The sequence below is a fragment of the Arthrobacter sp. B6 genome (genome assembly GCF_001663775.1).
GTDB lineage: Bacteria > Actinomycetota > Actinomycetes > Actinomycetales > Micrococcaceae > Arthrobacter.
This window is the reverse complement of record NZ_KV467168.1, coordinates 57,672-139,808: the sequence shown is the minus strand read 5'-3', so window position 1 is coordinate 139,808 and position 82,137 is coordinate 57,672. Positions and strand designations below refer to the sequence as shown.

Below are 82,137 nucleotides of genomic sequence, written 5' to 3'. Positions count from 1 at the left end.
CCTCCTCCAGGTAACCCAGGACCTGTTCCCCGCCCTGCCAGCCACCGGCGAACTGCCCCCGCGCCGAATGCGTGGACAGATCCTCCGGCAACTTCACCGCCGCGAGGACCTTTTCCTTCTCCGCCCGCAAATCATCGGCATTAAACGAAATCGGCTCCTCCATCGCTGTCAACGCCAGCAACTGCAACAAATGGTTCTGGATCACATCCCGCGCCGCACCCACACCGTCGTAATACCCCGCCCGGCCACCGGTCCCAATATCCTCAGCCATCGTGATCTGGACATGATCCACATAATTGGCGTTCCACAACGGCTCGAACAACTGGTTCGCGAAACGCAACGCCAAAATGTTCTGCACCGTCTCCTTCCCCAAATAATGATCAATCCGGAACACCGCGTCCGGCGGGAACACCGACTCCACAATGTCATTCAACGCCCGCGCCGATTCCAGATCATGCCCGAACGGCTTCTCAATCACCACCCGACGCCACTTCTCCCCATCAGCCTGCGCCAACCCATGCTTGGACAACTGCCGGCAAACCTGCTCAAACGCCTTCGGCGGAATCGACAAATAAAACGCGTGATTACCCCGCGTCCCACGAACATCATCAAGTTCCTTGATCGTCTCACCCAGCCGCTCAAACGCCCCGTCATCATCAAACGCGCCCTGAACAAACCGCACACCCTCAGCAAGCTGGTTCCACACCGCCTCATCAAACGGCGTCCGAGCATAAGCCTGCACCGAAGCCTTCACCTCAGCAGCGAAATCCCCATCCGACCACGCCCGCCGCCCAAACCCCACCAACGCAAAACTCGGCGGCAACAACCCACGATTAGCCAAGTCATACACCGCAGGCATCAACTTCTTACGCGCAAGATCCCCCGTCACCCCAAAGAGCACCAACGACGACGGACCCGCAATCCGACTCAAACGACGGTCACGAGGATCCCGCAACGGATTACGCCCAAACCTTCCGGAACGGGACAACGGAGTGCGGGAGAGCAGATTCGTTTCAGACATTGATGCCTTTCTGTTCCTCACATAGAGGCGGCGGCCCGCACCACTGAGGTGCAGGCCGCCGCCGGTCCCAAAGGACGGGCTTGCTAGATGATTGCGGCCTTGAGTTCCTTCGCCGCGACAGCGGGATCTGCGGCGCCGTAGATGGCACCGCCGGCAACGGCCACGTCAGCGCCGGCCCGCTGAACAGCCTCAATGGTGCTGAGCTTCACGCCGCCAGCGACTGAGAACGGAACGCGGGCCTCTTCACCTGCGCTGAGCAGGCCGTTGAGGTCAAAGCCCGGCTGTGCCTGCTCGTCCAGGCCAGCGTGGAACTCGACGAACGTGGCACCGAGGGCACGGGCCTCCTGGGCGCGGGTGACCTTGTTCGGGACGCCGATGAGGTCAACAACGATGCCTTTGTTGTGGGCCTTCGCAGCTTTGACGGCACCTGCGATGGTGGAATCGTCAGCGCTGCCCAGGACGGAAACCAGGTCAGCGCCGGCCTTGAAGGCAATGTCGGCTTCAAGCTCTCCGGCGTCCATCGTCTTCATATCGGCGAAGACGATCTTGTCCGGATGTGCAGCCTTGACTGCCGTGACGGCGGAAAGGCCAGCGGCCTTGATCAGGGGGGTGCCGAGCTCGATGATGTCCACATACTCGGCAACCTTGCCGGCAAGTTCGAGGGCGTCTTCGACGGTGAGAAGGTCCATGGCAACCTGAAGTTTCATGATGTTTGTTTCTTTCTGTTGGGTTTACTTGATTGGTGGAAAGACGGGTGGGTAAAGACCGGGTGCCCGGGCTTACTCGAGGTTGGCGTGCCGGAGCCAGAGTTGCTCCGCCGGCACTTCGGCGTTGCCCCAAAGCGTCTGGAAGACAGCTTCGGTGGCCAGGAAAAGCACCTGCTCGAACAGGCTCCCGGAGTACTGACGGGAGACGCCTGATCCGTGATCGGTCTTCTGCTGAGCCGGAATAATGACCAGTTCGTCGCTGAGCCTGGCCAACGGTGATCCCGGGTTGGTGGTGAAGGCCGCAACGCGCGCCCCGGCAGTGGCCGCTGTTTCTGCTGCCTTCACTACGCCGGAGGTGGTGCCGGACCCGGAAGCGACCAGGAGCAAGTCGCCGGAGCTGATCGCGGGGGTTGTGGTGTCCCCGGCGACATGAACCGTTAGGCCCAGATGCATCAGCCGCATGGCTGCCATGCGCAGGACAAGGCCGCTCCGGCCTGCCCCTGCGACGAACACGCGGTCTGCCCGGGTGATTTGTGCTGCAAGCCCTGCCAGTTGCCGGTCATCTATCTGCGCGGCCGTGTCCGCAATCTCATTCCGGACGAGGGACAAGTTATAGGCGATGGTGCTGACGGTTTCATCCACTGTGGATGCACCAGCTGTTGTTGGATTCACGATATGGTTTCCTGATTCGTCATCCGCGACGCTGCGCTCGTTCAGAGGTTTTTCCTCTGTTGTTTATCCTGTCCAAGATTCGGGGTAGGCAGAACGCTGATTTATGACGGTTCTCGCTACACTTTCGGATAGTTGGCCGGGTTCCCGGTAGTCTGTCCGAATGAGCACACCTGGGCAGTCACTGGGCAGAGCGCCGGCACCTTTCCTCCCCGACGACGCGTGGGCCCTCCTGCACTCGATTTCCGCCGTGGCGCAAGCTCCCCTGACCACCATCGCGGAGCGCTTGCGAGAGGCGGTGCTCCCGTATTCGGCAGGCAGCGCGCTTGTTATTTTCACCGAGGACTGCACGGGGCGTCCGCAGAAGAAGGCAGGCGACGAAGGGATTATTTCCCGGGTGTCGATTGCTGAACTTCAGGGGCTTCGCGCCTCCCTGACCGATGGTCATCCCTGGCTCGGGGAGGCCGAGATCGCGGCAGAGCAGCGCCCGGTGCTCGCGATAAGGCATGTGCACAGCAACGCCCTGCTCGTCGTCACAGACCCGTATCTGTTCAACGGTGGAGCGGCGCCTGATCCCGCACTGGAGTTGGTGCAGTACTTTTGGCACATCGCGGCCCATAGGATCCAGGAGAAGGTCAAGGACGCACCGCCGTCCTACCTGTTGGAGTCACGCGCGGCATCTGCTGAGCGTATCCGGGTAACGGCCGAACTCGTCGATCAGCACTCCACCACGCTGGAAACACAGCTGGCAGCCCTTCGGTCATCTTCAATGGACGATGCCGCAGCGCGTTCAACGGTTACAGCGCTAACAGCCAAGGCGCTGGTTGGACTGCGCACGCTCAGCGACAGGACAGCCGATCTGGTTGAGGAGCCGGTCGCTACAGCCTTCGAACGCCTGAAGGAGGACCTGCGGCCGCTGACCCGGTTCAGCGGGATCAGCGTTCAATTTATTGAACCTCCCCTGAGTGGGAGGGCACTGCCCGGAGAGGTCGCCCACGCGGCCAGGGCAATTGTCAGAGGGCTGCTGCTGGCCATGATGGAACAGCCGGAAGTCCGGCGGGTCCGGGCACAGTGGGACTGCGATGGGGAGAACCTGCTGATTAACGTCCGCGACGACGGTCTCGGCGCCCTCTCAGCCGACGCCGACAGTATTGGCCGGCTCGACCGACGGGTCCAGGCCCTGTCCGGCCGCATGCAGATCGACGTCATGGAAGGCTGGGGCGCCGATGTCAGTGTCACGTTGCCCCTGGATCCACCGGCCATGCCGGTGGGTGATGTCGCGGCATGGAATCTCGCCGCACGGGAACTGGAAGTCCTTCAGCAACTTGCTGCCGGAAAACGTAACCGCACCATCGCTTCGTCGTTGGGAATCAGCGAGAACACGGTGAAGTTTCACGTACGGAACCTCTTCAAAAAGCTCGACGTCGGCTCACGCACGGAGGCAATCGCGCTGGCCCACAGCCACGGCCTGCGCTGATTCCGCTTCCCGCAGGCCCAGGCGCCTCCGGCCTATCCCTTTGGGTAGAGGATACTGACGCGCCTGTATTTTGGTTCCCCCGAGGCCGGTCGGCTGGTCCACACGGCATGATCCTGGAGGGCCGGGAGGACCTGGAGCGCCATCTTTCGGCCGTCTGGCTCCTTGCGGTATCCGCTAGCCGTCGCGCCGGCGTGCCACCTTTCGGCGCAGTATCTCCAGTTCTGAAAAGTTGTCCAGCGGAGGTCGGGTTCCCCTGTGGAACACCATTCCTTCCGGCAAACCCTCAACAACTGTGCGTGTGCCGGAAATATCCACCGTGACCCGCGCGGTACCCACAGGCGCGTTCTCGCCGTGCATGGAGCCCCATGATTCCGGCAACACGGGGTCCATCCACAGCCCGCCCAGGGAAACGTGAGCCTCGTAGCGCAGGAGGCTGCGGAGCAACATCACCGGGGCCGCAGACGCCCATGCCTGCGGAGAACAGGCCGTCGGGTAGGGGAGCGGCTCGGGACACTCGTCGCGGCTGAACCCGCAGAACAGTTCCGGAAGCCTGTTATCCGTATATTCGGCGGCCTCCAGCAGTGCCGAGGAAAGGAGTTGGGCTTCCTTTACGAAGCCATAGCGCATCAGGCCGGCTACTATCAGCGCATTGTCATGTGGCCAGACTGAGCCGTTGTGGTAGCTGACCGGGTTGTACGCACCCATGTCCGTTGCCAGGGTGCGTACGCCCCAGCCGCTGAACATCTCCGGGGACATCAGCCGATCGGCAACTTGCTGGGCCTTGTCGGCATCCACTATGCCGGACCACAAGCAGTGGCCCATGTTGGACGCGCAGGCATCGACCGGCCGCTTGTCCCGGTCAAGCGCAACTGCGTAATATCCGCGTTCAGGCAACCAGAACGCCTCATTGAACCTCTTCTTCAGGCGTGCCGCACGGTCCTGGAGCTCTGCCGCCAAATGCCCATCGCCGGCGTCGTGGGCCATCCAGGCCCGGGCGATGAATGCGCTGTAAACATAACCCTGTACCTCGCACAACGCGATGGGAGCCTCCGCCAGTCGGCCGTCAGCGAAATTGATGCCATCCCACGAGTCCTTCCAGCCCTGGTTGATCAGGCCCTGGTCGTTGAGGCGCTCATACTCGACGAAACCATCGCCGTCCTTGTCTCCGTAATCACGGATCCAATCCAGCGCACGATCCGCGTGGGGAAGCAGGGCCGCGATGTCCTGCGCGGATACTCCCCAGCGGGAAACCTCTCCGAGCAGGGCCACGAACAGGGGCGTGGCGTCAACGCTGCCGTAGTAGGCGGACTTGCCGCCAAGTGCCAGACCCGTGCCGACGCCGAACCGCACCTCGTGCAGGATCCGCCCCGGTTGCTCTTCCGTCAGGACATCCTCCGCCGAGCCTTGCAGGTCAGCAAGAGTCTGCAGCGTACCGAGTGCCAGGGACGCGTCCAACGGCAGAATCATGGAAGAGGACAACAGGGAATCCCGCCCGAACAGCGCCATGAACCATGGCGCCCCCGCAGCGGCGACCATGCGCTCGGGATGGTTCGGATCAACGATACGCAGGGCCCCCAAATCAGCATGGCTGCGAAGCATCGTCCGCTGCACCGACGGATTTCCCATGGTTACCTCTGGAACAGTGGCAAACCACGCCTGCTGCCGAATGTCCTGGGGAGAAGCAGTGTCTGCAGCCGGGTGGTGGAGCAGCCCTTCCGCGCCGTCCCAGTCAGGCATGGCCACAATACGAACAACCCACTGTCCTTGAGCAGGAATGGTCGCGTTGAACGCGAGGCCATCCTCGCTGACAGTGCAACCCTGTGCACGTATGATGACGCCGTTCCTTACGCCCTGCCAGACCGCGCCGATCTTCAGCGACCCGTCCTCGGACCGGCGCGTCTGTTCCCACTGCCGGTGAAAGCGCCCGTCCTTTACTTCAAATAGGTCCGCAAAATCCGCATCCACGGAGAGCGCGACGTCACAGGCTGCCGGCTGTTGGGAGTAATTGCGGATGGTGATGTCCTCCAGCAGGCCGGACCCCAGTTCCCTGCTGCGCACTACCGTCAGCGGGCTGTCGGCCCGGCCGTCCGCACGCACCGCCCTGCCAATGTAGGTCGCCCGGAACGGCGACGGGGTCCATGCACCCAGCGGCTCCAGCTCCTGGCCGTTGACGGTGAGGCACCAGCGGGAGAGGATTCTCGTGTCCCGGTAGAAAACACCGTGAGGGTGGTGGGCGAAGATGTCTCCGTTCTGCAACGAGATGCAGAAGGAGGACCCCTCCACGAGGGTTACAGCACCCAGCCCCGTAGGGCCGGCCGCATTGTCCGCATTCCATCCGGCCATTTTGGCCCCCTTTGAAGAACGCCGCGCCATCACATTGGATTGACTGAATCTACGCCCCACAAGGACGGTGCGCCAGATCGTCGAACCGCTCCTTGGAGAGTGTTCCCGCGCCGCCCGCGTTCCCTGCTGGACTGCGTTTCCCACGGTGCAGACAGCGGAAGACCCCGCACTACGAGTCAGTTTGTGCGGGGTCTTCCTAAGCGCCGGCTCCGCGTGATGGGGGACAGGCGGAGCAGCAGGAACCAATCTAATAGAAAGCATACTTAGTTTTCAAGTCACCCCCGGCCGGAAGGTGACGGAGTAGTGTCAGCCGTCCAACGGAAACGCCACGGCTTCACCCACCACCCGGAGGCACAGTTCCATGCCGGGCCGGGCGATGGAGGCGTTCCAGTGGCGGATGGTGATGACCTCGCCGCCGCCGGGGTAGCGGTGGTCGGCGCCCGACGCCAGCTCTGGAGGTACCGCCAGTTTGAGGCGCACTGTGGTCTCCGGGCCGAAGTAGTCGGTATCCACCACCACGCCGCGGATGGGGCCGTCCTCGGCGATGCGGATCTGTTCGGGCCGCAGCATCAGCTGCACGCGGCCCTGTGCGGGTGGCCTGCGGACGGGGATTCCGCCCAGCGAACAGGTGGCCAGCGAGCCTTCCATCCATGCGTCAAGGATGACTGCGTCTCCCAGGAATTCGGCTGTGGCACGGTCGGCGGGGCGGGTGTAGACCACAAAGGGGTTACCGATCTGGGCCAGCTTGCCGCCGCGCATCACGGCGACCTGGTCTGCGAAGGACAGTGCTTCGGCCTGGTCGTGGGTCACCAGGATGGTAGTGACGCCGGCCTTGTTGAGCACCTTGGCTACCGCCCGCCGCGTGGCCACGCGCAGGCCCGCGTCCAAGGCGGAGAACGGCTCGTCCAGCAGCATCAGTTCCGGCTCGCGCGCCAGTGCGCGGGCCAGGGCAACCCGCTGCTGCTGGCCGCCGGAGAGCTGGTGCGGCCGCCGCTTGGCCATGGCCGGATCCAGGGACACCATGTCGAGCAATTCGCTGATCCGGCCCGCCACCGCGCGGCGGCCCCCTTCCAACTTGCTGGAATCCAGGCCGAAAGCAACGTTCTGGCCCACTGTGAGGTGGGGAAAGAGGGCACCGTCCTGCGCCACGTACCCTACCTGGCGTTTGTGCGCGGGCAGCCACACGCCGTCGCCCGCCACTTTGGAACCGTTCAGCGAGATGCTGCCGGTGGCGGGGTGCTCAAAGCCTGCGATGAGCCGCAGAAGTGTGGTTTTGCCGGACCCGGAGGGACCCACGATGGCGGTGGTTCCGCCCTTGGCAACGGCGAGGTTTACGCCCTTGAGTACCGCCTGGGACGAGAAGTTCTTGGTGACATCCGTGATCTGGAGGTGGCTGTTGGTGGTCTGCTCCACCGAGGCCGCGATCCGCGGTTCCGGGAGTCGGGATGGGGACTGTTCGGTCACTGTCCGGCCACTTTCTTGGACTGCTGGAAGAGGAAGTAGGTCATGGGGGCGGAAAGCAGGATCATCAGCAGGGCGTAGGGTGCCGCTCCCGCGTAGTCGATTTCGCTGCTTTTGCTCCAGAATTCGGTGGCTAGTGTCCGCGTTCCGTTGGGGGAGAGCAGCAGCGTGGCAGTCAGCTCGTTGGCGATGGCCAGGAACACCAGGGCAGCGCCCCCGGCCGCGGCCGGTGCCGTGAGCCGCAGCGTCACCCTGATGAAGGACAGCAGCGGCGGCTTGCCCAGGGCCTGGGCAGCTTCGTCGAGTTCTTTGGGGGCCTGGGCCAGGCCTGAGCGCAGGTTCACCAGTGCCCGTGGCAGGAACAGCAGGACATACGCCGCCACCAGTACTCCGGCAGTCTGGTACACGCCCGGCACCAGGCGGATGCTGACGGTGACAAAGGCCAGGCCCACCACGATGCCCGGCAGGGAGCTGGTGATGTAGTTGGAAAGTTCCAGTGACTTGCTGAACCAGCTGGGGTGCCGGACGGCAAGGTACGCCATGGGGAAGGCCACGGCGGTGGTCACCGCTGCGCCGGCCAGCCCATACCCGAGGGTCGTCAAAAGGGCGGGCGTGAACTCGTCGGCCACCCAAATGCCGGCACCGCCGGAGAAAATCCATCGCAGGACAAGAAAGAGGGGGAGTCCGAAAGCCAGGGCGGTCAGGGCAACCAGCGCCAGCTGGGCCGGGGCCTGGTAGGCGTGCAGGGGAAGGCGGATAGCCTTGGCTTGGGCTCCGGAGCCGATCCGCGCGTACCGGGCAGAACCCCGGCCGCGGGCTTCCAGGAGCAGCAGGATGAGGCAGAAGAACACCAGGACGCTGGCGAGCATGTTGCCCGCCGTGCCGTTGAAGGTGGACTGGAACTGGACCATGATGGCGGTGGTGAACGTATCAAAACGGATCATGGCAAAGGCGCCATACTCGGCCAGCAGGTGCAGGGCAACCAGCAGCGCGCCGCCGGTGATGGCAAGCCGCAGCTGCGGGAGCACAACGCGGAAGAAGACCCGCCAGGCACCCAGCCCCAGTGCGGCCGCGGACTGCTCAATTGCCGGATCAAGCCGGCCGAGCGTGGCTGCCGCCGGGATGTAGACCAACGGGAAATAGGACAGTGTGGCGATCAGGACCCCGGACCCCAGCCCCTCCAGGGACGGCACAGCAGAGACCCAGGCGTAACTGTTAACAAACGCCGGGATGGCCAGGGGTGCTGCCAGCAGGACTGCCCAGATTTTGTGCCCGCGCAGGCTGGTACGCTCCACCAGCCAGGCTCCGCCCACGCCCAGGATAAGGCAGAGCGGAACTGTCACCAGCATCAGCAGCACGGTGTTGAGGAGCAGCTCGCCCACGCGTGGGCGGAAGATCAGTTCGACGGCGGTGTCCCACCCCGTCGCAATGGTCATGTACACCACGTAGCCCAGCGGAACGAGCGAAAAGAGTGCGATCAGCACCGCGAGGAAGGTCACCGCAGAAACGCCGAAAGGCGGGCGGGGGCTGGTGCCCCGGCCCGCCGTCGTCGTGCTCCCTTTTGGTGGGGGAGCCGATAGCTCAGTGGTCACGTAATTACAGGAGTCCGGCCTTGGTCATCAGCTCGGTGACCTTTTCGGAGTTCAGCTTGGCCGGGTCCACGGTAGGGGCCTGGAGTTCAGCCACCGGAACCAGCTTCTCGTTGGCGGGTACGTCAGAAGCGATGGCGTATTCGAAGGACGTGCCCTTCTGCAGGACCTCCTGCCCCTTCTTGCCGGTGATGAACTTCAGGAACGCCTGGGCGGCCTCTGCATTCTTGGACGTCTTCAAAACACCGCCACCGGAGACGGACAAAAACGCGCCCGGATCCTGGTTCTTGAAGTAGTACGGCGTGACCTTGCTGGAGTTCTCGCCGGTCTTCGCCTGGTCGCCGTAGTAGTAGTAGTGGTAGATCAGTGCGGCATCAACTTCGCCGGCGTTGACTGCCTTCATGGCGGTGCCGTTGCCCTTGTAGGCCTTGAAGTTTTCCTTCATGCCCTTGAGCCATTCCTCAGTGGCGGCCTCGCCCTTGAGCTCAAGCAGCGCGGAGACGATGGCCTGGAAATCGGCACCCGACGGTGATGCGGCCCACTTGCCCTTCCACTCGGCGTTGGCCAGGTCCAGCATGGACTTGGGCAGCTGGTCCTCGGTCAGCTTGGCCTTGTCGTAAACCAGGACGGTCGAACGGGCGGCAATGCCAGTCCACTTTCCGGTAGAGGGGCGGAATTCTTCGGGTACCTGCTCGATGGTGGCGCTGTCCACGTCAGCGAACAACCCTGCGTTTTCCACCTGGGCCATGGCAGGGGAGTTCTCGGTGAGGAAAACGTCGGCCGGTGAGGCAGCACCTTCCTGCACGATCTGGTTGGACAGCTCGGTGTCCGACCCCTGGCGCATGGTGACCGTGATGCCGGTCTCCGCCGTGAAGGCCTCGATCCACTCTTTGGTCAGGCTTTCATGCTGCGCGTTGTACACCGTGATGTCGCCCGACTCAGCGGGAGCGGAACCGGAGGCGGCGGGGGCGGTGCTGCCGCCGCAGGCGGTCAGTCCAAGTGCTGCGGTGGCGGCGAACGCGATGCCGGCCAGAGCATTGATGCGGATCTTCATTGAGAGGCTGCTTTCTGGAAAAGTCTGCGGGACTGACGGGTCCTTGTGTGCTGGGGATTGCCCACAGCTGAACTGTAGGTTAGCCAAACCTAAGTCCCTATCGGGAAAGCGCTTTAAGTGACTGAGATCACATCAATTACGCAACTATTGCGTGCCCTAAATGGGGGCGTCATGCCTTAGTCGTCCTTGTTTTTCCCCTTGCCCTCGTTGCCTTTTCCCTGTCCAGGGGGAGGCCCTGGGTCCGGGTCCGCAGGGGCGGGCGCCGGAGGGGCGGGTACCGGCACGACCGGTGCCGCGTCTTCCTGGGCGGCCTGCCTGGCAGCTTCCGCGTCGGCCCTTGCCTGCTCCGCTTCTGCAGCGGCTGCAGCGGCTGCTGCTTCCTGGGCTGCCTTCGCTGCCGCGGCAGCTGCGTCGATTGCGGCGATAAGGTCCGCCCTGACAGCGGTGATGCTGGTCATGATGGCCCGGCGGCGGTCCTCGGAGACCTGGCCGGTGCCGGCCGCTGCCGCAACGTCAGCTTCCAGGGTGTCAAGTGCCGTCAGTGCGGCCGTATGGTCATTTGCGGCCGCAGCCTGGCTCACGCCCAGCACAAGCTCCTGGAGCTGCCGGGCGGTGTCGCGCTGCACGCCGGTGTCAGCCGGACCGCAGCCGGCGAGCGACGCCGCCAGCACAAGGGCGGCGGTAAGGCTGACTCCCCGTGCGCCGGCGCGCCGTCTCTTGGAATGCCCGAGGGTCATGGTTCCACACTCTTCTGGAGTTCCTGAAGGTGGTCACCCAGCGTGCCGGTGACCGCAGGGTAGGGCACGACGCCGGACGCTGGCCCTGGGGCCAGGCCCGCCGTGAGTGCCGCGGTCCCACCCGTCAGCGCCAGAACCGTCAGGATGGCCGCCGCCCAGAGCCTGCCCTTGCGCCCCGCTCGGGATGACCGCGCCGCGCCGCGCGTCCTTGGCGTGCGGCCGGGCAGGCCGCCTCCGGCATTCAACGGTGAATTGCTGGCGGTGGTACTCGAATCCTCGGCGCCAGGACCTTCGTTGGCCGGACCGGACAGGCGCTGGCGGGGGGTGGGCGACTCTGCTGTGACGGCCGGCGCCCTGAAGGGCATGGCGGGCAGCACGCGCGTGGTTTCCGGTGCGAGTCGGCCCGGAGTGGATGTCGGCGAGACAAGGGCGTGTCGCAGCGCCGTCTCGATGTCCGCAGCGGTCGGCCGTTCCAGTGGGTCGATGGCCGTCATCGACCGAATGAGGTCGGCCCACTCGGCCGGGAGATCCTCGGGAATTGTGGGCGGGCGGTGCAGCCTGGCCACGGCAGATTCCACCGCGCTGCCGGGGTACTCCATAGACTGCTTGACGCATTCGAGCAGGACCAGGCCCAGCGAATACACGTCGGTGGCCGGGCTGAGCGGTGAGCCCATGGCTTGTTCAGGGCTGAGGTATGCGGCGGTGCCCACCATCGCTCCGGTAGCTGTCAGGCGTGTTGCATCAGCGATTCTTGCGATCCCGAAGTCTGTGACTTTGGCCCTGAGTGGCTCCCCGGGGCGGGTCTGCACCAGGAGGATGTTGCCCGGCTTGATATCACGGTGGATGATGCCCAGGCTGTGGACATAAGCCAGCGCGTCAGCGATCCCTGCTCCTATGACGGCAAGCTCGTCCAGGGGGACTGCACTATGCCTGATCCGGCTGCGCAGATCCTGCCCCTCGACCAGTTCCATCGTGAGAAACGGCCGGGGCTCATCCGGGATGCGGGTATCAATCCCGGCATCGAACAGTGTCACGAGGCTGGGATGGTTAAGAGTCGCCAGCAGCGTGATTTCAGCTTCCTGCCGTTTGAGCTCGTCTGCGTCCGGCGCCTGGGGTGCGAAGAGCTTCAACGCGACATCCCGGCCCAGGTTAACGTCCCGCGCGCAGTAGACGGATGACATTCCGCCGCGACCGATGACTTCGCCCAGCCGGTAACGGCCGCCGACCGCTTCACTCCTGATGGTGCTGGGCGATTCCGCCAACATATCCGTTCCTCCCGGCACGCTTCGGCACTCTTAACTAAATCATAAGGCCACTTACTATAAGCCGGTGCCACGAGGAGGGCGGGGGACGGCCGCGCACGTTGCGGCGCCCCGTAACGGCGCGTTGTTCCCCGTTCCCTGATATGTCCCGCTAATTGCTGGTTCACGACCAATCCGCATGCAACAGTGGCTGCGAATGCAGTGCAGAGGCGATGTCTCCCGTCCGGGAGCGCCGCTGCAATGCATGATTCCGGCAGGCGAAGGGTTTCCGATGACCAGCACGAAGTACACGCGCTTCGTCGCAGACTGCATTACTGTCCAGCGGCCGAATGACTCCGGCCTCACCGAGGACGAAATGTACGGGGTCTATGTGAGTTGGTGCTTCCTGAGCCGGCTCGCTCCCGGTTCGCCTGGTGTCTTCTGGGCGGCGATGGCACAGGAAGGACTTGGTCAGCGCCGGCTCGACGCAGGCCGTTACGTGAGGCCCGGTTTGGGCATGACCGGACCGGCAGCCGTGGATTACATCCTGTCGAGCCAGCCGAGCCTGGTCTGACGCCCGGCTGGCAGTCCGTCCAGGCTGGGTTGCTGTTCGCGGTTTACTTTTTGGGGTCTGGACTCTTGGGGCTGTGAGGCGTCCGTTCATGATTCCGTTTTTCGGCACGGCTGCCGCGTGTGGGGCAGTCGCGGTAGTCACGGCCACCGGTTCCCAGGCTCAATCCCCGATCAGAGCCGTCGGAGCCGCAGCTTACCTCGCAGGGTGGGCATCCACCATGCTGGTGAACGGGCCTCTGAACAACCGCCTGTCCGGGAATGGAAGCGGTCAAACGGACCTGCACTGGCATATTTATGAGCGGGCCTGGAGTCGGGCCAACCATGTCCGCGCCGTCCTCTCGTTCGTCGGTGCAGCCGGACTGTTGATCCCTGTTCAGGGACCTGGGCCCTTGAACGTCTGATCGCTGCGGGACTAGCATGGCCGGCACAGGCGTCCATTCCGCTCCTGTAAGGGTGCGGTCATGGACTTCGGGGTGGGCTTGGCAGGCTGGCCAGGAACGGGAATCATGCTGGTTCGGCCAAAGCGCCCCGGCGGACAATGACGTCGATCAGATCGAGGAGACGGCCATGGGCAAAACAACTGCAGAAGCATCCTCAGCACAGCTGATGGTCGACCTGATCATCTCCCTGGACGGGTATGCCTCGGCCGAGGGTTGGCCGGGCTGGTGGGGTCTTGAGGGGCCGGAATACCTGGCGTGGCTTGAGCAGGAGGGGGAGAAGGACTACACCTTCCTTCTCGGGGCGAACACCTACCGGTTGATGTCCAGCATGTCGGGGGAAGCCGCGGCTGCGGACTCGGGATTCTCCGAGAATGAAGGGGCCAGCCTGACCGGACTGGCCGGCGTGCCCAAAGTGGTCTTCTCCTCCACCCTCCAGGCGCCCCTGACGTGGCCGAACTCGAAGCTGGTCACCGGGGACGCGGTGGAGGCCGTGGCAGAGATGAAATGCACCGGGACCGGAACCCTGAGCACCCTCGGCAGCCTCAGCCTCTGCAGGTCGCTGCTGACCGCCGGCCTCGTGGACCGGTTCCGGCTGGTCGTCTTCCCCGTGATCACGGGCCGCACCGGGCAGGAGCGGATCTACGACGGCTACCCCGACGTCGCGCTCGAGATGGTGGACAGCAGGACCTTCGACGGTCGGCTCCAGCTGCTCGAGTACGTCCCCACCGTGCTCAGCGGTCCGCCGGGCAGCAGTCCGCTCAGCTGACTAGCGGCTTCTGATGGTGACGGTCCGGGGTGCCTGGAAAGACAAGAGCCTGATCCAATCGGTCTGGCACTCCTGAAGCTGTACCTCCGGCAGTGCGGTGGCGGCCTCCTGGACAACTATGGTGGCCTCCAGCTCCGCCAGCTTGGCGCCGAGGCAGCGGTGGATGCCGGAGCCAAAAACCAGGCCACGGCTGGTGGATTGACCGCGCAGCACCGCCGTCGAGGAGACGGACTGGCTCATGGGTGTGGCCTCTGACGTGACCGGGTTGCCGCTCAGTTCGAGGAGAATTTCGGTGCCGGCAGGGACTAAACCGCCGCCCAGGCTCGTGTCGTGGGCTGTCACCCGGCGCCAGGTGGGCACGGATGATTCGGTGGCCAGCACGTGCCGGACCATGGACGCGGAGCCGGCTTCAGAGCGGGCGTCCTTCCAGCCCACGGGCGTGGACCCCTGCAGGAGCCGGAACAGGGTAGTGCTGATCAACTGGGTGGTGGTTTCCTGTCCGGCGATCAGCAGGAAGTAGCCCAATGAGCAGATTTCAGGCGTGGACAAGCCGTGCTCGGCCAGGGATTTGAACAGATTGCGTCCGGGAGCCTTCCTGGATTCAGCCACGAGCTGCCGCAGCCAGACGTAGAAGTCGGCGGCGCTGCGGGCCAGTTCGAGTTGGCGGTTCCCGTCAGGCCACCCCCAGAACAGCTCCATGGAGTCAAGGCCCCACCGCTTGAGGGCGGCAAGATCCTGAACGGGCAGCCCGAGGAGTTCCAGCATCACCACGGCCGGGGGAAACGCCGCCACGGCCTGCACCAGGTCTACCTGGCCGGATGAGGCGAGCTGGTCCGCGGCGCTCCGGGCCGCTTCCCGTGCCAGTTCCCGGATCCGCGGCTCCATGGCGGCGACCTTCGCAGGTGTAAAAAATCCGGCGACGACCTTACGGATTCCCGCGTGCGTGTCCGTATCGTTGCTGGCCAGCACGGGAGGCAGCGCAAATCGCACGCGTTGCAGCACGCGAAGGGCTGGCCCCTCCAACGGCGTCACAGCAACGAGGGCATTCGCGGGGCTGAAAGCGGCTGGCCGGTGCAGGACTTCCCGGACGACGTCCGGGTCACGCACCACGAGGTACGGGCAGCGGTTCCGGTCCGGAGTTTCCGACTGTCCCGCCCCCTCCGCAAGAACCGGGTCGGACGCCGCGGCGGTCAACGCCGGGCTCATGCGGGCAGGCCGTTCAGCCATGCAGCTGCGCCGGCACGGAAATTAATCGGGGACAGTTCCGAGGCCCGCTCGGGAAGGGCCCCGAGGAACGGCACCCGCAGTGATCCGAGCACCTGCCGGTTGCTGTGGTGCACGGTGCCCGGGATGACGGGCCAGCTGCCGAGCACAAGGCCAAGGACCCGGAGGCCGCGCACAGCCAGCGCTTCGAGGGTCAGCGCGGTGTGGTTCAGGGTCCCGAGGACTGGCCGGGCAACGAGCACGAACGGCGCCGCCAAGAGCGATCCGAGATCCGCCAGGGTGCCGCCGTCGGAATCCAGCTCCACCAGAAGGCCGCCTGCGCCCTCAACCAGGACATGGTCGTGCGATGCGGCAAGCTCTCGAACCCGGTGGGCGTGCACAGCAAGCGCCGGGAGTGGTGTTCCGTCGGCGGCGGCCGCGGCGACAGGTGCCAGCGGCTGCTGCAGGACTACTCCGGTTTCAGCTGTCACGGCGCCTGCGAGCCGGGCAACTTCGGCGGCGTCGGAATCGCCGTCAATGGCTCCCGACTGGCACGGTTTGTACACCGCGACGCTGCGTCCCGAGTTGTGGAGGACGGCGGCGAGTGCCGCCGTCGTGATGGTTTTGCCGACGCCGGTGTCCGTACCGGTGACCAGGATGATGCCGGGCAGGTTCATGGAAGTTCCTCCAAAATGCCGCGCAGCACTGCGCAGCTGTCTTCGATTTCCGCAGGGCTAAGGGTGGCGCGGGCGGTGAGCCGCAGCCGAGAGATTCCGTCCGGAACGGACGGCGGGCGGAAACATCCGATCCGGACGCCGGCTGTTCGCGCGGTTCCGGCGGCGGCCAGGGCGGATTCAGCGGACGGCATGGCGATGGACCGGACGGCCCCCACTGCCCGGTCGAGGGTGGGCCGGTCGACAGTGGCCCGGTCCACGGCGGCGCCGCGGGCTGCGAGGACCGGTGCGAGCCCGGCTGCCAGCGCCGCAGCGTTGCCTTGGACAGCTTCCGCCCGCCATGGCTCGTCCCTGATGATCTGCACGGCGGCGAGCGCGGCCGCGGCGGAGGCGGGCGCCAGGCCGGTGTCAAAGATGAAGCTCCGTGCCCGGTTGACCAGGTGCTCCCGGAGGAGGGCGGAGCCCAGCACCACTCCGCCCTGGCTGCCGAGGGCCTTGGACAGCGTTGCGGTGGCGATCACGTTCGGATGCCCGGCAAGGGGAGTCCCGGCCACGGAGCCACGGCCCCGGAAGTTGCCGGCGCCGGTGACTCCAAGGCTGTGGGCCTCGTCAATCAGCAGCACGGCGTCGTGTTCCTCCGCCAGGGCAAGCAAGCCGGCGAGCGGGGCTTCGTCGCCCAGGACGCTGAAGACAGACTCGACGGCGATCAGCGCGCGCGGCTCCGGCCGGTCTGCAACCTGCCGGCCGGCGTCCTCCACGCTGTTGTGCGTGAAAGGTTGGATGCGCGAGCGGCTCAGCCGGAATCCGTCGAGCATCGAGGCATGGCAGTGTTCATCCGCCACGATCAGTGTCCCCGGGCCGCCGAGCGCCGTGATCACACCGATGTTTGCCAGATAGCCGGAGGAAAAGACCAGCGCTGACTCCATGCCCGACAGCCCGGCCAGTTCCTCTTCCAAATCCAGATGCAGGCGCGTGGTGCCGGCCACGAGGCGCGAGGATGTGGCGCCCGTACCCCACAGCGAGGAGGCTGCCGCGGCAGCCTCGGCAAGCCGCGGGTCCGTCGCGAGTCCCAGATAGTCGTTGCTGGCCAGGTCGATGAACTGTTCGTCCGCCTCGCGGGGGAGCGGGCGGCGGACCAGGCCCCGGCGGTCCCGGACTGCGGCCTGGTTCTCAAGCCACTGGGCCATCGAACTGCTCATAGAGCACCTCCGGATCGGGCCGGGACGCGCTCATGGACTTCGGCGACGGCCGCCGTCATGCCCGCCGTGATCTGTTCAACCTCCGCCGCAGTGCTGATGTACGGGGGCATGGTGTAGACGAGGTTCCGGAACGGCCGGACCCAGACGCCGTGACGGATGGCGGCGGCTGCCACCGCGGTGACGTCGACGGAGTCGTGCAATTCGATGATCCCGACGGCGCCGATCGTGCGGACATCCCGCACGGCCTCAAGGTCCAGGGCGGGGGCCAGCCCGGATGCGAGGCCCGCACCGATCCGGGCCACATCTGCCCGCCAGCCGCCGTCGCCGATGATACCGAGGCTGGCGTTGGCCACCGCACATGCGAGCGGGTTGCCCATGAACGTGGGGCCGTGCAGCAGTGCCCCGGCCCGGCCGCTTGACACCGTGGCCGCAACATCTGCCGTGCAGAGCATCGCGGCAAGGGTCAGGTACCCGCCGGTCAGGGCCTTGCCCACACACATGATGTCCGGCACGACGCCGGCATGATCGGCCGCGAACAGCTCGCCTGTACGCCCAAAACCGGTGGCGATCTCATCGAAGATGAGCAGCAGACCGTGCCGGTCAGCCACCTGCCGCAGCGCTGTCAGGCACTCCGCCGGGTAGGCGTGCATGCCGCCGGCACCCTGAAGCACCGGTTCGGCAATGATGCCGGCGAGCTCCCCGGACGCCGCGGCCGCGATGTCCGCGAGCTCAGAGGCCCACGCCAGCACGGCTTCCGGGGTTGCTGACGCTGCCGCCGGGGGACGGGGCGCAAAGACGTTGCCGGCCAGCAGGCCCGGGAACGAAGAGTGCATGCCGTCCACGGGGTCGCAGACCCCCATCGCAGCGAAAGTATCGCCATGGTATCCGCCGCGGATGCTCAGGAACCGTTGCCTTTGTGGCTGCCCGGAGGCGGCCTGGAACTGCACCGCCAGCTTCAGCGCAACCTCCACGGCCACCGAACCCGAGTCCGCGAGGAACACCCGTTCCAGGCCCGGCTGCCCGGGTGCGGAAGGGGCCATGCACGCCAGCCCCTCGGCCAGTTCCACCGCCGGGGCATGTGTGAGGCCGCCGAACATCACATGGCTGAAACTCTCCAGCTGCCGCCGCGCGGCGGCGTCCAGCACCGGGTGGCGGTAACCGTGGATCACAGACCACCAGGAGGACATCGCATCCACCACCTCATGGCGTGTGCCTTCTTCGCTCCGAAGCCGCAGCCGCACGCCGTCGGCCGCCTCGACCTCCCACAGCGGAAGGTCCGGGGACGCCGGCGCGTACGGGTGCCACAACCGCGCGCGGTCCCGCTCGATCAGGCCCAGCTGTGCCTCTGCAGTCATGGGGCAAGCACTCCGTGGCGGGAGCATTCCGCCGACCATCCCAGCGGAGTCACCTGGACTTTCATGCGGCGCCGGCAGGCGGCGCAGTAGCGAGGCGGCTCCATCGCGAGACGCTCGCGGCAGCGGAGGTGAATGTCCGACGCCGTGCTGGGGCCGCCGTCGGACGGGTCACCGCAGTGCCCACAAAACTGACCCGTGTTTGGACCTGCTGCGCCGGCGGTGGTTGAGAAATAGGGGGGCGAAACCCGTTTCATAGCGTCTTCTGGAGTTCCTTGATAGGCATGTTGAGTTCCACCAGCAGGTTCAGGTCCGCGGTTGCCGGGCGGCCCAGGGTGGTGAGGTAGTTGCCGACGATGACGGCGTTGATGCCGCCGAGCAGGCCTTCGCGGGTGCCGAGATCCCCGAGGGTCAGTTCGCGGCCGCCGGCGTAGCGGAGCACGGTGCGGGGCATGGCGAGGCGGAACGCGGCGATGGCGCGGAGGGCGTCCCTGCCGTCCATGATGCCCTGGTTTTCCAGCGGCGTTCCGGGGCGGGGGTTGAGGAAGTTCAGCGGGACTTCGTGCGGTTCCAGGGCTGCGAGCTGGGCTGCGAGTTCGGCCCGTTGTTCCAGGGATTCGCCCATCCCGATCAGGGCGCCGCAGCACAGTTCCATGCCGGCGGCCTTGACCATGTTGCAGGTGTCCAGGCGTTCCTCGTAGCTATGGGTGGTGACGACCTCGGGGAAGTAGCTGCGTGCGGTTTCGAGGTTGTGGTTGTAGCGGTGGACGCCCCATTCGGCGAGCTGGTCCACCTGGCGCTGGGTGAGCATCCCGAGGGAGCAGGCGATGTTGATGTCCACTTCTTCATTGATGCGGTCAATGGCGAACTTGATCTGGTTCATCAGTTTGATGTCGGGTCCCCGGACGGCGGCAACAATGCAGAACTCGGTTGCTCCGGTCGCGGCGGTTTCCTTGGCGGACTTGACCAGTTCCGGGATGTCCAGCCAGACGCCACGGACGGGGGAGTCGAACAGGCCGGACTGGCTGCAGAAGTGGCAGTCCTCGGGGCAGCCGCCGGTCTTGATGGAAATGATGCCTTCGACTTCCACGTCCTCGCCGCAATGCCGCAGCCGGACTTCGTGGGCGAGCTGGAGGGCGGCGGGCAATTCTGTGTCCGGCAGCCTGAGGATTTCCAGGAGCTGGCTTTCGGAGAGGCCGATGCCCTGCTCCAGTACCTGCGTCCGGGCGGTTTGGAGGATGGTGCCGGGTTTGGCCTGGAGGTCTGGCTGCATCGTCATTGATCGTCCTAGGGGTTCTAGCTGCGGTTATGTCTTCCGAACCGACGGTAGTTCCCACGTGGAGGCGAGGTTTTGTTGGGTTTCGACAAGCTGGTCAAGCTGATATTGGACGGACCAGACGCTGCCCTTCTCCGACCGGTGAATGCCCTGGACCGCGTTGATGTGAGGTCAGGAGGGGTCGATTGCGTGGCTGAACCACTCGTCGTCGATCCCCAAACGGCGCCGCTCTTCCGGCGTGTCCTCGTAGACCCGCCATTCCGTGAGCCCTTCGTTGGCGGCTATTGCCGTCCACAGCGCAGGTCCCTCAAGTGCGGAAAAGCCTGGACACGGTAGTAGCACAGAACCTGCAGTCAAACGCGGACCTGGGTGCCCGAAGGGACGGTGGGCATTGCTACTCGGCGGACGGACGCTTCCTTTGCTGTTTTGTCGCCGCCCGCTGTACCTTTGCGGCGAGGCGCCGGCGGTTCGAGCCGCGTGTGGGTTTTGTAGCCCGGCGGCGGGCACCTTCCGGAGCAATCCCCTCAGCCACCAGACCGGCGAGCTTGGCCAGAGCGATTTCGCGATTGCGCAGCTGCGAGCGCTGCTCGGAGGCGGTCACGGTGATGACCCCGGCGATGAGGCGTCGTTCGAGTCGCGTAAGCAGCATGAGTCGTTGGCCGTCTGAAACGGCCGTTGAGTCGCCGACGTTCCAGAAGAGCTCCACGCGGCTGTCCGAAGTATTGACGTGCTGCCCCCCTGGTCCGGACGAGCGCGAGAACCGCCAGCCCAGTTCCGAGGCCGGAATTGTGAGCGCGGGCGACACCTCCAGATCCATGCCACCAGCCTTGCACAATATCGGCGCGGCCGAAGCCCCATCTTACTGAGGGCCGTCGTCTGCTCCGAACGCTTCGTGACAGTATGGCTTCACCTGTTCCGGGCCTGGTCTTCACGCAGCGCGCATGCGGTGGGACGATGCCCTTATGAGCGATAAACACCAAGAACACCCCCATGATCATGGCCCGCACCAGCACGCGCACGTAGCGCCGACCACGCAGCAGATGCGGACCGTCGGACAGCGCCGGCGGGACGCGGAGGAGAAGCTGGAGCATCACCTCGAGGAAGCGCGCCACAAGACCGAACACCATGAGACGACCGAGCCGGACACGGAAACGGGGACGGCCAGTGCTTCGGGAGTGGACGGCGAAGACGTTGCCGCCATCCAGAACGATGACGGGCTGACCGCGGCAGACCGCGTCGACCTGATCGCCAACCAGGTGGTTCCCGAGCCGGACGATAACAGGGCATCCCAGGGCGAGGACCTGGATCAGAGTCCATAGCAGAGAGTGGGAAATATGACTTCCGGAACGGGCAAAATCCAGGACGCAGCTGCTCAGGGACGGGCCGTGGGCGGTGATCTTGCCGGCCGGCTTAGCGATCTTGCCCGGGAGCTTCAGCAGGAGGAGGACACTGATGCCCTGCTGATCGATATCGTTCATGCTGCCTTGGACCTGATTCCGCACGTTGCCGAGGCCTCCGTGAGCCTTGTGATGGGGAGGAGGACCGTCCAGTCACGGGCGGCTTCAGGCGAGCTCCCCCGGAAGGTGGACGCATTGCAGAGTGCAACGGGTCAGGGACCATGCATTGACGCCGCCTACGAGGAACGGATTGTCCGGGTCCCGGATATGGGCCGTGAGGACCGCTGGCCTGACTTCGCGCAGGCAGCCTACGACGCAGGGGCCCGGAGCATGCTGGCCTTCCAGCTCTTCGTCAAAGGGGACAGTCTCGGTGCCCTTAACCTGTACGGCGACGACGTAAACGTTTTCGACCAGGAATCAGAACAAGTCGGTCTCCTGGTCGGCGCCCACGCTGCGGTCGCATTCTCCGACGCACAGGAAATAAGCCAGCTCAACAGGGCAATGGACACGCGTGACCTCATCGGCCAGGCCAAGGGAATCCTGATGGAAAGGTTCAAAGTCAGCTCCCAGCAGGCGTTCCAAATCCTGACAAGGGCCAGTTCCGAAACCAACGTCAAGCTCAGGGACGTCGCAGACCACCTCACCCGCAGCGGAGAAATCCTCACTCGCCACCGCGACTAGAAACCCCCGTCCGTCGGTTCTTTGGCGTTTAGGCAATATTGCCGGGATCTTGAGCTGATGCGGCGGGTACGCCAGTATTCCTGCAGCTAGGGTTTGCGTAGTGGTTCAGGCAGATGGACCCCCACTCTGAGTGGTTGGAGCACCAAAATGGCTGACAGCAAACGCAGTGATCGTGGCCGTCGGGGCGCCGATGAACAGGAAGACGGCGACCTGCCGGAATCAGCAGCCAGCGATGACACCGATCAGGAGGGGCCCTCTGACAAGGTGCAGGAGCCGCGCCGGGTGCCAGGCCTGCACGGCTACGACCCGAAACAATGGCCGGACGCAATAGGTTAGCTTTTATCCTCCCGCCGATGTCGCGGGCCGGTGGGCGGCAACCCTTGGTGCAAACTTGGTTTTATGGCTGATTCTGAAGCGATTACAACACAGGGCTCGACTGTTGAGGACTGGACGCAGGCTCTGGCGGAATCCAGCGGTTCACCAGGCGGTGGTGCGGGCACGGGTGTGATGCTCGCCATCGCCGCGTCATTGGCATCAATGGTTGCGGGCTACACCGAACCCGGGGAGCACCAGCGCTCGGAGCTCAACGATCTTCACGGGCGGGCGCGGTCACTCCGGGAAGCAGCTCTCCGGCTGGCGGATGACGACGCGGCGGCGTCTGCTGCTTTCGGGGCTGCTTTCCGGCTGGAACCGGGGCCGGAGCGCGAAGATGCGATACACCGTGCATCCGTAGAAGCTGCCAAGTCATCAGCCGTGCTCGGCGACCGTGCAATCGAGGCCGTCGGGGATCTGGGCTGGCTTGCTTCCCACGGTAACCCTGCGCTTATTGCCGATGTCATCGTCGCGTTCGGTGCCCTCAGGGCAGCGGTGACAGGGGCACGCACCAACGTAAGTTTCGATCTGGCAGCACTTACCTCTGCTGGCACCTCGCTCGAACAGGTCCGGGAACAGCATCCGGCATTGTGGGCAACCGTCGAGCGCCTGAACGCCGCGCTCGATCGTATTGACGCGCTCACTGCGGGGATAGATCACCGGGCCGCCCCCACCGACGCCGACTCGTTGGAATGACCCGGGGAGCTTCACCAATGATCTTTGCAGGCCAGGTCTTCCGCGTCCCACTCCCCGCCTGACCCCGGGACGCACACGCCCTGCCGGAGCCGACGCCGGCGGCCGTCCCGCCGTCGCCTGCTCTTCCTCTCCTGCCGTTATGCGTATTGGGTGATATCCAGGCTATTGATGGTGGCTGTTCCGCCGATGGCGTAGACGGCGACGTCGGTGCTGGTGGGTGTCGGGAAGATCAGTTCCGTGATGGTGACCTGGCCGTTCTGGGCGAAGATTTCCACAGAGCAGTGGTCCACATAGATGGTGAGCTGGTAGGAACCGTTGACCGGTCGGATGGGGGCTGTGTCGATGGAGGGGAAGGCCTCGTGGAAGTTTGTGTTTCCTGATGTCCGGCGGTCGACATGGATTGTGTTTTGTGACGGCCGAAGGCCCACACGGGTTCCATGGGCGCCGTTTCCACGGAGTATTAGTCCGAACTCCTCGGCGTTTTCCGGGGTGACGGTGATGTCGATGCGCTGGACGGTGCCGGCAGCGCCGTCGAGGACGCGCGTGCAGTCGGAGAGTTCCAACTCTTGGAGGGTGAATGACGGTCCTGCGCTGGAAAGTGCGGTGAAATCTCCGGTGGCCGTCTGGATCAGTCGGGGTTGTCCGTCGATGGTGTGGAGGGATATTTCGCGGGCAAGGGTCATGGGGCTGCGCCACGGTGCGGTGGGGATGTGGTTGGCGTATTCCCAGTTGTTCATCCAGGCGATCATGAGGCGGCGGTTGTTGGGAGCGTCGGTGAAGGAGACGGCGGCGTAGTAGTCCCGGCCCCAGTCCAGCCACTGGTACTCGCCGAGCCGGGCAGGGTCCTGGAGTCCTTCGGTGACGGTGGTGGCCGACGTGAACGTGGTGCCGTCGAAGTCCCCAATGAAGTACTGTCCGGCGGAGCCGTTGTTGGGGCCGCCCGGGTTGAGGTTGACGGTGAGGACCCACCGAAGGTTCTCCGGGTCGCCGTCGAGGGGGAGGGGGAAAAGGTCGGGGCATTCCCACACGCCCCCGGTGGCGTTGGCCGGGCCGAAGGTGCTCAGCGGCTCCCAGCTCTTGAGGTCATGGGACTTGTAGAGAACGACCTGGAAGTCTGTGGCTTCCACGGCGACCATGACCCAGTAACTGCCGGCGCCGCCGTCGTACCTGATGATTTTGGGGTCGCGGAACTCTGCTGACCCGCGGTTCAGTACGGGGTTGGCGGTGTGTTTGGTCCACGTGTAGCCGCCGTCGCGGCTGTAGGCGAGCGACTGTGCCTGGAGCCCGTCGTGCGCGGAGCCGGTCTTGAAGGCGCTGGTGTAGACGGCGACCAGGGGCGGGGCCGAGGCGGTACCGAACCCGCTGGTGTTGCTCCGGTCGAAGACGATGCTTCCGGAGAAAATGTCTTCTTCCTCGTCGCAGACAATGGCGACGGGGTGTTCGGTCCAGGTGACGAGGTCCGGGGAGGTGGCGTGTCCCCAGGACATGTTTCCCCAGACGTTGTCCAGCGGGTTGTTCTGGTAGTAGAGGTGGTAGACGCCGTCGTGGAAGATCAGGCCATTGGGATCATTGAGCCAGGTGTTCCGGGCTGCGTAATGCAGGGCCGGGCGGTAGGTGTCGGCTGTCGTGGCGGTCGCGGCAGTCATGAAGCTGTGGTCTCGTTTCTGTGCAGGTCCAGGAGGGAGCCCTCGTAAAGGGCTCCCTGGTGCGGGGTGGGCCGGTTTGCCCCGGCCCACCCCTGTTTGTGCTGCTGGTTTGTGGTGCTAGGAGTTGCTCTTGTAGCGGTCGTAGGCCTGCTGGTAGACCTCGATCATTTTGTCGACGCCGATGTTCTGGAGCTGGGAGACGTAGCCATCCCATTCCTGCTCGATGCCGCCGGAGACGATCCACTTGGCGATGTTCTGCTTCACCAGTGAGGTGCTGTCCGCCTGGATGGTGCTGATCTGCTGGAGTTCCTCGTTGGACAGGGCGACCGGGGGGTAGCCGTCGTTGCCGGCAAAGGGCTTGTAGTGTTCGTTGACGGTCTTCTGGCGTTCAGCGGCGCGTGGTTCGGGGGCGACGACGGTGGTGAAGTTCTCGGCGGTGTTGGCTTTCGGGCCACCCGGGGCGACTTTTTGGCGGCGTTCGCCCTCGCTGGTCCCGGCCGGGGCGGGGATCTGGGTCAGGAGGCCGTTGGCGTCCTTCTGCAGGGTTTCACCGATGGGTCCCCAGTTGGCCTGGGCTGACTGGATGGGGTCATAGAGGTTGTCGGCCCAGCGCATGGTGGCTGCCGGATATTTGTTGGTCCGGGTGATGGCGAAAGCGCCGCGGGCGATTTCCTGGTTATTCGACTGGCTGGCGATCCGTTTGCCGTCGACCCCTTCGAGGACCGGGACGAGGGAGTAGTTGCTGGCGCGGTCCGCGCCGACCATTTCGGGGATTTCCCACCAGACGAAGGAGCCGAGGTTTTCCGTGGCGGCTTTGCCCTTGGCCAGGTAGGCCTTGTCGTCCTGGGAGAAGGATTCCGGATCGATCAGGCCTTCCTTGTACCACTCGTGCAGGGTCTGGATGGCCTTCTTGTAGCCGTCCTGGGTGGGGGTGAAGATGACCTTGTCGTCCTGGACGATGCGGTGGTCCATGTTGTCCGGCACTCCGCCGAGGGCGGCGATCAGGTCAACGATGTCCCCGCACCAGGATCCGGGCATGAAACTCAGCGGTATGGTCTTGCCGGTCCCGGAGGCGTCCTGGGTCTTGAACGCAAGCAGTGCGTCGTGGAACTCATCGATGGTCTTTGGCATCGGGATGTTGAGTTTCTTCAGCCAGGACGTGTTGATGGCCAGCTCGTTGGGGAACTGGACCAGGCCCAGCTCCTCCACCGAAGGCAGGGAGTAGATGTGCCCGTCCGAGGAGGTGATGGCTGCCTTGATGTCGGGCCGTTCGGAGAGCAGTTTGGAGAGGTTGGGCGCGTTCTTCTCGATGAGACCCTCCAGCGGAATGAGGGTGCCGCTGGTGGCGTAGGTCGCGATCTCGGCGTCGGTCAGCCCGGAGTTGAAGAAGGCATCGGGCAGGTCGCCGCTGGCTAGGATTAGGTTCTTCTTTTCCTGGAAGACCGTTTCCGGGAGGTTCTCCCAGTTGATGTGGACGTTGGTGGCCTTCTCCCATTCCTGCACCACGGTCATGGTGTTGTAGTCCGGGGCAAGGGCGGATTTCGTGCCGGAGAATGTCAGGTCAAGTTGCTTGCTGACGATCGGGAATCCTGTTTCCTGGAAGCCGAAGTCAGCGGAGGCGTCTTTGATCTCCGTAGTACTGGAGCCGCCGGAGCACGCGGTGAACATCAATGTTCCGGCCAGGACGGCGCCGAGGGCGGCGAATTTGTGGCTGAATGCCATGGTCATTCCTATTCTGAGGTGGGGATACTGCATCTGGGGGTTACAGAGGTGGGAGGTGCGGTTATTTGACGGCGCCGATCATGGCGCCCTTGGTGAAGTGCTTCTGCATGAATGGCAGGGCAATCATGAGTGGCAGGCTCGAGACGACGATCATGGCGTACTTGGTGAGCTCTGCGATCCGTTGCGCGGCGGCATAGGATGCGATGTCTCCGCCGGTGGTTCCGGTGGATGAGACGTCTGACTGGATAAGGATGTTGCGCAGGACGAGCTGCAGCGGGTACTTGGAGTCGTCGTTGAGGAAGATCAGCGCGTCGAAGAATGAGTTCCAGTGCGCCACGACGTGGACCATGATCATGAGCATGATCAGTGGTTTGGACAGGGGGAGCACCATCTGGAAGAAGAATTTGAAATCGGTTGCCCCATCCATCTGGGCGGCTTCACGCAGCTCGTTGGGGATGGTGTGTTCGAAGAAGGACCTGGCGATGATCAGGTTCCATACGCCCACCGCGCCGGGCAGGACCACCGCCCAGACGGTGTCCAGCATGCCCAGGTCCCGGACCACCAGGTACTTGGTGATGAGGCCGCCGTCGAAGAACATGGTGATGACAAACAGGAGCATCAGGATCTTCCGCCCGGGCATGTCCTTGCGGGACAGCGCGTAGGCGCCACACAGGATGGTGCTGACGCTGATGGCGGTGCCGAGCACGGTGTAGATGACGGTGTTGCCCAGGCCGTTCCAGATCCGGCTGTCGGCGAAGATCCGCTCGTAGCCCTCGGTGGTCACACCGGAGGGAAACAGCCAGACCTTGCCTTCGTAGACGGCGTTTGGATCGCTGACCGAGGCGATAACGATGAAGTACAGCGGGTACACGACGGCCAGGATGGACAGCAGCAGGATGGAGGTGGCGACGATGTTGAAGGCACGGTCGCCGTACCGGTCCCGAAGGGTTTGCCTGGGGCGGCCCTGGCTGAGCGGCCGGTTCGGGGTGTCGATAGTGCGGGGGCTGGTTTTCAGGGACATGTCGTCATCACCACAGGGTCGCTTGGTTGGCCCGGCGCGCGATCGTGTTGAAGACGAGCAGCAGTGCCAGGTTGAGGAGGGAGTTGAACAGGCCGATGGCGGCCGAGTAGCTGAACTGCGCCTGCTGGAGGCCGGCGTGGTAGACGTAGGTCTGGATGATCTCCGAGGTTGAGAGGTTCAGCGGCGTCTGCATCAGCAGGGCCTTCTCGAATCCGACGTTCAGCAGGTTGCCGATGGCCAGGATGAACAGGATCGTCACCACCGGCATGATGCCGGGCAGGTCAATGTGCCGGATGCGCTGGAGTTTGGAGGCGCCGTCGACCTTGGCCGCATCATGCAGCGCCGGGTCGATGGCCGCCAGGGCCGCCAGGTAGACGATCATGGAGAAGCCGGCGTTCTGCCAGACATCGGAGATGACGTAGATGGGGCGGAACCACTCCGCTGAGCCCATAAAGAAGATCGGTTCGCCGCCGCCGAGCTGGATCGCGTTGTTCACCAGTCCTGACCTGGGGGAGAGGACGACGAACATGATGCCCACCACCACGACGGTGGAGATGAATGCGGGGGAGTAGAGCACCGTTTGGGTGAACTTCTTGAACCTCTCGCTCTGGAGCTGGTTGACCAGCAGAGCGAGGATGATCGGGATCGGGAAAGCGACCAGCAGGCCCAGGACGGCGATCCACAGGGTGTTACCCACGACCTGGCCGAACTGGTAGGAGTTCATGAACCTGATGAAGTGCGTCAGGCCCACCCAGGGGCTGTCAGTGAACCCGTCCACCGGGTTGTAGTTCTTGAAGGCGATCTGCACGCCGTACATCGGCCAGTACTTGAAGACCAGGATGTAGATGATCGCCGGGGCAAGTAATACGTATAACTGCCAGGCGCGGAAAATCCTCTTAAGGCGGAGCGAAAGAGAATTTTTGGCTTGCGGCGACGGCGCCGCAACAGGACGCCCGCGTCGGGCCGGGATGGTGCGGCTCATGGCATCTCCTTAGGATGAGTCACGGAATTCCGTTCGATGAGAGGGCAGTCCATCAGCTCGACCCGGCCGTCGGGTTCCGCATCCTGGAGGATCAGTTCAACCGCACGCCGGCCCATGGCGACGAACGGCAATTCAAAGGTGGTCAGTCCCGGGCGAAGAAACGGCGCCAAAGTTGCCTGATTGTCGAACCCCACGATCGAGATGTCCTCGGGGATTGAGAGGCGCAGGTCCGACACCGCCTGATAGGCGCCCCAGGCGCCACGGTCGTTGGCGCAGAAAATAGCAGTCGGCGGGTTGCGGGAGGTCAGCAGCTCCATTGCGTACTTGTAGCCATGCTCTTCACCGCCTTCACCGAAACGGACCAGGTCCGGATCGACGAGCAGCCCCGCTTCCTCAAGTGCCGCGCAGTAGCCCTCGTAGCGTCCGACGGCGGCAGGAAGGCCGCTTTCCAGGCTCTCAATGTTGATCATCCCGACTTTTGTGTGGCCCGCTTTGAGCAGTCGACTGGTGGCCGCGTACCCACCCTTGACCTCGTCCGGGGCGACACTCGGGACCTGTCCGGCGCGGTCTTGGGAATTCAGCACCACGGACCTGACGCCCGCCAAAGCCTCGGGAACATCCAGCCTGCGGTGATACATGGCGGCGTAGACCACGCCGGCAACCTTGTAGGAGAGCATGGTGTCCAACGATGCTGCCTCGAGTTCCCTGTCGCCGCCGGTGTTTACCGAGAGCAGAAGGAGCCCGTCCTCCCAGGCCCGCTGCTGCGCACCTTCGATGATGGCGCCGGCGAAGGGAGTAGTGGCCACGGAATCGCCGATGAACCCGATCATTCCGGCGACGCCTTCGCGGAGGACTTTGGCGTGGGCGTTGGTGCGGTAACCCAGCCGGTTCACGGCGTCCCGAACGCGTTTGCGGGTATCTTCGGAGAAGCGGGAACCGGAAGCCGAATTGAGCACCAAGGACACGGTGGCCTGTGAAACACCGGCGGCAGCCGCGACGTCGTGCATTGTCGGTCCTGACTTTGGCCGTGGTACAGCCATGGGGCACCTCCTTGGGCTTTCGGTAATAGCGGCGGTTATTCGTATAACTTCCCGTAACTGTATCGTGCATCACATCAGCCGTCAACAGGCCGCCAAGGATTTCGTGGTGAGCGCTAGACTCGGCCGAAAGATCGGGTGGTGACTCATGGGAATGTCAGCAGCGGATTCAACAGCGGCGGCCATTTTTGTCCCGCTCCTGGGCCCGTCATGCCTGCCTCCTGCGCCGTGCACCAGCAACTGTAGCCGGTGACCGCGACGTGAAGCCAATCATCCTTCTCGGCATCGACGGCGTGCTTAATCCTGTGATTCGTCGGGGCGGTGGCGGGGACCGACCGGAGTTGCCGGTGTCGGATGCCAGCGTTTCCCTAGTCCGAAGGCTGGCCCGGTGTGGCCGGATCGCTTGGGTGTCGATATGGCCGGCGGACCACGTGGCCGGCCTGGAGTCGCAGCTGCAGTTGGACGAGGAGCCGTTGCATGTGCCGTTGGGCTTTCGTGCAGGCGGAAGCAATGAACCGACGCCGAAGCTCCATTCGGTGCGCCGGTGGCTGGCAAGAATGGAACTCCTGGGCGAAGCGGACTGGGACGCCGTGGTGTGGATCGATGACGTGCTGGGGCCTGATGCCCGGGAGTGGGCCCACCACCACAGGCAGCCGGTTCTGTTGGAAAGGACGCTTCCGACGCAGGGACTGTCGGAAGTGCACGTTATCGCTGTGGAGGTGTTTGTCGACACCGGCTGACGCAGCGCTGTAAATCGACGTAAATTTTGTCCATCGAAACGCCAAACTTTCCTCGCGGGGCCATACGATGGGGTCGTCTCATCACTTAAAACCTCGGGGGAACAACCATGAGCTATCCGCACCCGCAACAACAGACCCAGCCGCAGGCTTTCCAGGGCGGCGAGCCGCCAATCTGGGCACCGTATTACGGCGCGCCCTTCCCGGCAGCGGTACAGCGGTTCTTCAAGAAGTACGCCACCTTCTCCGGGCGGGCCAGCCGGAGCGAATACTGGTGGTGGACCCTCGTTGCCGTTGCCGTAGGTATCGTCCTGAATATCATCACCGGCGCGACGACGACCACCTCCAGCTTGGACAGCACCCCGGCTTTTGGCTTTGGAAGTATCCTGCTGATCGTCTGGGGCCTGGCCACGATTGTTCCGTCCCTGGCGCTCGTTGTGCGTCGTCTGCACGACGGCAATTTCAGCGGCTGGCTGGCTCTCCTTTTGCTGGTGCCCTTCCTGGGCGCCCTGGCTGTGCTGGTGCTGATGATCATGCCTTCCAACCCGGCGGGCCAGCGGTACGACCGGCCGGCGGGCGTCTAGGAGCACAACAACCGGGTAAGTAGATCCGGCTGAAGCACCAGAGCAGAAGGATCCGTTCATTTGAACGGGTCCTTCTGCTTTGCCTCCGGCGTCCTGTCATCACCTGCGGGCTCCAGGGTTCCGATCCGGCAGTCAGGTTTCGTCCAGAAACTTCCGAAAGACTGGAAGCTGCGGGCATGGCGCCCGTGAATTCAGTGGATAGGCGGGGCCTAGTCCTGCCTCGGTTCAGCCGGGGCGCGGCCGGCCAGTCGAAACTCCGGAGGTTATGTGACGTTGCTCATCGGTGGAACCGTGGAGACGGCCGCCCCGAAAACTTCGGGGAGCCAGAGGTTGGGCGGCCTGGATGTTCTTCGTGGTGCGGCCGTCGGCGCCGTCCTGTTGGGGCACTCCTGGCCCGGATTGTTTCAAGGCGCCGGCATCGTCGGCGTGATCGTGTTCTTCGTGCTGAGCGGTTACCTGATCACAGGCGTACTGGTGAGGGACATCGAGCGGCACCGCAGAATCCGTTACGGGCGCTTTTACGCACACCGGGCCTTCCGCCTGCTGCCCGCCCTCATCGCGTTCCTGGGCGTGTACGCCATCGTGGAATTGACGGCCGACGTCCTCGGGGACCGGTCCAAGGGAATCATCGGCTATACCCTCCTCGCCGGTTTTGGCTACCTCAAAGACCTTCCGCTGCCCTTCGATGTGAGCATGGCCATCGGGCCCCTCTGGACGCTGGCGGTGGAAGAACAGTTCTATCTGATCTGGCCGGCACTGTTGGTGCTCGCCCTGCGGAAGAACCGGCAGCGACGGCTGATCGCGTGGTCGGCCGCCGTCGTCGTTTCACTGATGACGGCGAGCGTGCTGGCCATGCTGATCCTGGCCCCGCACCTGCACTCCCTGGTCTACGCACTTCCCACAACGTGGGGCCTCGGGCTGATCATCGGTTCCGCCCTGCGCCTGTTCCGGCTGCGGATGTTCGGCTGGTTCTCCGGACGCGGGACCAGGCGTGCGTCCCTCGTGGGCGCGGTCTCTGTCCTGGCCACGCTGATGTTCTTTCCCAAGGCCAACGAATCGCCGGCTTTCTTCTTCGTTGGGGGGCCGCTGGCCATGGTTGCCGCGGCCGTCCTGGTTGCACTGGCGTCTTCGCGTACGCCCCCAATACCGTCATGGACGAGGCCATTGCAGCTGATGGGAATGGTCTCCTACGCTGCGTACCTCTGGAACTATCCGGTCATTCTCTGGCTCAATGACGGATCGACAGCCGATCTTCCGCCGCTCGTGGCTGTATCAGCCATTCTGCTGACGCTGCTCCTTGCGGTGATCAGCTGGCATACCGTCGAGAGGCTTGGCCGCCTGGGGCGCGAACGTTTCGACCGGTACTGCGGCAGCTAGATGTACTCGGCCGGGACATTCTGTTGCTGTCCGGCCGCCCGCGGGGCACTATCGGGAGATGACCAAATACCTCATCTCCTTCCCGAGCGAAGCCATGGTGCTCACCGACGAGGAGTTTCCGATGGTCTTCGCCGAATCCCACGCTGTGATCGAGGAGGCGAAGGCTGCCGGCGTCTACGTATTCGGCGGCGGGATCGCGGAGGAAGTCGCTCCCCTACTGGTCTCCGCCGACGGGTCCGTGAGCGCCGAGATCTATCCGCGCTCTGAACTCAAGGGCGGGTTCACGGTGCTGGAGCTGCCGACGCGCGAGGACGCTGTCGAATGGGCGAGGAAGATCGCGGTGGCCTGCCGCTGCCCGCAGGAACTCCGCGAGTTCGGGTACGACCCGGCGAGCTAGACCAGACCCCCGTCCTCAGTCGATGGCTTGGCCGGCGCGTTCGCGGCATCGGCTGGAGAGCCCTGCCGCCGGCTGGCAAGGAGGAACGGGACCGCCAGGAGCTGGACGATTCCGCCCATGGCCAGGGAGGCAGGATAGCCGTACACGTCGGCAGCGCGGCCGAGCGCCGGCTGCACCACAACACCGCCGCTGGACCCCATCAGGGAGTCGAAACTGAGCACCGTGGCCCGCTGCTTGGAAGGGATCATGTCGTTCACGTAGGCCTGCCGCACCGGCGTTGCCGCAGACTCGATCACGGCCCACAGAGTCAGCAGGACCAGCGCCACCCAGAACACCCGGGTAAAACCAAGCACCAGGAGAATCAACGCGCTGATACTGCCACTCAGAATCAACACTGACGTGCGTCTGCGGAACAGGCCCCGGATGTGGGGTGCCAGCCAGCCGCCGAGCACATCCGCCCCGGCCACGATTGCCGCCGCCAGCCCCGCCACGGAGTAGGCGCGGGGGTCGCCAAAGAGTTCCAGCAGGTACGGCTGCAGCGCGTAAAAGACGTAAAAGCCGACGCCGGTGGTAAACGGAGCAGCCAGCATCACGTACCGCACCGACGGGACTTTCAAACCGTTCTCAAGTGAGGCGGACAGCACCGCCCGCGTCGCCCGCAGGGGGTGTGCCGAGCGTTCGGGGGTGAACCCGACGTCGCGCATTAAACCAAAAGCGATGCCGAACATAGCCAGCAGCACCCCGACCCGCACCAGGAACGGCACGCCGAGGTCCGTGGCCTGGGCGATCACACCACCGGCCACGGATCCGGCGAACATCGCCACCCCAGACACCATCTGCCCGCGCCCGAAGACAGCCTCCAGCCCGCCCTGGTATCCCGAGTAGTGCAGCGCGTCAACGAGCCACGCCTCAACGGCACCCGAGAAGAAGGTAAAGCCGAGGCCAAGCAGGACCGATACGGCGGCCCACCAGGGGAAGGGCGCGGACAACTGCCAGAGAAGGTAGTAAAGGTAGGTTGAGCCGGCCAGCGTTACGGTGCCGAGCAGGAACGATACCCGGCGGCCCCAGCTGTCCGCCACTACTCCGGTGGGGACCTCGAAAAGCACCATGCCTGCCGTGAAGAAGGCGTTGGCGGCGAAGGCTTCGAAGTTGCTGAGGCCGGCGTCCAGCAGGAAGAGGGTGTTAACGCCCCAAATGAAGGAAGTGGCAAGGGTATTGCCCAGCGTCAGCGTGAGGTAGATGCGCTGGATCTTTCGGGCGGCTGCGTTCATCACCTCGCCGTCCCGGCCACGGCGAGCAAGGAACACGTTGCCATTCTCGCCCCCTTGAGCGCCGTGTGCCAGAGCACTGGCCTAACCGCCGGGGGCAGTGCCGGAGAAGCGGCGGTCCACACTACGGCTCGTGGCTGGTGGGAATGTCCTGGGTTGCCGCCCATTCGCCTACATCGCGGCGTTCAATGGCCGCGGCCATCAACTCCGGGAACAGGTCCGGCGTGCAGGCGAAGGCCGGGACGCCGATTCCGGCCAGGGCAGCAGCGTGGTTCGAATCGAACGACGGATGGCCGCTGTCGCTCAGCGCCAGGAGCGCGATCATTGTTGTCCCCGAGCCCACTATCGTGGACGCCCGCCGCAGCATCTCCTCGGCGATCCCGCCTTCGTAGAGGTCGCTGATCAGCACCAGAATCGTCTCCGTGGGCTGCGTGATCTTGTCCTGGCAGTAGGCAAGGGCGCGGTTGATGTCGGTGCCGCCGCCGAGTTGCACGCCAAACAGGACGTCCACAGGATCGTCCAGTTCGTCCGTCAGGTCCACAACCTCGGTGTCGAAGACCACCAGCCGTGTGCGCACCGACCGCAGCGAACTCAGCACGGCGCCGAACACGCTGGAAAACACCACGGACTCGGCCATGGAACCGGACTGGTCAATGCACAGGATAATTTCCCGCTGGATCTCGGTGCTGCGCCGGGCATGGCCGATCAGGCGCTCGGGCACAACCGTCCGGTATTCGGGCTGGTAGTGCTTGAGGTTGGCGGCGATCGTCCTGTTCCAGTCAATGTCCCGGTGCCGAGGCCGCCGTGTCCTTGCCGCGCGGTTCAACGCGCCGGAGACCGCCTGGACCGTCCGGGCGCGCAGGCGGTCCTCGAGTTCCTTTGTCACCTGGCGGACAACTGCCCTGGCCGTCTCGCGTGAATGCTCAGGGATCACCCGGCCGAGGCCAATAAGCGTACTGACCAGGCCGACGTCGGGCTGCACGGTGCGCAGCATCTCCGGCTCGAGCAGCAGCTGCCGCAGGCCGAGCCGGTCCATGGCGTCGGCCTGCATCACCTGCACGACGCTGGACGGAAAATAGCTGCGGATGTCGCCCAGCCAGCGGGCCACCCTCGGACTCGACGCACCGAGGCCGCCACGGCCGTTCTTTTCGGCCCCGTACAAGTCCTCCAAGGCCTGGTCGCGCCGGGCGTCAGCGGCGGAGAGCACCACACTGTCGCCGTCGGCTGTAGTGATGCCGTCGGCCTTCTGCCCGCCGAGCACAAGGCGCCAGCGGTTCAGCCGGCTGCGGCGGTCAACGCCGGCAACGTCCTTGCCGGTCATGCGGTCGCCTCCCATCCGAGGTACCGGGCCATCGTCCGGATCGCGGGGCCCGCGGCGGCCAGGTCCAGCGTCGTCCCGCTGTCGGTCTGCCAGTCTTCCCCGATGCGGCTGAGCTGCTCACCGATCTCCCGGCGTTCGGGCCGGCTGAAAGCGGAAAAGGTCCTGCGCAGGAGCGGCAGGACATCGTCGAAAATTTCGTCGTCTACCCCGGCGACCCAGTCATCGACGATCTGCAGGAGCCGCCGGTCATATACCAGCAGCGTTGCGTCGCCGGAAAGGAGGCCGTCCAGCCAGGCGGCTGCCTCCCGTGCCGGAGTGGCGATTGAGAGCCGGCGGCTGAGCCGTGCCGCGACGTCGTTCGCGTCAACCAGGCCGGCGTCCAGCAGCAGCCTGGTGGCCCGCCCTGCCACCGAGCCATGAATCCTGTCGGAGCCGGCTACCGCTGCGAGGGCCCGATGCCAGTCCTCCAGCGGCAGGTCGGGCAGCAGGGACAGACCCTGCTGGGCGGAGTCGACGGCGTGCCGCATGGCGTCTGCGGACTCATCGTCCAGCCCGGCAGAGGCTGTGGGCAGTCCCACACAGGCCCGCACCACCGTTGTGTCCAGAATCTTCCGTACACCGGTGACGTCAACGCCGCGCACGTTGCCGTACCGGCAGGTCCGGGCCAGAGGGGCAATGGTTTCCAGCAGCGGTGCGACGTCCTGCTGTAGGGCGGTGCGCTCAGCAAGGACCGTTACTACGCCGCCAATGCCGTCCGGAAGGTCGGCGAGCAGGCAGCTCGCCAGCAGTTCGCTGAGCTCGGTCAGGCTGCCGGCGCCCTGGGCCCGTTCGGATACGCACGTCGCTGCAGCCGACTCAACCGTAGTGCCGTAGCGGCTGGCTTCCACCACAGCGACGGCCAGTTCGGGTTGCCAGTGGAGTGTCCACACCTCCTTGAAAGTGCCCGTCGTCCGGCCGGTTTCGTTCTGCTCGCCCCAGTGCACTCCAAGCAGCGCCAGCCGGTGCAGCAGCACCGAGCGGGCCAGCTGGCCCGGCTTGCGCAGATCCAGGGTCAGGACCTCTTCCATGGCGCCGGGTTTCCACCGGAGCCGGCGCTGAGTGGCAGCAAGATCGGCCGCCAGGGGGACAGTCGGCGCCGTCTCCGGCACGTTCCCGAGCTCGAGCCCTACGGTGAGTTCGCGGTGGACCAGGGCCAGCGGCAGGGGCGAACCGTCGCACAGCACGGCCTGTGCGGCGTCGTCGAGTTCTGTCAGTCCCGGGCTGGGCCGCCCGCGGACGGCGGCAAGCGCGTTCGCCATCCGGCTCGCCTCCACCACGGAGGCGGTTGAGGCGTCCAGGTTTTCGCGGCGCAAGGCGCGGGCCACCCGGACCAGCCAGGTGGTGGACACGTCGGTAGCGGAATCCCGGGCCATCCAGTGTGCAAAGAGATGCTGGTACCAGCCGGGTGCGGTGACGCCGGCTCCGTATCCGCTGCGCAGGCTGAGCCGGTTAGAGGTCCACGGCACCCAGGTGACGGCGACTTTGGTTTTGGGCAGGCCGGCGAGCACCTTGTTGTCGGCAGACACCGGGGGAAAGCCGATGGGGACCAGGGCAGGGGCATGATAGGCGCCGCACACCACGGCTATCCGCGCGTGGCCTTCGCGCATTGCAGCCCGAATCAGGCGGCGCATGGCGGCTTCCCGCCGGTTGTTTTCCACAACATCGGGATGATCGCCGGGCCGGTCGTCGGCCGCCCGGATCTCGGCAATGGCCTCAGTCAGCGCCGCGAACCGATCGACGGGGTCCGTGTTCCGGTGCTCGATGGCGTCCTCCCACCACCGCTCGGCGTCGCTATATCCGGCGGCCCCGGCCAGCATGCCGATCGCATCGGGGCGGTAGGGCTGCTGGGGCGGTGCAGGAGGTTCCCCGTCCTCTGCGGAGGGACCGCCGTCGTCCTCTGAAGACGACGGTGCGGGTGGCTCAGGGGCCATATGCAGCGCGAAGGTGTGCGCCGCAGGCAGGTCGATGGCGCGCACGAGGGTGCCGGTGGACAGCGCCCACCGGATGGCCACCCATTCCGCGGAAAAGGCCGCCATCGGGTAGAACGAAGCGATCCGGGGCTCCTCGGCCGCGTAGATCAGGCCCGCAACGGGCGGCACCATCTCCGGATCGGACAGCAGCGGAATTACCCCGTCAAGCTCCGGGGGACCCTCCACCAGCACCAGATCGGGGCGGAGGCTAGCCAGCGCTTCTGCGACGGAGTGTGCCGAACCGGGACCGTGGTGCCTAATCCCCAGGACGTGGACGTCGGTCATGATTCACACGTCACAGGTCAGTTCGACGACTCGAGGTCGCGGCAGGCCCGATAGAGGTCCTTCCATTCCGGCCGGTTCCGGACGACGGTTTCCAGGTATTCCTGCCAGATCACCCGGTCCTGAACCGGATCCTTGACCACTGCTCCCACCAGGCTGGCCGCCACGTCCTGGGCCCGGACGGTTCCGTCACCGAAGTGGGCGGCCAGGGAGAGCCCGTTCGTCATCACCGAGATGGCCTCCGCAGTCGAAAGGGTGGCCGACGGCGACTTGAGGGTGGTGCGTTGGTCCTGGGTTACGCCGGCGCGGAGCTCCCGCATGACCGTCACCACCCGGCGGACTTCGGAGAGCGCGGCCAGGTCGGCCGGAAGCTCCAGTGCTGTGCCGAGACTGCGAACCCGCGTGGTGACGATCTCGACCTCCTGGTCGATGCTGTCCGGGAGCGGCAGCACCACGGTGTTGAAGCGGCGCCGCAGTGCCGACGACAGGTCGTTGACGCCCTTGTCCCGGTTGTTCGCCGTCGCGATGATGTTGAACCCCTTGCGGGCCTGCACCTCTTCATTGAGCTCGGGGATCGGCAGCGTCTTCTCGCTGAGGATCGTGATGAGGGAATCCTGGACATCGGACGGGATCCTGGTGAGTTCTTCCACGCGTACCAGGCTTCCGGTCTCCATCGCACGCATCACAGGCCCAGGGACCATGGCAGCCCGGGACGGGCCGTCGGCGAGCAGCCGCGCGTAATTCCAGCCATACCGCAGTGCCTCTTCAGGTGTTCCGGCAGTACCCTGCACCACGAGGGTGGAGGATCCTGAAACTGCAGCGGCCAGATGTTCTCCCAGCCAGGTCTTCGCGGTACCCGGCACGCCGAGCAACAGCAGGGCCCGGTCCGTGGCAAGCGACGCCACGGCGATTTCCACAAGCCGTTCCGAACCCAGATATTTCGGCGTGACCTGGATTCCGTTCGGCAGGGTGCCGCCGAGGATATAGGTGGTCACGGCCCAGGGCGACAGCCGCCAGCTGGGCGGCCGGGGCCGGTCGTCAACGGCGGCCAGTGCACTGAGTTCCTCGGCGTAGGCGTTTTCGGCGTGGGCGCGGAGAACGTCCGTTCCGGCCTGGGCATCAGTCATTGAAAAGCCTCCGTCAGGGATTGTCGGAATGATTGGTATTGCACGGCATCACGAAGCACGCGGCGCCGTGCGGCGTCGTCATCTGACTGCTCCAGCAGGCGCCGGGCCTGCCCGGCCGCCTCGGGTGGGAGCGCGGCAGGCAGGATGTCCGCCAGCATGGCTGCCAGCTGGCCGCCGTCTTTGGCAGAGATCTGCTCAAGCACGGCGTCAGCCAGGGCAGGACCCCACGGTCGTGGCATGTCGCGCAGTGGCGGAGCCAGCGCGAATGGGTTTGCGGTGCCTGCCCGGATGTGCCGGGTGAGCGTTTCCTCGCGCTCACCAGGCGGCAGGATCTTCAGCAGCCGCAGGTCCGTCCGGACCTCCAGCAGCGCCCGTACCCACTCAAGGTCGGCCCGATGCTCGGCCGTAGTCAGGATGGTTTCGAGGACACGCTTTTCGCCCTTTAGCAGTGCCACGTTGGCTGCCGGGCTGCGGCCCGCCGTCGTCGTCCAAACATCGAGCGGGGCACCGCGGACGACGGCGTCGAGCCGGCCCAGCCGGTCCGGCTCACCAGTGCGCGGGTCCGGTGGTATCCCGTCCCGGAGGGCTGCCGCGTCAGGTTGAGGCGGAAGATCGATTTCGAATTGTTTGCGCAGCACGCCCTTGACGCGCAGCAATGGACGCAGCCGGTCGGCCATGCGGCCGGCGCGGGCGCTGGCGGGGAGCCGGTCGAGCAGGCCGGCGGCGACGTCGCGCACGCTCTTGGCCTTGTCATCCAGGGCCCGCTCCAGCAGTTCCTCGTCGTCTGCGCCGAGATTCGTCGCGAAGGCGGCCAGGTGGGCGGCCCGCTCCCGGGCTCCGAGCGTGTCCCAATGCGCCGTTAGTTGTTCGCGGGCTGTGGCCGGATCGCTGCGGCGGAGACGTTCCAGTTCCGTGGTGGCGTCGGCGCTTTTCAGCTCTGCCCAATCCGCCGTCGTGGGGGGAGGGTGCTCGGTGCCCCCGGCCTTGAGCGCCTGGAGCCACCGGCCGCGGGTGCCGAGGGCGGGATCCAGTTGCTTCGCCACGCCGGGCTTGGTGTCCGCCAGTGAGAGCAGCGAGGGCAGCAGCCGGTGGGGCACGCGCCGTCCGGAGGCGCCGGCGAGCTGCAGCCAGTCCGCCACCAGCAGACTTCGCAGCTCCAACCCGACGGGAGGCTGGGTGAGCAGCAGGTCCAGCAGCCGGGCGGCCTCACCGGAGGCTTGGGGGACCTCGTCCGGTGGCGCCGGCTCAACGAGGTCAGCTGGGTCCAGCGTGGTGGAAGCCCGGGAGGCGCGGGTAGCGGCATCGGCCAGGGCCGCCTGGTCAAGCAGCGACTCCTCACCGGACAGGCCCTCCGGCGGGCGGACGTGCAGTTCCGCCGGCGGGGGCGGTGCCGGGTGCCGTGCCGTGCCGACAAGGGCCGCCGTCCGGAGCTCGGCCAGCCAGGTCATGGCATCACCACCGCTCCACCGACGACGGCGGACAGGGGCCGCACCCGACCATCCTCCAGCTCGCCGAACAGGTCCACTGGATGGCCGCCGGTGAGTGCCAGCAGGGAGTCCAGCGGGGCGTCGACCAGGGGAAGTGCGTCACCCTTGCTGTCCCGTAGCCAGCCGTGGTCATCCGGACAAACGCGTACGCCGCCCAACAGCACCGGATGGCGGTCACGCCAGGGGGAGACAGCCACAGCCGCTGACTCAGCTTCCAGAGCCTGCAAAATGTTGCCGCCTTCACCGAGGCTGGCGGCCATTCCCAGCGGGTCCACGGGACTGGTGAACATCGCTCTCCGTTGGCCGGAACCGGGATATCTCGCCACGGTGGCGTCCAGCAAGGCGCCGGCGAGCTGTGGTGTCGCCAGCGCCTCACTCTGCGCGGCGAAGTCGAGGACGACGACGACCGTCCCGTCGGGCCCGCGAAGCCAGGTCCGCTGCTGCTGGAGCCGGCCGTCGTCGCTGCGGTGGGCGCCCAGAACGAGCCACGGTCCGTGCAGTGCCTCCGTACCCTGGACGTCCGCCGTCGGGACAGCCCAGCCCACGGCCACCCGGAGATCTGCCAGCTCGTCCGCCGCCAGGGTGCTGCGCCGGCGCCAGGCCTTCGTCACTGCCCACCACCGGCCAACCCGGAGAAGCAGGTGGTCGGCCCAGTCAGTCCGCGCGTGCACGTCTGATCCCATGGCCCGCACCTGTTCTGCCAAACCCGGTAGCTGGGCGTCAACAAGGCGGGCTGCCACTCCGTCCCACCAGGAATACGGTTGCCTGCGGGCGGATGCCAGGCCGGTCCGCACCAGATCCGTCAGCCACCGGGCAAAGTCGTCGATTCCCGCATCCATCAGAGCCATCCGTTCGGCCAGCCGCTTGGCCTGGGCCGCCGGATCCACGGGCTGGTCGTTCTGGCGCCGTTCGCGTACGGTGGCCCGTTCCGCCCGCTGGGCCGCCCATTCCTGGGCGAAGCCGGCGGTCTCCGTGCCGGCGTCGGCAGCTTCGCCCCGGGACCACAGAAGGAGCAGCGCCAGGGCGTGCTTGCAGGGGAACTTCCGACTGGGGCAGGAGCAACGGTAGGCAGGGGCGACGGTGTCCACGCTCACCTGGTAGGGGGTCTTTCCGCTGCCCTGGCATTTACCCCAGACCAGGACGTCATTGCTGCCTGTATCGGACCAGGGCCCGGGGCGTGCCAGCTTGCGGGCGGCGGCAAGAGAAGATGCGTCGGGCGCGGCGTTGATCACCCGCTCCTCGCTCCAACGCCCCATGAAGCACATTGTGCCCGATGTCACAGAAAGCGCAAAGGAAACCGCGGCGTGGCGGCGACGCTACGCACGTCTTGGGGGACGGAAAAAGTCCTGTAGTTGCCTCATCAGGACGTCCGGAGCGCGGTCCAGAGCCGAGTGGTCGGCTCCAGACACCTCTACACACGTGCCGTTGGGCAGGCTGTCAGCAAGTGCTTCCGCAATGGCCCGGTAGAAGGCGTCGCTCCGGGAACCGTAGAGGACTACTACAGGCACGGCGATGCCGGCGTACCGTTCCGCAGAAGGCCGGTTGCCATCCAGCCACGCCAATTCCTTCACAGCGCTGTGCACAGTGCCCGTCCAGGCGCGCCCCTTGCGGGTGGCAACCGTCATCATCCAGACAACGCCCTGGAACACCGGATCCGGCAGGGGGCTTTCACGGAGTCTGACCGAGATGCCCTTGCCCAGGACAGTCACAGCCCGGCGCACCTCCCCGCGCAGCACGGCGCTTTCGAATTCCGGAAGAAAATGGGTGGGCAGCGCTCCGCCGATATTGGGAACTGCGTCGTAGAGGGCAATCCTGGCGACTGGCAGTTGGAGCCCTGCCTCCAGTGCTACCGCGCCTCCATAACTGTGGCCGAAGACTGCACTGCTGCCCGTCGCCTCCAGTACGGAACGAAGGTCGGAGATCTCCGTATCCATCGAATAGTCCTCAGGCTGCAGGCTGGAACCCGGTCTGCCCCTGCGGTCATAAACGTGGACCGGCACGGTACGGCTCAACTTTCTTGCTGCCCTGAAGTAGGCGGACGCGGCAGTGTTACTGCCACAAACCATGACCACGCCCGGTCCGTCCCCGAAGCTGTGGACGCGGAGATGGCCGCCGTCCGGTGTCCCCACAACGTGCCGTCTCACTGACCCGCTCCTCTGTGCCGAGATTGAAGGCCGTCAATAGCCAACTCGCGCGAAGGGCCCTGGTCAGGTCCAAGAGTGGTTAAGTCCAGAGCCCGGGCCGGCGCGGAGGGCGGCCAGAACCGCCGCGGCATCGTGCACGTGGTCACGGGGTCCAAAGTCTCGAACTATTCCTCGTAGTAGATCCCTACTCCGTTGACGCTGAGTTGGGGCATCTCACCAGCCTAGGTCTGCCTGCAACCGCGCGGAAGGCCCCCGTGCAAGGCACCCCGGAACGCCTAAAGATTAATTCGTGGGGCCTTGCGTGCCCACCGGAGCTAAGCGAGACTCTTTAGGAACTTGATGCGCCGATTAATTCGATTGCACCACAAACCAGCGGAGGGACGCAGCGTCGCGTCCCGTCAGCTCGGCTCAGCGGCAGAGGCGCGCCGCAGGCAGGGTCCGCAGACGTTGAGGAGATCCATGGCTGGAATGTTTGAACTTTTCGTGGACGCGGAGTCCTGTTTCAGGTTCCGTCTCACAGCACCGGATGGAACAGTGATGGCCACTTCCAAGGCCTTCGACACCAAGACCGCGGCGGTGGCCGGAATTGCCGATGTGCGTGAATACGCCGGCATGGGACACATAACCGACCTGTGCCCGACGTCCAGGAAGGCGGCGCCGCCCGATATTCATGAGCTCCCGGTAGCCCACACACATGAAGTCCGGCGTATCCCGGCCGCCGACCTTCACACCCGTGCCAGGACAATCCGTCAGCCTGCCAACGGGCCGCGGCGGGCCGGAGGGGTCTAACGCGGCCGGGCGCTTCCGTGTCAGGATCAGGTATGCCACACCGCCTGATGCTGCTCGACACTGCCTCCCTGTATTTTCGCGCCTTTTACGGGCTGCCCGACACGATCCGGCGCCCCGACGGCACGCCGGTGAACGCCGTCCGCGGCCTACTTGACATGATTGCGCGGCTCACCACCGACTACGAAGCGACGCACTTGATCGCGTGCTGGGACGACGACTGGCGTCCGCAGTGGCGGGTAGATCTCATTCCGACCTACAAGGCACACCGGGTCGCGGAGATCGTGACGGCTGCCTCCGACGTCGAGGTCGTCCCGGACGCGCTTGAAGCCCAGATTCCGATGATCCGCCACGTGCTTGACCTGGCGGGCATCGCCGTCGTCGGGGCTCCTGAACACGAGGCCGACGACGTCATCGGCACCTACGCCAGCCACGCGGACCTTCCCGTCGATGTAGTCACAGGAGACCGTGATCTTTTCCAGGTGGTGGACGACGCGCGCCAGGTGCGGGTGATCTACACAGCGCGGGGGATGAAGAACCTCGAAGTCGTGACTGACGTGGTCGTCGTCGGCAAGTACCGCGTGCTGCCGGAACAGTACGCCGACTACGCAACCCTCCGCGGCGACGCTTCGGACGGGCTGCCGGGCGTCGCAGGCATCGGTGAGAAGACCGCCGCGTCGCTCCTGGGCAAGTTTGGCACGCTGGACAGCCTGCTCGCGGCGTCGGCCGCCGACGGCGGAGGCGGGGTTTCCGCGCCCGTACGGGCCAAGCTCGCGGCAGCCGAAGACTACCTCAGTGTCGCGCCCACGGTGGTGAAAATCGTGCGCGACCTCAAGTTGCCCACCCTCGAGGAAGCCGGAGCGCGGCTGCACTCCGTCGAGGGCGAGGCACGCGCCGAACTGGAGCATCTCGCTGTCGAATGGAATTTGGGCAGCTCAGTTAAGAGGCTGCTTGCCGCCTTGGAGCAGCGCTAAGGGTGCTTGTCGGGAACCAGTTCGCTCAGTACTTGAGCTGGCCATTGGGGTGGTTCCCAGTCCTGGTGTTCACTTGGGTAGTGGCGGCCGGTGGGTGAGGTCCAGCCGGGTGGTGTGTTGGTGCCGGCTTTGGTGGGGGTCCAGGCTGTGGTGTGTTTCAGGCGGTGGTGTTTGGGGCATGGTTGGCCCAGGTTGGTGATGCCGGTGGTGCCGCCCTCGGCCCAGGCGAGGAGGTGGTCTGCTTCGTTGTCCAGGGACTGGTTGGTGCAGCCGGGGAAGGGGCATTTGCCGTCGCGGAGCCGGAGCCATTGGCGCATGGCGGGAGGGATACGGTAGCTGGCCCGTCCGATTTCCAGGGGTGCGCCGTCGCGGGGGTCGGTCAGGACCCGGTGGAATGAGGTGGCGCCCTCGGCGACGAGCTTCCGGGCCATGGATGCCGGGATCGGCCCGAACCCGTCCAGGGTGGCTGGTTCGTCGGTGAGGCCCATCAGGGCGAACACCGGCACGGTGACCAGGACCTGCGCCGCGGGCGAGGGGACACGGCCGGGCACCTGGCCGGGTACCTGGCCGGGAACACCACAATCACCCGCTGCACCCACGTCGCCCGCGGGACCCGTAGCAGCGGCCGCCCTGTCGGCGGGGATGCCGCCCGCGCTGGTGACCGGGTTGCCGGTGGTGGTGGATTCCAGGCCTGCGGTGAGGAGCCAGGTGGCGGCGATGTCGGCGCGGAGCTGGGTCAGAGTCCGGGATTCGGCGGGTCCCTGCAAGGCGCGGGCGGCGGTGGTGGTGCGGTTCCAGATCCCGGCTGCCTGGTCCGCGGGCAGGTGGGCCGAGAGCCAGGCCATGCCGTCCCGGTCCGGGGCGTATTCGAGCCTGCGGTCCTGGGCGCTGCGGGTGTGGCGTTTTTCGATGCTGTCCGGGTGGTGGCGTTCGCGCCAGGTGCGGGCTTTGTGCCGGAACCGGGACGGGATGAGTTCCCCGGCCGGGCAGCCCCGGGCGGGGTTCGGCGCCCCGGGGTCCAGGAAGTGGGCTTCCAGTGCCTTGGCGCTGGCGGGGTCAAGGCTTGCGGTTTCATCCACCATGACCTTCGCGTGCTGCCATGAAAGGTCCCCGGCCTCCAACGCTTCGAGTGTAAGGGGCAAGGCGCTGGTGAGTTCGTGGGACTGGGCCAGCAACGCTGAGGCCGAGCGTTCGCTCACCGTCAAAGCACACGCGACGTCAGCGACGACGCCCATGTCTTGGGCCGTGTGTTCACCGGGAGTCGTCGCCGGGGCCGTCAGGGCCAGGGACTTGGTCGAGTACCCGGCGGTAAACTGCACTTTCCAGGCGGCCAGAATCGCCTCCACCCGGGCCGTCTCCTCCAGCCCGTCCAGGCACGCATCTGCCTGCTCCCGAAGAGGATCCGCCCCCTCAGAACCCAAACCCAGCCCGCTGCGCGCACAGTCGGCAAGCGCCGCGACAGAAGCCACCAAGGCCTCCAACCCCGCCACCGCTGCCGTCTTTTCCATACCCACATCATCCCGCGAGGGGCTGACAAAACCGCCGAAGCAGAAAGCCTATGTGGATAACCCTCGACCCCTCTGCGAACAATTTCTGGAGGCTCTTCGGCCAGTGCGACGTAATCCACTGATTCTCCGCAGGCCATGCTGCGGCCACGGAGAACACGGCATGAGTTAGTGTCTCCGACCGGTCTTCTCGGCAGCCGTTGCTGCCCGTATCGTGGTGGGCGTCCCTGCAGAATGTGCAGCAGGGACTTGAGCATCACCACAAGGCTCCCTCCAGAGAACGGATCACCAATGCGTGAACTGAATTTCATCAGCACCGGCAAGCTGGAGTGGATCGAACGGATCGACCCGAAGCTGCTCACGGGTGATGATGCGATCGTGCGTCCAATCGTCGTGGGCCGCTGCGACGCTGACACGCTGCCGATCCACCGCCGTGTCTCCCGGGCGATGCAGGCCGGTTTGAAGACCGGCCTGATCGACCCCGCCGTCGGAAGCATCTGTGGGCCGGTGCCCTTCCAAGGACCCTTCGCGATCGGCCACGAAGCGATCGCGGAGGTCGTCGAGACCGGGCCCTACGTGAAGGGCCTTAGGGCAGGCGACAAAGTGGTGGTGCCCTGGTCCGTCTCCTGCGGACGGTGCGGGATGTGCCGGCGGGGACTAACCTCCAAGTGCAGCATCGCCCGTAACGGACGCACCATCGCCGCGTACGGGTTTGGCCCGGCGTGCGGCCCCTACGGCGGAATGGTCGCTGACCTGATCCGCGTCCCGTTTGCCGAGCACATGCTTGTCCCGCTTCCCGGCGGGCTGGACCCGCTGCGGGTCGCAGCAGCCAGCGACAACCTTTCTGACGGGTGGCGCACGGTGGTGCCGCAGCTCCGCGACCGGCCTGGCGCGTCGGTCCTGGTTCTCGGCGGCGGAGGCAAATCAATCGGCCTGTACGCGGCGGGCCTGGCCGTCGCCCACGGCGCTTCGAAGGTTGATTACGTCGACACCAGCCATCGCCGCCTCGAGGTTGCCGAAGCGCTGGGAGCCGACTCCCACCAGCAATCCAGAAAGTTTGTCAGTCCCGGCTCCGGGTACGACATCGTCGTCGAGGCCTCCAGCACCGGCACCGGGATCCGCAATGCCGTCCGCGCCACCGCCCCGGGCGGGATCTGCACGGCGATCGGCTACTACTTCAGGACGAACACGGGGATTCCGTTGATGCACATGTACGCCAACGACATCACCCTGCACGTGGGCGTCTCCCACCCCCGCGCCGTCCTGCCCGAACTCCTGGACTGGGTCAACAGCAACAACTTCCCTGCGGAGAAAGTCACCAGCCACGTGGCCGACTTCGACGACGCCCCGACAGCGTATGCCGAACACGCCACCAAACTCGTACTGCAACGCCCCGCCCTCATCCAGCACTGAACAGGGGCCGGGCAGTCCGCCGGGCCCCTGGGAGGCAGTACCGGAAGCGCCCCTTAATGCGCTTCCGCTGTGGCGAGCCGGTTCAGTGCCAGCGCGCCGACCAGAAGGCCAAAGTCCCGCAGGGCAATATCAAAGAAACTCCCCAGCAGCAGGAGATTGATGATAATCCCCAGCAGCCACGCGGCCACCAGCAGGGACCCGAACCGCGGGCGGACCGCCACCAGGACGCCGGCGATGATCTCCACGACTCCGACCGCATACATGATGGTCTGCGCCGGCAGGGGCACCACGCTTGTTGCCACCGGCGCCAGGTAGATGGTCCAGTCGGCGAGGATATTGGCGAATTTGTCCAGCCCAAAAACGACGGGGGCAACAGTGAAAACGGTGCGAAGCAGGAGGAAAGCCTGGTGGCGGGGTTCCCCGACCACGGTCCGGCCGTTCGCCCTCTCCGCAGCAGTGGACTTCATGACGAGCTCCTTCTAAAAGTAGGTACTGTAATTTTAGAAGCGAAGCTAAGATTAAGCAATGGTTCTTGTTTTTAGAAGGAGGCTTCATTTGCGCAGACTTCCGTGGGCCGGCCGGCTGGCCGCCGTCGCGTCGTTGGGGGACGAAAAGAGCCGCCAGCTGTTTGAACTGATCACATCGTCTGAGGACGCAGTAGGCCGGGATGAGGCGGCCCTTGCCGTGGGCTTGCCCAGAAGCACGGCATCGTTTCATCTGGACCGGCTCGTGAAGGACGGCCTGCTGGCCGTGGAGTTCCACAAGCCGGCGGGGAAGACCGGTCCTGGGTCGGGCCGCCCGGCCAAAATGTACAGGACAGCCGAGCACGAGATCGGGGTGTTCGTGCCGGACCGGAATTATGACCTCGCAGGGGAGTTGCTGGCAGCAGCAATAGAACATTCCTCTGCCGTCGGCACGCCCGTCCATGAAGCACTGATGGTCACGTCCCATGAAGCCGGCCGCATGGCAGCGGCGGGAAACCGAACCCTGGAGGCCTTTCTTGCCACCGTGGGCTACCAACCGGAACCGGACGGCTCCGGGGGCCTGACGCTCGCGAACTGTCCGTTCCACCGGCTGGCCGACAAGCATCCGGCGACAGTGTGTGCCATGAACGGCGCCTTCCTGCGGGGCGCAGCGTCTGCGTGCGGAGACTCGGAGCAGAGGGTGCAGCGCAACGACACCCCCGGGCAATGCTGTGCCAGAATCGCCCCCGCCTAGAGGCCCAGCCGCGCAGCACCGGACGACGCCGGCCTGGTGGCCTCAGTCAGCTGCCGGCAGGAACTGCCCGTTCCTGATCCGCGATTCACCGAAGGTGACAGTCATGGTCGGAATCTCCACGGGTTGGCGGGACCGCGCCTTTGGCCTGCCCACAGCAACGTGCGGCACCCAGTGCGGATACCTGAAGCCAAGCGCGGGCGAACTGAGGATGAAGTCGTCCACGTTATCTACGAACAGCCCGTCCAGTAGCCCGCGCAGTCCCTCCACCAGCGAGACCTGGTAGTCGTGGACCTGCTGTGGAACGTTCACTTCGAGGCCGGAGATGCCCCCGCCGCCGAGCACAATGAGTCTGTCCGACGGTCCGGAAAAACCGTCCAAGACCGGCAGTGCCCGCAGCCAGCGGACCGTCTCCCGGATTGCAGAAGCCGTGCCGGTGAAGCCTTTGGTCCACTCGCTGACGTCGCGGGCGAAGTCCTCGAGGATCCCGATGTGCAGCAGTGTCATGTGCAGTCCCTGCGGCCGACGCAGGGCGTCGACGTATTGCGCCAGATCCTCGTAGTCTGCCGGCCCTGCTCCCACGCCCACTACGGGTACCTCGACCGTGATCCGCGGAAGTGCCTGCATCCTGCCCCCTCCCACCAGCACCCACCGTTTCGGCTTGGCTGCAATTATCCCTCCGCCCACGAATCCGCGCGGTGCTCTTGCCGTTCCGCGCGTCAGGGTGTCGAATCAAGTAACACGTTCGGCCCGGGTGGCATGGCAAAGACGCCAGGAGGTTCCAAATGTCGGTAAAAGGCACTAAGGACACAGCGAGGACGCCCGGCCGCGGCGGACCGGAGGCCCGCCGGTCCGATGCCTCCGCCGGGATCCCCGCCCAAAGCCCTGCACAGGTACGGAATGTGGCACTGGTGGGCCACTCGGGCGCCGGCAAGACCATGCTGATCGAAGCGCTCCTTGCCGCAAACGGCATGATCACGCGCAAGGGCACGATCGCGGACGGGAACACAGTCAGCGACTCAGATCCTTCGGCCGTCCATCAGCAGCGCTCGGTCACGTTATCAGTGGTTCCCCTGCAGCTCGGCGACATCAAGGTGAACCTCCTGGACACCCCCGGATACCCGGACTTCATCGGCGAGCTTCGCGCAGGGTTGAGGGCCGCGGACGCGGTCCTGTTTGTCGTTTCGGCTGTGGACGGCATCGATGCCACCACCACCGCGCTGTGGGGCGAGTGCGAACATCTGGGAATGCCCCGGGCCGTGGCCGTCACCCGGCTGGACCATCCCAGGGCTGATTACGACGGCGTCCTCGCCGCCTGCCGTGCGTCGTTCGGGGAGTCAGTGCTGCCACTCTACGTCCCGGTCCGGACCGGCGGCGAAGTTACCGGCCTGCTTGGACTGCTCACAGGGACGGTATCTGAATACGCACCGGGGGAGGTGCGGCCCACCCCCCGCGCGGGAGGGGCCAACGAACTGGAGGAATCAGAGTCTGCCCGGGCCGAACTGATAGAGGGGATCATCGCCGAAAGCGAAGACGAGACGCTGATGGACCGCTATTTGGGTGGCGAGGAGATCGATACCGCCGTGCTGGTCGAGGACCTGGAGACCGCCGTCGCCCGCGGTTCCTTTTTTCCCGTGCTGTCCACGTCGGCTGCGACCGGCGTGGGAGCGGTCGAACTCCTGGAGGTCCTGGCCCAGGCGTTCCCGTCGCCACTTGAGCGCCCCCTGCCGGACGTGAAAGACCTGGCCGGAGCCCCTTTAGGGGCGTTGGCGTGCGACCCGGCCGGGCCCCTGGCGGCGGAGGTTGTCCGTACCAGTATCGATCCCTTCCTGGGCCGCGTCTGTCTTGTCAGGGTCTTTTCCGGGGAGCTGCGTGCCGATACGGCGGTGCATGTGGGGGGCCACGGACTGGCCGACCGCGGCCATCAGGACCACGACACGGATGAACGCGTCACCCACCTCTACTCCCCGCTGGGGGCCAACCTGCGTCCGGTGTCCAACTGCATCGCCGGGGACATCTGCGCGATGGCCAAGCTCGGAAGCGCCGAGACCGGGGACACGATCTCCTCGCGCGAGCAACCCCTGCTCCTGGCCACGTGGGAGATACCCGAGCCCCTGATGCCGGTGGCCATCGAGGCCGATTCCCACAGCGACGAGGATGTCCTGGCCCGCAGCCTAGGAAAAGTGGCCGCCGGAGATCCAACCCTGAGGGTGGAACGCAACGCCGAAACACATCAGCAGATCCTGTGGTGCATGGGGGAGGCCCATGCCGACGTGGTGCTGGACCGCCTCAGGGAGCAGGGAGTGAAGCTGCATACTGTAGGCGTGGTGACGCCCCTCCGGGAAACCTTTGCCGCCCCCTCCGCCGGCCACGGGCGGCACGTCAAGCAGTCCGGCGGCCACGGACAGTACGCGATCTGCGACATCGAGGTGGAGCCCCTGAAACGGGGCGGCGGCTTCGAATTCGTGGACAAGACCGTGGGCGGCGTGATCCCCGGAACGTTCATCTCGTCTATTGAAAAGGGCGTGCGGGCGCAGATGCAGAAAGGAGTCGCCGCCGGGTTCCCGGTAGTGGATCTGCGCGTAACGCTGGTGGGTGGAAAGGCACACAGCGTGGATTCCTCGGATGCAGCATTCCAGGCGGCAGGTGCGTTGGCGCTGCGGGAAGCGGCGTCAGCAGGCCGCATCCAGCTGCTGGAACCCGTTTCGTCCGTGATCATCAGCGTGTCCGATGAGCATGTGGGGTCCGTGATGAGTGATCTTTCCGCCCGTCGCGGCCGGCTGACCGGGACCACGTCCTCCGGATCGGACCTGACCGAAATCAGCGCCGAGGTGCCGGACCAGGAGCTCCTGAAGTACGCGGTGGAACTGCGGGCACTGACTGCCGGCACGGGACGGTTCCGCCGCCGGTACCTGAGGCATGATCCGGTACCGGGCAACACGGTCCCAGCCGCCTGAGCAGGGGGTGGGGGCTACTCCCCCTCGCAGCCCCCTGCTTTGGCGAAACCCGTTGAATGTCAAACTGCCGCGGAGTAGGCTGGCGCCCACCCCAACCCGCATCACCCTCATCAGGGAGCGACCATGCCAACCTTTCGACGTCGACTGGCTGCCGTTACGGCGGTCCTGGCTCTAAGTGTTACCGGCGGGGCGGTGATCAGCCCGGCGTCCGCCGATCCTCGCGAGATAACCAAGGTTCCGACGGCGACAGGCTATGGAGGGGCCGTGAGTACCGTGGACCCGGAGGCGTCTGCTGCGGCCATCAAGGTCCTTCGCAATGGGGGCAATGCCGTGGATGCCGCGGTCGCCGCGGCTGCGACCCTGGGCGTGACCGAGCCGTACAGCGCTGGAATCGGCGGCGGCGGGTACTTCGTGTTCTATGACGCGAAGACCGGCAAGGTGGGCACCATCGACGGCCGCGAAACTGCCCCGGCGACCATGCCGACCAATGCGTTTATCAACCCCACCACCATCACAGCCGAGAATCCGACCGGCAGCGCATACCCCTTCGCCCAGCTTGTCTCGAGCGGAGTCTCCGTAGGTGTCCCCGGTACGCCGGCTACGTGGGAACGGGCGCTGGAGCGTTGGGGAACGCTTGACCTTGGCGAAGCCCTCGAACCTGCAATCAAAGTGGCAAACCGCGGCTTCGTGGTGGACGAAACGTTCCGCCAGCAGACCCTCGATAACAAGGTCCGCTTCTCGGCGTTCACGCCGACGAGGGAGCTCTTCCTTCCCGGCGGCGACGCACCTGCGGTCGGAAGTATCTTCCACAACCACGACCTCGCCAAGACGTACCGTCTTCTCGCTAAGAAGGGCACGGACGCTTTCTACGGCGGCCCCCTCGCGGCAGAGATCGCGGCGACAGTCCAGGCTCCGCCGAAGGATCCAACGTGGGTGGCTCCTGCCCCGGTGCCACCCGCAACTGCGCCTGTATCGATTCCTGCCTTTCCCGGCTTCCTGACGACGTCGGATCTGGCTTCCTACACGACGATCGACCAGGAGCCCACGCACGTGGAGTACCGCGGCTACGACGTGTACGGCATGGCACCGTCCAGCAGCGGCGGAACGACCGTGGGCGAAGCACTGAACATCCTGGAGCCGTTCGACCTTACCGGCATGTCGGCTGCCGGTGCGCTGCACCACTACCTCGAGGCGAGCGCGCTCGCCTTCGCGGACCGTGCCAAGTATGTGGGCGACCCGTTGTTCGTCGACGTTCCCACCAAAGCGCTCACCGACCCCGTGTTTGGCAAGGAACGGTCCTGCGAAATCGATCCCGGGCTTGCGGCTGTGAAGCCTGTCGCGGCAGGGAATGTAGCGTCGTATGACGGTGTGTGCCTGCTTGCGCCTGCATCCGCCGTCGTCGAGACGGACACCGAAAACATCTCCACCACCAACCTGACGGTGGCAGACAAGTGGGGCAACGTTGTGGAGTACACCCTCACCATCGAGCAGACCGGCGGTTCCGGCATAGTGGTCCCCGGCCGCGGGTTCCTGCTCAACAATGAGCTGACCGACTTCAGCACCGTGTATGAGCCCACCGACCCGAACCGGCTTGAGCCCGGCAAGCGCCCGCGCTCCTCGATGTCGCCCACGATCATCCTGAAGGAGGGCAAGCCGTTCCTGGCACTTGGCTCACCAGGCGGCTCCACCATCATCACCACGGTGCTGCAGACCATCCTGAACAGGGTCGATTTGGGCATGACCGTCTCCGAGGCTCTCGCGGCCCCACGGGCATCCCAGCGGAATACAGAAAATATCAGCGCCGAGCAGGAGTTCATTGACGCATATGCCGGCGACCTGGAAGCGCTGGGGCATGTGTTTACCAAAGCAGGTGACGGCCTCACGTCGTTGCCGGAGATCGGCGCCGCGACTGCCATCGAGTTTGGGCCTAAGGGAGAGATGATTGCCGCGGCCGAGCCGCTGAGGCGCGGAGGGGGTTCGGCGATGGTGGTCAGGCCGTCCAAGTAAATTGTGGAACGGACGGGCCCGTAACGTTGGTGTCAGCCGCCTGCCCATACTGGGTGTTCGTGGCCCGGCAGGCGGGCTCCTGGACGGTGGGGGAAGACCCACGGAGCCCGGACCTAAACGCCGCCCTATCGCCGTCCGGAGGAGCAGATGGTCCAGGAGTTCGTCGAAGCACTGGTAGTTCTGGAGCAGGGCGATGTCAGCGGTGGCTGGCTTGAGGAGCTGCGCCAGCACGCCGTCGTGCTCCAATGGCTTCCGCCGCGGATTGCCATCGTCCTGGTCCAATCAGACGTTGCCCTGCCGCGGGACGTCCCGGGGACCCGCTGGTACCCCGGTGAAATTCCGGCGGAGGAGGTCGCCGGCTTCACGCCGCCGGAGCGGCTGTTTGTCGACGCCTGGCTGTCCCGCCGCGAAGGAAAGGTCCGCCCCGGGAACGGCCTGCCGTGGGACGCTTCCGGCAGGGAGCCCCCTGACTGGCCGGACGAGCCTGCGCACAAGCCGTAACACTCCAGTAACGCCCTGCCGTGCATAGTCCTTGCTGTACGCCTGGGTGAGGAGAGGGCAATGTCTGGAGATTTGAATATCAGGGAGCAGGCCGTCCTGGACGATTTTCCGGGGCTGCGGAGCGGTGCGGAGCCGAACCCGCCGATCCACCAGTATGGGCGGATCCGGATCGCCGTTGTCCCGGAGGGTGGCGGACCGCTTCGGAACGGGCTGGCGCCTGACGCGCCGCCGGAGGATCTGACCCAGACGGAGCGGCTGGGCCTTGGAGCGCTCCGCCTGCGCGACTCGCAGGAGTTCCGGACGGCCAAGGACAACCGCCCGCGCCAGGGGGAGCCCTGGGACATGACCGGCGGCTGCACCGCCGTCGTGTCCGTGGGGGAGTCGGAAGCCGGCGACGACGGCCTCGCCTTCGCCGCCGCCCCCACCAGCAGCTACCTGGAGGGCACCGTTGCGGTGGGGATAGTGATAGTCCAGGGCCCGACGGCGGCGCTGCGGTTTTCGGACGCAGAGGTCCTGAAGGTGGTGGCGGAGGTCCAGAACGGGCTGGGTTATCTTGCCACCACCAACCCGATCGCGGGTATCAGCTTTGCGTATGACATCCAGAACGTCACGCTGGCCACTCCGGCGGACCCGGCTGCCGCGGACCTGGAGGGCCTGTGGCGGAATCCGGCAATGGGCGCCATCGGCTTCAGCGCCGATTGGAGCGGCGTCACGGCCTACGTGGAGGACCTGCGGACGCGCTTTGGCACCCGGTGGACCTTCTGCGGCTTCTTCACCAAGTACCCACTAGGGCATTTCGCCTACGCGTCGATCGGCGGTCCGCGGATCGTGATGGACTACAACAACGACGGCTGGGGACCGGACAACATCGACAGGGTCTTCGCCCACGAAACCGGACACATCTTCGGCTGCCCCGACGAGTACGCGGTCAGCGGCTGCAACTGCGGAGGGAACTGGGGCAGGTACGGGACCGCCAACGGCAACTGCGAAAACTGTTCTGCGGGCGGCGGCGTCCCCTGCCTCATGAAAGGCAATACCTTCACGCTCTGCGGCTACACACCTGCCCACCTGGGCTGGTCACCGCAGCTCCTGGTACGCAACTACGGGGCTTCCTTAGGCGGCTGGCAGGTAGGCCGCCACCCCCGCCTCCTGGCCGACACCACGGCGGACGGAAGGGCCGACATCGTGGGCTTCGGTGACGCCGGCGTCTACCTCTCCCGGGCCCAGGCGGACGGGCGTTTCGAGGCGCCCCACCTGGCCGTGAACAATTTCGGTTACGTTGCCGGCGGTTGGCGGGTGGAGAAGCACCCGCGGTTCCTGGCCGACACGACGGGGGATGGAAGGGCGGACATCGTGGGCTTCGGCGACGCCGGCGTGTACGTGTCCCGCGCCCAGGCCGACGGCACCTTTGATGCGTTGCGCCGCGTGGTGGACAACTTCGGGTACGTTGCCGGCGGCTGGCGGGTGGAGAGCCATCCGCGGTTCCTGGCCGACACCACGGCGGACGGCCGGGCGGACATCGTCGGCTTCGGCAACGCCGGCGTGTATGTCTCCCGGGCACAGGCGGACGGCAGCTACGACGCCTTGCGGCTGGTAGTGGACAACTTCGGGTACGACGCCGGCGGCTGGCGGGTGGAGAAACACCCGCGGTTCCTGGCCGACACTACGGCGGACGGCCGCGCCGACATCGTGGGCTTCGGCGACGCCGGCGTCTACGTGTCCCGCGCCCAGCCGGACGGCAGCTACGACGCCCTGCGCCGCGTGGTGGACAACTTCGCCTACGTTGCCGGCGGCTGGCGGGTGGAGAAACACCCGCGGTTCGTGGTAGACCTGACCGGTGATGGGCGGGCGGACATCCTGGGCTTCGGGGATTCCGGGACCTATGTCTCGCTCGCGCAGGCGGACGGCAGCTACGGCCCCGTAACGCTGGCTGTCGCCAATTTCGGCTATGTCGCCGGAGGATGGCGGGTCGAGCGGCACCCCCGCTTCCTGGCGGACACCACCGGCGACGGCCTCCCGGACATCGTGGGCTTCGGCGACGCCGGCGTCTATCTCTCCCGGAACCTGGGCGGCGGCGCCTTTGAAAACCCCGGCCTGGTTGACACCCACTTCGGGTACGCGAACGCCGCGGGCGGCTGGCGGATCGAACGGCATCCCCGCTTCGTGGTGGACGTGACCGGGGGCGGCAAGGCTGACATCGTCGGGTTCGGCGAAGCAGGGGCGTACGTGGCCCGGGCCTAGCTCACCTGGCGCATGTTACTGGAGGCATGGAGATGGCCACCGTCTTCTTCGATATCGGAGCGACACTCGCGGATGTAAGCGGCGCCCCGGACGGGTCGCTGACCTTTCGGCCGCGGCCCCGCGTCCTGGAGGTCCTCAACGAACTCGCCACACTCGCCGACACGCGGCTGGGAACCATTTCGAATCCGGGCCCAGGCGCACGCGCGCGCTCACACGCCGCCTCCGCGCTGGAGGAAGCGTTCCCGGGGCGTTTCGGTGACGGCTCGCTGATCCGGTGGGGCCGCAAGGATTCACGCGGTATTTTCGACGACGCCGTGGCCAGTGCGGGTGCCGCCGCGGGAGACTGCGTTTTTGTCGGCGAAGATCCGGATGAGCGGGCGTTTGCCCGCGAGGCGGGACTCAGCACGGCTCCCCATCCCGTCTTTGCGAGGGCGGCACTCGAAGGGCGCCCGGTCTCGTGGATCCGCATTGACCTGCCGCCGGAGCGAACGCTCAGGGACCTCAACGCTGTGGCAAACGCCGCCGAGGTTGTCCCCGTGCATGTCCCGTCAGCACGGCTTGTCCTTGCCATGGCCACTGATACCGGCGCGGAGCAGCTGGAGCAAAGGGGCTTCTCGGTGGACCAGCGGACGCCGGTGGACGATAGTGTGGCGTTCCTGGTGCGGGACGACAGGCCGGTCGCGCCGCCGTCCGACCCGCCGCCGTCGGGCCCTGCAGGTCCGTCGGGCTTTACAGCGGCGCCGGGAACAGCGCCGCTGCCGGCCGACGGCCAGGCCCGCGCCGCCGCCGCCTTCACGTTCATGGCGCGCGGCCTGACGGGGCTGACGCACGCCGTGGCCTCCCTCGGTCCGGCACCCGGCGGCGTCTACATCGCTGCCGCTGCCGGCACCCCGCTGGAGGAACTCCACATCCCCGGCGCGCGCCATGGCCATACGGAGCGGCTGCTTCCCGACCCCGGCCTGCTGGGCCGTCCGGGCGAGCTCGACGCCGGGGAGCTGGCCGCCAGGTTCACCAGGGCCGGCTTCGCAGCGGCTGGTCCGTCTCCCGAAACGGTAGGCGCCGTGGGCGCCGCAGTCACGTCGTCAGCGATCCGCGGGCACATCGCCCGCATCTCCGGTGCAGCCCCGCTTGTTGGCGGGGAGCCGCGGATAGTCAGCAGCCGGGATGCCTCCAACCCCGACAACATGGCGGTTGTGGAAGCCCTGGCGGCACAGTTCCAAGGCCTGGGCCTCACCGTCACGCTGCAGCCATTCACGTGGCGCGGCCACCGGCTCGCCAACGTGGAAGCAGAACACCGGGTCGAGGGGTCAGACGGGGCTGTACTTCTTACGGCGCACCTCGATTCCACGGCGGCTTACGGCACCTTCTTCGATCCGGATGGCAGGCCCCGTCCCTACGATCCCCGCACCGACCCTGCGCCGGGAGCCGACGACGACGGAAGCGGCACCGCCGCTGTCCTCGCGGCGGCCGAGGCCTTCAGCGCCATGGCCACCCGGGGCCGGACGCCGGCGCGGACCGTCCGCTTCGTCCTGTTCAACGCCGAGGAGCAAGGCCTCATCGGCAGCAAGTTCTACGCACGCGCCGCAGCCGCCAGGGAAGACAGGATCGCCGCCGTGCTCCAGATGGACATGATCGCAGGCCTGCAGGACGGTGCCCACAGGGTAGAGATACACGCGGGTTCGGCGGTGCCGGGGCCATCAGTGGCCGCATCCAACGCACTCGGTGACCGCGTCGCAGAGGCGGTGGCGGCAGTGGAGCCCGGCCTGGAGGTCCAGAGGCTCACCGGGAGCACGGACCCGGCTGCCGGGCGCAGCGACCATGCAAGTTTCCACGAACGTGGCTGGGCTGCCGTTGCCGTCTCCGAGAACTTCTTCGCCGACACCTCACCCGCGACGGGCACCCGGCAATACCACCTCCCCGGCGACACGCTCGACGACGCCGGCCACAACACCGAGTACGCCGCCGCGATCGCACGCACCGTCACCGTGGCGGCGCTGACACTCGCGGGACTCTGAACACCTGGAAGGGATCACGTCATGGACAACATCATCGACCAACGGAACCTGGACTACGACCGCTTCGCCGAGCGCGGCGGAGCCCAACGCCTGCGGGAAGGGACAGAGCGGGCGGCGGCCCGGATGCAGCAGGAACTGAGCACCGGACCCGAAAAGGTGAACCGCTTCACGGGCCACCGCTGCGAACTGCGGTCCGTCCGTGCGCCCGGATTCGCCGACGATGTCGAACCCACCGATACGGACTACATCGCCCAAGCCAAGTCATATGCCGGGTCCGTCGCGGAGGCGGTGGGCTTCGGGGCAGAGGAACCGCCAGAGTTCGAAGCCGACCCGACGGTCACCACAACCTCCGAGGGGCTGCGTGTGGTGAGCCTGCAGCAGATGTCCAACGGCATCGAGGTATGGTCCATGTCACCCAAGGTTTGGCTGCACAGCGACGGGGCGGTGGACCGGCTGGTGGGTGACACGGTGAGCGTGCCGCCGGACCTTCCCTCCAAACCTGCGGTCCCGGCAGAAGCGGCCCTGCTGGTGGCGGTCCGCGAAGCGGCTAAGGCGAGGACCCTGAGGGGCAACTTTGGCGACGACGAGCTGGAGCAAGTCACCATTTCAGAGGGCGATTTCCGGCGGCTGTCGTTCCAGTCGTTGCCGGCCCGGCCCATGACGTTCAGCAGGGGCGCCTTCGCGGAGGATATTCCTGCCCGGCTGGTGTACCTGGACATGGGCGGCAGCTTCCGGCTCACCTGGTTCTTCACCATTTCCCGCGATGACCTTGTGGTCCAGTACAAGGCGTTTGTGGAGGCCGATGACCGGACGAAGGATCCGGATGCACCTGAGATCCTCTATTTCTATGACTCCGTCAGCCGCGCCGTTGGCGGGCGCGTGATCAGCAGGAACCCTGCCGATACCGAATTCCGCGAGGTTCCATTCCCGCTGCCTGCCAGTGAATACCCGGTGGATGTGCCGGCCGGCTTCCCGGCCTTCGCAGCATGGACAGCCGCGGTGAACGGGAAGCTGGCCACCGTCGGCAACAACGTGCGGGCACTGAACGGGACCACGCGGAAGCCGTATGAGATCCCCGCGGCGGACAGCGGAGGTGTCTTTGCCCCCGACCCCGACAGCCCGGAACAGTTCATCACCAACATCTTCTACTTCTGCAACTACATGCACGATTTCTTCCTGATGCTGGGATTCAGCGAGGAATCAGGGAACTTCCAGCTCTCCAATCCCACTGGAAAGGGGCGGGGCGCGGACCCCGTCGATGCCCTCGCCCATCCCGGCCGCGTGTTCGGCACAGCCAACATGAGCACCCGCGCCGATGGCGTGGCTGCACTGATGAACATGGGCCTGGTCACCTCTACCGGCCGCCACACGGCCAACGATTCTGACGTCGTCTTCCACGAGTACGTCCACGGCGTGACCAACCGGCTGGTGGGTGGCATGCTGGACGCGGAAGGCCTGAACGAGGAACAGTCTGTTTCCATGGGGGAGGGCTGGAGCGACTTCTTCGCGCTGACCATCAATAACTTCCCGGGCACCAGCGAGCGCCTGGTCACCGGAAGCTGGGTAACGGGGCGTGAAACCGGCATCCGGCAACGCCCGTACAGCGCTCAGTATCCCGGGACCTTCGGCGACATCGGCAAAGGGACGGGTCAGGTCGCGGGGGCAGACAACGCAGACCTTTCGTACCAGCAGGTACACGACGTCGGCGAGATCTGGTGTGCTGCCCTGATGCAGGTGACGCGCGGCGTCGGCGCCGCCCTGGGCAGCAAGGAGCGCGGCTACCGGCTGACGTGGCAGGCTGTGGTGGACGGGCTCAAACTGACCCCCAAGAATCCATCCTTCCTGACAGCCCGTGATGCCGTCCTGCGCGCCTTCAGGTCCATGGCGGACACTGGCCGTCTCTCCGAAGAGGAGTACACGGCGGTCCGGGCCGCCGCGTGGGCGGCCTTCGCCAGGTTCGGGATGGGCTTCGATGCTTCCTGCCCGAATTCCACGTTCAACGGCTGCCGCAGCGGCACGGCCCTACCTCCTGCAGGAGTGGATGACTGAGAACGCTGGGCGGCTGAGGCCTGGGCGGCTGACGGTCACCACTGGATATCGGCGGGGCCGTTGAGCGGTTCGCGGTCGCCGGCAGCCGGCAGCGGAAGGAAGGCATCCGCGCCCCGCAACGCGTCCGCGAAGCGCAGCCGCGTGCGTTCCTCAAGTTCGGCCGCGCTAACCTGGAACGCCCGGAATTCATCCAGATCCAGGGACTCGAACGGGTTCAGGTTCTGCGTCAGCAGGAAGGCGTTGCTCCTGAACACGCCCTGCTCGACGTAGGCAAGGATCTTCCAGTACTCCCGGGGCAGCCGGACGCCCCGGTATTCGCGGTCATTGTCCTGGAAAACCGGCCCGCCGAAGACACTGACTTTCAGGTCCTGAACGTCGACGTCTGCGAAAACCGCCTCTTCCAGCCGACCCCAGACGCCGTCCTTGCTGCTTTGGTTGAAGTCGTCCATGTGGGGCGCGATGTTGGTGAAGAAGAAGGAGTCGTCGTTTGCGCTTTTCGCCTCGGCCAGGTCGCCCCACACCAGGTCCGCGCGACGGGCCAAATGCCCGCGGTCCAGGCGGTTGCCGCTGTAGAGCTCATCACCGTTCTGGAAACTGGCCGGGATCCGGGGATCCTTAATGAAGGAGATGCCCTTCCGGCTGACCCTCTTGAGGCTGCCGCCGTCGATGTTCCAGGCCACCCACCGCGCGAACCGCCGGGACTTGCTGAGGGCGAGCGAAAAGTGGGTGTACGGGATGATGCCGGACCCCTCGAGCTGGACGGTATCGTCCTCCAGCGATGCATCGGTCACCGGCGGTTCCAGAGGTTCGCCAAGGAAACCGGGAGAGTAGCCGCCGCCGTCGAAATCCTGATTCTGAGCCATGCCGCGAACACTAGCCCGGGGACGTTATCCGGGCGTTACGGCCCCCGGCGGCACCAGGCGTTGCGGCTCCCGGTCCGACACGGGCCGAATGTCATTGACATCCCGCACCAAACTGCGGATCGTCGTTGCTACACCAGTTCCAGCTCATCAGACCCAGACTGAAATGGGGGGAACCCATGGGCGACGACGGCTATGGCCATTTTCAGCTGCGCCTGCTTCAATCTTGGCAACTCAGCCGTGACACCGACGTCGTGCATGTCGCGGCGCGGCAACAGCGGCTCATTACTGCCCTGGCCATCACCGGTCCCCGTCCCCGGAGCTACCTCGTGGGCCTGTTATGGCCGGACAAGGCTGAGGCGAGGGCGCTTGAGAGCCTCCGCGTCAGCGTGCACCTGGTGTCCCGGCAGCTGCCGGGCCTGCTGGTCAACGACGGCGCCGTGCTGTCGCTGAACAGCGAGGTGGATGTGGACCTTCACCGCGTCCGGGCCGGGATCCGGGCCCTGGGCCAGGCCGGGCTCAACGGAAACATGGCTGCCTGCCTGCCTCTGCTGCGGGACGCCGAACTGCTCCCCGGCTGGTACGAGGACTGGGTGCTGTTTGAGCAGGGAAGGCTAAGCCAGGAGCGCCTCCATGCGTTTAACATCATTGCCCGCGAATCATTGGCCCACGGAGATTACGAGACCGCCTTGGAAGCAGCTGAGGCGGCGTTGGAGGTTGAGCCCTTGTACGAAAGTGCCGTTGGGCTCCTGATCCAGGCTGAAAGCAGGCAAGGCAATGCCGCTGCCGCCATTCGCGCCTTCGAGAAGTACCGGAAGAAGCTGAAGGAGGAGATGGGACTGACACCGTCGGACGCCATGTTCCGGCTGGTCAACGCTGTCCGGGACAGCCAGTCGGTACGGCCGGGGGACCCCTACTGACTGCCGGCCGTTCCCGGCCGGGCGAGCAGCCACCGGCGCACAACAGCCAGGACTTCGTCAGGATCCGCTGTGGTGACTGTCGTTGGCCCGGCCTCAGCAGGCTGGATGGACGTGACCCTGGCCCGGAAGCCATGCGCGTGCTCCGGTTCCCACCAGGTACGGATGACCATAATGCCCTGGTGTTGTGCCTCAACCTGGGACGGCGCTGCGGAATCGGTGCCGTCGCCGGCGCTTCCTGACGGACCGTCCCCGTGTGCCATGGCGTTCCACCTTTATCCCATCCGGTTGCCTCTGCTGGCTTGCACCCCCGGCTGCCTTGATGGTCCAGTACGAGAATCAGGAATCAGCGGTGTTATGCATAAGGTTTGCTCAAGATTGGATTCGGCGGCCTACCAGCACATCACGGCGGTCTGGCCCGATTCACCCGCCCAGTACAGCCGCACCCGGACAACGTAGCTGCGGCCCTGGAACAGTTTTGCGGTGACCCGGGAGTTCCGGTCCTCGCCGCTGTCATCGTCACCCGCCACAAAGCGGAGCTCGCCGTCGATCTCTTCGAAGAGCACCATGACCGTATCAGCCGTGCCGAAAGTGGCGATCTCATACTTGCGGGAGTCCGCCGGCTGGAGTGAGAAGTCCGCCTGGCCGCCCGGGGACAGCGACAGGGGAACCGACTGGAACGGCTGCAGCTCGGGAACAGTGGGTTCCAACGGTGGGAAGAACCTGCGCACCCATTCCTTGTCGGCGTCGGACAGTCCGCCCGGGGGATTCAGTCCGGTCTTGAACCGTGCAGGCTCCTTGATCAGTCCCGCGGGGAACCAGTACTCCATCACCGAATCCGGGTCCCACGTGGACCCTTCCACTTCGCTGGCGTCGATCTTCCGCAGCACATTGTGGAGCGTCTGCTCCGGCGTCCAATGGTTCGGGGCGCCGGTGAAATAGGAATAGACCTTGGGCTCGTCCCAGACTATGCCGGCGAACGGGTTCTGGTGCTCATGCGGCATGCCCAGGGTATGCCCGATCTCGTGCAGTGCGGTGGTCCGGCCGTAGTCATCGGTCAGGTCCCAGCCGAAATTCATGGTGGGCTCGTTGGAGCTGATGCTCAGGACATCCCGTCCAACGTAGGACCACGAGCCGTCCGCCTGGTCGAAGGCGATCCGTACTTCGGATTCGCTGCGGTCTGCCACTTCCGTGAAGACCAGGCCGATTCCCAGGTCCTTCCACTCCTTGAAGGCTTTCCGCACCGCTTCCTTCTGCGGAGCCGGGCCGTCGAGGAACCAGTAGTGCAATACCGTTCCATTGACCCATTTCAGCCGCAGCAGCCGTATAAGGCGATCCCTGGCCGGGGAAAGGTCCGGCCGGAGCAGTGGCCGTGTTTGCGGCCTGGCGTCACAGTGCGGCTGGGGGGCGGTCTTAGTCATGGCGTGCTCCTTCGGTGCAGCGGCTTCTGATCAAGTAGAGCGGTGGATCCGTTACTGCTGCGTTATCGCCACGTGGCCGGGGTTCTGCCCGGGTTCCGGCCCGGAGTCCCCGGCGCCGGCAAGGGCGGTAACACCGCAGTAACGGCGGGCGTGCTGTACTTCCCGCACGAGTGTGCCCGTGGTCCCCCTGTGGGTTCGGGGCGCCTACTTCCTGAAAAGAGGGCTGCGAGATGGGCAATCCCGGCGACGACGGCAGGCTCCCGGTAATCTACGTCCGCGGGTTTGCAGGCAATGGCACAGCGATCAACAGTGCGGTGGACGATCCGTTCTACGGCTTCAGCCAGGGGTCGGTGCACGTCCGTGCCGACAGCGCCGGCCGCGCCAAGTTCCACCAGTTCGAGTCGCCGATGCTGCGCCTGATCACTGACCACAAGTACGAGGTTCCCGTCCACGGTGACCAGTGGGCGTATCTCCAGAGCGTCGACGCCGGCACGGTGAATCCGGCGTCCGTATGGATCCACCGGTTCTACGACGACGCCGCCGCAACGTTTTCCGAGGACCCGGAGAACTTTTCCTTCGAACGCGCAGCCGCGGACCTGTTCGAGCTCATCAAGCTGGTCCTGGAGAAGACCGGCGCACCCAAGGTCTTCCTCGTGGCCCATTCGATGGGAGGCCTGATCTGCCGCTCTCTTCTGCAGCGCGTGATCCCGGAACAGCTCGCCGGGGACGGCGGCGGGATCGACCCGGCCGCCGGCGCCAACTACGTGGCCCGGGTGTTCACCTATGCCACGCCGCACGGCGGGATCAGCTTCGCCGTAGGTTTCGGCCTGCTGGAGCGCATCCGCGATGCCACGGGGTTCCAGGGCGCGGACATCTTCGGGCCGGACCGGATGTATGAATACCTCACGCCGCCGGCGCTGCGGCAGCGGCGGACACGCGATGAGTTCAGCGGGACCCGGATGCCCGACGACGGGTTCCCGGTGGATGAGCTGTTCTGCCTGGTGGGATCCAATCCGGAGGACTACGACGTGGCCTTTGGCCTGTCCTCCAAAGCGGTTGGGGCACGCAGCGACGGCCTGGTGCAGATTGAAAACGCGGCCGTCAGGGGTGCGCCCCTGGCGGTGGTCCACCGCAGCCACAGCGGGCGCTACGGCATCGTCAACTCTGAAGAGGGATACCAGAACCTGCAGCGGTTCCTTTTTGGCGACCTCAAAATCGAGGTTGAGCTGGTGGGTTTCACCGTCGGCCGCGGTTCTCCCCATGACATCGAGTTCCAGCTGGACGTGGGCCTGGCCATCCGGGGGCTTCCGGTGCTGGTCCACGAACAGAGTGCCGCCCACTTCTGCCCGGTGCAGATCGAACACTGGAAGGAAGGGAATCCGATCGATTCGCCCGTCCCGTTGCTGACCACCTTCCTGTCGTCGCATGCGCCCCGCCCGCGGGTGGCTGGCAAGGAGGTGCCCCGCCTGCGGCACGCGCTCAAGCTGCGGCTGATGTCCATCCAGGAACGGCAGGGCAGATTCTTCTTCGATGACCATATGGAGCAGACCGAGGACTGGGCTGACACCCTGCTGGTGGACATCGAACCTCCCGGCCCCGGGCGCGGACTGCCCCGGGCGTGGGCAGCCTGGACGAGTACTGTGCCCACCGCCGTCAGGGACTGGAACCCGGAGGACAAGGACTTCCTCGCCGACACTGTTGACACCCCGGAGTTCTGGCGCGGGCGGATCGGCGTCCCGGAGTTCTCCAAGGACCTGCTCGGCGCCAACGCCGGCATCCGGCTGACCGTGACACCCCGGAAGGTGCCTGCCTGATGCCGCCACGGGATGAAGAACCACCCGTCGATGTCCGCCTGCTTCGCACGCAGGACCTCATCGACCTGCGGCTCGAGGCCCCAGGCTGCAGCATCGAGCCCACCGACGGCGGAGCAGAGCTGGTTGCAGGCCCGGACGCCTCCCTGATCGTCCATTTCCCGCCGCAGCACGTGGGGGAGGAAGTCTGGCAGGCAGGGGCACCGCCGCCCCCTCCCGCGCAGCCACCACGGCCGTCGGGCCACTTGGCTGCCGGCCCGAGCCGCCTCGTCTATGCGGTCCCCGAAGGTACCCGCATCACGTACACGCTGGAAAAAGTGCTGGAAGCGCTCGGGGGCCTGCGCCTGCGAGTCTCGCCGAACGCGACGCCGGCCGGGGAAGCCGGGTACCGCGGCGTCCACAAGCCGGGAGACCTGGAGACGGCCATCGAGGCCCCATTTCGCCTGATCGTTTCGCCCAGCAGACTGGGCGCCTTCCGGCACTCCAGTACGCCCCTGGGCCCGCCCGGCCGCGCCGAACTCTGGCGCACCCACCTGACGGTCCGCACAGGCACCGGCGCAGGCACAGGCACCGGAACGGACGATGGCGACGCGGACCAGCGCATCGTCCGCGCCCTCTGGACCCGCGACAGTGAGCTGCCGGCGCCGGGCTTCGACCAGCCGCTCATCCCGTTCGACCGCACCGCCATCGTCGACCAGACCAACGGTGGCGACCCCGCGAATGCCGACACGCCGCTGCTGGTCAGCAATCTCTCCCTCTCAAGCCTGGGCGCCTGGTTCGACTGGAAGCAGTCGTGGGAGCTCCCGGCGAACATCGTCGACTACCGGCACCAGGCGTACATGGGTCGGGACGGCTACGTCCGCGTCGCCTATCCCGGGATCCTCTTCCCGTTCGGGCACCGCTGTTTCCTTGTGAAGATCACCGAGCGCGAGGTCAGGCACCGCGACCGGCCGGTAGCCTACCTCTGGCAGCGGTGGTTCATCGTGGTGCGCCAGCCGACGCGAACCTATCCACCAGCTGACAGGGACAACCCTTTCGGCCAGGTCACCGTGGGTCCGCTGGTCACGCCTGACATCGACAAGCCGCCCGAAAACCAGCAACCCTTTGTGCCCACCCGCAACGGGGTGCCCTTCCCGTTCACGCTGGCCACGCTGGACCGCGGTGGCGGGATCCGCAGCTGGGCCGCACCCCTCGTCTTCGTCCAGGCCGGCAGGGACGGACCCCAGACGTTCATCTTCCACGCCGAGAATGCCTCGCCGCGGTACTTCCCGGTACGGCAGATCCAGGGCCGCGGGCAGGCAGTCGCCGTAGCCCCGCCGGTAAAAGCGGGGGACACGTCGGTTGACGTGGCACATCTGGTCTTCGACGGCGAGATCGACCACACGAACGTCACGTCGCGGCCCTTCCTGACGGAAGCTCGGGCCGTGGTGCCGGCCATGAGGCACCTGGCCCCGCAGGCGCCGGCCGTCGACCTTGTCTTCGCCAAGCCCTACCTTGCCGAGGGCCTGCCCGCACGGGGTCCCGGCGACAAGCCGGTGCCCGGGACGCCCAACGCCGGCGAGCTGGTGCTGGCCCTGAAGAGCCCGCCCGCCGCCGTCGACTTCAGCAGCGGCTCCGACCGGGCAGGCGGTTTCATCGCCCCCAATCTGTCCGTCAGGGGGATCTCCCGCGCCTTGGGCGCAATTGGCGAGAGCGGCAGCACGCCCTCGCCGTTCGACGCCGCCACGTTCGATCCGGCGTCGTTCCTGTCCGGAGCGATGCCCAAACTGTTTGGCCTGTTCAGCCTGCTGGACCTGCTCAAGGTAGCCGCCCTGGACGAGGCGCCGGCGTTTGTCACCGATGCGCTCGACGCAGTGGCCAGGCTGCTGACCGAGGCCCAGCGCCTCCGGAACGCGCTCGACGACGCCGGGGCACGTCTGGCGAGGGAGGTCACCGCGGCAGCCCATGACGGAGCGCGGGCCGTGGCGCAGCACGCCAAGGACCGGCTCGAGGCCCGGAGGGGAGCGTTGGAGGTACGCCTCGACGCGCTCATCACGGCCGTCCGGGGCCTGCCGGGCAGCCCGCACGAAGTCAGCACCGCCGCCGTCGCCCTCGCCGGGGAGCTGCAGCCGCTGCTGGACGCCATCGGTGTCCCGGGTGTTCCAGCCGCCGTCCGGTCGGCGCTGGAAAAGCCGGTGCAGGCGTTGAAGACCCTCACGGATCTCGCTACGGATGCCGACGGGCTGGCACAGCTGCTACAGGGGGCAGCCGGCGGACAGGTCACAGCACAGCTGCGCTGGCGCCCGGCGATCAGGCCATGGGGATTGCCGGGAGCTCCCAACATCTTCAAGCCCCAGGACGAGCACGCCCTGCACGTTGACGTCGAAGTGCGGGCGGCAGCGAGCGCGCCGCCCGCGGTGGACATCGTGGCGGAGATCGTCGACTTCGACCTGAACCTGATCGGCGACGGCTCCGCCGCCCTGATGAGGCTGATGTTCCGGCGTATCGGGTTCCACGCCGGATCCGCCGGCAAACCCGAGGTGGACGTGGTGTTCGGCGGTGTCGGGTTCCTCGGGCCGCTGTCCTTCGTGGACCGGCTGCGCGAACTTATCCCGTTCGACGGGTTCTCGGACCCGCCCTACGTGGACGTCGCCCCGTCCGGAGTCACAGCGGGCTTCGACCTGGCACTGCCCAACGTGTCCGTCGGCGTGTTCAGCCTCGAGAACATCTCCCTGGGCGCGGACGCCCGGGTCCCCTTCCTCGGCGAGGCACTGACGGTCGGGTTCAACTTCTGCGCCAAGGACGCGCCGTTCAGGCTCACTGTGATGTGCATCGGCGGCGGCGGGTGGCTGGTGCTGCGGGCGTCGCCCAAGGGCCTGGTGTTGCTGGAACTGGGGCTCGAAGCGTGTGCATGCCTGTCGGTGGACCTGGGAGTGGCGTCCGGCTCGGTGTCCATCGCCGTTGGTGTGTACCTCCGGCTCGAGGCGGACAAAGGCATGCTGGCCGCCTACTTCCGCATCCGCGGCGAGGTGGACGTGCTGGGCCTGGTCAGTGCCTCGATCACCCTTGAGCTGTCGCTGATCTACCACTTCCAGACGGGCAAGCTCATCGGCCGGGCATCGCTGGTGGTCGAGGTGGAGGTGCTGTTCTTTTCCGCCTCCGTGGAGATCTCGGTGCAACGCAAGCTGGCCGGCTCCAAGGGCGACCCCACGATGTACCAGGTGATGCCACCCGACGACGACGGCACGAACGCGGACTGGGAAGCCTACTGCGACGCCTTCGCGCCACTGCCCGCCTAAGCAGGAGGACCTCATGCCCACCACCGTCCTGGCCACCGCGCTGCCCTACTCGCTGGCAGACGACGCACCGTTCCACCTCACCGTCTTCATCACGCACAAGCTGACGGGCGGCGGTGCCCTCCTCGCCGGCTATCCCGCGGCCGCAAACTGGGTGGGCACGCTGGCAGGCTGCACCCTGACGCTGACGACGTCCCTCAATGCGGGCACTGCACTGCCCCTGCGCGTCGTGTCCGCAACCGACGCCGCCTCGTGGGCCGCCGTCCTGCCGCCCGGGACGCCGGTGGAAGCCTTCCCCGCGCCCGTGCTGTCCGGTGAAACCTGGCACACCAATCCCGCCAGCCGGATGAGCGACCACGCCGTGGACCTGCACCTCGCAGCCATCTCCGCCGCACCGGCGCTGAAGCCAGGACTGGCAACTGATCCGGTGGCGGGCGGCCTGCTGGAAACGCTCGCCAACCTCGACGAGCGGGGCGCGTTGCGGCGGCTGCTCCGGGATGCCCCGGCCCGGGCACGCCGCGCGCTGCAAATCCCAGGGCGGCGGTTGCGGGATACCCTGGCCACCATCGGTCCGCTCACAGACCCTGAGGACGCGGACCCGGAGCGCGGGCACGGCCGTGAACTTCCGCCGCTGCCGCCGTACCAGTCGGAGATCGCCGATGACCCCTCACCTGTACAGGTGCTGCTGGACGACCCCGAAGCTGACCTGCGGGTGACGCGGAACCTTGACCGGCTCGTGGGCCAGGACCTGTCGGCCAATCCGCGGCTGCAGCTGATGGTCGACGCCCACGCCATGCGGCGGTACTACGAGCGGCCCGAGCAGCCGCAGCAGGAACCGCGGACCGAGCCGGATCCGGACGCGCCGCCAACGCCTCGTCCGGACCGGCCCCGGCATGACTTCCACGCCAAGACAGCGTCCTTCGGTTCGACTCCCGCGCTGCTGCGCCGGCTGGGCCTCGCCATCGACGTAGTAATCGACGGCGTTGATGCAGCCGGGGCACGGGCCGCGCTGGCCGGCGCCGCCTGGGTGAGCGTCGCGGTCTCCTCGCCGGATCCCGATGTGGAAGTGCTTCCGCCGCGGCGGACCTCGGTGGTGGTGGACGGCCCGGTATTTGCGGCCAGGTCAAGCAATGCCTGGGTGGGAGGAGCCCTTCCGCTGGGCGACGACGACTGGGTGGTGCTCGACACCGACCCGGACGCATCGGGCCTCAAACTCGACCAGCACACCCGCAACCTCGCCCGCCAATACGCTAGCGAAGCCAACGGTGACCCTGCGGCATCCGCGCCCGGCACGCTGCGTGCTACGGGCTTCGCCCTCGCGCGCCGCAACCGTGCAGCCCAGCTGCGGGCACGCGTGGAGCAGGCCGAGCAGCTGGCCGCAGATGACGGCAGCCGCGAGCTGCTCCTGGACGACCTCGTCCGTGGCCTCAGGGTGGACGTCTGGGACGACGCCTCCAGGCAGTGGCACAGCCTGCACCGGCGCCGGGTCACGGTGACCGGGCAGCCAGGGAACGTGCCCGTCCTGGACGACGCGCCCAACGTCGGGTTCCTCCAGCTCTCCGCGCTCAACCGGGCCCCCGGCGACACCACCAACGGGTACTACCTCCATGAGGTGGTCGCCGGCTGGGACGGCTGGAGCCTGTCCGCCCCGCGGCCCGGGCTGACCATCGTGCACGTCGAGCCGCCCGGAGCCGACGGCGCTACGGAAGCCGTCGTCGAAACCCCGCCGGACCAGCCGGTCGACGGGGCCCACATCATCACCAGGGTTGAACCGGGGTCCCTGCCGCGGCTGCGGTACGGCACGTCCTACAGTTTCCGGGTGCTGGCCGTGGACCTGGCCGGCAACTCCGTGCCGCAGGTGGCGCCCCAGCCCGGAACGCCTTCCGGTGCCCCTGACGAGGCCGCCGTCGACGCGGCCCGCACCCATCTTGACCGGCTGCGGACCTCGTACCGCGAGCGCGACCGCGGCGGTGTGGCGGCCGCCCTGCATGACGCCGTCGTCGAGCATTTGCGGACCGCCGGGAACGGTTCCGTTGGCGGCGCACTGCCTGCCGAGCTGCTCTCCGGTGACCCGGGGATCGACGCCACGCTGGAAAGCCTCGTGGCCCGCGCCGCGGCTCCCGGGGAGGTAGCGCCGGCCCAGCGTGTGCTCCACGACGTACTTGCGGCGTCGAGGGTCCTCGCGGAATCACGCGACGCACTGCGTGTCCGTCCCCAGCTGCGCATTAGTCCTGAGGATTTCGCCGGCCTGGCGCGGAACAGTGACCTGCAACTGCCCGCGGAAGTCCGCCTGGCCGCCCGGCCCGTCGTTACCACCCCGCGTCCCTACCTCCGGTGGGAGCCGGTTCCCGCGCCGGCCGTGGTGGCCCGCCAAGAGCTGGGAACCGGCGAGCAGCCTGCCCATCTGGTGGTCCGCAGCGGCTTGCCGCCCGGGGATGGGCCGGACGCACGTTTCTCCGCCGAGCGGCACATCGCGCCGCCGAAGGCCACCCAGCTGGAGGCGGAGACCGCCGGATACTTCGACGCCGCGATCGGCACCGGTGACACCGCCGAGATCCGCAGGCTCTACGCAGTGGCCCTGGCCGAACGCGGGACACTGCTGGAGCAGTTCGTGCCCAGCCTCACCGATGCCCGGGCCACCGACGAGCAGGCTGGCATTTCCCTCGCCGACCGGCCAGGGGCGGACACCGGCTCGGCACACCGGGCAACACTGGCGGACATCACCACCGAGCGCGGCCGGCCCATCGGAGAGGGCCAGTATGTGGTGCACAACACCGACGCCCTGCGGCTGCCGTACCTGCCCGACCCGTTCGCCCGCGGTGTTTCGCTGGTGTTCCATGAGGCCGGCGCGCCACATGGCCTGCGTGAGCCGCGGGCGCTGCAGTCCGTCTCCGTTCCCTACCCGGGAAAGTGGCCGTCGCTGCAGCCGCTGAGGCTCGTGCTGGAGCCAGGGGACGAACTGGTCGCCCGCGTGGATGGCCACGAAGTCCACGTGTCCGTCCCGCCGGGAGAGCAGGTGCGCGTGGCGCTCTCCAGCACCCTGGACACCGCATCGCTGGACAAGTTCGGCCTGTGGCGGTCCCACCTGGCCAGCGTCGCCGACCCGGAGGACGGCTACACGACGGACGAGGTGGTGGCCGCGGCCGCCCTCATGAGGGCTGCATCCTCGGGCTGGACCTGGTGGCTGACACCGTCGGCGGACCTGCGTCTGGTACACGCCGTGCCTGCCCCGGTCCGGCCGCCGGAGCTTAAGGCCCTTGAGGTGTTCCTGCGGCCGCCGGGCCGTGCGGTGGTGGCACTCACCGGACTGGTGGATGTGCACGGCGCCAGCACCGATACCCTGCTCGTGCGCGCCCGGTGGACCGAGACCATCGATGACCCCACCGCTGCGGGGCCACAGACAGTGTCCAGGTCCGACGTCGTGGTGCGCTCCGCCGTCGCCGAGGCAGAACGCACCGGGGTGCTGTTCCTGTACGACTTCCTGCCGACCGGCCCGTTGGCGCAGTCACTCGGGAACATCGGCTTTCACCGGATGCTGCAGACATTCCAGGACACCCACTACCGGCGGGTCACGTACGTGCCCTCAGGCGCCACCCGGTACGCCGAGTACTTCCCGCGCGTTCCCGACCCTGAGGATCCGGCACTCGCCGGCGTGCCGGTGGAGCTCGACATCCCCTCGTCAGCCCGTCCCGCCGCGCCTTTGGTGCTGGACGCCGTGCCGCTGCTGCGCTGGGAGGCCGGGGCCGAACCGGCTGGCCCTTTCGCCTGGCGGCAGGTGCGGCGGTCCGGCGTGCGCATCTGGCTTGCCCGGCCGTGGTTCTCCTCCGGCGACGGGGAGCTGCTGGGGGTCCTGGTCTTCGACCCCGATGAATGGGTGCAGCAGCCGGACGGATCCTGGGTCCGCAGGCCCAAGGTCCGGCAGGCTCCGGACGGTGCCACCAGCCTGTGGGCAGCAGATCCGATCATTCACCGCGGCGGCAGCACGTCCTCGCCCACCGTGCCGCCCCTGCTGACGCTGGACCAGCTGGTGCTGGACCTGGTGGAAACGGGTGCCGCGGAAGGCGTCGGCGCCAGGCCGCCCCTCGGTGGCCGGCCTCCCGGCGGGCGGGAGCGCGGGTGGCCTGACGCGCCCGGGAACCCTGTCGCTGTTGCCGCGTCCGTGCCGCTGCGGGATGTCCGGGGCCGCCCGTCAGTACGGGTCCTGGGCTACCGGCCGGAGTACGACGAAGCAACCGGCCGCTGGTTTGCCGACGTCGCCGTCCAGGAGACTTCCGCCCTGTGGCCGTTCCTGCGCCTGGCCGTGGCCCGGTACCAGCCGCACTCCATTGCCGGCTGCGAGCTGTCACCGGTCGCGCTGACCAGCTGGGTGCAGCCGCTGCCCGCCCGGACCCTGACGGTCAGCCGGCCGGACACCGGGCACGTCCAGGTGACCCTGACCGGCGTCGTCAGCTGGCTGCGCTGGGATCCCCACGGAGCACCGGGCCTGCCGGGGGAACAGCTCACCGCCGACAGCCCCACCGGTGACGCCGCAACCCGGGCATCACGGCTTCAGCAGTCCCGTACCGTTCGTGCCTCGGTACAAAGCCGGACCAATGGCGGGGGAGACCTGGAATGGCAGACCGTGTCCAGCTGGCTGCTGCTGGCCGTTAGCGTGGAAGAAGGCGGGGGATTCCGAGCCACCTGGTCGGGGGCACTTAACCTGCCGCCGAACGCCGGGACGCCATCGGGGGACGCGGCAGGGATCCCGGGACTGCGCCAGCCGGGCAACCCGGATTCACTCTGGCGGGTGCTGGTGGAGGAGCACGAACTGCTCGACGCCGACCCTGTGCCGGGCGAGCGCAGCGCCCGCGTACCGCGCCTCGTCTACGCGGACAGCGTGGCCCTGTAGTCACTGTCGTTAACTGGCACCTCGGCTGAGCTGCTCGGTCAGGGCATCGAGGATCGGCAACTGGCCCCGCACCAGCCGGGTGCGGGCTTCAGCTTCGGTTACCCACTCAGCGCGGTCGATCTCGGGGAAGTCGGTGATCACGCCGGACCCCTTCGGCCACTCCAGCGGGAAGGTGTTGCTCATGATCCGGTCCGGGGCGAAATCAGACTCGGCCGCGAAGACCGTAATGATCTTGCCTGACGGCTGCCTGAACGACCCCAGCTGCCGGTACTCGGCGGGAGGCGGCGGCACGCCCATCTCCTCAGCGAACTCCCGCTGCGCTGCTGCCCACGGGTCCTCGTCCTCGCTGTATTCCCCCTTGGGCACGGACCAGGCCCGGGCATCCTTGCGCGCCCAGAATGGTCCGCCCATGTGCGCGATCCAAAACTGAAAGGCCGACGCCGGGTCCCGGCGGTACAGCAGAATGCCAGCGCTGCGAACTCTCATGTGCCCTCCACCTGGTCAGGCTACCCCGTTCGGGGCGGCCGCTGTTGCCAAAGCTGCCCGGGAGGTTCACAGTGAAGTAGGTCACTTTGAGGCCGGGAATCCTTTATCGGTTTCCACCGGGAGCCGTCTACCCGCTGTGGAGGTCAGCCATGAGTCAGACGTCTGAGGAAGTATTCGACGTGACGCCCGCGGGCGACGGACCGGAACTCAAAAGGGTCCTCGGGCCCAAACTCCTCCTGCTCTTCATTGTCGGTGACATCCTGGGCGCGGGCGTCTATGCCGTGACGGGCACCATGGCCGGCACTGTGGGCGGCATCGTGTGGCTGCCGTTCCTGCTCGCCTTCGTCGTCGCGACGCTGACGGCGTTCTCCTACCTGGAGCTGGTCACCCAATACCCCCAGGCGGCCGGCGCGGCGCTGTACACGCACAAGGCCTTTGGGATCCACTTCGTCACGTTCCTGGTGGCATTCGCCGTGGTCTGTTCCGGCATCACCAGCGCCTCCACCTCCGCGAACGTCCTCGCGCAGAACTTCTTCGGCGGCCTGGAGATCAACGGCTGGATGGAAGTGCCCGGCCGGGAGGTGATAACCCTGGTGGCGATGGCCTTCATGGTGCTGCTGGCGGTGATCAACCTGCGCGGCGTGGGGGAGAGCGTGAAGTTCAACGTGGTGCTGACAATTGTCGAGATGACGGCTTTGTGCATTGTGATCGGCGTCGGTTTCTACGTGATGATGCAAGGCACCGGGAACCCCGGGGAAATCTTTGTCTTCAACGACTACCAGGACAAGGGGCTGTTCCTGGCAGTCACTGCAGCAACGTCCATCGCCTTCTTCGCGATGGTGGGGTTCGAGGACTCCGTGAACATGGTGGAGGAGACCCATCACCCGGAGAAGATCTTCCCCCGGACCATGCTGACGGGCCTGGGCGTGGCTGTGATCCTCTACATGCTGGTGGCCGTGTCCGTGGTCAGCGTGCTGACACCCGTTGAACTTGAAGGCATCCGGGAGGCCGAAGGTGCCGCGCTTCTTGAGGTGGTGCACAAGGGCTCACCCGACTTCCCGATCGATACAATTTTCCCGTTCCTTGCCGTCTTCGCGGTCGCCAACACCGCGCTGATCAACATGCTGATGGCGAGCCGCCTGATCTACGGCATGGCCCGCCAGCGCATCCTGCCGCGGCCGCTCGGAAAGGTGCTTCCGGTCCGCCGGACACCTTGGGCCGGCATAGTGTTCTCCACCGTCCTGGCTTTGGGCCTCATCTGGTACGTCACCTCCGATCCGGAGAGCAACATCGTGGCAAACCTCTCCGGTACCACTGCATTCCTGCTGCTGTGCGTCTTCACGGTGGTCAACGTGGCCTGCCTGGTCCTTCGCCGCAAGAGGGACCCAAACCGCAAGGTGTTCTTCACGTCCCCGGGGCAGCTGCCGCTGCTGGCCGCACTCCTGTGTGCCTTCCTGGCCGGCCCCTGGGTTGGCCGGAACATCATCCAGTACCAGATCGCCGGCGGCCTGATGGCCATCGGCGTGGTGCTCTGGTTCATCACGTGGCTGATCAACAGGAGGACCAACGCCGGCCCAGGCGGCCCTCCCGAGGTGGAGAACGTGGCCAGGGACAACAAGCCCTGACCCGCCCCCGAGGTAGGGAGTTTTTGTCCACTTATGGCGAGTTAATACCCTTCGAAGTCGCCACATCTGGACAAAAACTCCGTTGGGCGGGGGCTAGTGGTTCTGCCGCCGGTCCTCCGCCTTACCCATGCCGGGGGCGATGGCCACGAACTCGATTCCGGTCTGGACCTTCTTCTTCGGACCCCGGGAGAATCCCTTGGCATCAAGCTGGTTCTGTGCGCGGTAGAGGGCCAGGGCGTCGTCATAGATCCGGTTCAGCCGGAGGCCGCTGAACACTTCCTCGCTGCCGTCGGCGAACGTGACGGTCACCTCGGCGCTGGCGGGAAAGTGGCGCTTCATCCTGATGAAGCCTTCGGCGTCCTGCTGGAGATTGATCATGCTGGTCCCGCTTTCATGAGTGACTGCCTCCAGTCTCTCCTACGGCGGCCCCCGACGGGACGGGCAGTCCGGCACCCGCCGTGCGGGGAGAATGGATAAGTGACTTCTCCGAGCCTTGCCGCGACGTTTGACCTGCCAGCCATCGGTGCCGGACTGGCCTTTGCCGAGTCCCTCGGCGACCTCACCGCGGCGTTGCGGCGGGGAGGGCAGTCCGGGACGGCGGTGGTGCAGGCGCCCCCGGGCACGGGCAAAACCACTCTGGTGCCGCCGCTGCTCGCGAATCTGGTGGCCGGCACGCCCCGCGGGCAGGGACAGCGGCGCGTGGTGGTCACGCAGCCGCGGCGCGTTGCAGCCCGTGCAGCGGCCCGCCGCCTGGCAGCACTGGACGGCAGCCGCCTCGGCGAGCGGGTGGGCTACACGGTCCGCGGCGAGCGCCAGGCAGGGCCCGGGACCGTGATCGAGTTCGTCACCCCGGGGATCCTGCTCCGCCGGCTGCTCGATGACCCTGGGCTGGAAACGGCAGGTGCCGTAATCCTGGACGAGGTCCACGAACGCGGCCTGGAGACGGACCTTCTGCTGGGCATGCTCACCGAAGTGCGCCAGCTCCGCGGAGACCTCACCCTGGTGGCGATGTCCGCCACCCTGGACGCACCGCGCTTCGCGGCGCTGATCGGGGCCGCCTCGAAAGACGAAACAGAAGATCACGACGCCGGCGGGCCGGCTCCCGTCGTTGACTGCCCGTCGGCGCTGTACCCCCTGGACGTTGAGTGGGTGCCCGCGGCGGTGCCACGGCTGGATGGCCGGGGCGTGACGCGCGGGTTCCTGGACCACGTCGCGGACACGGCCGCGGCTGCACACGCCAGGGCCGGCGCAGACACGGACGCCCTGGTGTTTGTCCCCGGCGCCCGGGAAGTGTCCCACGTGGCAAGCCGCCTGCGCGCCCGGATCGGGACAGGAACCGAAGTCCTGGAGCTGCACGGCCAGGTGAATCCCGCGGAGCAGGACCGTGCTGTGTCCGGCCGGAGCAAAGACACGCTGCCGCGGATCATCGTCTCCACGGACCTCGCCGAATCCTCCCTCACCGTCCCGGGCGTCCGCCTCGTGGTCGACTCCGGCCTGACGCGGGAACCGCGGCGGGACGCGAACCGGGGCATGTCCGGCCTGGTGACCGTCTCCTGCTCCCGGGCGTCGGCGGACCAGCGCGCAGGCCGCGCCGCGCGCCAGGGGCCCGGCCGGGTGGTGCGCTGCTACGACCAGCGGGCCTTCGGCGCGGCCCCCGCCCACGTCACCCCGGAGATCGCCGTAGCCGATCTCACCGCCGCGGCACTGGTCCTGGCCTGCTGGGGATCGCCCGGCGGCGGGGGACTGGCCCTTCCCGATGCACCTCCAACGGCAGCGATGCAGGAGGCAGTTGAGGTGCTGCGCGAACTCGGCGCCGTGGCGCAGGACGGACATGCCACCCCGCTCGGCAGGACGCTGGCCCGGGTCCCCGCCGATCCCAGGCTGGCCCGCGCACTGCTGGACGGTGCCGCCGCTGTGGGCCGGCGGACAGCGGCCGAGGCGGTTGCGTTGGTGGCGGGGGACCAACGTGCGCCGGGTGCCGACCTGACGCGGCTTCTCGCTGCCCTCCGAGCCGGCAAGGAGCCTGCCTCCCGGCGCTGGGCTGAGGACGTCAGGCGGATGGAGACGATCGCGCGGCAGGAGGGCGGCGCCGTCGTGCCTTCCGTCCTTCACGGCATGGCCGGCACAACTGAAGCGGTGGGCGTCGTCGTTGCCCTCGCATTCCCCGACAGGGTGGCCCGGCGCGTTCCGGGCGAAGGGCCGGAACGTTACCTGCTGTCCTCCGGAACCCGGGCCGGGCTGCCGGCAGGAAGTTCCCTGGCCGGGCATGAATGGCTCGCTGTGGCAGAGGTGTCGCGGGCGGAGGGCCGGGACGCGGCCGGCACGGGCGCTGTGATCCGTTCCGCTGCGCCGTTGGGTGCAGACACCGCCGAAGCGTCCGCGCGCCACCTTCTCAGTGACACAGTGGAGGCGCAGTTCAGCCAGCGCCGCGTCACGGCGCGGCGGGAACGCCGGCTGGGAGCGATCGTGCTGTCCTCCACTCCGGTCCGCCCGTCTGCCGCCGAAGGGCGCGCAGCAGTGGCCCGCGCCCTGGCGAAGGAAGGACTGGGGATCATCGGATGGTCGACGGCGGCGGACGCCTTGCGGCGCCGGCTGGCCCTGCTCCGCCGCGAACTGGGCGAACCCTGGCCCGATGTCTCCGAACCTGCACTGCTTTCGCATCTGGATGACTGGCTGGGACCGGAACTCGAGGCGCTTGCCGGGGGAGCCGCCACCAGCGCCATCGACCTCACCGACCCGCTGCGGCGGCTGTTGCCCTGGCCCGAGGCCGGAAAGCTGGCGGAACTCGCGCCGGAATCGCTGGAAGTGCCCAGCGGTTCGCGCGTGCGCATCGACTACCCGGACGTTCCGGAGCATGCAGCCGGGACTGGTGCAAACGCGGACGCTGAGATGCCTGACGACGGCGGCCGGCCGGTGGTCGCGGTCAAGCTGCAGGAATGCTTCGGCTGGGCAGAGACGCCGCGGCTGGTGGGGGGACGGGTGCCGGTACTGTTCCACCTGCTGTCACCGGCCCGGCGCCCGCTGGCCGTGACAGACGACCTGGCGTCCTTCTGGTCCGGGCCCTACGCGCAGGTGAGGGCGGAGATGAGGGGCCGCTACCCTAAGCATCCGTGGCCGGAAGATCCGTGGACGGCGCAGGCAACCGCACGGACGAAATCCCGGATGTAACGTCATCATGGGCCGGTTTCAAATCGTCAGGCCAGCTGGGTGAGAGGAACGATACACAACGGAAACCTTGCGTCGACCTGCTGAAACATGCGGCCGTTAGGCTCGTCCGTACGTGGACAGCGTGGTCCACACCACGACCTGAAAGGACGCAATGATGTTGCTCTTAAGTAGCCTGAACCTCTTGCTGGACGCCCGCCGGAGTGACGACAGCCGTGGGCAGGGTGGCGGAAACGGAAAAGCCGAATTCCCCAACGGGCAGTTGACCTCCACCGCCTGGGAAGGCTGGTGGCACGACGACGCGGTGTAGCTGACCGCTCAGCCGCGGGTCCGCATGAAGTCCGCAACCGTTCCGGCCAGGGACGCCCCGATGTCCTCGGCACTGCGCTTCTTCCCGGCGATGGCAAAGGAGTGGTCCCCGCCGTCGATCCACTCCAGTACGGCGGACTGTCCGATCCTGTTCACGACGCCTTCCAGCAGTTCAGGGGTGGCGAACGTGTCCCGGGAACCCTGCAGGAACAGCATTGGCAGTGACAGTCCGTAAAGGTGTTCGTCGCGGATTTTCTCCGGCTTGCCCGGCGGGTGCAGCGGATATCCGAGATAGATGAGCCCTGCGGCGGCCATTCCCTCCGCAACGGCCATCGACGCCATCCGCCCGCCGAAGGACTTACCGGCCGCCCAGACCGGCCCGCCGTCCCCGTTTTCCGCGCCTTGCCGCGCTGCCTCGTCCATGGCCGCCTGCCAGGCCGCGATCGCCGTCGGTGGACGGTCCGGGAACTTCCGCCCTGCCTCCCGGTACGGGAAATTGAAGCGCAGCGTCGCCGCGCCTTCACCGTTGAGGGCATGGGTGAAGCCTCGGAGGAAGGGATGCTCCATGCCGGCGCCCGCGCCATGGGCCACCACCAGGGTGGCGAAGGGCTGCTCGGGGCGCGCGTACGCAGCAGAAACTCCGACGTCGCCCACGGCGATGGTCAGGACGGACTCTGTAACGGTCATGGATCCATCATGCCGAACGAATGTGGTTTGCGGCGGGAGGGCCGGGGTGTAGCTTGTCCCCATGGCGAGCGAACAGACCACCCTTACCGTTCCTGGACCCAAAGGCGACCGCGAGATGCGGATTTCCAGTCCCAGCAGGGTCCTCTGGCCCGAGCTGGGACTGACCAAACTGGATCTCGCGCGCTACCTGGTTGACGTGGGGGAGGCCTTCGTTGCCGCCAACGGTGACCGGCCGGTGGCGTTGCAGAGGTTTTCGGAAAACGTTGAGGGCGAGCAGTTCTTCTCGAAGAACCCGCCGAAGGGAACCCCGGAGTTCATCCGCACGGTGAAGGTGGTTTTTCCGAGTGCACGCTCGCATCTCATGCTGGTCCTCGACGAGCCGGCTGCGGCTGTCTGGGCCGCGCAGATGAACACAGTGGTGTTCCACCCCTGGCCTTCACGGGCCGGGAACACGGACAATCCGGACCAGCTCCGGATCGATCTGGATCCCCAGCCGGGCACGGATTTCGACGACGCGATACCGGCCGCCATGGCGTTGAGGGACGTGCTGGCTGAGGCCGGGCTGGAGTCCTTTATCAAGACGTCGGGCAACCGCGGGCTTCACGTCTACGCGCCCATCCAGCCCACGCGCGAGTTCCTCGACGTCCGTCATGCCGTGATCTCGGCCACCCGTGAGCTCGAGCGGCGGATGCCGGACAAGGTCACTACGGCATGGTGGAAGGAGGAGCGCGGCGAAAAGGTGTTCCTGGACTTCAACCAGGCAAACCGGGACCGGACCATCGCCGGCGCCTACAGTCCCCGCCCCCTGCCCCACGCGTCGGTGTCCTGTCCCATCACCTGGGACGAGCTGGAAAGCATCAGCCCAAAGGACTTCACCATCCTCACCGTCCCGGACCGGCTCAAAACCGTGGGCGATCCCTGGGCGGACATGAACGCGAACCCCGGCACCCTCGACACGCTGCTGGACTGGTGGGACCGCGACCTGAAGTCCGGACTGGGCGAAATGCCATTTCCGCCCGACTATCCCAAAATGCCCGGCGAGCCTCCCCGCGTGCAGCCCAGCCGGGCGCGCAAGCAGGACTAGGAAGGCTATTCGAAGCGGGACGGGTCCCCGGTGCCGCGGCGCACCACCTCAGCCACGCCGCTGGAGAAGTCCACCACCGTGGTTGGCTCGGACCCGCAGTCGCCGGAGTCAATGACGGCGTCCACTTCATGGTCGAGCCGCTCCTTGATTTCCCAGCCCTGGGTCAGTGGGTCCTCTTCGTCGGGGAGCAGCAGTGTGCTGGATAGGAGAGGCTCGCCGAGTTCGGCCAGCAGTGCCTGCACCACGCGGTTGTCCGGGATGCGCACGCCCACCGTCTTCTTTTTCGGGTGCAGCAGCCGGCGTGGGACTTCCTTGGTGGCGGGCAGGATGAAGGTGTAGCTGCCGGGGGTCACGGACTTGATGCTGCGGAACACGTCGTTGCCGATGTTCACGAACTGGCCCAGTTGGGCGAAGTCCTTGCAGACAAGGGTGAAATGGTGCTTGTCGTCCAGCTTGCGGATGGTCCGGATGCGGTCCAGCGCCTCCTTGTTGCCGAGTTGGGCACCCAACGCGTAGCAGGAGTCCGTGGGGTAGGCGATCAGGCCGCCGTCGAGCACCATGCGGACCGCCTGCGTGACGGCGCGGGGCTGGGGATCCTGGGGATGAACATCAAAATATCTGGCCATGTTCCCGAGCCTACCGCCGAAACTTCCAGAGCCGGCGCTCGTCAGCGGGTGCGGGGACGGGGTGTCGGGTACAGGTAGTCGGTGAGGAATCCAGCGACGACGCCGGCCAGCGCAAGTGCCAGCGCAAGTGCCGGCGCCGGCAACAGGGAGAAAGGTCCCACGAGGGCGCGGACATCGACGCGGAGCACCAGCAGCAGGACCATCAGGCCGAGGTAGGCCACTGCGAGTACGACGGCGACCGCCATAGATAGTGGCACTAGTTATATAGCGGGTCAACTAGGGCGGGTCACTTCCGCCCGCGGCCAGTCAGCACTTTATGATGCTCGAATGGGGGAAACGTTGGGTGGAAAACTGCTGGCGTCGCAGAAGCCAATCTACGTCGAGATCGGCATCAGGGCCGCCATGGAGAGGGTGTGGACCCTGAGCCAGGATCCGGTCCTGCACCCCCGCTGGGATCTGCGGTTCTCCAAAATAGTCCCTGCCGGCAGCGATGAGCAGGGACTTGTCCGGTTTCGATACGAGTTCCGGCTTCCGTTTCACAGCATCCAGGGGGCCGGTACGTCACTGGGGCCACAGGCATCGATCCGATGGCCAGGCCACATCGGTGCTGAAGTTCGACACTGCCGACCCGCTTTCGCCCATCGGCCCAGGTTCAGGCTATTGGCGGTACATTCCCACAGAAGACGGACTTCGGTTCATCACCGGGTACAACTACCAGCCGGGGATGCGGGCGGTCGGAAGACTTCTGGACTCCTGGATGATTCGGCCAGCCGTGGGCTGGGCAACAGCCATCAGTTTCGACCGCCTGCGGCTGTGGGCGGAGTCGGATCTAGACCCCAAGGACTCCCGCGACCATTGGCTCATCGACGCCGCCGCACGGGCGGGCGGCATTCTGGCGGCCGGCCTCCTGCTTCGCCGGGCTGCTACTGGGCGGGATGCGGGCGCGCTGGCCTGGGGCATGACGGCGACCGTGGCTTCGTGCATTTTTCCCGCACACTGGTCTGTGCCCAGAGCCGGGCGGTGTCTGCGGAGCGTCCCTGACTCGCGCGCGGCACGTGCACCATCGGCCCTCGCCGGGCTGCCGTCGCCTGTTGCACATGGCGTTGGCCGTCAAGACCGAAGAAGGCAGGAGTAGCCATGGCTTCCATTTTTGAATTGGCGTTGGGGAGCGATTTCCAAAGGCTGCACCCCATGCTGCAGAAGCGCTTCGGCGTGGCCAGCGAAGCGGGCTACGCATGTGTGGGACGCGGA

The 82,137-nt window shown here is 66.3% G+C and carries 70 protein-coding genes (1 of these 70 cut by a window edge); 31 read left to right on the top strand and 39 right to left on the bottom strand.

Annotation, left to right across the window (positions count from 1 at the left end; all coding sequences use genetic code 11):
• The 3 genes from AU175_RS00585 to hxlB all read right to left on the bottom strand — a co-directional run.
• A partial coding sequence (locus AU175_RS00585; protein WP_197496992.1) for a glucose-6-phosphate dehydrogenase occupies positions 1–1,021 on the bottom strand: 1,021 nt, incomplete at its 3' end.
• Between the two features lie 83 nt (positions 1,022–1,104).
• A complete protein-coding gene (hxlA, locus tag AU175_RS00580; RefSeq protein WP_066285082.1) occupies positions 1,105–1,728 on the bottom strand; it encodes a 3-hexulose-6-phosphate synthase in 624 nt (207 codons plus the stop codon).
• A 72-nt stretch (positions 1,729–1,800) separates the two neighbouring features.
• Complete coding sequence (gene hxlB, locus AU175_RS00575; RefSeq protein ID WP_066285081.1) at positions 1,801–2,400, bottom strand: 6-phospho-3-hexuloisomerase; 600 nt, start codon at positions 2,398–2,400, stop codon at positions 1,801–1,803.
• Positions 2,401–2,560: 160 nt separating this feature from the next.
• Between hxlB and AU175_RS00570 the strand changes: the two genes are divergently transcribed.
• Positions 2,561–3,874: a helix-turn-helix transcriptional regulator gene (locus AU175_RS00570; RefSeq protein WP_066285079.1), complete on the top strand. Its 1,314-nt coding sequence runs from the start codon at positions 2,561–2,563 to the stop codon at positions 3,872–3,874.
• 174 nt (positions 3,875–4,048) lie between these two features.
• Here the strand turns inward: AU175_RS00570 and AU175_RS00565 are convergent, their stop codons facing one another.
• The 6 genes from AU175_RS00565 to AU175_RS00540 form a co-directional block, all read right to left on the bottom strand.
• Entirely contained in the window at positions 4,049–6,217 is a 2,169-nt protein-coding gene (locus AU175_RS00565; RefSeq protein WP_066285078.1) for an amylo-alpha-1,6-glucosidase, read from the bottom strand.
• A gap of 306 nt (positions 6,218–6,523) precedes the next feature.
• Complete coding sequence (locus tag AU175_RS00560; protein ID WP_197496991.1) at positions 6,524–7,681, bottom strand: ABC transporter ATP-binding protein; 1,158 nt, start codon at positions 7,679–7,681, stop codon at positions 6,524–6,526.
• Positions 7,678–9,270, bottom strand: coding sequence for an ABC transporter permease (locus AU175_RS00555; protein ID WP_197496990.1), 1,593 nt, complete (start codon positions 9,268–9,270; stop codon positions 7,678–7,680). Before AU175_RS00555 ends, AU175_RS00560 begins: the two co-directional genes overlap by 4 nt.
• Positions 9,271–9,274: 4 nt before the next feature.
• Positions 9,275–10,321 carry an iron ABC transporter substrate-binding protein gene (locus tag AU175_RS00550; protein WP_066285075.1) on the bottom strand — a complete coding sequence of 349 codons (1,047 nt, stop codon included), beginning with the start codon at positions 10,319–10,321 and terminating at the stop codon, positions 9,275–9,277.
• Positions 10,322–10,497: 176 nt separating this feature from the next.
• Positions 10,498–11,058, bottom strand: coding sequence for a hypothetical protein (locus tag AU175_RS00545; RefSeq protein ID WP_066285074.1), 561 nt, complete (start codon positions 11,056–11,058; stop codon positions 10,498–10,500).
• Positions 11,055–12,323: a serine/threonine-protein kinase gene (locus AU175_RS00540; protein WP_066285073.1), complete on the bottom strand. Its 1,269-nt coding sequence runs from the start codon at positions 12,321–12,323 to the stop codon at positions 11,055–11,057. Before AU175_RS00540 ends, AU175_RS00545 begins: the two co-directional genes overlap by 4 nt.
• A 268-nt stretch (positions 12,324–12,591) precedes the next feature.
• On the opposite strand from AU175_RS00540, the gene AU175_RS00535 reads away from it, so the two are divergent.
• The 3 genes from AU175_RS00535 (at position 12,592) to AU175_RS00525 (ending at position 14,078) form a co-directional block, all read left to right on the top strand.
• On the top strand, positions 12,592–12,873 hold the full coding sequence (locus tag AU175_RS00535; protein ID WP_066290255.1) for a hypothetical protein: 282 nt from the start codon (positions 12,592–12,594) through the stop codon (positions 12,871–12,873).
• Positions 12,874–12,961: 88 nt separating this feature from the next.
• Positions 12,962–13,273 carry a DUF1772 domain-containing protein gene (locus AU175_RS22665; protein WP_066285070.1) on the top strand — a complete coding sequence of 104 codons (312 nt, stop codon included), beginning with the start codon at positions 12,962–12,964 and terminating at the stop codon, positions 13,271–13,273.
• A 166-nt stretch (positions 13,274–13,439) separates the two neighbouring features.
• Positions 13,440–14,078: a dihydrofolate reductase family protein gene (locus AU175_RS00525; RefSeq protein ID WP_066285069.1), complete on the top strand. Its 639-nt coding sequence runs from the start codon at positions 13,440–13,442 to the stop codon at positions 14,076–14,078.
• Here the strand turns inward: AU175_RS00525 and AU175_RS00520 are convergent, their stop codons facing one another.
• The 7 genes from AU175_RS00520 to arfB all read right to left on the bottom strand — a co-directional run bounded on the left by AU175_RS00520 (position 14,079) and on the right by arfB (position 20,599).
• Entirely contained in the window at positions 14,079–15,305 is a 1,227-nt protein-coding gene (locus AU175_RS00520) for a cytochrome P450 (RefSeq protein WP_231938406.1), read from the bottom strand.
• The gene (gene bioD / locus AU175_RS00515; protein ID WP_066285067.1) at positions 15,281–15,958 is read right to left on the bottom strand and encodes a dethiobiotin synthase; all 678 of its coding nucleotides are present in this window, start codon (positions 15,956–15,958) and stop codon (positions 15,281–15,283) included. Before bioD ends, AU175_RS00520 begins: the two co-directional genes overlap by 25 nt.
• A complete protein-coding gene (locus tag AU175_RS00510) occupies positions 15,955–17,142 on the bottom strand; it encodes an 8-amino-7-oxononanoate synthase (RefSeq protein WP_066290251.1) in 1,188 nt (395 codons plus the stop codon). The genes bioD and AU175_RS00510 overlap by 4 nt, the downstream gene beginning before the upstream one ends.
• A gap of 8 nt (positions 17,143–17,150) precedes the next feature.
• Entirely contained in the window at positions 17,151–18,509 is a 1,359-nt protein-coding gene (locus AU175_RS00505) for an adenosylmethionine--8-amino-7-oxononanoate transaminase (protein WP_066285066.1), read from the bottom strand.
• Positions 18,506–18,763, bottom strand: coding sequence for a biotin synthase auxiliary protein BsaP (bsaP, locus tag AU175_RS22660; RefSeq protein WP_082978926.1), 258 nt, complete (start codon positions 18,761–18,763; stop codon positions 18,506–18,508). The genes AU175_RS00505 and bsaP overlap by 4 nt, the downstream gene beginning before the upstream one ends.
• Positions 18,760–19,785 carry a biotin synthase BioB gene (bioB, locus tag AU175_RS00500; RefSeq protein WP_066285064.1) on the bottom strand — a complete coding sequence of 342 codons (1,026 nt, stop codon included), beginning with the start codon at positions 19,783–19,785 and terminating at the stop codon, positions 18,760–18,762. The genes bsaP and bioB overlap by 4 nt, the downstream gene beginning before the upstream one ends.
• 391 nt (positions 19,786–20,176) lie before the next feature.
• Positions 20,177–20,599, bottom strand: a complete 423-nt coding sequence (gene arfB, locus AU175_RS00495; protein WP_066285062.1) for an alternative ribosome rescue aminoacyl-tRNA hydrolase ArfB — start codon at positions 20,597–20,599, stop codon at positions 20,177–20,179.
• 145 nt (positions 20,600–20,744) lie between these two features.
• Between arfB and AU175_RS00490 the strand changes: the two genes are divergently transcribed.
• The 4 genes from AU175_RS00490 (at position 20,745) to AU175_RS00475 (ending at position 22,928) form a co-directional block, all read left to right on the top strand.
• A complete protein-coding gene (locus AU175_RS00490) occupies positions 20,745–21,101 on the top strand; it encodes a hypothetical protein (RefSeq protein ID WP_066285061.1) in 357 nt (118 codons plus the stop codon).
• A 15-nt stretch (positions 21,102–21,116) separates the two neighbouring features.
• Positions 21,117–21,860 (top strand): GAF and ANTAR domain-containing protein, encoded by a 744-nt coding sequence (locus AU175_RS00485; protein ID WP_066285060.1) that lies wholly within the window; start codon positions 21,117–21,119, stop codon positions 21,858–21,860.
• 147 nt (positions 21,861–22,007) lie between these two features.
• Complete coding sequence (locus AU175_RS00480; protein WP_066285058.1) at positions 22,008–22,196, top strand: hypothetical protein; 189 nt, start codon at positions 22,008–22,010, stop codon at positions 22,194–22,196.
• A gap of 63 nt (positions 22,197–22,259) precedes the next feature.
• Positions 22,260–22,928: a cyclodeaminase/cyclohydrolase family protein gene (locus AU175_RS00475; RefSeq protein WP_066285057.1), complete on the top strand. Its 669-nt coding sequence runs from the start codon at positions 22,260–22,262 to the stop codon at positions 22,926–22,928.
• Positions 22,929–23,065: 137 nt separating this feature from the next.
• Here the strand turns inward: AU175_RS00475 and AU175_RS00470 are convergent, their stop codons facing one another.
• The 5 genes from AU175_RS00470 to AU175_RS00450 form a co-directional block, all read right to left on the bottom strand.
• Entirely contained in the window at positions 23,066–24,574 is a 1,509-nt protein-coding gene (locus AU175_RS00470; protein ID WP_066285056.1) for a glycoside hydrolase family 32 protein, read from the bottom strand.
• A gap of 117 nt (positions 24,575–24,691) precedes the next feature.
• On the bottom strand, positions 24,692–26,296 hold the full coding sequence (locus AU175_RS00465) for an ABC transporter substrate-binding protein (RefSeq protein WP_066290249.1): 1,605 nt from the start codon (positions 26,294–26,296) through the stop codon (positions 24,692–24,694).
• A gap of 61 nt (positions 26,297–26,357) precedes the next feature.
• On the bottom strand, positions 26,358–27,317 hold the full coding sequence (locus tag AU175_RS00460) for a carbohydrate ABC transporter permease (protein ID WP_082978925.1): 960 nt from the start codon (positions 27,315–27,317) through the stop codon (positions 26,358–26,360).
• Positions 27,318–27,324: 7 nt separating this feature from the next.
• On the bottom strand, positions 27,325–28,299 hold the full coding sequence (locus AU175_RS00455; RefSeq protein ID WP_066285055.1) for an ABC transporter permease: 975 nt from the start codon (positions 28,297–28,299) through the stop codon (positions 27,325–27,327).
• Complete coding sequence (locus tag AU175_RS00450) at positions 28,296–29,339, bottom strand: LacI family DNA-binding transcriptional regulator (protein WP_231938404.1); 1,044 nt, start codon at positions 29,337–29,339, stop codon at positions 28,296–28,298. Before AU175_RS00450 ends, AU175_RS00455 begins: the two co-directional genes overlap by 4 nt.
• 257 nt (positions 29,340–29,596) lie before the next feature.
• On the opposite strand from AU175_RS00450, the gene AU175_RS00445 reads away from it, so the two are divergent.
• From AU175_RS00445 to AU175_RS00430, 4 genes are all read left to right on the top strand, one after another.
• A complete protein-coding gene (locus tag AU175_RS00445) occupies positions 29,597–30,076 on the top strand; it encodes an HAD domain-containing protein (protein WP_197496989.1) in 480 nt (159 codons plus the stop codon).
• A gap of 107 nt (positions 30,077–30,183) precedes the next feature.
• Positions 30,184–30,657: a DUF805 domain-containing protein gene (locus tag AU175_RS00440; RefSeq protein WP_066285047.1), complete on the top strand. Its 474-nt coding sequence runs from the start codon at positions 30,184–30,186 to the stop codon at positions 30,655–30,657.
• 267 nt (positions 30,658–30,924) lie between these two features.
• Positions 30,925–32,034: an acyltransferase family protein gene (locus AU175_RS00435; RefSeq protein WP_231938403.1), complete on the top strand. Its 1,110-nt coding sequence runs from the start codon at positions 30,925–30,927 to the stop codon at positions 32,032–32,034.
• 58 nt (positions 32,035–32,092) lie between these two features.
• Positions 32,093–32,431, top strand: coding sequence for a YciI family protein (locus tag AU175_RS00430; RefSeq protein ID WP_066285046.1), 339 nt, complete (start codon positions 32,093–32,095; stop codon positions 32,429–32,431).
• Here AU175_RS00430 and AU175_RS00425 read toward each other — a convergent pair.
• The 7 genes from AU175_RS00425 to AU175_RS00395 all read right to left on the bottom strand — a co-directional run bounded on the left by AU175_RS00425 (position 32,428) and on the right by AU175_RS00395 (position 42,069).
• Entirely contained in the window at positions 32,428–33,702 is a 1,275-nt protein-coding gene (locus AU175_RS00425; protein ID WP_066290240.1) for an MFS transporter, read from the bottom strand. The genes AU175_RS00430 and AU175_RS00425 overlap by 4 nt on opposite strands.
• Before the next feature lie 121 nt (positions 33,703–33,823).
• Positions 33,824–35,020 (bottom strand): VWA domain-containing protein, encoded by a 1,197-nt coding sequence (locus AU175_RS00420; RefSeq protein WP_231938402.1) that lies wholly within the window; start codon positions 35,018–35,020, stop codon positions 33,824–33,826.
• Positions 35,017–37,314, bottom strand: coding sequence for a DUF5682 family protein (locus tag AU175_RS00415; RefSeq protein ID WP_066285044.1), 2,298 nt, complete (start codon positions 37,312–37,314; stop codon positions 35,017–35,019). The genes AU175_RS00420 and AU175_RS00415 overlap by 4 nt, the downstream gene beginning before the upstream one ends.
• Before the next feature lie 17 nt (positions 37,315–37,331).
• A complete protein-coding gene (locus tag AU175_RS00410) occupies positions 37,332–38,438 on the bottom strand; it encodes an ATP-binding protein (protein ID WP_066285040.1) in 1,107 nt (368 codons plus the stop codon).
• The gene (locus tag AU175_RS00405) at positions 38,435–39,886 is read right to left on the bottom strand and encodes a DUF5691 domain-containing protein (RefSeq protein WP_066285037.1); all 1,452 of its coding nucleotides are present in this window, start codon (positions 39,884–39,886) and stop codon (positions 38,435–38,437) included. Before AU175_RS00405 ends, AU175_RS00410 begins: the two co-directional genes overlap by 4 nt.
• A complete protein-coding gene (locus AU175_RS00400) occupies positions 39,883–41,181 on the bottom strand; it encodes an SWIM zinc finger family protein (RefSeq protein WP_066290238.1) in 1,299 nt (432 codons plus the stop codon). The genes AU175_RS00405 and AU175_RS00400 overlap by 4 nt, the downstream gene beginning before the upstream one ends.
• A 60-nt stretch (positions 41,182–41,241) precedes the next feature.
• Positions 41,242–42,069, bottom strand: a complete 828-nt coding sequence (locus AU175_RS00395; RefSeq protein ID WP_156642089.1) for an alpha/beta fold hydrolase — start codon at positions 42,067–42,069, stop codon at positions 41,242–41,244.
• A gap of 537 nt (positions 42,070–42,606) precedes the next feature.
• On the opposite strand from AU175_RS00395, the gene AU175_RS22655 reads away from it, so the two are divergent.
• Both AU175_RS22655 and AU175_RS00385 read left to right on the top strand, forming a co-directional pair.
• Positions 42,607–42,858: a hypothetical protein gene (locus AU175_RS22655; RefSeq protein WP_231938401.1), complete on the top strand. Its 252-nt coding sequence runs from the start codon at positions 42,607–42,609 to the stop codon at positions 42,856–42,858.
• Between the two features lie 32 nt (positions 42,859–42,890).
• Entirely contained in the window at positions 42,891–43,829 is a 939-nt protein-coding gene (locus AU175_RS00385; RefSeq protein ID WP_197496988.1) for a 5'-3' exonuclease, read from the top strand.
• Here the strand turns inward: AU175_RS00385 and AU175_RS00380 are convergent.
• Positions 43,826–45,337 (bottom strand): HNH endonuclease signature motif containing protein, encoded by a 1,512-nt coding sequence (locus AU175_RS00380; protein WP_066285030.1) that lies wholly within the window; start codon positions 45,335–45,337, stop codon positions 43,826–43,828. The two genes, AU175_RS00385 and AU175_RS00380, sit on opposite strands and share 4 nt — an antisense overlap.
• Before the next feature lie 288 nt (positions 45,338–45,625).
• Here AU175_RS00380 and AU175_RS00375 point away from each other — a divergent pair, with 288 nt between their 5' ends.
• On the top strand, positions 45,626–46,747 hold the full coding sequence (locus AU175_RS00375; RefSeq protein WP_066285027.1) for a zinc-dependent alcohol dehydrogenase: 1,122 nt from the start codon (positions 45,626–45,628) through the stop codon (positions 46,745–46,747).
• Between the two features lie 53 nt (positions 46,748–46,800).
• Here AU175_RS00375 and AU175_RS00370 read toward each other — a convergent pair whose 3' ends face one another.
• Positions 46,801–47,214 carry a hypothetical protein gene (locus tag AU175_RS00370; RefSeq protein WP_066285026.1) on the bottom strand — a complete coding sequence of 138 codons (414 nt, stop codon included), beginning with the start codon at positions 47,212–47,214 and terminating at the stop codon, positions 46,801–46,803.
• Positions 47,215–47,302: 88 nt separating this feature from the next.
• Here AU175_RS00370 and AU175_RS00365 point away from each other — a divergent pair, with 88 nt between their 5' ends.
• Positions 47,303–47,965 (top strand): helix-turn-helix transcriptional regulator, encoded by a 663-nt coding sequence (locus AU175_RS00365; protein WP_156642086.1) that lies wholly within the window; start codon positions 47,303–47,305, stop codon positions 47,963–47,965.
• Positions 47,966–48,007: 42 nt separating this feature from the next.
• Here the strand turns inward: AU175_RS00365 and AU175_RS00360 are convergent, their stop codons facing one another.
• Entirely contained in the window at positions 48,008–48,589 is a 582-nt protein-coding gene (locus tag AU175_RS00360) for a hypothetical protein (RefSeq protein ID WP_066285022.1), read from the bottom strand.
• Positions 48,590–48,747: 158 nt separating this feature from the next.
• Here AU175_RS00360 and AU175_RS00355 point away from each other — a divergent pair, with 158 nt between their 5' ends.
• The 6 genes from AU175_RS00355 to AU175_RS00330 all read left to right on the top strand — a co-directional run bounded on the left by AU175_RS00355 (position 48,748) and on the right by AU175_RS00330 (position 59,732).
• Positions 48,748–50,919 carry an elongation factor G-like protein EF-G2 gene (locus AU175_RS00355; RefSeq protein WP_066285020.1) on the top strand — a complete coding sequence of 724 codons (2,172 nt, stop codon included), beginning with the start codon at positions 48,748–48,750 and terminating at the stop codon, positions 50,917–50,919.
• A gap of 123 nt (positions 50,920–51,042) precedes the next feature.
• Positions 51,043–52,926 (top strand): gamma-glutamyltransferase family protein, encoded by a 1,884-nt coding sequence (locus AU175_RS00350; protein WP_066285018.1) that lies wholly within the window; start codon positions 51,043–51,045, stop codon positions 52,924–52,926.
• 147 nt (positions 52,927–53,073) lie between these two features.
• The gene (locus AU175_RS00345; RefSeq protein WP_066285016.1) at positions 53,074–53,427 is read left to right on the top strand and encodes a hypothetical protein; all 354 of its coding nucleotides are present in this window, start codon (positions 53,074–53,076) and stop codon (positions 53,425–53,427) included.
• A 60-nt stretch (positions 53,428–53,487) separates the two neighbouring features.
• Entirely contained in the window at positions 53,488–55,668 is a 2,181-nt protein-coding gene (locus AU175_RS00340) for an FG-GAP repeat domain-containing protein (protein WP_066285014.1), read from the top strand.
• Positions 55,669–55,694: 26 nt separating this feature from the next.
• Positions 55,695–57,683, top strand: a complete 1,989-nt coding sequence (locus AU175_RS00335; RefSeq protein ID WP_231938400.1) for a M20/M25/M40 family metallo-hydrolase — start codon at positions 55,695–55,697, stop codon at positions 57,681–57,683.
• 21 nt (positions 57,684–57,704) lie between these two features.
• A complete protein-coding gene (locus AU175_RS00330; RefSeq protein WP_066285012.1) occupies positions 57,705–59,732 on the top strand; it encodes a M36 family metallopeptidase in 2,028 nt (675 codons plus the stop codon).
• 35 nt (positions 59,733–59,767) lie between these two features.
• Here AU175_RS00330 and AU175_RS00325 read toward each other — a convergent pair whose 3' ends face one another.
• On the bottom strand, positions 59,768–60,595 hold the full coding sequence (locus tag AU175_RS00325) for a DNA/RNA non-specific endonuclease (RefSeq protein WP_066285010.1): 828 nt from the start codon (positions 60,593–60,595) through the stop codon (positions 59,768–59,770).
• 176 nt (positions 60,596–60,771) lie between these two features.
• Between AU175_RS00325 and AU175_RS00320 the strand changes: the two genes are divergently transcribed.
• On the top strand, positions 60,772–61,512 hold the full coding sequence (locus tag AU175_RS00320; protein ID WP_066285008.1) for an AfsR/SARP family transcriptional regulator: 741 nt from the start codon (positions 60,772–60,774) through the stop codon (positions 61,510–61,512).
• On the opposite strand, the gene AU175_RS21540 is transcribed toward AU175_RS00320, so the two are convergent.
• Both AU175_RS21540 and AU175_RS00310 read right to left on the bottom strand, forming a co-directional pair.
• Positions 61,506–61,772 (bottom strand): hypothetical protein, encoded by a 267-nt coding sequence (locus AU175_RS21540; RefSeq protein WP_066285007.1) that lies wholly within the window; start codon positions 61,770–61,772, stop codon positions 61,506–61,508. The genes AU175_RS00320 and AU175_RS21540 overlap by 7 nt on opposite strands.
• 129 nt (positions 61,773–61,901) lie before the next feature.
• Positions 61,902–62,930, bottom strand: a complete 1,029-nt coding sequence (locus tag AU175_RS00310; RefSeq protein ID WP_066285006.1) for a M12 family metallopeptidase — start codon at positions 62,928–62,930, stop codon at positions 61,902–61,904.
• Positions 62,931–63,160: 230 nt separating this feature from the next.
• Here AU175_RS00310 and AU175_RS00305 point away from each other — a divergent pair, with 230 nt between their 5' ends.
• Genes AU175_RS00305 through AU175_RS00295 form a run of 3 tightly spaced genes read left to right on the top strand, consistent with a single transcriptional unit; the run spans position 63,161 to position 72,904 of the window.
• A complete protein-coding gene (locus AU175_RS00305; RefSeq protein ID WP_066285004.1) occupies positions 63,161–64,744 on the top strand; it encodes an esterase/lipase family protein in 1,584 nt (527 codons plus the stop codon).
• Complete coding sequence (locus AU175_RS00300) at positions 64,744–68,019, top strand: hypothetical protein (protein ID WP_066285002.1); 3,276 nt, start codon at positions 64,744–64,746, stop codon at positions 68,017–68,019. The genes AU175_RS00305 and AU175_RS00300 overlap by 1 nt, the downstream gene beginning before the upstream one ends.
• 13 nt (positions 68,020–68,032) lie before the next feature.
• Positions 68,033–72,904 carry a hypothetical protein gene (locus tag AU175_RS00295; protein WP_066285000.1) on the top strand — a complete coding sequence of 1,624 codons (4,872 nt, stop codon included), beginning with the start codon at positions 68,033–68,035 and terminating at the stop codon, positions 72,902–72,904.
• A gap of 9 nt (positions 72,905–72,913) precedes the next feature.
• On the opposite strand, the gene AU175_RS00290 is transcribed toward AU175_RS00295, so the two are convergent.
• Positions 72,914–73,390: an NUDIX domain-containing protein gene (locus AU175_RS00290; protein ID WP_066284999.1), complete on the bottom strand. Its 477-nt coding sequence runs from the start codon at positions 73,388–73,390 to the stop codon at positions 72,914–72,916.
• 149 nt (positions 73,391–73,539) lie between these two features.
• Here AU175_RS00290 and AU175_RS00285 point away from each other — a divergent pair, with 149 nt between their 5' ends.
• Positions 73,540–75,015 (top strand): APC family permease, encoded by a 1,476-nt coding sequence (locus AU175_RS00285; RefSeq protein ID WP_066284998.1) that lies wholly within the window; start codon positions 73,540–73,542, stop codon positions 75,013–75,015.
• A gap of 93 nt (positions 75,016–75,108) precedes the next feature.
• On the opposite strand, the gene AU175_RS00280 is transcribed toward AU175_RS00285, so the two are convergent.
• Positions 75,109–75,393, bottom strand: coding sequence for a hypothetical protein (locus AU175_RS00280; protein ID WP_066284996.1), 285 nt, complete (start codon positions 75,391–75,393; stop codon positions 75,109–75,111).
• A 99-nt stretch (positions 75,394–75,492) separates the two neighbouring features.
• Here AU175_RS00280 and hrpB point away from each other — a divergent pair, with 99 nt between their 5' ends.
• Both hrpB and AU175_RS21905 read left to right on the top strand, forming a co-directional pair.
• A complete protein-coding gene (gene hrpB, locus AU175_RS00275; RefSeq protein ID WP_066284993.1) occupies positions 75,493–78,183 on the top strand; it encodes an ATP-dependent helicase HrpB in 2,691 nt (896 codons plus the stop codon).
• Positions 78,184–78,337: 154 nt separating this feature from the next.
• The gene (locus tag AU175_RS21905) at positions 78,338–78,490 is read left to right on the top strand and encodes a hypothetical protein (RefSeq protein ID WP_197496987.1); all 153 of its coding nucleotides are present in this window, start codon (positions 78,338–78,340) and stop codon (positions 78,488–78,490) included.
• 8 nt (positions 78,491–78,498) lie between these two features.
• Here AU175_RS21905 and AU175_RS00270 read toward each other — a convergent pair whose 3' ends face one another.
• On the bottom strand, positions 78,499–79,176 hold the full coding sequence (locus tag AU175_RS00270; protein ID WP_066290233.1) for an alpha/beta hydrolase family protein: 678 nt from the start codon (positions 79,174–79,176) through the stop codon (positions 78,499–78,501).
• A gap of 61 nt (positions 79,177–79,237) precedes the next feature.
• Here AU175_RS00270 and ligD point away from each other — a divergent pair, with 61 nt between their 5' ends.
• A complete protein-coding gene (gene ligD / locus AU175_RS00265; protein WP_066284990.1) occupies positions 79,238–80,260 on the top strand; it encodes a non-homologous end-joining DNA ligase in 1,023 nt (340 codons plus the stop codon).
• Positions 80,261–80,265: 5 nt separating this feature from the next.
• On the opposite strand, the gene AU175_RS00260 is transcribed toward ligD, so the two are convergent.
• Positions 80,266–80,886 carry an L-threonylcarbamoyladenylate synthase gene (locus AU175_RS00260; RefSeq protein ID WP_066284988.1) on the bottom strand — a complete coding sequence of 207 codons (621 nt, stop codon included), beginning with the start codon at positions 80,884–80,886 and terminating at the stop codon, positions 80,266–80,268.
• Between the two features lie 41 nt (positions 80,887–80,927).
• Positions 80,928–81,131 carry a hypothetical protein gene (locus AU175_RS00255; protein WP_066284986.1) on the bottom strand — a complete coding sequence of 68 codons (204 nt, stop codon included), beginning with the start codon at positions 81,129–81,131 and terminating at the stop codon, positions 80,928–80,930.
• Between the two features lie 892 nt (positions 81,132–82,023).
• On the opposite strand from AU175_RS00255, the gene AU175_RS00245 reads away from it, so the two are divergent.
• On the top strand, positions 82,024–82,137 hold the beginning of the coding sequence (locus tag AU175_RS00245) for a DUF4166 domain-containing protein (RefSeq protein ID WP_066284984.1). 570 nt of this gene lie beyond the right edge of the window; 114 of the gene's 684 nt are visible here — the first part of the coding sequence; it begins with the start codon at positions 82,024–82,026; its stop codon lies beyond the right edge, outside the window.

Coding starts and splice junctions, on each gene's coding strand:
- hxlA (WP_066285082.1), bottom strand. CDS start 1,728: ATGAAACTTCAGGTTGCCATGGACCTTCTCACCGTCGAAGACGCCCTC.
- AU175_RS00570 (WP_066285079.1), top strand. CDS start 2,561: ATGAGCACACCTGGGCAGTCACTGGGCAGAGCGCCGGCACCTTTCCTC.
- AU175_RS00565 (WP_066285078.1), bottom strand. CDS start 6,217: ATGGCCGGATGGAATGCGGACAATGCGGCCGGCCCTACGGGGCTGGGT.
- AU175_RS00550 (WP_066285075.1), bottom strand. CDS start 10,321: ATGAAGATCCGCATCAATGCTCTGGCCGGCATCGCGTTCGCCGCCACC.
- AU175_RS00545 (WP_066285074.1), bottom strand. CDS start 11,058: ATGACCCTCGGGCATTCCAAGAGACGGCGCGCCGGCGCACGGGGAGTC.
- AU175_RS00540 (WP_066285073.1), bottom strand. CDS start 12,323: ATGTTGGCGGAATCGCCCAGCACCATCAGGAGTGAAGCGGTCGGCGGC.
- AU175_RS00535 (WP_066290255.1), top strand. CDS start 12,592: ATGACCAGCACGAAGTACACGCGCTTCGTCGCAGACTGCATTACTGTC.
- AU175_RS22665 (WP_066285070.1), top strand. CDS start 12,962: ATGATTCCGTTTTTCGGCACGGCTGCCGCGTGTGGGGCAGTCGCGGTA.
- AU175_RS00525 (WP_066285069.1), top strand. CDS start 13,440: ATGGGCAAAACAACTGCAGAAGCATCCTCAGCACAGCTGATGGTCGAC.
- AU175_RS00520 (WP_231938406.1), bottom strand. CDS start 15,305: ATGGCTGAACGGCCTGCCCGCATGAGCCCGGCGTTGACCGCCGCGGCG.
- bioD (WP_066285067.1), bottom strand. CDS start 15,958: ATGAACCTGCCCGGCATCATCCTGGTCACCGGTACGGACACCGGCGTC.
- AU175_RS00510 (WP_066290251.1), bottom strand. CDS start 17,142: ATGGCCCAGTGGCTTGAGAACCAGGCCGCAGTCCGGGACCGCCGGGGC.
- AU175_RS00505 (WP_066285066.1), bottom strand. CDS start 18,509: ATGACTGCAGAGGCACAGCTGGGCCTGATCGAGCGGGACCGCGCGCGG.
- bsaP (WP_082978926.1), bottom strand. CDS start 18,763: ATGAAACGGGTTTCGCCCCCCTATTTCTCAACCACCGCCGGCGCAGCA.
- bioB (WP_066285064.1), bottom strand. CDS start 19,785: ATGACGATGCAGCCAGACCTCCAGGCCAAACCCGGCACCATCCTCCAA.
- arfB (WP_066285062.1), bottom strand. CDS start 20,599: ATGGATCTGGAGGTGTCGCCCGCGCTCACAATTCCGGCCTCGGAACTG.
- AU175_RS00490 (WP_066285061.1), top strand. CDS start 20,745: ATGAGCGATAAACACCAAGAACACCCCCATGATCATGGCCCGCACCAG.
- AU175_RS00485 (WP_066285060.1), top strand. CDS start 21,117: ATGACTTCCGGAACGGGCAAAATCCAGGACGCAGCTGCTCAGGGACGG.
- AU175_RS00480 (WP_066285058.1), top strand. CDS start 22,008: ATGGCTGACAGCAAACGCAGTGATCGTGGCCGTCGGGGCGCCGATGAA.
- AU175_RS00475 (WP_066285057.1), top strand. CDS start 22,260: ATGGCTGATTCTGAAGCGATTACAACACAGGGCTCGACTGTTGAGGAC.
- AU175_RS00470 (WP_066285056.1), bottom strand. CDS start 24,574: ATGACTGCCGCGACCGCCACGACAGCCGACACCTACCGCCCGGCCCTG.
- AU175_RS00465 (WP_066290249.1), bottom strand. CDS start 26,296: ATGGCATTCAGCCACAAATTCGCCGCCCTCGGCGCCGTCCTGGCCGGA.
- AU175_RS00460 (WP_082978925.1), bottom strand. CDS start 27,317: ATGTCCCTGAAAACCAGCCCCCGCACTATCGACACCCCGAACCGGCCG.
- AU175_RS00455 (WP_066285055.1), bottom strand. CDS start 28,299: ATGAGCCGCACCATCCCGGCCCGACGCGGGCGTCCTGTTGCGGCGCCG.
- AU175_RS00450 (WP_231938404.1), bottom strand. CDS start 29,339: ATGGCTGTACCACGGCCAAAGTCAGGACCGACAATGCACGACGTCGCG.
- AU175_RS00440 (WP_066285047.1), top strand. CDS start 30,184: ATGAGCTATCCGCACCCGCAACAACAGACCCAGCCGCAGGCTTTCCAG.
- AU175_RS00430 (WP_066285046.1), top strand. CDS start 32,093: ATGACCAAATACCTCATCTCCTTCCCGAGCGAAGCCATGGTGCTCACC.
- AU175_RS00425 (WP_066290240.1), bottom strand. CDS start 33,702: ATGAACGCAGCCGCCCGAAAGATCCAGCGCATCTACCTCACGCTGACG.
- AU175_RS00420 (WP_231938402.1), bottom strand. CDS start 35,020: ATGACCGGCAAGGACGTTGCCGGCGTTGACCGCCGCAGCCGGCTGAAC.
- AU175_RS00415 (WP_066285044.1), bottom strand. CDS start 37,314: ATGACCGACGTCCACGTCCTGGGGATTAGGCACCACGGTCCCGGTTCG.
- AU175_RS00410 (WP_066285040.1), bottom strand. CDS start 38,438: ATGACTGATGCCCAGGCCGGAACGGACGTTCTCCGCGCCCACGCCGAA.
- AU175_RS00405 (WP_066285037.1), bottom strand. CDS start 39,886: ATGACCTGGCTGGCCGAGCTCCGGACGGCGGCCCTTGTCGGCACGGCA.
- AU175_RS00400 (WP_066290238.1), bottom strand. CDS start 41,181: ATGGGGCGTTGGAGCGAGGAGCGGGTGATCAACGCCGCGCCCGACGCA.
- AU175_RS22655 (WP_231938401.1), top strand. CDS start 42,607: ATGGCCACTTCCAAGGCCTTCGACACCAAGACCGCGGCGGTGGCCGGA.
- AU175_RS00385 (WP_197496988.1), top strand. CDS start 42,891: ATGCCACACCGCCTGATGCTGCTCGACACTGCCTCCCTGTATTTTCGC.
- AU175_RS00380 (WP_066285030.1), bottom strand. CDS start 45,337: ATGGAAAAGACGGCAGCGGTGGCGGGGTTGGAGGCCTTGGTGGCTTCT.
- AU175_RS00375 (WP_066285027.1), top strand. CDS start 45,626: ATGCGTGAACTGAATTTCATCAGCACCGGCAAGCTGGAGTGGATCGAA.
- AU175_RS00370 (WP_066285026.1), bottom strand. CDS start 47,214: ATGAAGTCCACTGCTGCGGAGAGGGCGAACGGCCGGACCGTGGTCGGG.
- AU175_RS00360 (WP_066285022.1), bottom strand. CDS start 48,589: ATGCAGGCACTTCCGCGGATCACGGTCGAGGTACCCGTAGTGGGCGTG.
- AU175_RS00355 (WP_066285020.1), top strand. CDS start 48,748: ATGTCGGTAAAAGGCACTAAGGACACAGCGAGGACGCCCGGCCGCGGC.
- AU175_RS00350 (WP_066285018.1), top strand. CDS start 51,043: ATGCCAACCTTTCGACGTCGACTGGCTGCCGTTACGGCGGTCCTGGCT.
- AU175_RS00345 (WP_066285016.1), top strand. CDS start 53,074: ATGGTCCAGGAGTTCGTCGAAGCACTGGTAGTTCTGGAGCAGGGCGAT.
- AU175_RS00340 (WP_066285014.1), top strand. CDS start 53,488: ATGTCTGGAGATTTGAATATCAGGGAGCAGGCCGTCCTGGACGATTTT.
- AU175_RS00335 (WP_231938400.1), top strand. CDS start 55,695: ATGGAGATGGCCACCGTCTTCTTCGATATCGGAGCGACACTCGCGGAT.
- AU175_RS00330 (WP_066285012.1), top strand. CDS start 57,705: ATGGACAACATCATCGACCAACGGAACCTGGACTACGACCGCTTCGCC.
- AU175_RS00325 (WP_066285010.1), bottom strand. CDS start 60,595: ATGGCTCAGAATCAGGATTTCGACGGCGGCGGCTACTCTCCCGGTTTC.
- AU175_RS00320 (WP_066285008.1), top strand. CDS start 60,772: ATGGGCGACGACGGCTATGGCCATTTTCAGCTGCGCCTGCTTCAATCT.
- AU175_RS21540 (WP_066285007.1), bottom strand. CDS start 61,772: ATGGCACACGGGGACGGTCCGTCAGGAAGCGCCGGCGACGGCACCGAT.
- AU175_RS00310 (WP_066285006.1), bottom strand. CDS start 62,930: ATGACTAAGACCGCCCCCCAGCCGCACTGTGACGCCAGGCCGCAAACA.
- AU175_RS00305 (WP_066285004.1), top strand. CDS start 63,161: ATGGGCAATCCCGGCGACGACGGCAGGCTCCCGGTAATCTACGTCCGC.
- AU175_RS00300 (WP_066285002.1), top strand. CDS start 64,744: ATGCCGCCACGGGATGAAGAACCACCCGTCGATGTCCGCCTGCTTCGC.
- AU175_RS00295 (WP_066285000.1), top strand. CDS start 68,033: ATGCCCACCACCGTCCTGGCCACCGCGCTGCCCTACTCGCTGGCAGAC.
- AU175_RS00290 (WP_066284999.1), bottom strand. CDS start 73,390: ATGAGAGTTCGCAGCGCTGGCATTCTGCTGTACCGCCGGGACCCGGCG.
- AU175_RS00285 (WP_066284998.1), top strand. CDS start 73,540: ATGAGTCAGACGTCTGAGGAAGTATTCGACGTGACGCCCGCGGGCGAC.
- AU175_RS00280 (WP_066284996.1), bottom strand. CDS start 75,393: ATGATCAATCTCCAGCAGGACGCCGAAGGCTTCATCAGGATGAAGCGC.
- AU175_RS21905 (WP_197496987.1), top strand. CDS start 78,338: ATGTTGCTCTTAAGTAGCCTGAACCTCTTGCTGGACGCCCGCCGGAGT.
- AU175_RS00270 (WP_066290233.1), bottom strand. CDS start 79,176: ATGACCGTTACAGAGTCCGTCCTGACCATCGCCGTGGGCGACGTCGGA.
- ligD (WP_066284990.1), top strand. CDS start 79,238: ATGGCGAGCGAACAGACCACCCTTACCGTTCCTGGACCCAAAGGCGAC.
- AU175_RS00260 (WP_066284988.1), bottom strand. CDS start 80,886: ATGGCCAGATATTTTGATGTTCATCCCCAGGATCCCCAGCCCCGCGCC.
- AU175_RS00255 (WP_066284986.1), bottom strand. CDS start 81,131: ATGGCGGTCGCCGTCGTACTCGCAGTGGCCTACCTCGGCCTGATGGTC.